Genomic DNA, 113,920 nt, shown 5'->3' with positions numbered 1-113,920 from the left:
AACAGCGGCCCGGGCAGGAAGCGGCCGGCGAAGATGCGGCGCTGTTCGCTCGCCGCGCTCTCCTTGAACAGGAAGCAGGGCCGCATCCGCACGACGCGGACCTCGGGATGGTCCCGCTCGTAGGTGTCCAGAACGCGTTCGAGGTAGGCCTTCTCGCGGCAGTACGCGGCGTCCGGCCAGCCATGGGTCGGCCACGACTCGTCGACGCCGCGGCCCTCCTTCGGCCCTGGTGAGTACGCGCCGACCGATGAGGCGTGGATCAGCGCGGGCACACCGGCGGACGCGACCGCGTTGAACACCTCGAGCGAGCCGAGGACGTTCGTCTCCCAGGTGACCACCGGGTCGTGGGTGGGCTGGAACCGCCAGGCGAGATGGATGACCGCGTCCGCCCCGGCGAAGTGCTGCCCGAGCAGATGTGTGTCCTCCAGCCGGGCCAGATCGACGGTGGCCCACTCGGTCTTCGGGACACTCAGCTCGGGGATCCTGCGGGCGAGGCCCAGGACGGAGCCGACCTGCGGATGATCCGCCAGGGCCCGCACCACGCTGGTGCCGACATTGCCGGTGGCCCCGGTGACCACCACCCGCAGTTCTGTGTTCGGGCTCATGGCTTACTCCGTGACCTTGATCCAGTGCTCGGAGCGTTCGGGTGTCCAGATCCGCAGGGATGAAACGGGGACCGGCACGTCGTCGTGGTGCGCAGCCCACGTGTAACGAGACGCCCCCGGGGAACCCGAAGTGCGCCGGAACCATCACCGTGACAGGAGGACGGCATGCGCGCGCTGACATGGCAGGGAAAGCGGGACGTGCGGGTGGACACCGTGCCCGACCCGCACATCAAGGATCCGGGAGACATCATCGTGCGGGTCACATCCACCGGCATCTGCGGATCGGACCTGCATCTGTACGAGGTGATGGGCCCGTATCTGGACCCCGGAGACATCCTCGGGCACGAACCCATGGGCATCGTCGAGGAGGCAGGTCCGGAGGTGACCTCCCTCGTCCCCGGCGACCGGGTCGTCATCCCCTTCAATATTTCGTGCGGGCACTGCTTCATGTGCGAGCAGGGCCTGCAGTCGCAGTGCGAGACCACGCAGGTCCGCGAGCGGGGCACGGGGGCCGCGCTGTTCGGCTACAGCAAGCTGTACGGCCAGGTGCCGGGCGGGCAGGCCGAGTACATGAGGGTCCCCTTCGGGAACAGCCTTCCGATCAAGGTGCCGGACGGGCCTCCCGACGAGCGTTTCGTATATCTGTCCGACGTGCTGCCCACCGCGTGGCAGGCGGTCGAGTACGCCGACATCCCGCCCGGCGGGTCGGTCACCGTACTGGGCCTCGGACCGATTGGTGAGATGGCCGCCCGTGTCGCTCTGCACCGCGGCGCCCGCCTGGTCCTGGGCGTCGACCTGGTGCCGACCCGGCTGGCCAGGGCCGCACACCATGGGATCACGGCGATGGACCTGCGCAGGTACGGAAAGGGTCTCGGCGACGCCATCCGCGATCTGACCGACGGGCGGGGGACCGACGCCGTGATCGACGCCGTCGGGATGGAGGCGCACGGCGCGCCCGTCGTGAAGGCCGCCCAGTGGATCACCGGCCTGCTGCCGGACGCCGTCGCCGAACGGGTCATGGAACACGCCGGTGTGGACCGCCTGAGCGCGCTCTGCACGGCGATCGACGTCGTACGGCGCGGCGGCACGATTTCGCTGTCCGGCGTGTACGGCGGCGCGGCCGACCCGCTGCCGCTGCTGACCCTGTTCGACAAGCAGATTCAGCTCCGGATGGGCCAGGCCAACGTCAAGCGCTGGGTGGACGACATCCTGCCGCTGCTCGACGACAAGGACGTGCTCGGCGTGGAGGGCTTCGCGACGCACAGGATGCCGCTCGAGGACGGACCGAAGGCGTACGAGATGTTCCAGGCGAAGCGGGACGGCATGATCAAGACACTGCTGAAGCCATAGGGCGCACGGAGAGCGAGGACGACATGCCGCGCGCGGCGCTGTTCGACGTCGACGGCACCCTCGTCGACACGAACCATCTGCATGTGACGACCTGGTGGGAGGCGTTCCGCCAGGCGGGGCACCGGGTATCGACCCACGCCATCCACCGGGCGATCGGCCTCGGCTCCGACGATCTGATCGCGCATCTGCTGGGCGACGGCAGGGACCGCGGCCAGGACGCGCAGATCAGCGCCACGCACAAGGCTCTCTACGGCACGTACGCCGAGCGCCTGGCACCGCTGGACGGGGCACGCGACCTGCTGCACACCTTGGCGAACCGCGGCTGGAGGATCGTCCTCGCCACCTCCGCGGGAGGGCGTGAACTGGCCGCTCTGCGCCGCGCTGTCGACGCGGACGATGTCATCGAGGGCACGGCGAGCGCGGACGACGTCTCCGAGGGCAAACCGGCGCCCGATCCGGTGCAGCACGCCCTGGAGCTTGCCGGAGCCTCTGCGGGTGAAGCGGTGTTCGTCGGCGACACGGTGTGGGACATGGAGGCGGCGGCGAAGGCGGGTGTCCGCGCCGTAGCCCTGCTGTCGGGAGGAATCGCGCGCGCCGACCTGGAGGGTGCCGGAGCGGCAGCCGTCTACCGTGACCCCGCAGATCTGCTCTCGCACCTCGACAGCAGCCTGCTCGCCCAGCTGGAGCGCACCTGACGCGCGCGCGGGCGGCGAGCCGGCCGGAGCACGTTTGCGTACGTCGTGACGGGTACCCGGTGTGCATGAACGAGACCAGGCCACTGGCCGTCGTCACAGGTGCATCGAGCGGCATCGGTTTCGAATTGGCCAAGCAATTCGCGGAGCACGGATTCGACCTCGTACTGACGGCGGAGGACGGCGAACTGCACCTCGCGGCGGACGAGGTCCGGGCGAGCGGAGCAGGCGTGGGAATCCAGACGGTCCAGGCCGATCTGGCCACCCAGGGCGGCGTGGAGCAGCTGTACCGGGTCGTCTCGGCCACGGGCCGGCCGGTCGCGGCCGCCGCGCTCAACGCCGGTGTCGGCCAGGGCGGGGCGTTCGTCGAGACGGACCTCGCGGACGAGCTCCGGATCATCGACCTCAACATCACCTCGACCGTGCAGCTGGCGAAGCGTCTGCTGCCGGACATGGTCGCCCGGGGCGAGGGCAGGCTGCTCTTCACCTCCTCCATCGCCTCGACCGTGCCCGGCTCCTACCAGGCTGTGTACAACGCCTCGAAGTCCTTCATCCAGTCGTTCGCGCAGGCCTTGCAGAACGAGCTCAAGGACACGGGTGTGACGATCACTTCACTCATGCCGGGGCCGACAGACACGGAGTTCTTCCACCGGGCAGGGATGGAGGACACAAAGGTCGGCCGACGGCCGAAGGACGATCCCGAGCTGGTGGCGCGGCAGGGTTTCGAGGCGCTCATGGCCGGGAGGAAGAAGCTCGTCGCGGGTTCTGCCAGGACCAAGGTCCAGGGGCTCGCCAGCAGGGTGCTCCCTGACAGCGTGAAGGCGGTTGCGCACCGGAGGACGGCGGAACCGGGTTCACGCACCTCGGACGCCGGCCGCTAGGAGGGACGCCATGCGATTCGACAATCGGCGGCACGCCGGCCAGGAGCTTGGCGTCAGGCTCCTGGAATGGGCGGCGGACGGCGACCTCACTGACGTGGTCGTGCTCGCTCTGCCTCGTGGCGGCGTGCCCGTCGCCGCGGAGGTCGCCCGGGCCCTGCACGTACCCATGGACGTCCTCGTGGTCCGCAAAATCGGTGCCCCGGGCGCACCGGAAGTCGGCATCGGGGCGATCGTCGGCGAGGATCCGCCCGTCTTCGACCGCCTGGCGCTGGAAGTCCTGGGGCTGGACGAGTCTGAGTTCGCGGCGGAGGTGGCCATGGAACGGCTCGAACTGCACCGTCGCGACGACCTCTACCGCGGCGGGCGGCCCGAACCTCAGGTGCAGGGCCGAAGCGTCATCCTGGTCGACGACGGCCTCGCCACCGGCATCACCGCGCGCGCCGCGCTGCGCCATCTGCGCCGCCAGAATCCCGGACGGCTGGTTCTGGCCGTACCGGTCTGCGCTGCGCGCAGCGTCGTGGAACTGCAGGCGGAGGCCGACGACCTCATGTGCCTGCACCAGCCGCACAACTTCCAGTCGGTGGGGCAGTGGTACGCGGACTTCGGCCAGGTCTCCGACCGAGAGGTGCTCGACACCCTGCGCGGCCTCTCCTCGACGGTCTGAGACCGCCGTCCGAGGAGGCCACGCAAACCCCGGGAGGACTCATGGCCGACATCGACACCCTTGAACTCGACGCGCTCTGGGCGGAGTTCCACCGTGTGGTCAACATGACCTCGCAGGAGCTGAGCGCCTGGCTGACGGAGTACGACGCGGACAAGAGCGCGCAGCCGCTGCCGGAACACGCAGGCAGCCCCACCGGGCTGCATGTGCTCGACATTCTGCACAAGCGCCGCGCCGACCTCACGAACGACGACATCAGCGTCATGTACGAGGTGGTGGATGCCGTCGGCGACCAGCGGGACGACGACCTGCGGGACGGCGATCCGAGCCTGCGCCACCGCCTGATGTCGATCGGGCACGACCCGCTCAAACCCCCCGCGTAGAAGGGGGGCGTCAGCTGATGTCGAAGAGCGGACCCGTGAGCGTGAGCCCGAGATCGTGGCCCACGTACGAGAAGAAGGCCAGCAGCATGAGCGCCGCACCGGCAAGCGACAGGTCCTTGAAGAAGCTGACCATCTCCACCGTCTTGGCCTGTTCGTCGGTCTCCTTCCAGAAGGAGTGCATCTGGAGCGCCGTCGGGACCAGGAAGACGACCAGCAGCAGCGCGCCCAGGTCCGCCCAGACCCCGAACGCCACCATCAGCCCGCCGGCCAGGAGAACGAGTCCGCTGGCCACGGTCGCGGGCACGGGGGCGGGGACGCCACGCGAGGCGGCGTAGCCGGCCATGACCCTCGTCTTGGTGAGGTGGCCCACCGCCGAGTTGAGGAACAGCACGCAGAAGAGAAGGCGACCGATGAGCACGAGGACATCCACTGTTACCTCCAGGCTCGCTCGCAGGAAATTTGAAGGGAAAACTTCCTGCATGTGATTTTACTCGGCCAATGGGCGAAATGTTTCATTCGGTAGACCTGAGACCGTCGGTGCGGGCGGGGCAATGAGATGCGCCGCACTGCCGCCGGGGAGCATGCTGGCTGTGTGAACTGGTACGGGGCGGCCGGGCACGCACCGCTGAGTGAGAGCGGGCCGTCGCCCGGGCAACCGAACACCACCGGCCGAGTTCCGGACGAACTGGCCATGGTGCTCGCACAGGCCGCCGTCAGCGGAATCGAATCGGTCGGCGGTTACGCAGGCGGCATCTATCTGCGCTCCCGGACGCAGGGGCTGCTCCGCCTCGCCGTGCTCGCCGGGTTGCCTGCCCGGCTCTTCCGCCCCTGGTGGCGTATGCATGTGAACAGGCCGTTCCCGGTGGCCGAGGCCCACCGATCGGGCCAGGCCGTCCATCTCGCCGACGCCGAGGAAGCCATGCGCCGCTTCCCGCAGCTGATGGCGGGCATGCCGTACCCCTTCGGCTCCCTGTACGAGCCGGTCTTCAGCGGCCGCGAGAAGTACGGGGTGCTCGCGGTGCTGCGCCGGGCCACCCCCGGAAACAAGGTCAGCCGGAGCGACCGCCGCCGGCTGAATGCCGCCGCAAGGCGCCTCGGCGGTGCCCTCGCGGAGCTGGGCGCTGACGGCACGCTCGTCGAGTGGGACGGTGAACCGGTCTGCGTCCAGCTGCCCGCGGCCACCACGCCGCCGGTGCGGATCGGTCACTTCGACTGGGACCTCGACAGCGGCTCCATATCCGCCGACGAGGAACTGTGCGCGATCCTCGGCAGCGACCCCGCGGCCTTCCCCGGCACCGTCGAGGCGCTTGCGGAGCGGCTGGCGCCGGAGGACGTGTACGGACTGTGGACGATCGCCCGCCAGGCGGTGGAGTCGGGCCGGCCGGTGGCGCGCAGGATGCGGCTACGAGGACCCGACGGCCGACCTCACCTGCTGGAGATCTCGGGCCGCGCGCTCCCGCCGGGCGAAGGCCACGGCAGTCACCTGACCGGCTTCCTCGTGGACCTCGGTATCGGGCCGATCGCCGCCGAAGCCACCGACCGGCTCCCGCGATGCATCTTCTCGCTCGACCGCCTCGGCCGGATCGTCCACATCAACCACAGCGCGGAGACCCTGCTCGGCCACGCCCGGTCCGAGCTGGCCGGGCGCGTCCTGTGGGAGGCACTGCCGTGGTTCGGGCACCCCAACTACGAGGACCACTTCCGGGCCGCACTGATCTCCCACGAACCCGTCCACTTCATGGCCCAGAGAGCGTCCAAGGAGTGGATGTCCGTCTGGCTCTACCCCGGCCACGACGGAGTGACCCTCACTGTCGCCCCTGAGGACCAACCCGCGTACTCGCCGGCGTCCGTCACTCTGCCGGGCATGGGGCTCGGCTCCTCCGCCGACAGCGCCTCCGCGCTGTACCGCCCGGTCGCCCTGGCCATCGCGCTGACCGAGGCCGTCACCGCCCGCCAGGTGTCCGCCGTGGTCACGGAGGAGCTGCTGCCCGCCTTCGGCGGCCGCCAGCTGGCGATCTACCTCCTGAACGAGCGACATCTCTACCTCGCCTGGGAGACCGGTTTCCCGCAGGGCTTCCTCGACCGATTCGACGGCGTCGGGCTCGACGCCCGGCTGCCCGGCGTGGAGACCCTCACCTCCGGCCGCCCCATGTTCTTCGAGTCCATGGAACGCCTGGCCGCCGCCTACCCCGGCATACCCATGGACGCCAACGTCGGCGCCAGGGCCTTCCTGCCGCTGATCGCCTCCGGACGTCCCGTCGGCTCCTGCATCCTCGGCTTCGACCAGCCGCGCGGATTCAGCCCCGAAGAGCGCACAGTCCTCACCGCGCTGGCCGGACTCATCGCACAGGCCCTCCAGCGAGCCCAGCGCTACGACACCGAGGCCGCCCTCGCCCGCGGCCTGCAGGCCGCCCTGCTGCCGCACCGGCTACCCGTACTCGAACACGTCGACACCGTCGGGCGGTACCTCCCCGGCACCCAGGGCATGGAGGTCGGAGGCGACTGGTACGACGTCATCGAGACCGGCCGGGGTGTCGCCCTGGTCATCGGCGACGTGCAGGGACACGGCGTCTCCGCCGCCGCCACCATGGGCCAACTGCGCAGCGCCGTACGCGCCTTCGCGCTCAACGTGCACGATCCGCAGCAGGTGATGGCCGGCACCAACCGGCTGCTCATCGACCTCGATCCCGGCCAGTTCGCCAGCTGCTGCTACATCGTCCTCGACCCGGCGACGGGCGCGACGCAGGCCGTGCGGGCCGGGCACCCTCAGCCCCTGCTGCGACACGTCGACGGTCGCACCGAGGTCCTGGACCTTCCCGGCGGCGTCGTGCTCGGCGTCGACGTCGACGCGTCGTACCCCGTCACCGAACTGCAGCTCGCGCGGGGCGAGGTCCTGGCGCTGTTCACCGACGGGCTGGTGGAGCAGCCGGGAAGCGACATCGACCTCGGCATCGACCAACTGCGCAGCACACTCGCCGAAGCCCGCTCGTCCCCTCTCGCCGAGACGGCCGACCGCCTCATCCGAGAGGCTCGGCACGCCACCGACCGGCCCGACGACATCGCACTGCTGCTCGCCGCCCGCTGGACCGGGGCCTCGTCGGCGCACGGGGCCGGGGCCGGAGCGAGGCGAGCGCCATGAGCACGCTGAACGCGGCCGAGAATCGCGGCTTCCGCGGCCCCCTCGACGTCACGAGAGCGGCCACGGCCGTACTGGACGCCCACGGCACCGTCGTCGGCTGGAGCCCCACGGCCCAGGAGCTGCTCGGCTATCCGTCGCACGAAGTGCTCGGGCACCCGATCGGCGCCCTGGTGGTGCACCCCGCGGGCGGGCCTCGCACGGCCGCGGACCTTCCGGGCGTCCCGTTCTCCCGCCGACAGGTGCTGCCCATGCGGCACCGGGACGGCCGTACCCTCCGCGTGGCCACCGCGGTGCTTCCGCTGTCCCACGCGGGAGCCGGGCCCGCCCGGGTGCTGAGCCTGGCCGACGCGGACGAGACGGAACAGTGGGAGGCCCTGCAGGCGATGCTCCGGGGCCTGGCCACGCAGTCACCGGTCGGCCTGGCCATCTACGACACGCAGTTGCGGGTGGTGTGGACGAACGTCGCCCTGCTCCATGAGATGGGCACCTCGCAGTACGCGGGCATGGGCCCGGACGACATGGTGACCCATGGCGAGGTCCTCTCTTCGCGGTATCCGGCGACGCTGGAGGAGGTCATGCGGCGGGTGCTCGTCACCGGCGAGCCCGTCATCGAACTCCACTACCGAGGCCGCCCGCCCGTGGACCCGGAGCACGACCATGTCTGGTCGTGCTCCTACTACCGGCTGCAGGACGCCGGGTCCTCCTCGCTGGGCGTGTGCGAGGAGACGGTGGACATCACCGCCCGCTATCTCGCGCAGCAGCGACTGGACCTTCTGGTCCGAGCGGGCGGACAGGTGGGCACCACCCTGGACATGGTCCGCACGGCGCAGGAGCTCTCCGCTGTCATCGTTCCGCAGTTCGCCGACGCGGTCACGGTCGACCTCCTTGAGGAAGTCCTGGGCGGCGAGCAGCCCACGCCGGGCAGCGAGCCGACGAGCAGCGTGGTCCGGGTGTGGGGAGCGCCGGGACAGGAAGCGGGCCCGAACGAAGCCCGGCCCGCCCAGCGGATCGACTTCCCGCCGGACTCGCCCCAGGCCCGCAGCCTCTCCTCGGGGCGGTCCGTACTGGAACGCCGGCTGGTCACGCCCGGCAGTGACGGGCGAGCGCCCGGGAGCTCGCGGCTGGTCGTGCCGCTGCGTGCCGAGGGCGCCACGCTGGGAGTGGTCACCTTTGCGCGGGACAGCCACCCCGACCCGTTCGACACCGGTGAGCTGGCGGTCGCCGACGAGCTGGTCGCCCGGGCCGCCGTATGCATCGACAACGCCCGCCGCTACACCCGTGAGCACGCCGCCGCCCTCATGCTTCAGCGCAGTCTGCTTCCGCAGACTCTGCCGCGGCTCACCGCCGTCGAGATGGCGTACCGCTATCTGCCCGCTGACAGCAGGGCCGGAGTCGGCGGCGACTGGTTCGATGTCATCCCCCTGTCGGGCGCGCGGGTCGGTCTGGTCGTGGGCGATGTGGTCGGCCACGGTCTGCGCGCCGCAGCCACCATGGGCCGGCTGCGCACGAGCGTACGTGTGCTCGCCCGGCTCGACCTCGCGCCGGAGGAGCTCCTCGCGCGCCTGGACGACCTGATCGGCCAGACCGCCGACGAGCAGGACGCCGCCCTCACCGAGAGCGACAGCGGGACGGGCCATGACGGGCTTGGGGTGACGTGCCTGTACGCCGTGTACGACCCGGTGTCCGGACTCTGCAGAATGGCGCGCGCCGGCCATATCCTCCCTGGAGTCGTCGACCCGGCAACCGGCTCGGTCAACTTCCCCGACCTGCCTGCGGGCCCGCCCCTCGGCCTCGGAGGCCTGCCCTTCGAGAGCGCGGAACTGATACTGCCGGAAGGCAGCCTTCTCGCCATGTTCACCGACGGCCTCGTCCGGGCCCGCGGCCGGGACGTCGACGCCGAATTCGACAGGCTCCGCGCCGTCCTCACCGAGCACCGGCGCCCGCTGGAGGACCTGTGCGACCACGCGGTGGGGCCGTTGCGGCCCGGTTCCGTGGACGACGACGCAGCGCTGCTGCTCGTACGCACGCGCACGCTGGACCGCCACCAGGTGGCCGCGTGGGAGCTGGCGGCCGATCCGGAGGAGGTCGGCAGGGCCAGGGCCGCGGTCGCCGAGCAAGTCGGCGAATGGGGCCTTGACGACCTGGTCTTCACCACCGAGCTGGTGGTGAGCGAGCTCGTCACCAACGCCATGCGGTACGCATCCGGCCCGATTCAGCTGCGGCTCATCCGCGAGCAGACGCTGATCTGCGAGGTCTCCGACACCGGACACACCTCACCGCATCTGCGCCACGCCGGCAGCGACGACGAAGGCGGCCGGGGTCTCTTCCTCATCGCGCAGATGACCTTGCGGTGGGGCACGCGGCACACATCCGCGGGCAAGACGATCTGGGCCGAGCAGGCGCTGCCGTCGTGAAGATCTAGGTCTCCAGGCACAGTACGGGGATCCGCTGGACCAGGTTGTTGGCGAAGCCGCCGCGGTTCCATGGCTGGGTGAGGGGCTGAGTGCGGCCCTCGGCGTCGGTGGCGCGGGCGCTGAGCACATGGCTGCCCGGTGCGGCGGCCCAGGAGGACTGCCAGCGCCGCCAGGCCCATCGGTGGCCGTCTGCCGGGGCGAGTTCGGCCTCGCTCCAGGAACTGGTTCCGTCGGTGCTCACCTCCACCCTCGTCACCGGGGCGTGCCCGGACCACGCCCGGCCCTCCAGTGGCACCACACCGGCGCGTACGACACGGGCCCGGGACATGAAGTCGGGGAACCCGGGCGGGATCATCAGGGCTCGTGGCGCGATCCGGGTGACCGGCTCGCCGGGGTCGTCGGCCTGCTGCCGGTAGCGGTAGGCAACCGTCTGCTGGAAGCCGGTGAACGGGGTGTCGGTGAGGGCGATGTCGCGCAGCCACTTCACGTGCGCCATGCCGTACCAGCCGGGGACGATCAGCCGCAGCGGACTGCCGTGCTGCGGCGGCAGGGGCCGCCAGTTCATCGCGTACGCCACCAGCACCTCCGGATCGTCGCCCATGGCCAGGGGCAACGGCAGACTGCGCCGGTAGTCCTGCTCGACGCCGCGCTCGACGCCGTGGTCGGCTCCGGTGAAGACGGCCTCGACGGCAGTCGCATCCGCCCCGGCCTCGGCGAGCAGCGTGCGCAGCGGCACCCCGGTCCACTCGGCGGTTCCGACCGCCTCGACCAGCCAGGGCTGGCTCACCGGGCGCGGCGAGAGCCGGGCCCGGCCGTTCCCCGCGCATTCCATCGTCACGCGCTGGGTGGCTGCCGGGAACGACCGCAGCGTCGCCATGTCCAGCGTCAGCGGAGTGCGCACCCGGCCGCTGACGGTCAGCTCCCATCCATCGGAGTCGGCCGCGGGGATGTCGTAGTGGACCAGGACGTAGTGCAGTCCGGCCGGGGTGAGGTCGTAACGCATGGCCTCCAGCGGCATCCCATGATTGCGGGCCGCGAGGGCCAGTTCGTCCAGGCCGATGCCCTCGTCGGGTGCCGCGACGCGCCCTGGTGCGCTGATGTCACCGATGCGTCCCTCCATGCCCCCATGGTGCTCTTCTCGCCAGGTCCGGGCACCTCGCGGAGCGGCCGGAGAAACACTGGCCAAAGGTGCTTGGTCCCACCGGTTGACTGGAATGCCCGAGCAAGCGTTATATCTGAGTTAAAGGGCAGATAAAGGCTTCTGAATGGAGGCGGCCCGCAATGACCACCCATCCGAGCATCGAGCAACACCCCGATCTGGCCGAGATGCGCTCCCGGTTCGAACGGGCGACCACCACTCCCCGTGCCCAGGCGATCGAGACACTGGCCCTGCTGACCGGTCTGTACCTGGCCGCATCGCCGTGGATAGCCGGGTTCAACGGCCTCACCACGCTGGCCGTGTGCAACCTGATCACCGGCGCCGCCTATGTCCTGTGCATGGGCGGGTTCGGCTCGGCATACGAGCGGACACACGCCATGGCCTGGTGCGCGATAGCCATCGGAGCATGGACGATCATCTCTCCGTGGGTCGTCGTCGGTAACGTCGACACGACTCGGACCATCGTCAACAACATCATCGTCGGCGTTGTGGCCCTGCTGCTCGGCCTGGCCATGGCCGCCATGGACGTCCGCGCACCCGGTCGCCTCGGAGCCCGCGCAGGCTCTCGCGGCGACGCGGGCATCGCCCCGATGCGCTGACGCGCACGCACGGAAGGCACTGATCACATCGACTCGTTCCGGATACCCGGCTGAGAGGCGGTGGGGTGCGGATTGCGCACCCCACCGTGATGATGTCGCGATGGATGACGTGGACGTGCTCCCGCTCACCGACAGCCGGACCAAGCCGCGGCACGACACCACCCGCATCGTCCGGCGCGCGGACGCCCGCCAGCAGATCGCCGAGCTCAGAAGCGGCCCTGGCCGGGACATCCTGGTCTTCGGCAGCCGCACCCTCTGGAACGATCTCCTCGCCGCCGTCCTCGTCGACGAACTCCACCTGATGATCGGGCCTGTCGTCGTCGGCGGCGGGACGCCGGCCTTCGGCGCCGGAACGGTGCCCACGCTTCGGCTGCTGTCCACGCACACCTGGGACGGCACCGACAACGTGCTCGTCCGGTACTCGCCCGGCGACCGGGCTTCGTAGCCGGTTTTCACCCGGCGGACGGCGTACGGAGGGATCATCGTGATGCCGGGCTTCGGACGACCGGTCAGACTCGACGACAACAAGGAGTACGACGCGTGTCCCCTCTCTTCCCTGCCCTCGCCGCCCGGTCGCCGCTGCCCGCCCTCCGGTTCGGCGACCGGTCCCTGACCCACGCCGAACTGGCCGCGGCGGCAGGCTCGCTGGCCGCCCGGATCAGCGATGCGCACAGGGTCGCCGTCTGGGCGACGCCCACCCTGGAGACGGCGGTGGGCGTCGTGGCCGCGCTGCTGGCGGGTGTGCCCGCCGTACCGCTCAACCCGAAGACAGGCGAGCGCGAGCTGGCGCACATCGTCGGGGACAGTGCGCCGTCACTCGTACTGGCGGAGCCGGGCGCCGAACTGCCCCCGGTGCTCCGCGCCTTGCCGCGTACGGACATCGAGACCACCGCAGGGCGAGCGCCGCTGCCGCCCGAGCCGTCCGCCGATGCGCCCGCCCTCATCGTCTACACCTCGGGCACCACCGGGCCGCCCAAGGGCGCCGTGCTGCCGCGCCGCGCGATCACCTCCACCCTGGACGCCCTTGAGGACGCCTGGCAGTGGACCTCCGACGACGTCCTCGTCCACGGCCTTCCGCTCTTCCACGTCCATGGGCTGATCCTCGGCATCCTCGGCCCGCTGCGCCGCGGCGGCTCGGTGCGGCATCTGGGACGGTTCAGCACGGACGGCGTGGCGCGCGAGCTGGAGTCGGGCGCGACGATGCTGTTCGGCGTGCCGACGATGTATCACCGGATCGCCGAGGCACTTCCCGGCGATCCGCGGCTCGCGAAGGCCCTGGCCGGGGCCCGGCTGCTGGTCTCCGGCTCGGCCGCGCTGCCCGTGCACGACCACGAGCGGATCGCGGCAGCGACCGGCCGCAGGGTCATCGAGCGGTACGGCATGACCGAGACACTCATGCTGTGCTCGTCCCGGTGGACACCCCCGGACCCCCGGCCCTCTGTGCGCGCCGACGGCGAACCGCGTCCCGGCACGGTCGGCCTGCCCCTCAAGGGAGTTGAGCTGCGGCTGGTCGACGAGAGCGACGGCATCGGCGAGATCCAGGTGCGCGGGCCGAACCTCTTCACGGAGTATCTGAACCGGCCCGACGCGACCGCGGCGGCCTTCGACGGCGGCTGGTTCCGCACGGGGGACATGGCGAGCCTGGACGCCGACGGGTATGTCCGGATCGTCGGCCGCAAGGCCACCGACCTCATCAAGAGCGGCGGCTACAAGATCGGTGCGGGCGAGATCGAGAACGCCCTGCTCGACCACCCCGGCGTACGGGAGGCGGCGGTGACCGGGGAGCCGGACGCCGACCTGGGCGAGCGGATCGTCGCCTGGATCGTGCCCGCCGACCCGTCCGCGCCACCCGCGCCGAATGAGCTGTCCGAGTATGTCGCAGCTCAGCTCGCCCCGCACAAGCGCCCTCGTGACGTGCGCTTTCTCGATGCCCTGCCGCGCAACGACATGGGCAAGGTCATGAAGCGGGCCCTCCATGGCTGACCACCTCACGGCTCGTGATGCCGTCGCGCGGGTGACCTCGGCCTTCACCGAACTGCCCGTCCCCGAGGGCATGTCCGCCCCCGACGGCCCCATCGCCTGGCAGGGATACGACGAGCAGCGCGCCCGCGCCGCGAAACGCACCGGAGAGCAGGAGTCGGTCGTCTGCGGCACCGGCCGGGTCGGGGCCACCGAAGCGGTGCTGATCTCCTTCGAGTTCGGCTTCCTGGGCGGATCGCTGGGCGAGCTGACGGGCGACCGGCTGGAGGCGGCGCACATGCATGCGCGAGAGCGACGGCTGCCCGTCGTCTCGCTGATCGCCACCGGCGGCAGCCGGATGCAGGAGGGGATGCGCGCGCTGGCCCAACTCCACCGCGTGGCACGGCAGTCCGCACTGACCCGCGCCGCCGGACTGGCGCAGGTCGCGGTGGTGCGCGACCCGACGACGGGCGGCGGCTGGGCGACGCTGGGCGCGGGCGCGGACGTGATCCTTGCGCTGCCCGGCGCCCAGATCGGCTTCGCCGGCTCGCGCGTGCGCCCGCCGGAGGCGGATCCGCACGCGTACACCGCGGAGGCGCAATGGGCGGCGGGCCATGTCGACGCGGTGGTGCGGCAGGAGGAGCTGCCCGGGATGCTGGAACGGTGGTTGAGGCTGCTGACCGGCAGTTCCTCGACGCCGCTGATGGGCGGTTCCGCAACGCCGCTGCCCGCCGGGTCCGATGCCGCGGCGCGGCCGGCGGCCGCAGGCCACGCTGCCGAGTCCAGTCACTTCCTCCAACCCGCGCCGCCGCCCCGTTCCCTGGGCCGTGCCGGACTCCCCGCCACCGGCTGGGACGCGGTGCTCCAGGCCCGTTCCCCCGGCCGGCCCCGCGCCGCCGCCTATCTCGACGCGTATTTCGAGACCCGCGAGTCGATCAACGGCGACCGCTGCGGAGGTGTCGACCCGGGGATGCTCTGCGGCTTCGGCCTGCGCGAGGGCCGGACCATCGCGTACGCCGCCCAGCGCGGCACCCCCACACTCCCGGCCGGCTACCGCACCGCGGCCCGGTTGATCCGCCTCGCCGGCCGGCTGTCCGTCCCGGTGCTCACCCTGATCGACACACCGGGCGCCGCCAATGACGCGGACGCGGAAGGCACGGGAGCGGGCGCCGCCATCGCGGACCTGTTCGGCGCCGTGGCCACCGCCCGCGTGCCGGTCACCAGCCTGCTGATCGGCGAGGGCGGCTCCGGCGGCGCACTCGCGCTCGCCGCACCCCGCAACACCTGGGTCACGCCGGACAGTTACTTCTCCGTCATCGCTCCGGAATTGGCCGCCGCGATCCTCAAACGCGGGCCCGATGCGACTCGCGCGACGGCCGACCAGCTTCGCCTGCGCCCGCAGGACCTCGTGGAACTGGGCATCGCACGTGGCATCGTGCCCCCGGCGGCCCCGGCAGGTTAGTCGTCACCCGTCGGCGCTGTGCTCTCGCGCTCGATGCCGCGGCGGGCACTCAGCTGGTCTTCAACGCCGCGCCGCACGAGCGGCACGGCGTCGCGGCGGGCGGCGCCGCGGTCGCCACCGTCGGCGGCAAGTGTCGTCAGCGCGGTGAAGCTTGCGGACGACGCGAGCGGCGATGTCGTCGTACGCCTCTACGAGTCGGAGGGCGGCCGGGCACGGGCCCTGCTGAACATCGGCTTCGAGATTGCTGACGTCACCGCGACCGACCTGCTGTAGAGCCCGCTCGCCGACGCACCGGAGCCGGAACTGACGGGCGGCGCACTGGAGTTGACGCTGCGCCCCTTCGAGCTTGTGACGCTGCGCCTGGCGCGCGCCGGGTCGTGACCCCTGATCCCCGTTGCCCCCGGGCGGAGGCAACGGGGATCAACGGCCGTGGAGATCGGCAGGCGCAGGGTGAGTACACCTGCGTCGTAGGACGCCTCGATGCGCTCGGGGTCGAGGGAATCGCCAAGCAGGAGCTGACGGGTGTGCACGCCCGCCGGACGCTCGGAGGCGACCATCTCGACGCCCCCGGGGGCTGGTGAACGTCGCTCGGCCCGGACGGTGGCCACGTTCCGCTCGACATCGAGGTCGATGCTCTCCGGGTCGACACCCGGCAGGTCGAAGTGGACGACGAACTCGTCTCCGGACCGGTAGGCGTCCATGGGCATGGTCGCCGGTCGCGCGGCGGTCCCGAACAGCTGATGGGTGAGACGGTCCAGAGGGCGACGTCGTCAGTGCGGCGGGGCCGTGCCGGAAGCCGGGGCCCGGTCCAGATATGGGTTGGGAGGCTGCCGGATCCGCTGAAGGGAGGTCACGTCGAGGGCGAGGCCCGCGGAGGCCGTGCCCAGCGTGCCGGCCGGGTGCCAGGTACCGGTCACCTTCACCCAGGCGTCGGCAGGAGGCGCCTTCACACCGTGCATGGTGACCGTCAGGGACTGGGAGTCCGCGGCGCAACAGGCCACCAGCAGCCGGGTCAGATCCCATGTGCCGTTCTCGCCGGGTGTGACGAACCCTGCCAGAAGTACGCTGCGCCCCTTGAGGCTCTGCCTGTCGTCCTGCTGCGCCCGGGCGATGAACTCCGTCAGCGAGAGCGGCGCCGGACCGCGCGGCGGCAGGGGTTCGAAGCGTGAATAGTCCTCGACGGCCTTGGCGTTGTCGCGCGCGGCGGTGTACGAGCCCAGTGCCGGCGGTGCGAAGAACAGCAGGGCGAGCGTGGGCAGGAGCAACAGCCAGGCGATGCCCGGACCGTGGCTGTGATCGTGCCCGTGCCCGTCATGTACGAGCGTGGCTTCGCCGAGGTGCGCGTCGACCGAGCGGCGCCTCTCGGTGAAGGGGAATCCGTCGCGTACTGCACCGATCAGGCCGAGACTCACCAGTGCGACGCCGGAGACGATGAGAAAGGGCTGCATGCCTTCCTTGACGTAGCGCAGACAGATGTCGCTGAACAGGGAGACGCGCAGCACCCCGGCCCCCGTGAGCAGGAGCAGCGCTGCCTGGACGGTCCGCTTCACAGCAGCCACCACCCGGTGAGTGCGCTGCACACGACTGCCGTCACCGCCGTGGCCGTTGAGAACCGTACTGCGAAGGCCCGGCCGAAAGTTCCCGCCTGCAGAGCGATCAACTTGAGGTCGACCATGGGGCCCACCACCATGAACGCCAGTCGGGCGGTGGGGGAGAAGCCGGTCAGTGAGGCGGCGACGAAGGCGTCCGCCTCCGAGCAGACGGCCAGGACGACGGCCAGGCCGGCGAGGAAGAGCACGGACAGCCAGGCCGACCCGGAGAAGGTCTCCAGTACCGAGCGCGGCACGGTGACGTTGAAGGTCGCGGCCGCCATGGCGCCGAGCACCAGGAACCCGCCGGCGTGCAGGAAGTCATGCTGGAAGCCCAGCCGGAACTCCTCCCATCGGCTGTGCCCTTCCTTGTGGCCGGTATGCCGGGCCTGCATCCGCAGCCAGTCCGAGCGCCCGAGCTTCAGCCACAGCCAGCCCATGGCGGCGGACGTGGCCAACGAGGCGATCAGCCGGGCGGCGACCATCTCCGGACTGCCGGGGAACGCCACGGCCGTGGAGGCCAGCACGATCGGATTGACGGCGGGTGCTGAGAGGAGGAACGCGAAGGCGGCGGCCGGTGTGACACCGCGTCGGATCAGGCTCCCCGCGACCGGCACCGACGCGCATTCGCAGCCGGGCAGCACGACGCCGGCCGCACTCGCCACCGGCACCGCGAGCGCAGGGTTGCGCGGCAGCATCCGACTGAACGCTTGAGCCGGTACGAACGCGTTGACGGCGCCGGAGATCACAGTGCCCAGCAAGAGGAACGGCAGAGCCTGCACGGCGATGGCCACGCAGATCGTCTGCCACGCCCGGAAGCCGGGGTGCGTAAGCCACTGGTCGGCGCCGAACAGTCGGCCGAAGGCGACAAGAAGAAGCAGGCAGAGCGCGCCGACGACGACAGCAGAGGGTCCAAGGCGGTGATGTGCGTGGTGGCGGATCGGGGCGATGATCAGTTCGCTCTGCGGCCGGTCCATCAGTTCTTTCGTATTGCGCATGTCTGCTCCGGTTACGTGACAGAGCATCACGATAAGTAGTAAATCGTTCCAGGCTGGGCACGTTGAGACGCGAACATACGACCGGGTGATCCCTGGCGTGTTAGCCGCTGTGGTACGCCTCGTGGAGAGGAGAATTGAGCCAGTGGCGCAAAACGTACGAGCCTGCTGTGCTCCGAAAGGCAACCGGGGAATCTCATGACTACTGCACACGCCCCCCATCCCAACCACGTGCACCAGCACAATGAGGGCTGCGGCCATGTCGCGTTCCCACACGGAGACCATGTGGACTACGCCCACGACGGACACCTCCACCGGGTCCACGACGACCATGTGGACGAGTGCGAGGCCGGCGGGCACACCACTCACGGCGACCACGCGCACCAGCATGGCGAGGGATGTGGACACGTGGCTGTGCCCCATGGGGACCACATCGACTATGTGCACGACGGTCACAGGCACGCCGACCACGAAGGGCACTGGGACGACCACTGAAAGGGCGCTCGATGCGGGTGGCCCCTGACGCCTCAGGAGCCACCCGCACGTGCGTGCGCGATGCGCGCGGGAGTGGTCGGGCTCCGTCAGATGCGTGCGCGTGAAGCACACCTCTCGGACGCTGCCGGGGCGAGTATCGCGCACGGGGTCGAATGGTGCCGGATGGGACGCAAGAGCCTGAGGTGAGACATAGCATGTCTTCCAGCGGCGTGGTCTCCCTGTCCTGGCCCTATGCCCGGAGACGGTCGCCGAGGCGAATGCCCAGATCCTCGTGGGCCGTGGCCCGTCGGCGGCGAGAATGACCACACCGTGCTGTGGGCGATCGCCAACGCCTCGTGCAAGAAGCAGCAGCGCAACGCTCCGTCTGACCGAACCCGCCCGGATTGCAGCCGAGAGGAACAGGACTCATGGGCAGCTTCACCACCACCGACGGCACCGACATCCACTACAAGGACTGGGGCAGCGGACAACCCGTCATCTTCAGCCACGGCTGGCCGCTGAACGCCGACGCCTGGGACAACCAGCTGCGCGTTGTCGCGGAGAACGGCTTTCGCGCCATCGCCCACGACCGGCGTGGGCACGGACGCTCCGGCCAGCCGTGGCAGGGCAACGACATGGACACCTACGCCGACGACCTCGCCCAGCTGATCGAACACCTCGGCCTCGAAGACGTCATCCTCGTCGGCCACTCCACCGGCGGCGGCGAAGTCGCCCGCTACATCGGCCGGCACGGCACGGGCCGCGTCGCCAAGGCCGTACTCCTCGGAGCTGTACCGCCGCAGATGCTGAAGACCGACGCCAATCCCGACGGGCTGCCCATCGACGTCTTCGACGGGATCAGGGCCGGGGTGGCGGCCGACCGGTCGCAGTTCTACCAGGAGTTGAGCGAGGCCTTCTTCGGCGCCAACCGGCCCGGCTCCACCGTCTCGCAAGGCACCCGCGACGCGTTCTGGCTGATGAGCATGCAGGCCGGGTCGAAGGCCGCGTACGACTGCATCAAGCAGTTCTCGGAGACCGACTTCACCGAGGACCTCAAGCGCATCGACGTCCCCACCCTCATCGCGCACGGCGACGACGACCAGATCGTCCCCATCGGCGCCTCCGCCCACAAGTCCGCACAGCTGGTCAAGGACGCCACCCTCAAGGTCTACCCCGGCGCACCGCACGGCCTGACCGGCGACTACGAGCAGGCCTTCACCAACGACCTGATCGCCTTCCTCAAGGGCTGAGGACAAAGTGCTGTCGCCGCTGACCTTCGTCAGAGCGGCGAGTTCTCCGCCTGGAACATCCAGCGCTGCTTCTCCATCGATGCCGTGATCTGGATCAGCAGGTCCTGGGTCACCAGGTCGGACTCCTCCGTCGCGGCGATCCGATCTCGCAGCCGTACTACCGTTTCCTCCAACGTCTCGACCAGCAGGGACACGACTTCGGTGTCCTGCAGCCAGCCCTCCTTGGGATCGGCCACCGAACCGGTCTCGGCGACCGTCTCGACGCGCCCGTCCGGGGAGATGCCCAGTGCCGCCGCGCGCTCCGCGACGGTGTCCGCGTAGGAGCGTGCCGCGGCGACCACTTCGTCGAGCTGGAGGTGGATGCTGCGGAAACGCGGGCCCACGATGTTCCAGTGCGCCTGCTTGGCCATGAGCGAGAGCCCCAGCAGGTCGACGAGCGTGCCCTGAAGCGCGTCCCCGATGACCTGACGTGCAGGTTCGGGAAGGGTGCTCTTCATAACAGTCATGCCGCTCTTCTCCTTGTGTCGTGCTGTGTCGTGCTGCGTGTCGTGCGCCGTACGGACCTGGCGGGTGCCCCGCAGCCGTCGACGGAAACGGACGGCCCGGCGCACCGCTCGGACTGCCAGTTCTGCAGCGTGCGGCTCCAGAAATCGGCGGAGAGCAGGTAGCTAGCCTCACCCGATCGGGGCCTGAAGCTGACGCATACGCCTCGGGCGCGGACCGCCGTCCGCGCCCGAAGCTCTGTACTTCATCCCATTGGCCGCTCGGCCGGTTCATCGAGTCCCCGGACCCGGAGCCTTCAAACCTGGAGCCTTCAGACCTTCTGTTGTTTTCGGAGGCATGGGGCGGCGTGCCCGGGGTACTTCAGGCGGGGTCTCACAGTCTCCGACCGAAGAGCGCCGAAAAGTCAGGGAGAGCGGGCGAGCAGCCATGGCACAGTTCGTGAGGGAAGTCATGACGTTCGGAGTGGTGGCGGTACGGCCCGACGCTTCGCTGGTCGAAGCGGCCCGGCTGATGCGAGCCCAGGACATCGGAGACGTACTGGTCGCCGACGGCGACCGGCTGGTCGGAGTCATCACCGACCGTGACATCGCGGTGCGGGTGATCGCGGACGGCAACGATCCGCTGACCGTCAGCGTCGGCTCGGTGTGCACGCGCGACCCGGTGTGCGTCAGCCCCGACGACGGGATCGCGGCAGCGGCCAGACTGATGCGCAGCCGTGCGGTACGCAGGCTGCCTGTGGTGGAGGACGGCCGTCCGGTCGGCGTGGTCAGCATCGGAGATCTCGCTGTCTCCGAGAACCCGGACTCGGCGCTCGCCGAGATCAGCCTGGCAAACCCGAACAACGAGGGGTGATCGTATGTTGGTCGCATTTCTGACGGCACCCCAAGGTGTGGAGCAGATTGAACTCACCGAGCCGTGGGAGGCGGTCACCGACACCGGAGACACGCCCAGGCTGATCTCGACCAAGCCGGGCCGGGTGCAGGCCTTCAAGCACCTCGACAAGTCGGACACCTTCCCGGTCGACCTGACGGTCGCCGACGCCAACGTGGACGAGTACGGCGGCCTCGTGCTGCCCGGCGGCGTGGCCAATCCCGACGCGCTGCGCATGGACGGGCGGGCGGTGGCGTTCGTACGGGCCTTCTTCGAGGCGGGCAAGCCGGTGGCGGCGATCTGCCACGCTCCGTGGACGCTCGTCGAAGCGGATGTGGTGCGGGGCCGGACGCTGACCTCCTGGCCCAGCCTGCGCACGGACATCCGCAACGCGGGAGGAGAGTGGGTCGACGAGCAGGTGAGGATCTGCGATGCCGGTCCGAACGTTCTGATCACCAGCCGGAAGCCGGCCGACCTCAAGGCGTTCTCCGCGGCGTTCACGGCGGAGTTCGCGAAGAGCTGACGGCTCGGCAACCGGCCGGCTGCGGGAGACGGGATACGTCCGACGGGATACGTCCGACGGGATACGCCGGACGGGCTCCCCGCCCCCTTCACTCCTCCCGGGCGCGGGCACCGGCCCGCGTCCTGCCCGGCGACACCGGACGCTCCGGATGACGGCGCAGATACTCGCCCTCCAACTGGGCCATCCGGATGTTGTGGGCATTGAGCGCGGCGGGCGAGCCGTGCAGCAACGTGTCGTGCCGACTCCGGTGGATGGTTTCGAGCTCGCGCAGCAAATCATGATCGTCGAGACGGGTCGGGTCGATTCCTTGACCAGGGTTCTCAAACTCTGACATGGGGCTGTTCCTCATTCCGTTCCGGCGGATGCGCTGTGTGACTCATGACCTTCCGGGTACCCGCAGGGACGCAGTACCCGGCCACTCCGGGAGGAATCCATGCAACTCGCATTTCTCGCGCCTCTCTATGAGCGTCCCGGTCCCTGGGCCAGCGTTCACCTCGACACCACCTGGACCGACGAGTCCACTCCTTCCCGTCGTGAGCTCCAGGTGACAGAGGTATGCCGGAAGCTGGCCCTACAAGGTGCCGATGAGGCCACCGGCCGCGCGGTGTACGAGGCGCTCACCACCCGGCCGCACTACCCGGGAGAGTCCGGCCGGGCCGTCTTCGCCACGGGCGGCGAGGTCGTCCTGGACCCGCCGCTCGCCCATCGCCCGCCGGCCGCCTCCGACGTCTCCTGGTCGGCGCTGCCGCACGTCGCTCCGCTGCTGGACCTCGCCGTGCAGGAACCGGTCTGCCTCGTCGCGTACATCGATCGCACGGGAGCGGACCTGGAGCTGCGCAGCCCACTGGGCAGCCGGGCCGTCGGACAGGCCGAGGGCAAGCAGTGGTCCATCCACCGCACCACGAGTTCCCACTGGTCCGCGAGCCACCACCCGCGCAGCGTGGAGAACACCTGGAACACCTGGGACAGCAACGCCGGCGAGATCGCTGCGGCGATCGCGGCGAACCAGGAGGAGTGCCGTGCCGACCTGGTCGTTCTGGCGGGGGGACTGCGCGAGCGGCGTGCCGTCCACAACCGCCTGCCCATCGCACTGCGCCCACGCGTCGTCGAAACGGACCACGGCGTCCGTGCCGACGGCCCGGCCACCCGGCTGCTCGACGAGGATGTGGAGCAGTCCCGCCAGGACCATCTGAACCGGCGCGCCGAGGAGGAGCTGGATCGTTTCCGGGCCGCCCCCGCCGCAACAGCCGAGGGCATACCGGCCCTGGTCGACGCGGCGCGCGAGCACCGGATCGCCGAGCTGTTCATCCGGCCCGAGGGGTCGGACGCGCACCACGGAGTCTGGGTGGGCAACGAGCCCGAGCAGCTGGCGGTACGCCGTGCGGACCTCCAGTACCTGGGCGAACCGCACCCCTCGTCGGCCCGCGCGGACGACGCGCTGCTCCGCTGTGCGGCGGTGACCGGCGCTGAGGCACTCCGGGTGCCGTCGCAGGGACACGATGACGTCCCGGTCGGCGGCCTGGGGGCGCTGCTGTGCCAACCGTACGACGACAGGGGACGACACCCCCGGATGGCGAGGAGCCATGGCTGAACAGCGCCCGACTGTTGACGAGTCGTACTGGATGACCACGACGCCGAGCACGGGCTATCCGCCCCTCGGCGTGGACGCGACCGCGGACGTGGCCGTCATCGGAGCCGGTATCGCCGGGCTGTGCACCGCCTGGGACCTGGTCCGGGCAGGCCTGGACGTCGTCATCCTGGAGGCCGACCGGATCGCCGCAGGCGTGACCGGCTACACCACGGCCAAGCTCACCGCCCTGCACGGTCTGGGCTATGCACGGCTGGAGGCGAAGCACGGCGCCGACGACGCCGCGCTGTACGCGCTCTCGCAGCAGGACGCGGTCGACCGGACAGCCGCCCTCTGCGCCGGACTCGACATCGACGCCGACCTGGAGCGCGCCCCCGCCCACACGTACGTGGAGGATCCGCGGCGAGCGGACGAGATCAAGTCCGAGGCGGAGGCCGCCCGGCGGGCAGGACTCGATGCGTCGTACGTGACCGAGACGGAGCTGTCCTTCCCGGTGGCCGCCGCGGTGCGCGTGGAGGGGCAATTCCAGTTCCACCCGCGGAAGTTCCTGCTGGCGCTGGCCGAGCGGATCACGCACGCGGGAGGCCGCATCCATGAGCGCACCCGCGTCACCGGGCTCCATGACGGCAGCCGCTGCCGCTTGACCACCGAGAACGGGGCGTCGGTCGCGGCGCGCGACGCGGTCATCGCGACGCACTATCCAGTCTTCGACCACACGATGCTCTTCACCCGGCTCAAGCCCCGACGCGAACTGGTGGTCGCGGCACCGGTGCCGATCGAAGCGGTCCCCGCCGGCATGTACTTCAGCCCGGAGGACACGGTGCGGTCCGTGCGCAGCGCGCCCTACGACGAGGCGCGGCGGCTGCTGATCGTCACCGGGGAGTCGTTCGAGCCGGGAACCGGCGAAGTGAGGGAACGGTTCGCGCGCCTCGACGCCTGGGCGCGGCAGCGGCTGCCGGGCTTCGCCGACGCGGACATGACGTATCGGTGGGCGGCCCAGGACAACGACTCGAGCGACCATCTGCCGTACGTCGGACACGCCCATCCGGGGACACAACACGTCTATGTGGCCACGGGCTTCGGCGGCTGGGGTATGAGCAACGGCGTGATGGCAGGCCGGTTGCTCACTGCCCATATCGCGGGCGGCGGCCGGCCGGCGTGGACCGATCTCTACGACCCGCGAAGGCTGCCCCCGGTGCGTGAGACAGCTCAACTCGCCCGGTTCCAGACCGCTGTCGCCAAACACTTCGTCGGTGACCGCCTGCACACCAGCCATGTCGACTCGGTGACCGACATCCCGCGCGGCAGCGGAGCCGTCGTGCGGCTGGAGGGACGGCGGTGCGCCGTCTATCGCGACGAGGCGGGATACACCAGTGCGCTCTCCGCACGCTGTACGCACCTCGGCTGCCTGGTGCAGTTCAACGATGCCGAGCGGGTCTGGGAGTGCCCCTGCCACGGCTCCCGCTTCGGCACGGACGGATCGGTCCTGCACGGCCCGGCCACCCGCCCCCTGGAGCCTCGTGAGGTGCCGGGCTCCGGCGACCAGGGCACCACCCCCTAGCACCCGAAGCCCTGCCGAGCTGTGACCGGCCTGCGGGAGTGCAACGATGGTGCATATGAGGAAGAGCGCACTCATTGTCATCGACATGATCAACACATATGAGCACGCCGACGCCGAACTGCTTCTTCCTTCGGTCTCCAAGATCCTGCCCGCCATCGTCCAGTTGCTGGAACGGGCCCGCGCGCGCGAGGTTCCAGTGATCTATGTGAACGACAATTTCGGCGAATGGAGATCGCATCACGGGGAGCTCCTCGAGACCGCGCTTTCTGGTCCCCACGCCGATCTGGTCGAACCGATCCGGCCCGATGAAGAGTCACTCTTCGTCGTCAAGGCGCGGCATTCGATCTTCTTCGAGACGCCCCTGTCGTATCTGCTCAGTCAATTGGAAATCGACCATGTGATTCTGTGCGGGCAGGTGACCGAGCAGTGCGTGCTGTACTCCGCCCTGGACGCGCACATCCGCCATCTGCACGTGACCGTCGCCGAGGATTCCGTCGCGCATATTCACGCCGATCTGGCGGACGCCGCGCTGCGGATGATGCGGCGCAACATGGGAGCGGAGATCACTGCGGGCGACTCGATCGAATTCGCAGCCGACCGCGGCTGATCACAGCGGCAGCGCGCAGACGGCCACAGGCGAGCTGAACGGGCTTCCCGCGGGCCGGAGTCCACCACTGGCGTCGACGTGGAAGACCGTCACCGAACTCGACCGCTGGTTCGCCGCGAAGAGCAGATTCTGGCCGGGGGAAAGGGCGAGGTGCCGGGGGAAGTCGCCGCCGACCGGCACGGTCCCCAGCAGCCGCAACCGGGACCCGCCGTCCTCGATCGCGTACCGGGTCAGGCTGTTGTGGCCGCGATTGGCGAGGAAGGCGTGTCCGCCGCCGCGGGTCACGACCAGCTGCGCCGGATAGCTCGTGCCGGGCCCTGTGCCTGTCGACTGCGGGGTGCCCGGCGTCGGCCTTCCGGTGACGGGATCGTAGGCGCAGACGACGACGGTGTTGTCGACCTCGTTGGCGAGGTAGGCGAATCGGCCCGACGGGTGGAAGGTGAGATGCCGGGGTCCCGCGCCCGGCCGGACCGTCGCGTACGAGATGCGGGCGAGGGTTCCGCTCGACGTGTCGAGCCGGTAGGTGTAGACGGTGTCGTTGCCGAGATCGACGGCTAGTACGTGCCCCCCGTCCGGGCTGGTGACGATCTGGTGGGCGTGAGGGCCTTCCTGGCCGGGGCCCGGCGGCGGCGTGGAGTGGGTGACGAGTGCCGCGCGTGCTCCCAGCGCGCCCGACGCGGCGATGGGGTGCACGGCGACGCTGCCCGAGAGGTAGTTGGCGCTGAGCAGCCAGCGCCCGCTGGGGTGTACGGACAGATGGCAGGGGCCCGCGCCCCCGGTGTCGCGGGTGCCCAGCACACTGTGGTGACCGTCCGGGGACAGTCTGACGGCGGTCACCCCGCCCTGCTGCTGCTCGTTCACGGCGTACAGAGTGCGGGCGGACGGGTGAATCGCGAGGAAGGACGGGTCGCTGACTCCCGGGACGGTACCGGTGGCGGTGATCCGGCCCGTCACCTCGTCGTATGTGGCGAGACCGATTCCGCTGCCACCACCGGCGACCGAGGTGTAGGTGCCCAGGAACAGGGGGCGCTGTCCACGGGGGCGAGCCTGTGCGGTCGCGGGCACCGCGGCGCTCGCCACAGTCGCCGTGACCGCTCCGATGAACCGGCGGCGGCCGATGCCGCCCGCCGAACTCGTCCCCGTCCCCGCTGTCCTGCCGCTCATGTGATGCACCTCGAAGTGTCGGTCGGTTGCTTCGGATGTGGCGGGGCGGTGGAGCGGCGCCTCACCTCAGTGTGATCGCGTAGACCTCGATCCGCGGGTCGGCCGGCAGCGTCAAAGAGCGCACTGTCTTCGCACTGTCGAGCTGCGCCGTGTGACCGAACAGCCGTACCGGGGGGCCGTCGATGCCCTGTCCGTCCTTGATGCGGTGCGGCATGTCCAGGACGACACTGCTGCCGGACGGCGTCGAACCTGCCCAGTCGCCGATCGCGAGCGGCACGTCCGCGCTGCTGCCGTCCGTGTAGCGGACGGTCAGCGTGGTGGCCACCGGGCCGTTGTGGGAGGCGGCTACCAGATGCAGGGTGGAGCGGGCGGCCGCGGGGAGAAGCAGCGCCTGGCCGCGGGCCTCGATGAAGTTCGGCGCCGTTCCCGCCGGGTCGGGCGCGTTGTACGTGACGCCGTTCCAGGTGGCAGTCCCGGCCTTCGGCAGCAGACCGGCGTCGTAACTCCAGCCCTGACCGTCGAAGTTGCCTTCCCCGGACCGGTCCTTCGTGGCGGTGCCGTCATGGTTCAGGGCACCCGCCAGGTCCACGGCGCACTCGTCCTTCCCGCTGCCCGCGCAGCTCGCCGAGGCCCTCACCTCCACCGTGGCCGTACGGACGACCGCGGGGATGCCCTCTGCCGCCACCGTCACCCGGACCGGGTACGAGCCGACCGCGGTGCCCGCCGGAACTGTCACCGCGAGCGGGACCGTCGTCTGCACCGGCAGCCGACGGGACTTGAGCGTGACGGAAGAGGGTGCCTTCACGGCCCACCCGGCGGGAGCCTTCGCCGCGACGGACACCCGCACATCGCCCGGCGACTGGGCCAGGACGTCCACCGCGAGATGCGCGGTCTGTGCGGCGTCGCTCGTCGGCACGGCGTCCGAGGCGGTGCGCAGCGACGCGTCGAGGTGTCGGCGCCGGTCGGCTCCGGCCGCCGCGTTGACGGACGGCGGCTCGGCACTCTTGTCGGTGCCCCACGCGGACGGTGCGGTCCCGAGCCGGTGGGCCAGCAGCCCGCCGTGCGCGATCGCCTCCCAGTCCAGCCAAGTGGCGCTTACCTTCTTGCCGTTGAGGGCCACCGACTGGACATAGCGCCGCTCGTCGCTCGCCCCGGGGGCGGTGATGTTCAGCGTGCCGCCCTGCTTGCGGCCGTACTGCCCGATCCGGATGGTCGCCGACTCGAACTGCGGGCTGGACAGGGCCAGGAAGTCCGCGCCGCTCATCGTCGGATACAGACCGAGCGACGAGAAGACGTACCAGGCCGACATCGTGCCCAGGTCGTCGTTGCCGGTCATGCCGTCCGGGCCGTTGGTGAAGAGCGTCATCGCCGCCCGGGTGACGGTCGCGGTCTTCGCGGGTGCGCCTGCCCACAGATACATGTACGGGGCGTGCAGGTCGGGCTCGTTGTTGGGGTTGTAGGTGGGCTTGCCGTAGTAGTCGTACGGCTGGGAGATCCAGTCCTTGCGCGCGGTGCCCGCGGGGTCCGTGAGCAGCTTGTCGTGGACGAAGAAGGAATCGAGCCGTTTCTCGGCGGCCTTCCTGCCACCCATCAGACCGACAAGACCGGCCGGGTCCTGGGGCACCAGCCACTGGTACTGGTGGGCGCCGCCCTCGTGGAACTGGTGGCCCGCCTCGACCGGGTCGTACGGCGTCATCCAGGTGCCCTGCGTCGTACGGGGGCGGAACTGGCCGATCGAGGAGTCCCACAGGTTGCGGTACCACTGACCGCGCGCGGCGAGCATCCTGGCGTCCGCCCGATGACCGAGCCCCTCGGCCATCAGGGCCAGCGAGGCGTCGGCCGCCGCGTACTCCAGGGTGGCCGACGCCGGGTGGTTGCAGTCGTTGTCGCCGCCCTTGTCGGCGCAGTCCTCACCCAGGCCGAGACCCGAGGGGATGTAGCCACGCTCGCTGTAGAAGTCCACGCCCGACCGGCCGTTGTACGGGGAGTCCGCGGGTGGGGTGCTGGTGGCGTTCCTCTTCAGCAGCGCGTACGCCTCTTCCTCGTGCCCGGCGAGCAGACCCTTCGACCAGGCCTCGACGAGGAACGGAGTCACCGGGTCACCGGTCATGATGTTGGTCTCGCTGTTGGCGAGCGCCCAGCGGGGCAGCCAGCCGCCGTCCCTGCCGATGGCGACGACGGACAGTGCGACGTCGCGGGCGACGCCCGGCTCGAGGAGTTCCAGGAGCTGGTTCTGCGGCCGGTAGGTGTCCCACAGGGAGAGGTTCTGGTACGGCGTGAAGCCCTCGGCCGTGTGAGGCTTGCGGTCGAAGCCGACGTAGCGGCCGTCCACGTCACCTGCCAGGTTCGGGTGCAGCTGCGCGTGGTAGAGCGCGGTGTAGAAGGCGCTCTGCCGGTCCCGCGAACCGCCGCCGATCCGGATCGAGCCGAGCTGCTCCTGCCACGTGCGGTGCAGGGCCGCACGGGTGGCGTCGAAGTCGTACGAATCCTTCGTCTCCGCCGCCAGGTTCTTCCGAGCCCCTTCCACACCCGTGTAGGACAGGCCGACCTTCACCACGACGTCCTTGTCGGAGCCGGCGTCGAAGGTCACCCAGGCGCCGTTGCCGCCCTCGCCCGCGGCGTCGCGGCTGCCGGGCTCGGGGGTTGAACCGCGCCACGTGCCATGGGTCTTGAAGGGCCGGTCGAAGGTGGCCGTGAAGTAGACGGTGTGGTCGTCCTTGCCGGCGCAGAAGTTGCCCGCGTGCACCCGGCCCTCGACGGTGCGGTCGCCGACGACGTGCACCTCGGAGTCGTAGACCTTCTGGTTGGCCTTGCCGGTGTTGAACAGGACATTGGCGGCGCCGGTGGACGGGAAGGTGTAGCGCTGCCAGCCGGTGCGCTGCGTCGCGGTGAGCTCCGCGTCGATGCCGTACGTCTTCAGGCCCACCCGGTAGTAGCCGGGTTCGGCCTTCTCGTCGTCGTGCGAGTACTCCGAGCGGTAGTCGTCGGGGTTCACCCGGTCGACCGCGCCGGTGGTCGGCATCATCGGCAGCTCACCCGCGACGCCGCAGCCGACGCCGGAGAGGTGGGTCTGGCTGAAGCCGTGGATCTTGTTCTGCTGATAGTCGTAGCCGCCCTGGCCGCCGGTGTCGGGACTGACCTGGACCATGCCGAAGGGGGCACTCGCGCCGGGGAAGGTGTTGCCGAAGTTCTGTGTGCCGACAAAGGGGTTGACCAGGTCGGTCGCGTCGGTCGCGTCGGCCGCGGGCGCGGCGCCGGCCGCCCCGGCGGCCGGGCCGGTCAGACCGCCGGCCAGCAGGGCGACGACCACCAGCCGTGCCGCTCTCGTACGTATCCAACCGGCTGTCCGTCGCATGTGCGCACCCCTTGTTGACAACGTTGTCCCACCGGGCTCGGGAAAGATGTCACGGCCGCGCAAAGCCTGTCAACGGCCCGGTCACGAGCCGCTCCCCGTGACCGGACGGACCTCGAACCCGACCGGGGAAAGCTGCGCAAAACCGAGTCGGCGGGCAGTTTCCTCCAGCGCCTGCCGGACGAACTCCTCCAGAACGGGGTCGAGTTCGACCGGAACCCTGCGGTTCGGGTCGAGCCCCGTCCAGGTGATCGACTTCGCGCGCTCGACGAGACCCGGCAGCTGTTGACGTGCCGCCCAGGCGTCGGCGCCACGGCCCGTACGCTGGGCGGTCAGCATGTCGAGCGCGACGAGCGCTGCCCGCCCCCAGGCCTCGGTGGCAGTCAGCCACGGCCCGGTCTCGGTGAGGAACACGGGGTCGGAAAGCCGGTCCCGGAGCACTCCCGGCGCGTCGTGCATGTCGCTCAGGGCGCGGTGCAGTGGCCCTGCCCTGCCGGTGCTCCGGAACTCCGCGATCTGCGCGGTGAGTTCGGGCGCGGGCCGTGGGTCGATCCGGGAGGAACGCTGGACGCCGGCGAACGTGTGCAGTGCATCGGCGGTACGCGCATCCCCGCCAGCCAGCTCGTCGAGCCCCGCCGACCAGGACCGTTCGGGGTCGTACGCCGTGTCGTTCCAGGCGTAGTCGGCGACGCCGAACAGCGAGACCTTGGACGCCTGGGCCTGCGGCATCGGACTGGCGGTCAGCCCGAGCGCCGACTTACCGAGCCCGGACTCGCGCCCCGTGAACGGGCCGAGCAGCAGCCGGCCCTGCACACAGTCGTTGACCGGGTAGTTGTCCCGGAGCAGCACGGGATGGCCGAACGCCTCGCGGGCGGCGGCCACATCGGCGCGAGTGATCTTGGGTGCGATGACGTCCACGCCGGTCCACTGGACGACGACCCCGGGATGGAGCTCCTGGGCGAGGCTGCGGGTGTAGTCGGTCCGGGCGGTTCCCCAGTACTCGGTCGGCACCATCTGCAGCGGCTCGGCTTCCGGATGCGCGTCGATGAACGTCGCCTGCACGGCGTTGATCAGCTGCGCCTGGGCGCGGGCGGCGGCAGCGGGTCCCGTGCCGAACTCCGCCCGGTCCTCGTCGCAGTTCCACCGCTGGTAGTCGATGCCGTCGAAGGCGATGACGAAGCTGCGTACGCCCAGCTTCCACAGCGTCTCGAACCTGGCTGTCAGCGCACCGGCCTCGGACGGCTTCGAGTAGCAGACCGACAGGCCGGGGGAGAGGGCATAGCCGAACTGGACATGGTTCGCCCGGGCCCGCCGTACCAGCTCGCCGATCCGGCCGAGTTCGTCCGCCGGGTAGGGTTCCCGCCACTCCGCCCGCAGATACGGGTCGTCCTTCGGTGTGTACACATAGGAGTTCAGCTTGTGCCTGCCGAACCAGTCGAGATCGGCGAGCCGCTGCTGATGCGACCACGGTGGCCCGTAGAAGCCCTCGACCACTCCTCGCCACCGCAGCGACGGCCAGTCGCGGATCACTGCGCCGTGCAGCCGGAGGCCGTGCCGCCGGGAGCCGTGCACCAGTTGACGCAGCGTCTGCGCGGCGTAGTACGTACCGTCGCCGTCCGCGCCGCTGAGTACGATCCGGTCGCGGCCGTCCCGGCCCTCGCCGACTGCGAGGACGTACCCTTCGGCGGCCATGGTCTCGGCGCCCTGGACGCCCATCGCGCGCAACGCGCCCGCGGTCGCGCAGTTCTCCTTGTGCCCACCGACATGGACGATGAGCCGGTCCTCGCGTACGGGAGTGTGTTCGTCGACCAGCCGGATGGTGCGCACCCCCGCCTCACGCAGCACACCCCGGACCAGGGCGAGCGCGTAGGCATCGGTCGACGCGCCTTTCACGAGCGTCACGGCCGAGGGGATGCGCAGCTCTTCAGGGCGGCTCTTCAACGAGCGGGGCTTCGGAAACACCGGCGGGGAGCTGTGGGAGCGCCAACTGGACCGGAGCGCCATGGATGTTGATCCCATCGCCGTCCACCTCCTCGCCAAACCTCGTTGTGACAGGACTGGACCACCGGCTGACATCGTTGTCAAGAGGCTGGGCGTGACCTCGTCGGACGCGCAGGTCGCGAGGGGGTGATCGCGATGGCGCCGCTGGTGAATTGCGCGCTGCTGGGGGGGCAGTCCCGTCGCAACGGCGGAGGGTGATGCAGACGGAAAAGCCCCGCCTGCACGGCGGTCAATCTTCCATCATTCAACCAATCCTGGAATCCGCGTGGATGTCCCGCGAAGAAAGGCATATGCCAAACATGCCTTGCCGACATGCGGCAGGGAAAAGCCTCACTGCCGGAAGTCGGTCCACGCGCCTAAATGAGTGGGAACCAGATATTCCGGACCACTGTTTTCGCTACCACTTGATGGTGAGTAGGGTGTGCTCGCTGCCGGTGGATCTATGGATGGGATCCGGCTGAATTCTGCCTGGCCGGAATGAGTGCATGGGTCGTGTCGACTGCGGGAACGGGAGGGGTTCGTGGCTGCTGGCTCGTTCGAGGGGCAGTATGTGTGGCATCCGGCTGCCGATGACCGCCAGTTGGCCCGAGCCTGTATCGATGTGAAGGCGGGTCGGTACTTCAGCGCACACGAAGCACTCAAGGACGCGCGCCAGGATTTCGAGGTGCGAGCCCATCGGTCGCTGGTGCTGGCCTCCGAGGCGGCGGACTCCGACCTGGCCGAGCGCTGGCTGGCCGAGGAGCCGGGCCCCGAGGCGGCCCTGCTCTGGGCCCGGGTGGCGATGCTCCGGGCATTGCGGATGGCCGACGCCCATGACCGGCGGGCAGGCACTCTCGTAGGCATCGCACATGCGGCGTGCGAGCGGGCGGCGCAGTTGCTGCCCGGTGACCCCACTCCGTGGGTGGCCCAATTGGCACTGTCCCGGCTCAAGCGGCCCCGGGACCCCGCGCCGCAGGGGCTGTTGACCGCGCCGCCCGGCCCCTGGCAGCTGTTCGCCCACATCCTCCGGCTCGACCCCTGGCACCGCGAGGCGCACCACCGGTTTCTGGCCTTCTTCTTCACCCGCCACGGCGGGACGGCGAGCGCGCGATGGGATGTCGCCTCGTTCCTGAGCCACCGGGCGCCGGCCACCTCACCGCTGCGGCTGCTGCCGCTTGTCGCTCTCGTCGAGGACTACGACTCCTCCGCTCTGCTTGCCGACCGCACCTGGGAGCAGTCCCAGTGGCTGACAACGGCCATTGGCAGCTACAACAACTGGTTTCCCGAGGTGGCCGGTTATCGCTTCACCCCTGTCCTCGATCTGTCGTATCTGGCGCACGCGCTGTACATGGCGAAGCGCGAATTCGAGGCGCGGGAAGTATTCACGGCAATGGGTCCGTATGCCTCCCGAATGCCCTGGAGTGCTTTCGGCGCCCCCGAGGAGCAGTTGACCAAAGCGAGACGGTCGTGCGGGCTCCCGATCCCCAGCGCCGCCTGATTCTCCACCGATCTCTCCTTTTTCACCCACCGTCCCCACGCCCCATCAGAAAGGTTGCGGTTGTGTCCGAGCGCACATCTCTTACTCGCTCGAAAACCGGTCGCCATGCAGATCCCGTCACCCTCGACGATGACGCGACACTGCATGCCATGGGATACCCGCGGAAACTCACCCGGCGGTTCCGTGCGTTCGACAATTTCGCCATCTCCTTCACTATCATCAACATCATTTCCGGAATCTTCTCGGCATTCGGCTTCGGAATGGGAGCCGGCGGGCCGCTGATCCTCATTTTCGGCTGGATAGGCGTATCGGTCATGGTGCTCTTCGTCGGCGCCGCGATGGGTGAGATCGCCTCCGCCTACCCGACCAGCGGCGCGCTGTACTTCTCCGCGGGCAAGCTCGCCAAGCGGCATCGCGGCGCCTGGTCCTGGTACACGGGCTGGCTGAACTTCGTCGGCCAGGTGGGCGGAACGGCCGCCACCGGCTACGCCGCCGCCACCTTCATCCAGGCTTTCATCGCGATGCAGTGGCCAAGCTACGAGGTGACGGCGCAGCGCACCGTCCTCATCACGGCGGTGATCCTGCTGATCCAGGCGCTGGCCAACACGTACACCGTGCAGTTGGTCGCCCTGGTGAACCGGATCTCCGTGTGGTGGCTGCTGATCGGCATGGTGGTGATCGTCGTCGCCCTGACCGTGGTGCCCGACCATCACCAGCCGGTATCGTTCATGACCCACTTCGTGAACAACACCGGGTTCAGCAACGGCATTTACGCCGCGATGCTGGGCCTGCTCGTCACCAGCTGGACCTTCACCGGCTTCGACGGCAGCTTCCACATGTCCGAGGAAACAGTGAAGGCGACCGTCAACACGCCGAAGGGCATCATGCGGGCCATCGGGTACTCCGCGGGTGCCGGTCTGATCCTCATGCTCGCTCTGGTGTACGCGATCCGGGATTACGCCGCCACGGCGAGCTCGGCGGCGCCGCCGGTGCAGATTCTCATCGAGGCGCTTGGCATGGGCACCGCGAAGCTGCTCCTACTGGTCGTGATCGGCGCCATGCTGTTCTGCGGCCTCGCCAACATGACGAGCAATACCCGTCAGATCTTCGCCTTCTCCCGCGACGGGGCGATGCCCGGCTCCCGTTGGTGGCATTCGGTGTCCCTGCGCACTCGTACGCCCGTCAAGGCGGTATGGCTCGCGGCGGCATGTCCACTGGTGCTGATCATTCCGGCCTGGTGGTCCCACACCGCCTTCACCGCCATTGTGAGCGTCAATGTCGTAGGGCTCTACCTCGCCTACGGTGTGCCTATTTTTCTGCGCCTGCGGCTGAACGACTTCGAGCCCGGTCCATGGAACCTGGGGCGTTACGGCAAGCTGGTCGCGGGTGTCGCGGTGACCTGGATCGTGATCAGTAGTGTGCTGTTCATGCTGCCCCAGGTCTCTCCGATCACCTCCGCCACGTTCAACTACGCGCCGATCGCACTGGGAGTGGTACTGCTCATCGCCACGGTGTGGTGGTTCGCCACCGCCCGCCGCCGCTTCCAGGGGCCGGTCAGCTACGGCAGCCCCGACGAAGTCGCCGCCATGGACCTGATCTGACCGGCGCGACAACCACCATCAGGCCGCTTGGCGCGGCCGCTCCCGCCACCATCTGAAGGGACCGACAGAAGGTATGAACCCCCTCGGCGAAGCCCCCCAGTCACACTCCACCAGCGAGCGCACTGCCGGGAGTCCTCCCGGCGGCGCGGGCGGACTCACCGTCACCGGCGCCTCGTTGGAGGAATGGCACCAAGTGGCTGAGTGGGCCGCCGAGGAGGGATGGAATCCAGGCCGCGGCGATGTGGCCTGCTTCCACCCCGCCGACCCCGCGGGCTTCTTCATCGGCCGCCTGGGCGCCCGGCCGATCTCGGCCGTCTCGATCGTCACGTACTCCGAGCAGTACGCGTTCCTCGGCTATTACCTGGTCCATCCCGACCACCGCGGGCAGGGCTTCGGCCTGGCGACCTGGCGCGCGGCCTTCCCACATGCCGGAACCCGCACCATCGGCCTGGACGCGGTGCCCGCGCAGCAAGCCACCTACGGTCGCGCCGGCTTCAAGTCCGCCAACGACACGATTCGTTACGGAGGGCGCCCGGAGCGGTCCGGCACTCCGGCGGCGGGGGTCGTGCCCGTGGCCCCGGAGCACATCGACGCGATCGCGGCGTACGACCGGGAGTGCTTCCCCGCCGAGCGGCCCGCTTTCGTCAGCCGCTGGCTCACCGCTGCCGGCCACATCGCGTACGCCCGCCTGCGGGAGGGACGCGTCACCGGCTATGGCGTGATCCGCCCGGCACTCGACGGGCACCGCGTCGGGCCCCTGTTCGCCGACACCCCCGAGGACGCCGAAGCCCTCTTCGACGCCCTCACCGCCCACGTCGGCCCGGAGGACGAGGTCTCCATCGACATCCCCGAACCTCAGCACGCCGCAGGGGCCTTGGCCACGGCCCGTGGTCTCGAAGCGCGCTCGCACACCGTGCGCATGTACGCGGGCCCGGTCCCCGAGGTCCGGGCCGAGCGCACCTTCGGGGTCACCACACTCGAACTGGGCTGAGACACCCGGCCGCGGCCCGTCTCCAGTACTCCGGTGGGCGGGAGGCTACGAGGCCGAGTCCGGAGAGGCGTCGGGGGCCACGGGCGGGCTCGGCGCGCTGGAGGCCTCGGGCTCCGAGGCGGGTGAATCGGCCGGTGGCGGCATCGGCGCGGAGTCCGACGGCGGCGGTGACTCGGGTGAGGCCTTCTTCGAGGACGGGGTCCCGGAAGTCGGCGGCTCGGACGACGGGGATTTCGACGACGGGTGCTTCGAGGACGGGTGCTTCGACGACGGGTGCTTCGACGACGGGTGCTTCGAGGACGGGTGCTTTGACGACGGGTGCTTCGAGGACGGGTGCTTTGACGACGGGTGCTTCGAGGACGGGTGCTTCGAGGACGGGTGCTTTGACGACGGGTGCTTCGACGACGGTGACTTGGACGGAGAGGAGGTGTGCGGGGAGGGGGAGTAGGACGGCCTGGGCCGGGGCGGCGGCGGGACCTTCTTGTCGTAGCGGCCGTGATGGTCACCGTGCTCCCGCGCGAACCAGTCCTCGTGGTCCGGGTCGTAGACGACGAAGACATTGATCACCGTGACGGAGCGCTGCACGTGCACAACCTTCGTCGGCTGGAATCCGGACCACGTGGGGCCCGTCAGCCGGACGTTGCCCTCCACCTTGACCGGCGGTTGCAGCGGATTGCCGCATGCGCAGCGCACTCGAGGGACGCCGTGGTCGTCGACGAGGACGGCCGTACCGGCCTGCAGCACCGACTGATACTTGGTGGGGGCGCCGTTCTTGTAGCTGTGGTTGGTGACCCGGGTGTCATAGCTCAGCCGAAGGGGGGTCAGCGACCGCAGATACCCGGGCACCTGGGAGGGGCTACGGCCCACGACTGAGGCGAACGCCCTGTTCTTGGCCGGGTCCTCGGAGAGATATCTGATCTGTTTCTCGACGTCGCAGCTGGCTGTCTGCTGCGTCCCGCCGTACACGCCGGCATCCGAACCGCGCAGGTTCGTCGCCGGCGGGGCGGGCGGTTCCTTGGAGGGGGCCTCCTCAGCCGTCGACGGGGGCGTGAACGGAGCCTCGCCCGACGAGTTGACGGGGTCCCTGACGATCTCCGCGGCAACGGCCTCGCCGCCGCCTCCCCCGGGGCGGGTGAGGACGATGGTCAGAACCACGGCGGCGACGATCGCGACGGCGATCGTCGCGATTCTGGGGACGGACCGCCACCAGGGGTGGTCGGGGCCCTCGCCGGAGCCCTTCGCCGGTCCGCCCCCGCCGGGCCCGCCCGGGCCGCCCGCTCCTCCGCCGCTCGGCGGCCCCGGCGGGGCGCCGGGCGGCGGCGTGGCATGCGTAGGACGATCCTGCGACGGGCCCGAGAGCGGGCCTGACGGAGGTCCTGTGGGGCGTTCGGACGGCGGCGGTTGGGCACTCACGGGCTCTTCTTCCCAGCGTAGGAACGATTCAGCGCAGGAACTCGGGCACAGGAATGTCAGTGAATGCGAATAAAAGAGAAAAGGGTCCGCAGTTCACGAATGCTGACCCTATTGTGTGCCTCGTACCCGTACGGCCCGCAAGCCGACGCGGTCGGCCCTCCCAGCGGGCGGAGTGCCGGACCCCTGCTTAGCGTGGCAAGAGTGGGCCAGCAGCAGACCAGCGACCGGGGACGCGCGACGCGCGTCTCCCACGGCTGGGGCGAGGCCCTCGTCGCGGTGCTCGCCGGGCTGGTCGCCATGGTCGTCACGGCCGCCCTCGGCCTATGGGCGGCGGGCGCGGCCGATCTGCCCGGGGGCGCGTTCCCGCGCGTCGTCGCGGCCGTCGTGGTCATCGCGGTCGGCGGCTCCGTGGAACTCTCCGGAGACGCCGGACTGATCGCCGGCACCAACGCGGACCTCAACGTGCTGCCGCTCTCCGTCACCCTCGCCGGAGCCCTGGTCATCGCCACCGGCTTTCTCCGTCCACTACGGCACCGAGCCGTCGCCGGAAGCCGCGAACTCGTCGGCTGGGCCTCCCGGTTGGCCGTGCTGTGGGTGCCGGCTCTCATCGGCCTCTCGGTCCTGGCCCGCCACAGCTTCGACATCCCGCTCGGGCAGGGGACGATCGCGGACATCGGGGATCTGCTGGACGCCTCCCCCAAGATCGGGTTCCGCGCCGACATCCCAGTCACCCTCGTCTTCGGCCTGTTGTGGCTGGCGGGCCTGCTGTTCCTCGCGCTGCTCGTATCGCGCAAGGCTCCGCTCCCCGCGCGCTTCGTTCGCTTCCAGGAGTCGGTGCGCCCGGCCGCGTTCGCCATGGTCGTGCTGCTTCTCGCCTACGTCGTCGTGGGCGTGGTCATCGCACTCGTCGTCGCGGTGAGCCGCGGCAATGCCGCGGAGACCTTCGCCGTGATCCTGCTCGGGCTGCCGAACCTCGCATGGCTCGGGCTGACGCTCGGTCTGGGCGCCTCCTGGGAGGGAAGGGTGGACGGTCCGTTCGGGCTGCCCATGCCGCAGGTCCTGGACTCGGTGCTGCGTACTCCCGAGGAATCCACCCTCAATGTCAGCTCGCTGTCCGACTACGACGGCCGGGCCTGGTGGCTGCTCTTCGTCATCGCAGCGGTGCTGCTGCTGGGCGCCGCGTTCGTCATGGCGGTCCGCTCACCTGCCCGGATGGGGTCCTGGCAGCACGCCGTACACATGGCGGTGGCGCTCACGCTCACGGTCCTGGCCATCTGCCTCGCCGCCCGCATCTCCGCGCACGTCGGCCTGTCCCTGCTGGGCATCGGCGACCTCGGCGGCGACCTGGCGGGAGAGGTGACGCTTCGGCCGCACCTCTGGCCGGCGCTCGGCCTGGCGGTGGTGTGGGGGCTGGTCACCGGCTTCCTCGGCAGCCTGCTCGCGTCCCGCGTGCGTCGCCGGGGAGAGGTGTGAACCGCGGATCACTCATCCGGGCCGAGGCCGGGGAACGCCGGCCGCGCCCAGCGGGGCGGCAGCGGTGCCCCTGCCGACTTGGCTACACGCATGTCCACCTGCGTCGGCGGATGACCGCCCGCCTCGCGCCCGGCGCACGCGACACGCAGCGCGGCGACGAACTCCAGACAGCTGTCGTACCGGTCGTCGGGCGACTTGGCGAGTGCTTTCGCCAGTACGTCGTCGACTGAGGCCGGGAGATCGGGGCGCTGCTCGGTCAGGGGCGGCGGCGGATCGTACTGGTGCGCCCACAACAGGGCCATGTCGTCGTCGCGTTGGAAGGGCGGAGTCCCGGCCATGCTCTCGAACACGACGCAGCCGAGGCTGTAGACATCGCACCGGCCGTCCACCGGGCGGCCCGAAATCTGCTCCGGGGCGACGTAGTCGACGGTGCCGACGAACTGGCCGGCCGTGGTGAACCCGGTCAACGACAGCGACTTCTTCGTCAGGCCGAAGTCCGTGAGGTATACGTGCTCCGGGTGTTCGCTGTCGGTGCCGGCCGCGATGAGGATGTTGCCGGGTTTGACGTCCCGGTGCACCAGGTCGTGGTCGTGGGCGGCGTCGAGCGCGGACGCGACCTGCGAGGCGATCCGGCCCGCGACGCGTACCGAGAGGGGGCCCTCGCGGTCGAGCAGGGCGCGGAGGTCCTGACCCGCGACGTAGCGCATCGCGATGTAGAGGATGCCGTCGGTCTCGCCCGCCTCGAACACCGGCACGATGTGGGGGTGGTCAATGGCGGCGGCGACCCGGGACTCGTGGGTGAACCGCTTGCGGAAGGTGTCGCTGCGGGCGAGCTCGGGAGCGAGCAGCTTGTGGGCGACGGTGCGTTCGAGGCGGAGGTCCTTGGTGCGGTAGACGACGGCCATGCCGCCGCGGCCGATCTCGCTCTCGACGAGGTACCCCGCGATCTGCTTCCCGAGCAGTTCGGACGGCCGCCCGGCGGCCAGGCTGGTATCGCGCGGGACGCGGACCATCAGACGTCACTGCCGGGCCGGTCCGCACCGGCCCCCCGGTCCGCACCGGCCCCCCGGTCCGGGTCGACGACCCTCGTCGCCCCCGCGCCCGCCGTTCCGCCAGGCTCCGGCGAGTCCGCCGCCGGCCCGTCCGTGCCGGGTACTTCTTCCGCGGCGGCCACCCCCGTCGGTTTCGGCGGCCCGCCCCCGGTCGGGCCCGGCGGCGCCGCGTATGTGCTCAGGTGCGTCCCGTCGCAGTACACCCACCGCTCGTGCTCCGCGTCGTACAGCCACACCGACTCGCCGTCCACGACCATCCCCACCCGCAGCCCCTGCGTGCTCCGGTGGAACGCCTCGCCGTCCGTCCGCCCGGCCGCCAGGTCCTCCGCCGCGCGGCGGTACTGGTCCAGCGACTCCTCGGCGCGGGCCAGCAGCGGGCGCGGGTCCGCCGTGCGGGACAGTGGCTGTCCGGCCGCCGGGGGCTCCTGCGGTACGGAGATCAGCAGGCGGCTGTCGACCCACGCCGACCAGCCGTTCGCGCAGACGATCCGGCCCCAGTCCCCGCGCCGGTCGACCAGCTGGACCGGAAGCAGCGGGTCGAGCGGTTCGGTCGGCCGGGACACGTCCGGTGCCTCCCAGGCGGGCAGTCCGTCCTGGGGGACGACATGTGTCGGGTGGAAGTCATCGATCGTCATCGGCGGTCCCGTCCCTACTTCCGCATGATGGCGGGTTCATGGCGGCGCAGGAGCTTCGCGACTGCGTACCCGAAGACGACGGAGAGGACCACGAGCATCCCCATGTTGAGCAGCCACACGCCCACCGAGTGCTCGAAGAGCGGGTCAGCCGTCAACTTGCCCGGCACGATCCTGGACAGTCCGATCGTCCCAGCCATGGCTCCCAGCGCCCACCGGGACGGGATCAGCCACGCCAGCTGCTCGACGCCGGGAACGCCGTCCAGCTTCAGCAGCGCCCCGCAGAACACGACCTGGATGATGGCGAGGAGCACCAGCAGCGGCATGGTGACCTCCTCCTTGCGCACCAGCGCGGACACCAGCAGGCCGAGCACCATCCCCGTGAACGACAGCACCGCCACAGCCAGGGTGATCTCCACCAGCGGCGGCATCAGCACGCCTTCACCGTCCGGGGCGTTCAGGTCGACGCCGACGAGCCCGACGAGGGTAAGCACGACCGCCTGCAGCACCGTGATCGTGCCGAGCACCACGACCTTGGACATCAGATACGCGGACCGGGACAGCCCGACAGCCCGCTCCCGCCGGTAGATCACCCGCTCCTTGACCAGCTCGCGCACGGCGTTGGCGGCGCCTGTCAGGACGCCGCCCACACACAGGATGAGCAGGGCGTTCATCGCCGTCTCCTGGGTGAGCCGGCTGCCGGCCAGGGCGCGGGCCATCGCGCCCATCACGAACGGCAGTGCGATCATGATGGCCAGGAAGGTCCGGTCGGCGCTCAGCGCGGCCGCATACCTCCGGACCAGCGTCCGCAGTTGCGCCCCCCAGCTCTGCGCCTTCGGCGGCGGCGCGACGAAACCGTCCGCCTCGGCCTGCGGCAGGCGCGGCTGTGCGGTGGAGTTCGCGATGTACTGCCGGTGGAAGGGGGACTCGCGGTACGTCCCCGCCCAGTCGCGGTCCCGGTCGTTCTCGAAGGCCTCGAACGCCTCCGGCCACTGCTCGAAGCCGAAGAAGGCGAGGGCGTCGTCCGGCGGCCCGTAGTACGCGATCCTGCCGCCCGGCGCGAGCACCAGCAGCCGGTCGCACACATCGAGGCTGAGCACGCTGTGCGTGACGACGATGACCGTACGGCCGTCGTCGGCGAGGCCGCGGAGCATATGCATGACTGAGCGGTCCATGCCGGGGTCGAGCCCGGAGGTCGGCTCGTCGAGGAAGAGGAGCGACGGTTTCGTCAGCAGTTCCAGGGCCACGCTGACCCGCTTGCGCTGGCCGCCCGACAGGCTGTGGATGGGCTGGGTGGCCCGCTGCTCGAGGCCGAGTTCACGCACCACTTCGGCCACCCGGTCCTGACGTTCGGTCTTCGCGGTGTCCTGTGGAAAGCGCAGCTCAGCCGCGTATCCAAGGGCCCGGCGCACAGTCAGCTGCGAGTGCAGGATGTCGTCCTGCGGTACGAGGCCGATGCGCTGCCGGAGCTCCGCGTAGTCGTGGTAGAGGTCGCGGCCGTCGTAGAGGACGGTGCCATGGTCGGCGGGGTGCAGCCCGGTCAGCGCGTTGAGGAGCGTGGACTTGCCGGCGCCGCTGGGCCCCACCACGGCGAGCAGGCACTTCTCGCCGACGGGGAACGAGACATGGTCGAGCAGGGTCTTACGGCCGCGGTCCACCGCGACAGCCAGGTCCTGGACGTCGAGCGCGACGTCGCCGGTGTCGACGTACTCCTGGAGCTGGTCGCCGACGAGACAGAACGCCGAGTGGCCGATACCGACGATGTCGCCGGGGGAGACGAGGGCCTGGGCGACCGGTCGGCCGTTGAGGAAGGTGCCGTTGTGAGAGCCGAGGTCGACGATCTCGTAGGTGCCGTCCGGGAGCGCCCGCAGCTCCGCGTGCCGCCGCGAAATGACGAGATCGTCGATGACCAGGTCGTTGTCGGGTCCGCGCCCGATGCGTACGGTACGGGCCGACAGCGGACGTACGGTGGTCGGCTGTCGGAAGGTGCCGGTCGCCGACGGCATGGAGACGGCGGACGGACCGGCAGGCGCCCGCGTGGCGGGCGGCGGGTTCCGGTCGACGAGAACGGCACGCGGGCCGTCGTCCGGATTGCCGAACCGGATGACGGTGCCGGGGACGATCCCCCATTCGTGGATCCGCATGCCGTCGGCGTACGTGCCGTTCGTGCTGCCCTCGTCCTCGATCGTCCAGTGGTCGGCCTCGGGCCGCAGCACCGCGTGGTGCCAGGACACCCGGGCGTCGTCGATGACGATGTCGCTCAAGGGGTCGCGCCCGACGTGATAGTCCCGGCTCGGGCTCATCACCGTGGAGCCCGCATCGGTTTCGAGGACGAGCTCGGGCGCAGTCGGCGCGACAGGCCGCTCTCCCATGGTCGGATTCTAGCGATTTGACCGTTTCTGTGCCCGACCTGCGCCCGCTGGGCCCCGCCCGCTCACGCCGGGCGGGGACCAGGGCGGGACTGGTACAGCTGGGTGTGGTAGCGGCCTTCCGTCTCAAGCCCGGTGGGGTCGTAACCCGCGAGAAGGGTCTGTTCGACCGCGCTGCGCTGTTCCGCCGGACCGGTGAACAGCCGCTGCGGATAAGTCCGCGAGTAGTCCGTCCGGGTGACCAGGCCATAGTGGGCAAGGCTGGTGATCACCGATTGGTACGGGACCGTGCGCAGCACGAACGCGGTCACCCAGACCGGAACCTGGGCACACTCCAGAAGGGCTTCGAAAGTACGGTGGGTGATGTAGCCGATGCCTCCGGTGACCGTGATCAGTCCGGCGCCCGCGACGGCACGTCGCAGCTGCGGTCCTGGCGAGTGGCGCTCCAGGTTCTCGGCGTAGGCGTCGTCGAGCAGCCCGACTGCCAGGGCGTAGCTGACGGCCCGGTCGGCGGCGTCGAGACCGATGACCGGGGTCGCGTCGGCGCGGCGCCGTGAGGCGTAGAACTCCTTGTCGACGTCGATGAGTTCCGCGGTCGTGAGGGCTTCCGTCTCGGGGCTGGTGTAGTGCGCGTACAACTCGGCGAGCGTGAGGTGGTGGTTGAGCAGCGCTGCGTTGATCCCGTACGAGCAGCACAGGTCGAGAACGGTGACGGGGCCGTCCGCGCCCCCGTGGGCGGCGGCCCGGTCGGCGCGGGTGCGGCGGAAGACGTCCTGCGCGTGGTGCGGGATCTCGTACTCCAGCGGGGCGAGCCGGCGGAAGTAGACGCGGGGGTCGGGCTCGTTGTAGATGTCGTCGAACCGGCTTTTGCCTGGTGTGGTGGCACTGGTCAGACCTCGGGTCATGGTGCGTACCTCCGCTGGCCGGGGACAGGTCTACGCCTGTCTAGCTCTAGCGGAGCGGTGCCGCGGGCCGGTAGGGCGCGGGTGTGGAACCGGCCACGTGTGGTCCGTGCCGGGGCGACCGGGGACAGGCCTCTCGTGAGCGACCTGCCGCGCGTGGTGAACACTCCGCCGTGCGAAATCGTAATACACGGCAGGCTGCCGAGCCCGCCAAGGAGGTCTGCCGCGGATGACTGCCCATCGCATTGCCGCCACCGCTGCCGTTGCCGTCGCCCTCACGGTCGCGGCCGCCGGGACCGCGCAGGCCCACGGCGCGCCGACAGACCCCGTCAGCCGGGTCTTCGCCTGCGGTCCCGAGGGGGTGCAGCGCGAGTCCGCGGTCTGCCGGGCCGCCGTCGCCGCGAACGGGGGAGTGGCGTTCGACGAGTGGGACAACCTGCGGGTGGCCAATGTCCGGGGCAGAGACCGGGAGTTCATCCCGGACGGACAGCTGTGCAGCGCGGGCCTCGATGCGTACAAGGGCCTGGACATCGCCCGCGAGGACTGGCCGGCGACGACCCTGACGGCCGGCGCCCGGTTCACTCTCACCTATCTGTCGACCATTCCGCACAAGGGAACGTTCCACCTGTATCTCACCAAGGCGGGCCACGATCCGACCGTGCCGCTGCGGTGGGACGACCTGACCTCGCAACCCATCGCGACGGCCACCGATCCCCGGCTCGTGGACGGTGCGTACCGGATCTCCGGGCAGCTCCCGGCGGGACTGACAGGCCGCCATGTGCTCTATACGGTCTGGCGGAACTCGGATACCCCGGACACCTACTACTCCTGCTCCGACCTGGTGCTGACAGGCGACTCGGCAGAGCCACCGCAGCCGGGCGGCGAGCCCGCCGAGCGGCAGGCCGCGGCATCCGCTGAGCGCGATGAGGACAAGCAGGCCGTCCTGGTTGGCGGGATGGCCGCGCTGCTCGGGCTGCTCGCGGTGGCCGCATCCGCGATGGTCCGGCGCCGCGCCCGGCGACAGTAGGCCCGCTGTCGCACAGTGCGACCGCCTGGGGCTGGGGCGACGTCGGGAATGCCGCCGGGCACGGGGCGGGACGACGGCGGGAATGCCGCCGGGGTCCGTGCGGTTATATCACCAGGCGCTGACGTGAACGCGACATTCACCCCCACCCCCGGTGGGCTTGTGAGGCGCCGGGAGGAACGCATGGCACGCAGCAATACCCGTCCCGTCATCACCCTGCGGTCGTCCGCCGGGACCGGCCAGACGTACGTGACGCGCAAGAGCCGCCTGAACAACCCCGACCGGCTGCTGCTGCGCAAGTTCGACCCCGTTCTCGGCGAGCACGTCCTGTTCCGCGAGGAACGCTGACCTGTCACCGGACACCAGCGCCCCTGCATCGAGGAAGGAATCCCGCATGAAGCCTCGTATCCACCCCGTCTCGCGCCCGGTCGTCTTCCGTGACCGTGCCGCTGACGTCGCCTTCCTGATCCACTCGACCGCGCAGTCCGCGCAGCGCGTGGAGTGGGAGGACGGCAACACCTACCCGGTGATCGACGTGGAGATCTCCTCGGCGAGCCATCCCTTCTACACCGGAACCTCCCGGGTGCTGGACACGGCCGGCCGTGTGGAGCGCTTCGAGCGCCGCTACGGCACCGCCGCATCGGCCCGGAACTGACCCGGTCGACCAGCCGGGCGCGGCCGCCCACGATGGGCGGCCGCGCCGTCGTGTTCCTGGCCGGATGCCGCATGTCACGGTCCGCGGGAGACAGGGCGGGCTGATTGGCTGGCCCAGCGACAGCCAGCCACGACGGCGAGAGGCGATTCGAGTGACCTCATCCACCGCAGCCACCGAACAGAGCGAAAGGGCGGACCGTCCCACGGTGGCGCTGCTCGGCACCGGCATCATGGGCGCCGCGATGGCACGCAACCTGCTCCGCAGCGGCCTGGCCGTCCGCGCCTGGAACCGTACGCGGGCCAAAGCGGAACGGCTCGTGGCCGACGGGGCGTACTGTGCCGGATCGCCGGCCGATGCGGTCACCGGCGCGGACGTGGTGCTGACCATGCTCTACGACGGATCGCGGGTGCTCGCAATCATGCGGGAGGCGAGCGAGGCTCTCGCCCCCGGAGCGGTGTGGGCGCAGTCGACCACCGTCGGGGACGCCGCCACGGCCGAACTGGCCGACTTCGCGCGGCAGCACGGCCTCACCTTTGTCGACGCACCCGTTCTCGGTACGAAGGAGCCCGCGGAAGCCGGGCAGTTGCTGGTGCTGGCCGCGGGTCCGAAGAGTGCCCGCGCCATTCTTACGCCGGTCTTCGACGCCGTGGGCCGGCGCACCACATGGGTTGACGACGACGGCTCCACCGGGGCCGCCAGCAGGCTCAAGCTTGTTCTCAACAGCTGGGTCGGCGCTCTGACGCATGCCACGGGTGAGGCGATCGCGCTGGCGCGGGGCCTCGGCGTCGATCCGCAGGCCTTCCTCGACAGCGTGTCCGGCGGACCGCTGGACAGCGGGTATCTGCGGACCAAGTCCGCGGTAATCCTCAGTGGCGACTACACGCCGAGCTTTTCGGTCAAGAACGCGCTCAAGGACACACGGCTGATCGTCGACGCGGGGGAGCGGTCCGGACTACGGCTGGATGTCGCGCGGGCGGGAGTAGCGCGCTTCGAGCGGCTGGAGCGCCAGGGACTGGGCGAACGCGACATGGCGGCCACGTATTTGGCGTCCTTCGACGAAGGCCGAGAGCCTTCCCCGGACGGCCGGGACGGCCGGGACAGGGGGTCGCCGGATCAGTAGCCCCGTCGAGTCACCGGCGCGCAGTTGACGGGCAGTTGACGCGCCCCTCCCGTCTCCCGACTCACACAGTCCAAGGCGCGCCCTTCTGTCGCACTGGCCCCCTCTCGTAGCGTCGTCACGTCTTCAGCGGACGTGCTGCGCCACTGTGTATCCGGTCGGCCCGGTGAGTCCGTTCCGAGACTCACCCACTACTTCGACGATCTCGAAACCCGCGGCCGATGCGTAACCTTCCAGTTCCCGGGGAAACAGCACGCGCCGCCGGATCTCGTCCTGGGCCTCTTTGCCTGAGGCGAGAACCCAATGCCGGTGCATGGTGTTGATCTGTGTCCGCAGGTCCCATCCATAACTGATGGTCACCCGCGCCGGCCCGTCTGGAGTGTCGACGACGGCGCTCGTCGGCTCGGGGCGAATGACGGGCGACACAGGGGAGCAGAGCACCAAGAGTCCGCCGGGCCGTGCATGGGCGGCAAAGGTGGCGAACACTCTGGTGATGTCGTCGGTGTCGTGCACATAGGCCAGCGAGTTGCCGAGACAGGTCACGGTGTCCATGCGTCGCCGGAGCCGGACGGTTCGCATGTCGCCAATGCGGATGTCAAGTCCAGGCCGCGCTCGGTGTGCGTAGTCGACCATGCCGGCCTGGAGGTCCACGCCGACGCACTCGAAGCGCTTGGCCAGGATCTCGAGATCTCGCCCAGTGCCGCAGCCGAAGTCCATAAGCGTTTTCGCATCCGGCCTGTGGCGTTCGATCAGGGCTTGGCACATCTCGGCGCTGCCGCTGTCCGACTGGATCGCGTCGTACAGCGCGGGGTCCCGATAGAAGAGGTTCGTTGCTTCCATGCGCTCGGTTCCACGTCGGGGCTGGTCACATGAGGCTCCGCAGTCCGATTTCCAGGGCGAGCACGTCGCACAAGAGATCGGGCACCGTAGGCGCGTGCTCGGCGTCCTCTCGGGCCTGGGCAAGCGCTTTGGAGTCAACGTAGCCGAGATCCACCAGTAGTGATTCCCGAATCATGCTGTTCAGGACGGGCAGCCCGTACGAGCGCAGTCCGGCCTCCATGACTCCCAGGAAGTTCTCCGGTTCGGCCGGCGCGACGACCGACTCGGCGAGTCCGGCACGCCGTAGGCGCTCACGGAACAGGGCCTTACCGCGCTTGAACTCGTGTGGAAGCTGTTCCATGAACCGCACGATGCGGGGTGGACGAGCGGGCTCACCGGCCAGACACCGCGGCGGAGAAACCCGGGGTTGTGGAGCCCAAACGCGATCAGCGTGGGGACCGGAAGTACCGGAATCGGCGCAAGGTGCTCGTTGACATCCGCGAGTGCTCGCGTGGCCTCCCTGCCGAGCCATGGGACCGGGACTGTCGTCGGGAGTGCGGCGCTCGTCCTCGAATGGTGGGCGTTAATCTCGTCTCCGCCGCTGCCCGTGAACATCACCTCACAGCCTCGCGCGGCTGCCTGGTTGCGCACCACGTCGAACGCCTCTTGGTAGAACGCCCCGGCGGGGTCGTGAGGCTCCCCAAGGGCCCGCACTCCGCCCGGTACGAATGGGGGGCGCTGCATGGCTGGAGTGGCTGTGTCACGGAAGCCGCAGCGGCCCACCATTGCCCGTCGGCGGTCCTGCTGCTGTGCCCCGCTGCTTCCGTCCATCAGCAACCCGAAACTGTGGACCTTGTTGTAGCAGCCCGCGCTCACCGACAAGGCGACGTTGCCCGAGTCGGCCCCTCCCGACAGTTCAATACCTACGGTTCCCGTCGCCGTGGGGGCTTCGCGGACCGCCTCGGACAGCAACGCGTCGAATGCTTCCAGCGGGTCCACGTCGGGCCGCAGAGCGCGGGGCGTCAGTACATGCTCGGCGGGCTCGGGGTAGCGCGTGGTGAGTCCCGAAGACGTGAATACGGCGGTCGCGCGTTCGGTGAGCCGGTACACCCCCTCGAACAGCGTGTCCGCGGTGTAACGGTGTTGTCTGGTCAGGGTCCGAGCCACCACGCGTGAAACGAGTCGATCGGTCCGTAGGTGGGGCTGGAGCTCGGCAAGGTCCCATGACGCATGTAACACGTCACCAACGGCTAAGACGTAGAGGGGCGCCGTGCCGAGGACGCCCGCTGACAGGCGAGCTTCTCCCGGTTTCATGGTGAGTGCCGTGAAGTCCGCCTCCCCCTGCTTGCCCTCCCTCACAGTGATACTGACGTACGGCGCGCGATCGTCATCGAACTCTGTAGCGAGGGCTGACACCTTCGCGGGTTTCACCCAGCTAGCGCCACTGACCCAACCGGCCTCCTCGAAGTGCCAGTTTGGAGCCAGGAGATCTGGCAGGTGCAGTCGCAGGGAAAGCACGTGGTGATCACCTTTCAAATGTGGTGCGGCGGAGCGAGGCCCGGTCAGCCCCACCCCGCCGCATGTCAGCTATGAATCACTTGCTGCAGTGGTCGCCGTTGTTGTCGCCGCCTCCGGGCATCTTGTCCAGCAGCGCAGCGTCCATGGTGGGGACGCCAGTGATCAGGTCACCGGTGAACAGCTCGTCCACATTCATTGCGTTCTCCTTCTAGGGTTGAACGGACTCCGCGGCGGATGCTGCGGAGCTGGACCCGTCCGGCTGCCAACCGCCTCATATGGGACAGCCGGACGGGTTGCCCACCGCGTCGTAGCGGCGGGCCCTCCCTGGCCGCAGGGGGAGCCTGCTTCATGCGACCGGGAGGAGCTCAGTGGGGCGGAGCGGCAAGGGCCACACCCACCACGAAGCCGACCGACCCAGAGATGGTGATGATCAGGAGCGGTCCAGCGAAGCGACCAATGGAGGCGGCTAATCGCCTCACGGCCGGCCGTTCTGGCTACGCTCGTTGACCGCCCGGAGCTTCGCGCTCAGTTCGGTGGCTGAGCCCTTGTGCGGTTCTTCGATTCGGTGCTGAGAATCCCGACGCGGCGGGCGCCCCTCAGATCCCGGCGACCGATCCGTTCCCTCATGCGCTTCGAGTCTCAGCACGCCATCCGTGCCGTGCTCCTCAGTCATCTGGGCCAGCAGGGCCCGCGCTTCGCTTCTCATGCCTCAGTCCCTCAGACGACGACTTCGGCGAGGACCTCGCCGATCTCCCCTGCCTCTACGCAACCGCGTGAACACGCACAGCGGTACCGTTGCAGCGGCGTCGGGACTTGAAAGCCTTGAAAGTTTGTAAGAGGACGGGGAGTTGAAGGTCATGGCGAAACGCGATCCGAACGCAGCACTCGGCCGCTTGCTTGCTGAGAGCCGTTGGACGCATCGCCAGTTCGCGCGGGCCGTGAACCGCGTCGGTACCGAGACCGGCACGCCGCTGCGCTACGACGAGTCGGCGGTGAGTCACTGGCTCAGCGGCACGATTCCCCGCAGTGCCGTACGGGCGTGCATTCTCGAAGCCCTCTCGCGCCGCCTCGGACGCCCGGTGACCCATGCTGAGGCGGACTTACCTGTTCCCCGCGATCACACTCCCGTGCCCACAGATACCGTGGAAGGGCTGATCGACCTGGGGAGGCAAGACATGGACCCGTCCCGCCGCAGTGTCCTGGGGGCCGGCCTGTTCTCCGTGGCGCTTTCGATCCCCGGTTGGCCTGACGTCATCGGCCGTGCGGAGGCGGTGCAGTCCGGCCGCGTTGCCCGCATCGGCATGAACGAGGTCGACATGGTCATCGCCATGACTGAACGCGTTTCAGAACTCGACGACCAGTTCGGCGGTCGTCATGCGCGCCCCATGGCGGCGTCGTTCATGGTGAACACCGTGGCCTCATACCTGCGCGCCGATGCGCCGGAAGAGGTACGTCAAGCAATGTTGTCCGCGGCTTCCGACCTGCTGTATCTGACGGGCTATATGGCCGTGGACGAAGGACTCCACGGCCTTGCCCAGCGCTACTACGTCGAGGCCCTGGAGCTGGCGGGAGCGGCAGAGGATCACCTGACGTACTGCACCACCCTGCGCGGCATGAGCGTCCAGGCGGTCGACCTGCGCCATGGGGCCAAGGCAATGGAGCTGGCCGACGTCGCTGCCGCGGCCTCACCGAAGGCCGGTCCCCGGATGCGGGCCTTTCTCTCCGGGCAGCAAGCGCACGCAGCTGCGCAGACCGGTGACCGCACGGGTGCCTTGCGGTACATCCGCGAGGCGGAGGCTGCGATGGACCGCGCCGAGTCGCGCGGCAAGGCGTTCGGATCGTATGACCCGTCTTCGCTCAACTACCACATCAGTCAGGTTCGTTACGAACTCGGCGACGTTGCCGGCGCTATCGAAGCCATGCAGGAGTCGGACAAGGTGCGCTTCAGCGTCTACCGCCGTGCACGGGTACGACACCGAGCGACTCTGGCTGAGCGGCAACTGGAGATCGGCCACCTCGAAGCGGCCTGCGCCACCTGGCACCAAGCTCTTGACGACTACCCTATGGTTCAGTCCGGCCGGGCCGACGAGCGGGTGAAGACCATGTTCAGTCACCTGCGCCCACACCTCAAGAACGCGGCTGCCAGGGACCTATACGACCGCGCACGGACGATCGCACGGCCGGAACTGGTCAGCTGACCCCCCGCCTCTGAAGACGTGCGCCCGACCTCGCGGGTGGCTGGAGTCTTAATGCCCGACTCAAGCGGCTCCGCTGGCCCTGGGTCTGTTAGAGGTCTTCGCTGGCAGCCTCAAGCTGATCCATCACCTGGTTGTGGAACTCGCGCTCGGCCTGGCGGCAGGGGGCGGCGAAGAACACGCAGGACGCGCTGAGGGGTGACGGCGGGCCCGACGATGCCGCTTTCCCGGTAGCTGTCTGATCCGCTCGCCGGGGCGGCTGCAATCAACCACCGCTGTCAGGAGAAAAGCAGAGGCCCTGTCGATCTCTCGACAGGGCCTCTGGCCTGTTGTGCACTCGGCAGGATTCGAACCTGCAACTCGCAACCAACTATCTGGTCTTGAATTCGACCTTTCCGGTGCTCATTCTGAAGTTCCCGTTGGAGTACAGCGTGGGGCGGGCCTCGACATGGCTCCCGCTGTACTTCTCCACATGCCGGATCTGGGCACCGCCGGGAACGGTGAAGTCGATCAGGGCAATGGCTACCCAGTAGGACAGGTTGCGGTTGTTGAACAGTGGCACGGTGACGGTGGAGCCCCGTCCGTCAGTGACGACTGCCCGGGCCCCGTAGGACCTGAACGAACCGGTGCCGTTCTCTACAGCGCTGTAAGCGCACAAAAGGACGTAGCCCTGGAGGTCGGGGCGTCGGATGGTGACTGTCTCGCGGCCTGGCACCCGGGAGTCGCCATCCAGGGCGATGTACGGCGGAGCAATGGGCGATCCGAGTTGTCGGTAGTAGATGACCTGATCTGATCTGTTCGGGCGCTTGCCTTGCGGGGTGACGAGACTGCCAGGAACGTACAGGGCGTATAGGTCGAGGTCGGCGCCGGCTCGTCGTCGGGCCACGCTTCCGCCGTTCCACTCAAGTGTGGCCGTCACGACGAGGCTTGGGTCGTCCTTGCGCATGTCAATGGTCGCTTGGCCAGCCTTAGTGAGCGCCACTTTGCCCAACGGGACGAGAGGGCGAGGCGGTGCCATCTGTGGGACTGGTACAGCCACAGGTGGAATGTTCGGTGCGTAGGCGGGTGGCGGCGGCCCAGCAGGCGTGTGCCGGGCTGGAATGTCCGTCCCCGCAAGTGAGGCCTGAGCCGAGGACGGCCCTGGATCATCCACGACGATCCCAACGTCCGCAGCCAGACCCGCCAGTCCTCTGTCCCACCCCTGTCCTACTGCTCGGATCTTCCACCCGCCTGCTCGTCTGTAGAGTTCAACCAGGATTGCCACCGTCTCCCGATTCGTGAGAGGCGGCGGCATGAACCTGATCGGTGCGCCGCCACACTCGATGACCGCGTGGGGAGTGTTGCTCGCGTCGAAGTGGGTGGCCCGCAGTTGGGGGTCGATGCTAGCGACAACCGCTATGCGGTCGACTGCGGTCGGGACCGCACTCAGGTCCGCGAGAATGGTTTGGCCTTTCAGCACGACCCCGTCTTGCGACGAGTGGTTGTAGAAGACAAGATCGTCATCGCTCCGCACCTTGCCGTTCTGGCCGAGGAGAACGGCTGAGACGTCGATATCCGTGGTGGGTGAGGTGAGGGTGACACGGCAGGCCCGTGCGGGCAGAGCTGCATTGCCGCCTTTAGTAAGAGTGGTAGTCATGTGTGGCCCCTCTCACGGTGGTGCGTACATCGTGAGGTCTCCGGCCGGTCTGTGTACGACAAACGCCTGATGTCGGGTGGTTGAGCACGTTACGAGGCGACCACGTTGCTGGGACTGACAGGGGGCACCGATAGCTCCGCGAGTCGTCGGGTGTCGCTGGCATCTGTGAAGGCGCCTGGTGGGACATCCTTCGCCCTGATGCTGGGGAGACAAGTGTTGGGCCGAAGTCCAGCGTTGCCACTGGTGCGTGCTCCATACGTGTCCCGCACTAGATCAAATGGCGTGAACTACGACTGTCACGGCTTGACGTTGGTCCAGTAGCCCTCAAGCATTTCGCCCGGCCAACTGGGTTCCTGTACTTCGCCGCGAGGGCCCAACTCCTTGAAGTACGGGGCCAGGTCGATGATCGGCGTACCGTCGATGGCGTCGAGGTCTGCGACGTGAAGATCTAGGCCGTCGACCTTGAGTAGGCGGGGGGAAGGACTCGGCGAGCTGGTTCGGCCGGCGGTGGTTGCGGTGCACGAACGTGCCTGTGGCGGGCCACTTGGGGTTGTTTCGGGGGCTGCGCGCGTGCAGGGCGACTTCGTCGGCCGGGATGGACCGTTCGCTGCCTGGCCCCGATGGTGGGCAGTCGCAGGCTGAGCGGCGGCTGCGCCACGAGTGCGAGCAGCTGAAGCTCGCTTTCGCGGAGGCGACGATGCAGCTGCGGATCTGGCAGAAGGGCTCGGAGTTCGTCGACGCTGTCCCTTCGCCGACCTCGAGGCCCTGAGAGCGGCACATGGCGTGTCGGTCTTGAGGATCGCAGCACTCGCTGGGATCCCCGAACGAACGCACACCACGTGCGGCTTACCTCCCGTCGAACACTGCGGTTAGCGTGTGGCCTTTGGCGGACCCGCTACTTGACTGGGAGATCCTGACATGACCAGTAAGTTCATCGAGCTTGTCATCGACTGTGCCGATCCCAACGGTCTCGCCCGGTTCTGGTGCTCGGTCCTTGACTACGAGGTGCAGACGAAGACGACGGAATTGTCACAATTGGGTCCCTTGTGTACTCGGCAGGATTCGAACCTGCAACCTTCTGGTCCGTAGCCAACGGTCCTGCTCCCGGTCGCCGTTCGGCTTCCGGGAGCAGGGCTAACTACGCCCGCGAAAGACGCAGCGTCAGGATCTGGAAGGGCCGCAGCGTCAGCGACACCCCGCCGTCCACGACGGTCACCGGCTCGTCCGGCAGTGGACGCTCCAGCAGGTCCGTGACCTGCGCCCCGGCCAGTGGGAAGCCCGTGCGCAGGGTCGCCTTCGCCCGGCCGCCGAGGCACTCGTAGAGCCGTACGACCACATCGCCCGAGCGGTCGTCCGCGAGCTTCACCGCCTCGACCGTCACGGCGGGGTTGTCGACGCTCACCAACGGCTCGATGTTCCGGGCCGTCTGCGCCACCCGCAGCGGCAGGTTGAGCGCGTACCCTTCGGCGATCGCGTCCTCCACGGTCGCGCCCGGCAGCAGCGCGTAGGTGAAGCGGTGGGTGCCCTGGTCGGCCTCGGGGTCCGGGACGCGGGGTGCGCGGACCAGGCTGAGGCGGACCGTGGTGGTCGTACCGCCGTCGTCGCGGGTGGTGCGGGTGACATCGTGTCCGTACGTCGAGTCGTTGATGACCGCGACGCCGTAGCCGGGCTCCCCGACATGCACCCACCGGTGGCCGTAGACCTCGAAACGGGCCGCTTCCCAGCTGGTGTTGGTGTGCGTGGGCCGGTGGACATGGCCGAACTGGATCTCCGCCGTGGACCGGTCGGCCCGGACGTCGATCGGAAAGGCCGCCTTGAGGATCTTCTCGGCCTCGTGCCAGTCGATCTCGGTCTCTACGTCGATACGGCGGCTGCCCGCCCGGACCGTGATGGTCTGCACGATGCGCGAGCCCTTGCCGAAGGCGCGCTCGACCCGCACCGCGCCGAGCAGCGGCCCCGCGGCGGTGACGGTGACCGACTCTGCGTCGAGCAGGTCGGTGAAGCGGTTCTGATAGTGCTTGTCGATGTCCCAGGCATCCCAGTAGTTGGGCAGGTCGCTGTGCAGCCGGAGGAGGTTGCCGGGGGCGGCGAGGACTTCGCGGTCGGCGGCCAGGTCGCGTACGGAGGCGAGGGTGCCGTCCTCGGCGAACTCCACGCGGACCAGGCCGTTGTCGAGGACGCGGTCCGTCACGGTGACGGGCTTCCGCGTCGGGACCGCCGTCGTGATCGGCGCGCTGCCGGAGGCCGGGACCTCGACAAAGACGGTCGACGAACCGTCGGCCGGCCGGGGCAGACCGGGGTCGAGGGCCGCGCCCGGCACGTGGCCGAGGGCCTCGGCCACTTCGGCCGGGACGGTGACGACCTCGGCACGCGCGCGGGGGCTCGTATTGAACACGGACCATGTGCCTGCGCCCAGCGCGGACACTGCGGCCGAGGTGATCTCCTCAAGCTCCTTTGCCACCCGCGCGTACTCCGCCTCCGCCTCGCGGTGCACCCAGGCGATCGACGAGCCCGGCAGGATGTCGTGGAACTGGTGCAGCAGGACCGTCTTCCACAGCCGGTCGAGCTTCTCGTACGGGTAGTCGTAGTCCGGCGCGTGCAGCGCGGCCGCCGTCGCCCACAACTCGGCCTCGCGCAACCGGTGTTCACTGCGGCGGTTGCCCTGCTTTGTGCGGGCCTGCGAGGTGTAGGTGGCGCGGTGCAGCTCCAGATAGAGCTCGCCGGACCAGACGGGTGCGTCCGCGTACTCCGCGCGTGCCGCCTCGAAGAACGCGTCCGGGTGCTCGACCTTGACCTTCGCGGAGCCTTCGAGGTCGGCAAGGCGCCGTGCGCGCTCCATCATTTCGCGGGTGGGTCCGCCGCCGCCGTCGCCGTGCCCGAACGGTGCCAGCGAGCGGGTACCGCGGCCCTTGTCCTGGTAGTTGCGGACTGCGTGCGCCATCTCCTTGCCGGAGAACTCCACGTTGTACGTGTCCACCGGCGGGAAGTGCGTGAAGATCCGCGAGCCGTCGATGCCCTCCCACCAGAAGGTGTGGTGGGGCAGCTTGTTGGTCTGGTTCCAGGACAGCTTCTGGGTGAGGAACCACTCGTTGCCGGCCAGCTTCGCCAGCTGCGGATAGGCCGCGTTGTAGCCGAAGGAGTCCGGCAGCCAGACGCCCCTGGTCTCGATGCCGAAGTGCTCGATGAAGAAGCGCTTGCCGTGAACGAGCTGGCGGGCGATGGCCTCGCCGCCGGGCAGATTGCCGTCGGACTCCACCCACATGCCGCCGACCGGCGCCCACTGGCCGTCGGCGACGGCCTTCTTGATGCGCTCCCACACCCGCGGGTAGTTGTCGCGGACCCACTCGTACTGCTGGGCCTGCGAGCAGGCGAAGACGAACTCCTCGTACTCCTCGGCCAGCGCGGTCACATTGGAGAAGGTGCGGGACGTCTTGCGCTTGGTCTCGCGGATCGGCCACAGCCAGGCGCTGTCGATGTGCGCATGGCCGACTGCCGACATGGTGTGGGCGCTGGCGTGCGCGGGACGTGTCAGGACCGGCCGCAGCAGCTCCCGTACATCCGCCGCCGTGCCGGAGATGTCGTCCAGGTCCAGCGCGTCGAGCGCGTGGTCCAGCGCGTGCATGATCTCGTGCCTGCGCGGTTCGCTCTCGCCGAGCTCCAGCATCAGCTCGCGCAGCACCTGCATATCGAGCGAGAGGTGCCAGACGTCCTCGTCGAGTACGGCGAGGTCGGCGCGGGTGAAGGTGTAGAGGGGCCCCCGGCCCGCGGTGGCCTTGTCGCCGAGCGGGGTCGGGCCACGGAAGTCGCCCGCGAGGATGTCGGGGTTGGACGCGGCCTCGACGAGATAGTCGATCCGCTCGCCGCCCGCCGCGGGGGATGCGACCGGCACGTACTGGTTCTGCGGGTTGACCGCCTTGAGGGGGCTGCCGTCCAGGGTGTGGAGGAGGGCCTCGGCCTGGTTGCCCGGCCAGTCGCCGACGAAGCCGAGGTCGAAGACGGCCTCGACGCGACGGCCGGCCCAGTGGGCGGGGACTTCGCCGTGGACCCTGAACCAGGTCGTGCCCCAGGGCGGACCCCACGGCGTCCCCATCGCGAACGGTTCGTACGTCTGGGACGCGGCCTCGGCGAAGGGCACCGGCTCGTCCGGAGCCTCCCATGCCGTGACGTCGAGGGGGAGCGAGACGGCGTGGACTGCGGGCTGGATGCGCTGCTGGAGGATGCGCTCGACGCGCTCCTCGATGCGGCGGCGTTCGTCGTGCATGTGGCGGGCTCCTACCTCAGATACGCGAGCGCGGGGTGGACGCTGGTGTAGCCGTCGACGAGACGGCGGGCGACGGTCACTGAATCGACGAGGGGATGCAGGGCGAAGGCCTTCACCGCCGTCGCACGCGAGCCGCTCTCGGCCGCCGCCAGGACCTCGCGCTCGACGGCCTTGACTGCGCAGACCAGTCCGGTGGCGTGCAGCGGCAGCGGGGACACGGAGACGGGGTGCGCGCCGTTCGCGTCGACGAAGCAGGGCACTTCGACGACCGCTTCCTCGTCCAGCACGGAAAGCGTCGTGCGGTTGCGGACGTTGAGAATGAGCGTCGTGCGCTGGTTGTGCGCGATGGCCCGCATCAGGGCGAGGGCGACCTGCTCGTAGCCGCCGGACTCCAGGTCGCAGGCGTCACGCTCGCCGGCCCCCGCGGCCTCGCGGTTGTGCGCCATGTAGGTCGCCTCGCGCTCGGCGCGGGTACGGTCCCAGGTCTCCAGCGCCGGGGCGTCGGGCCGCTCCATCTCCGCGTAGAACCGGGCCTGTTGCTCATGGAGGAAGGCCCCGCGGGTCTGCTTCGCCTCCTGATAGGCGCGTACCGCCTCGCGGTTGAAGTAGTAGTAGTGCAGATATTCGTTGGGGATCGCGCCGAGGGAGCGGAGCCAGTCGGGGCCGAAGAGCTTGCCCTCCTCGAAGGAGCCGAGCAGCTCGGGGTCGGCGAGCAGCCGGGGCAGCTCGTCGCGGCCCTCGATGCGCAGGCCGCGGAGCCAGCCGAGGTGGTTGAGGCCCACATAGTCGATCCACGCGGTGTCGGGGTTCGCGCCCAGCGCGCGGGCGACCCGGCGGCCGAGGCCCACCGGCGAGTCGCAGATGCCGATGACGCGGTCGCCGAGGTGTCGGGCCATGGCCTCGGTGACCAGACCGGCCGGGTTGGTGAAGTTGATGACCCAGGCGTCGCGAGCGAGCCGGGCGACCCTGCGCGCGATGTCGACGGCGACCGGGACGGTGCGCAGTCCGTACGCGATGCCGCCGGCACCGACGGTCTCCTGGCCCAGCACGTCCTCGGCGAGGGCGATGCGTTCGTCGGCCGCGCGGCCCTCGAGGCCGCCGACGCGGATCGCGGAGAACACGAAGTCGGCGCCGCGCAGCGCCTCGTCGAGGTCGGTGGTGACGGTGACCGGCGGGGCGTCCGGCACGCCTTCCGCCTGGTCGGCGAGGACGCGCGCGATCGCGGCCAGCCGGCCGGCGTCCAGGTCGTGAAGGGTTACGTGGGTGATACGGCCCTTGGCGTGATCGCCGAGCAGGGCGCCGTACACCAGCGGCAGTCTGAAGCCCCCACCGCCGAGGATCGTGAGCCTCATACCTCAACCACCTTCACTCCTGCTTCGTCGAACGCCGCGCTGGTCGCCGGGTCCGCGGGCGCGTTGGTCACCACTGTGTCGAGGGACGCTGGGCCGCACACCTTCGCCATGCCGGTGCCGGGGAACTTGCCCGCGTCTGCGAGGAGCACCACTGAGTCCGCGGCCGCGATCATCGCCCGCTTGACCGGGACCTCGATCACCGTGGTGTCCATGACCTGGCCGTCGGGACGGATGCCGCTCGTGCCCAGGAACAGCCAGTCCGCGTGCAGCTGGCGGAGGTTGTCCTCGGTGAGGAAGCCGACCAGGGAGCGGTACTCCCGCCGGACCATCCCGCCGAGCAGTATCAGCTCGATCCCGGTGTCGTCCGCCAGCTCCTCGTACACCACCAGATTGCTGGTGATCACGGTCAGTCTGCGACCGTGCAGCTGCCGGGCCAGGCGGTAGGCGGTGGTGCCGATGTCGAGGAGGACGGACTGCCCCTCCTCGACCATGGCCGCGGCCCGGACCGCTATCGCGTCCTTCTCCGGGACCCTGATCTCGGCGACCTCCGCGAAGGGTTGATCACCCTCCTCGACCGCCGCTCCCCCGTGGACCCGCGTGAGCAGGCCCTCCTCCTCCAGCTTGACCAGGTCGCGCCGGATGGTCGCGGGGCTCACGCCGAGCTGTTCGGACAGGTCGGTTACTGCTGCGGGGCCGCCAGATCGCAGAGCCCGCAGGATGAGTTGATGTCGTCGCTCAGCCAGCACGTCACGAACGCTACTCGTCAATCTCAAGCATTTCTATGCAGATTCGCGCTCAACTCTTGCCAATTCTGCGCGCCGGGCGCACGATCCTGTGCACACCTTGAAGGTCATCGACAGATCTCTGGCGAGAGGATGCGCCGTGGACGAGGAGCCCAGGCCCGATGTCCTGCTGACCGGGCTGCTCTTCTACGACCTCGTCCTCACCGGACTCGGCAAGCCGCCGACGCCGGGCGAGGAGATCTGGACCCGGGGGATGGGCTGCGGTCCCGGCGGGATCGCCAACCTCGCCGTGGCGGCGGCCCGCTACGGCCTGGACACCTCTCTGGCCACGGTCTTCGGCGACGACTACTACGGCGCGCACTGCCGGCAGATCCTCGCCGGACAGGAGGGCGTCGACCTGTCCCTTTCCCGTACGGCGCGGGACTGGAACACCCCGGTCACGGTCTCCCTCGCCCATGGCCACGACCGCGCCCTCATCACCCACGGTGGGCCGCCCGCCCACTCCCAGGACGAACTGCTCCACCATCCGCCGCCCGCGCGCACCGCGCTCGTGCACATCGGAGCCGAACCGCAGGAGTGGCTCGGCAAGGCCGCGGCCGCCGGCACCCTGATCTTCGCCGACATCGGCTGGGACCCCACCGAACAGTGGTCCGGCGAGGTGCTGAACCAGCTGTCCCTCTGCCACGCCTTCCTGCCCAACGACACCGAGGCCATGGGCTACACGCGCACCGACAGCCCGGCCGCCGCACTCGACAAGCTCGCCGAACTGACACCCGTCGCAGTGATCACCTGCGGGCGCTCCGGCGCCCTCGCGGTCGACCAGACGACCGGCGAGCACGCCCAGGTCGCGGCCGTTGACATCGATGCCATGGATGCGACCGGCGCCGGAGACGTCTTCGGTGCGAGCTTCGTCGCCGCCACCCTGGGCGGCTGGCCGCTCGCCGAGCGGCTGCGCTTCGCCTCCCTCGCCGCCGGACTGTCCGTACAGCACCACACCGGTGCGCTCGCCGCCCCCGGCTGGTACGGCATCGATCAGTGGTGGCGTACGACAGGCTCACGCGACCCCGAACTGTCGTGCGCCTACGGATTCCTGGCCGACCGCATCCCCGCCGACCCCGGGCCGGCCCCGCACCACGCAACCGTCACCCCCCGCTGAACACCCGTCCGAAACACACCGAAAGGCGGTGGGAGCAGTGCACCTCTCCCGAAGAGGGCTGCTGCGCGCAGGTCTGGCCACCACGGCGGCCGCGGCGCTCGGCCCCGCTGCGGCAGGCTGCGCGGTTCCTCGCGGCTCCACCGGCCGGAACATGACCCTGTGGTACTGGACCGGCGGACTGAGCGAAAAGGTCGTGGCCACGGCCAGGAACCGCTTTACGGACGTGGAGCTCAAGCCGGTGCAGATCGGCGGCTACTTCAGGTCCAAGCTGCTGACCACCATGGCGGGCCGCGCGGCCGTGCCGGACATCACCGGACTCAAGGGCGAGGACATGGCCTCGTACCTCCCCAACGCCGGTCAGTTCGTGGACCTGCGCACACTCGGCGCCGACCGGTTCAAGGACCGGTATCTGCCGTGGAAGTGGGAGCAGGGCATCGCCCCCGACGGGCGCATGGTCGGGTTTCCGATCGACACCGGGCCCGTCGTGCAGTACTACCGCGCCGATGTCTTCGACCGGGCCGGTCTGCCCGCCGAGCCGGCCGAGGTCGCGGCGCAGATGAGCACCTGGGAGAAGTACTTCGCGGCCGGTGAGCAGCTGAAGAAGAAAATCCCGGGCGCGTACCTGCTCATCGACCCCCTCACCGTCCTCTCGAACGCGATCAACCAGGGCACCGAGCGGTTCGTGGACGAGGACGGGCACTTCATCGGCGACCAGAAGCATGTGACCGAGGCCTGGGCCCTGGCCCTCGAGGCGCGCCGCCGCGGACTGATCTCGAACGTCGTCAGCGGCACCCCGGACAGCAACGCGGCCATGGAGCAGGGCCGGCTCCCCAGCCAGCTCAACGCATCGTGGGCGGCCGGCGACCTCAAGCTGGCCGTACCCAAGACAAAGGGCAAGTGGCGGGTGGCCCAGATGCCCGGCGGTGCCGCCAACAACGGCGGCTCCTTCCTGGCCATCACCAAGGCCTGCCGGGAGCCCGAGCAGGCCTTCGCGATCATCACCTGGCTGCTGAACGCGGACAATCAGACCCGCGGCTTCGTCGATGCCTCGCTCTTCCCGTCCACCCCGGCCTCGTACGAGCAAAAAGCCATGCGCGACCCGGACCCGTTCTTCGGCGGGCAGATCACCATCGACGTCTTCGGCCCGGCCGCCGAGAAGATCCCGGTCGCCTACAACAGCCCGTACGACTTCGCCCTGCAGCAGCCGGTCTACGACGAGCTCACCAAGGTGCACACCCTGGGCAAGGACCCGGGCCAAGCCTGGAAGGACGCCATGAGCAAGTGCCGGCGCATCGCCGATCACCTGGGGGTGAGCTGACATGGCCACCGCGCCCCCCGCACCCGTCGTCGAGAGCCCCGCGGCCACCTCGGCTCCGCAGGTCGCGCCCCCCAAGTCCCGTTCCATATTCGGGTACTGGCGGCTCTACCTCGCGATCTCGCCTTTCTACCTGCTGTTCCTGTGCTTCGGCCTGATACCCGTGGGCTTCTCGCTCTATCTCTCGTTCCACCGCTGGGACGGCCTGGGGTCGATGGAGTACGCGGGCCTGTCGCAGTACAGCTATCTGCTGAGCGACACCCAGTTCTGGCACGCCATCGGCAACACGCTGATCATCTGGGCCATCTCGACCCTCCCCATGCTCTTCATCGCGCTGGTGACCGCGGTGATGCTCAACTCCGCGGTGCGCTTCAAGAGCCTCTACCGCTTCGCGTACTTCCTTCCGAACGTGACCTCGGTCGTCGCGATCGCGATCATCTTCGGGTCGGTCTTCAGCACCAACTTCGGCCTGGTCAACGCAGTACTCCAGGGTCTCGGCCTGGAGCAGATAGCGTGGCTGAACACGCCCTGGGGCATCAAGGTCGCGATCGCCTCGCTGATGACCTGGCAGTGGACCGGCTACAACGCGATCATCTTCCTCGCCGGTCTGCAGACCATCCCGAGCGAGCTGTACGAGGCCGCGCGCGTCGATGGCGCCGGGCCCGTGCAGACCTTCTTCCGGGTCACGGTGCCGCTCATGAGGCCCGTCATCCTCTTCACCCTCGTGGTGTCGACGGTCACCGGCCTGCAGAGCTTCTCCGAGCCGCAGGTGCTGCTCCAGACCACCGCCAACACCTCGACCTTCGCGGGCGGTCCGGACAACGCCGGCCAGACGATGGTCCTCTACTTCTTCCAGCAGACCTTCGACAACAACGACTTCGGCTACGGCGCCGCGATCGCGTGGGGCATCTTCCTGATCGTCGCCGTCTTCTCGATCATCAACTGGCGCCTTGTCCAGCGCCGGGAAAAGTAGAGGGGGGACCGTCATGACCATCATGACCGTCATGAAAGGAACGAAGGCCATGAAGGGCGCACGGCCCCGAGGGCTCGTCCTGCACCTCTCGCTGATCGTCGGCGTCGTCCTCTCGCTGTTCCCGTTCTACTGGACCGTCGTCATGTCGACACACACGACGAGCGAGATCTTCCAGTTTCCGCCGAAGCTGCTGCCCGGCTCGCACTTCGACGAGAACGTCAGCGCTCTCCTCGACAACGTCGACTTCTTCGGGTCGATGCTCAACTCCCTCATCGTCGCGGGCTCCGTGACGTTCCTGGTGCTGGTCTTCGACTCGCTGGCCGCCTTCGTCTTCGCGAAGTTCCACTTCCCCGGCCGCCGTGCGCTGTTCGTGATCATGATGGCCATCTTCATGGTTCCCGCCCAGCTCCAGGCGATCCCGCAGTTCGTGATCATGGCGCGGATCGGCTGGATCGGCTCGCTCACCGCCCTCGTGGTGCCGGCCGCGGCCAACGCCTTCGGCATCTTCTGGATGCGCCAGTACATGAAGGGCGCGATCCACGACGAGCTGATGGACGCATCCCGGCTCGACGGCTGCGGCTTCCTGCGCCAGTACTGGCACGTGGCCCTGCCCGTCGTCCGTCCCGGCCTCGCCTTCCTCGGCATTTTCACCTTCATGGGCCAGTGGAACGACTACGCCTGGCCGCTGATCGCCCTGGTCAACCCCGACCATGTGACGCTCCAGGTCGCGCTGTCGCAGCTCAACGGCGTCCACGGCACGACCGACTATGGCATGGTGATGACCGGCGCCCTGCTCGCACTGATCCCCCTGCTCATCGTCTTCGCGATCGGCGCCCGCCAGATGATCGCCGATCTGGCCAAGGGAGCCATTCGCTGATGCTGCCGGTACGCCCCTGGGAAGCGCCCGAGATCACCTCCTGGCGGCGCCTGCCGATGCACGCCGTGGACCGCCGCCCAGGGAGTCTGAGTCTCGACGGCGAGTGGCGCTTCCAGCTGCTGCCCGCACCGGACGCCCCGCTCACGGACAGCTGGTCGCGGCTGGAGGTGCCCGGCGCCTGGACAATGCAGGACGCCGGCGCGCCCGACCTGCCGCACTACACCAATGTGACGATGCCGTGGGCGCACCACCCGCCCGCGTCACCGACGGCCAACCCCACCGGCGTCCATGAGCGCGAGGCCGACATCCCCGCCGAGTGGGCGGGCCGCCGCATCGTGCTCCAGGTCGGCGCTGCGGAGAGCGTGCTGATCGTGGAGGTCGACGGACAGGCCGTCGGTGTCGGTAAGGACTCCCATCTGGCGAGTGAGTTCGACCTGACCGGCGTGGTACGCCCGGGGGAGCGCAGCACCGTACGCCTCACGGTGGTCAAGTGGTCCGACGCCACTCACATCGAGGACCAGGACCAGTGGTGGCACGGCGGCATCACACGCTCGGTGCTGCTGTACGCCACCGACCCGCTGCATCTCGCCGATGTGACCGTACGTGCCGGGCAGGACGGCATCCTGCGGGTCGACTGTCAGGTGCGCGGATCGGCGACCGAGGGCCCCCTGCCCGAGGGCTGGTCGATCAGCGGGGAGCTGGAGGAGTTCGGCGACCTCGTCCAGGATGCCGCCTACGACGCGGCGAACCAGGCCGTGGGACGGGTCTCCGACTTCCTTGGGGAGGCCCGGCTGAGCGCCACGCTCAGCGGCGTACGCCCATGGTCGGCCGAGACACCTGTGCTCTACGGCCTCACCGTGCGGCTGCACCACGCGGACGGCACGGTCGCCGACACCTCGTACCACCGCATCGGATTCCGCGACATCGAGATCCGTGGCCGGGACCTGCTGGTCAACGGCGAGCGCGTGTACATCCGCGGCGTCAACCGGCACGACTTCCATCCGCTCACCGGGCGCACTCTCGGCGCCGACGAGATCCGCGCCGATCTGGAGACGGCCAAGCGCTTCGGCTTCAACGCCATTCGCACCTCGCACTACCCGGGCGATCCGGCGCTGCTGGACCTCGCCGACGAGCTGGGCCTGTATCTCGTGGACGAGGCGGACATCGAGAGCCACGACCACGCCCACGAGATCGCCGACGACCCGCGCTATCTCCCCGCCTTCGTGGACCGGGTATCGCGGATGGTGCTGCGCGACAAGAACCACCCCAGCGTCATCATCTGGTCGCTGGGCAACGAGAGCGACTACGGCGCCAACCACGACGCCGCGGCCGGCTGGCTGCGCCGCCACGACCCCACCCGCCCACTCCAGTACGAGGGCGCCGCCAAGACCGACTGGTCCGCGACGGACATCGCGAGCGACATCGTCTGCCCGATGTACGCGTCCCTCGACGAGATCGTGGCGCACGCCCGCTCGGGCACCCAGACCAAACCGCTGATCCTGTGCGAGTACTCGCACGCCATGGGAAACAGCAACGGCACCCTCGCCGACCACTGGCAGGCATTCGAGTCCACCCCGGGTCTGCAGGGCGGCTTCATCTGGGAGCTGTGGGACCACGGCATCCTCCAGCGGCTGAGCGACGGGCGGCCGGCGGGGCGGACGGGCGCCGGAGCGTACGCGAACGGAGTGGCCGCCGAGGGCTACCGCTGGGCGTACGGCGGCGACTTCGGCGACACCCCGAACGACGGCGCGTTCTGCGCGGACGGCCTGCTCTTCCCCGACCGCACACCGAAACCCGCGATGTACGAACACCGTGAACTGGCCGCTCCCGTACGGCTGTCATGGCTCTCGGAGCAAGGCGGGACGCTGCTGGTCCACAACCACCAGCACTTCCGCGATCTGTCGTGGCTGACCGCCGAGTGGCATCTGACGGCCGAGGACGCGGAAACCATCACCGCCCCGGCCGCCCTCCCCGTCGTACCTCCCGGCGGCTCCGCCGAACTCCCGCATCTTCAGGGCCTCCTGGCCACGCTGCCAAAGGACGGCGGAGAGGCCTGGCTGACCCTTCGCGTGACCACGGCGCACGACGAGACATGGGCGCCACCTGGCACTGAGGTGTGCACACCGCGGATACGACTGCGTGAGCGGGCCCCGTTCGCGGCCGCCCCCTGCACGGGGAGCGTCGAGGTGGACGGCGACGGACTGCTCGTCCACCCGCTGCTCACCTCACCACCTGTGCTGAGTCTGTGGCGCGCGCCTACCGACAACGACCTGCTGGGTGGCCCCGCGGACCACTGGCGCACGCTGGGTCTCGACACCCTCGTACGCAAGCTGGTGTCGGTGACCCGCGACGCGGAGAAGGTGTCGGTGCGCTCCGCGTACGACACCAGGGCGGGCACGGTCCTGCACGAGCAGTTCTTCACCCCGGTGCGGGACGGCCTTCTCGTCGAGGAGACCGCTGTGCTGCCCGAGGGCGTGTCCGATGTCGCACGGGTCGGATCCGTCTTCGAGACGGTGAGCGGACTCGATCTGATCGAGTGGTACGGACAGGGGCCCTGGGAGTCGTATCCGGACCGCAGCGCGGGCGCGGCCGTGGGGCACCACCGTGCCTCCGTGGACGCGCTGTTCACCCCGTATCTGCGTCCGCAGGAAAGCGGCGGGCGGCACGGCGTACGCAGTTTCTCGCTCAGTTCTTCAGGGGGTGGACCAGGTCTGACGGTCCGGCTCGACAGCCCGCGCCAGGTCTCTGTCGTACGCCACCGCGCCCACGACCTGGACACAGCGGCGCACCATGATGAACTCACCCCGCGCGCCTGTCCGGTGGTCCACATCGACGCCGCACACCGCGGACTCGGCACGGCCTCCTGCGGGCCTGACACGCTACCGCCCTATCTGGTCGGGGCGGGGACCTACCGCTGGTCCTGGACGCTCTGTCGCCGGTAGACCGGCGAGTCCGAGGTGCGGACGGCGCGGGGGGAGCCGCCGAGTTCGCGGTGGCATGCCTTGTTGAAGGCCTGCAGGTCGGGAATGCCCACCGCCGCCGCCACGGCCGGGATGGCGAGCGTCGAGGCGCGCAGCAGATGGCGTGCCCGTTCCAGCCGTCGGCGGCGGATGTAGGCGACCACGGTGGTACCTGTCTCGGCGCGGAAGAGCCGGGTGAGGTGGTTGTGCGAGACCCCGGCCACCTGGGCGATGTCCGGCACGGTCAGCGGTTCGGCGAGGTGCGCCTCGATATGGGCCATGGCCGCGGCGATGGCGGGAGGACCCCCGCCCGGCCGTTCGGGCGCGCTCAGCTCGACCACCTGCCAGAGTGCCGCCCATGCGGTGGCGGCGGCCTTCGACGGCGTACCGGGCATCGCCGCGATGCCGCGCCGCAGCAGGGCGGAGAGCAATGGCCCGTCGGCGCCGACGTCCTGCATCACCGGAACGGTGTGCCGCGCGCCCGAATCGGAGAGCTGAAGGTGTGCGTACAAGTGCTCGGACCGGCCGCGGTAGTGAAAGTGCACCTCTTCGCCGGGCGGGATCAGGCTCACCCGGCCGGGTCGGATGCGGTGGACCGTGCCGCCGAGAATGAGCTCGGCCTCGTAGCTGTACAGATGCAGCTGCCACAGGCCGGTCAGCCGGAAGATGTCGTGCGGCCCGTTGACCCCGTGCACCCCCACTCCGATGTTCGCCACGCGCGGGGGCTCGTCCAGCCGGATCTCCACACGGTCCATGGTGAGAAATTACCAGTAGTCGGTGATTGCAGCCCACGACAGGCGTGGAGTTCGTTTCTACGGTTGCCGTATGTCTACAAGCGCAAACACAAGCACCAGCACCAGAACGGAGCTTCTGACCTCGGTCAGGATGGCGCGGTTCGTCGCGCACGGCTCCCTGCGGATGGACGCGGTCGTACCGCCCGAGATGAACGACCGGGCGATCGAGGTTCTGTCCGCCTCAGTCCCCGATGTGCCCTATGGCACACCGCTCGACGAGGCTTTCCCCGAAGGGTCGTTCGCGCGTCGCCTCGTTGAACTCCCGCCGGTGGCAGGGGCGTTGCGCAGCCTGGTCGGCCCCGCGCCGACCGTCGACCACCATGCCGTGCACATCCGCGAACCCCACGAGGGCAACGCCCAGCCGCTGCACGGCGACGCCATCATCGACGTACGCCCCGACGCCTTCGACGTCCAGCTCATGTACTACCCGCACGAGGTGACCGCCGACATGGGCGGCACACTCAGCGTGCCCGGCAGTCACCTGCGCCGCACCAACGAGAGCGACACGGGCCGTTACCAGAACCTGCGCGGCCAGACCCGGCTGACCTGTCCGGCCGGCACCGTGGTGCTTCTGCACCACGGCCTGTGGCACGGCGGGCGCCGCAACGACAGTGACAGCCCCCGCTATATGTTCAAGATCCGCTTCAACCCGACCGTGCCCCAGGTACGCCTCTGGGACACCCGCGACATCGATGATCCGGCGGTCGAGGCCGAGCTGCGTACCTCCTTCCCGTGGTACGAGCACGCCACCGGCCGGCTGGAGATCTACAACCGGGTCCGCCTCTGGCGCGCCCTGACCGGCGACGACTCGTTCGACATCGACTACTGGGCGACCCGCGTGTCCAACCGCCCGACCCTCGGGAGCCATGCATGAGACAGCAGGTCCTCGTCCTGTATCTGGCGACCTCGGCGCTCGACTCGGAGGTGGTCGGCTGGTCCCGCTACGACGGCACCGGCTCCACCAAGCCGACCACGGGGGACGACGACGAGCCTCCGTACGGCTCCGGCGTGGCCGCGCTCGAGGACGGCTGGCGGCTGTTCCAGGCCTCCCAGCTGATCCCGCCCCAGTCCGGCCACGAGTACGACACCTCCTTCCTCAAGCACGAGTTCTTCTTCGAGAAGCTCCACGAGGTGTCGTGACCGGGCGCTATGGCTGCGGCGGTCCCGCACTCCACGAAAGCCGCCGAGCCAAGCCCGGGTAGTCGATGACGAGCCCGTCCGCGTCGAACTCCACATCGCTGCGGTAATCGCCCGAAGTGAACCGGACGCGCCCGCCGTGTTCGGTACGCCGCAGATGGGTGTAGGTCTGCGGTGACGCGTGCACGGTCAGGTCCGGCACCGAGACCCAGGCCATCAGGAAGGTCCGCTCACCGGGTGTCAGATGAAGCCCGTGCCGTCGCACCGGCATGGTGTTGGTGAGTGGGCACAGAGCGAGGTCGCAGTCGAGCGCGCCGTCGACGTCGGGCAGTGGCTCTCCGTCGGCGGTCCACCGGCCGTGACCGTCGTGCCGCAGGTGGAGTTCGTGCGAACCCGTGGCGGTCGCGGCGTGGACCCGCAGCTCACGGGTGAGGTAGTGGTCGCCGGTTTCGAGCTCGTACGAGATCCAGTGCGGATTGGGTACGGTTCCGACCGCGCGCCCACGGGCCAGCAGGGTCGTGCCGCGGAGCTCGATCCAGGAGGTCTCGTATCCCTGGCTCTCCGTGACTTCCCAGGTGATGACGTGAGAAGTGACCATGCCTCACCCTAACGAGCAGGGGTACTCACCAGGTGGGAGCCTCGCGCAGCAGACGGTCGCGGACCAGTGCCAAGTGGGGGTTGTCCGATGCGCCAGGGCGCTGGACGAGAAAGCTGGTGTTGATCGGCGGGTCGTCGGGCGTGAGCAGCTGTACCAGTGTGCCGGCGGCCAGCTCGTGCTGGCAGAGATAGCGGGGGAGCACCGTGATCCCGGCCCCGGCGACGACTGCCGAGAGCACTCCGCGCAGATCGGGGACGGTCACAGCGGCCTGGCCGGTCAGCCGGGTGCCGAAGACATGGCGCCAGTAGCGGCGGGCGATGGGCAGATCCTCGGCGTACGCCACGAGGGGGACGCCGCGCAGGGCGGCGGGGCCCTCGGTCGCGATCCGGTCCTGGCCGATCCGTTCCGCCCACTGCGGTGAAGCAACCAGGACGAACTCCTCGTCCGTCAGCGGTACGGCGGTCAGGGAGCGGCCGCGCGGGCGGATGGTGGCGATCACCAGATCGCTGTGGCCGGCGCGCAGGCCGTCGAGGAGTTCGTCGGTGAGACCGGTGGTGACCCGAAGGCGTACGCCCTGCTCAATCAGGGGCGCGAGGGCGGGCAGCGCGCGCGTGCAGAGGAGCTCGGCGGGGCCTGCCAGATGGACCGGATCGACGGGGCCGCTCTCGCCTGCCTGACCACGGACGGCGACGGCGACGAGGGCGTCCAGCGGGTCGGCGATCTGGGCTGCGAGGTCGTCGGCGACCGGGGTGGGGGTGACTCCACGAGGGAGCCGTCCGAAGAGTTCGCGTCCGAGCTGCCGCTCGAGGGAGCGGATCTGCGTGGTGACGGTCGGCTGCGAGAGACCGAGCAGACGGGCGGCCGCGGTGAACGAGCCGGTGCGGTGCACGGCGAGGAAGGTCCGCAGCAGGGTCAGATCGAGCGGGCCGTTCGGGGCCGGTCCCTGTATTCCCGACAATCCATTGGATTCCCTATGTCTCATGGTGGTGAGCCTATTGGATTCCAATGGCTCATCGGTCTACGTTCGAGGACATCAGCGACCTTTCGACGGAGAGATGTGAGATGGCGAAGATCCTTTTTGTGGTGACCGGCTCGGACCACTGGACCCTGGCCGACGGCACCCGGCACCCCTCCGGCTTCTGGGCGGAAGAGCTCGTGGCTCCCTACCAGGCCTTCACCGAGGCGGGACACGACATCGCCGTTGCCACGCCGGGTGGTGTCGTACCCACCGTGGACAGGGCGAGCCTCGCGCCCGAGGTGAACGGAGGTAAGGAGAACGCCGACGTGATCGCCGCCGGGCTGGCCTCGATCGCCGCCCTGCAGCGACCGCTGAAGCTGGAGGAGGCCGACCTGGCCGACTACGACGCGGTCTTCTACCCCGGTGGCCACGGCCCGATGGAGGACCTGGCCGTCAACGCGGACTCCGGCAAGCTGCTCACCGCCGCCCTGGACTCCGGCAAGCCGCTCGGCGTGGTCTGCCACGGGCCGGCCGCGCTGCTCGCCGCGGAGCGCGAGGACGGCTCCTGGCCGTTCACCGGCTACCGGCTGGCCGGTTTCACCAACGCGGAGGAGACGCAGGCGGGCTTGGCGGACAAGGCGAAGTGGCTGCTCCAGAACCGGCTCGTCGAACTCGGCGCGGACTTCCAGGAGGGCGAGCCGTGGGCCCCGAAGGTGGTCGTGGACCGCAACCTGATCACCGGCCAGAACCCTGCTTCGTCCGCCCCGCTCGCCGCCGAGATCCTCAAGGTCCTGGGCTAGAAGGCTGATGAAGATGTCGTGGTGTTCTGGTCCCGGATCATGTCGTCTGGGGCCAGACTCGTTTGCATGATGGGACGGCCGCCCAGGCAGCCGGTCGGGCCTGATGTGTGAGCCACGTGCCGGGAGTTGATTCCGGCCGGGAGCGTGTTCGGGTTCCTGGCCGAGCACCGGGATGCGTTGTTCCCGGAAGGTGTGTTCGCCGATATGTACCCGTCGTCGGACGGGCGTCCCTCGGTGCCGCCCGGCGAGCCGGCCCGGCAGACGGCGGATCGCCGAAATTTTGGCTCAAACCATTACGTACGCACGGTAGGACTTGCGTTCGAGGGTGGCTCGCGTGGTGGGATGAGCCGATGCGACCCCCCACACGCATATCAGCGCATTCACGAAATCCGTACGAAGAACTCGCTCAACTGGCAGACCCGGAACCCGATTACGCCAACTACGTCCCGCGGGACCCGCTGGAGCTCGGGCTCACCTCGGACCTCGACGACGAGGACGACTGGTCACCGCCCAACCACCGCGGGCAGAGCCGTCTCGCGGCTCTGCCCGCGGTGGTGAAGCTGACCGTCGCGGCGCTCCTGTGCACCGTCTGTCTGCTGCTCGCCGACCGGCTCGCGGAGGCGTACGCGCAGAGCAAGGCGGCGGACAAACTCCAGCAGTCGCTCTCACTCGCCACCAGGCCGGACGTGGACATCCACGGCTTCCCCTTCCTCACCCAGCTCATCGACGAGCGGATCGACCAGGTTGACGTCACCGTGCCGGACGTCTCCGCCGACCGCGTCTCGCTCGCCGAAGTGCGGGCCACCGCCAAGGACGTACGCATCGTCGGCGACGCCCCGACCTCGATCAAGGGCGCCGTCATCGGCAACCTCGACGGCGAGGTGCTGCTCTCCTTCGACGACCTCAACCGCGAACTGGGCGCCTCACAGCTCCGGTTCACCGGCAGCGGCGCCGACGGGGTGCGCGTGAACGGCGAACTGGCCATCGCCGGCCAGGAACTGCGCGTACGTGCCCGTGCGCACATCCGGCGCGACAACAGCCGGGCCCTCACCACCACCCTCGACGGCATGCAGCTCGACATTCCCGGTGTCGCCACCTACCGGCCCGGCAAGGACGCAGACCATTCGGGACTGCGGCTGCACCGCGAGACGGCCGAGCGGATCAGCCGCGAAGCAGCCCGCGCGAAGGCACTGCTGGCGGTGCCCGCAATCGTGGACCGGCTCGGAGTGTCCAAGGAGCAGGTGCGCCGGGCGCTGCGGAGCGAGGAGGAACTCCACCGGCTCACCGGAGCGCCGAAGTTCGCCGAGCGTCTGATGAAGGTGAACCTCGTCGATGTGGTGATCGCGCATCCACAGCTGCTGGAGAAAGCGGGCATCGACCCCGCGCTGGTCAAGGGACTGCTCGCGGTCCGGCCGCCGGAGCTCTCGGAGCGGCTCTCCCTCTCCTTCGAGCTGCCCGACTCGCTCAGCGAGCTGCGTCTGCGGGACATCACCGTGGAGCGCGACGGCATCAAGGCACGCGTGGCCGGATCCGGCCTGCGCGTCGGGGACGCCGCCCGACCGGGGAAGTGAGGAGGACCGGAAGCTGACACCCCCGCCCGCCCCCACCGGGGGCGGGGTGTCCCCTGCGAGGGGCAGCGCCTAGGGTGGGTCTCGCAGTTGGTTCGCCCTGCCCTCCAGGCAGGCGCGTCGCAAGAGGGAATCCGGTGGAAATCCGGAACTGCCCCGCAGCGGTAAGTGGGAACGACCGCCGTCATACGCACTGGATCCGGCACCGGATCCGGGAAGCGACGGCCAGTAGGTGCCTTCGTACGACACGTACGAGGAAGGCGTGCCCACAAGTCCGAAGACCTGCCACTGCCCGTGCGCGACCGACGTGCGCGGAGATCTCGGTGACCTCGTGGGCGGGTCGGCGGTACGGGCAGCACAGGCACAGGCGTGCCGGTCGCTGCTCCGGTTGCCGTTCCTTCGCGTTCCACGATCCCCTCCGGGGTCGCCTGACGAGTACTCGCGAAGGAGAGTTCCGTGACCAGCACATCCTCAGCCGCCGGAGCCAGGGCCACTGTCTACGGCTATCCGCGCCAGGGCCCCGACCGGGAACTGAAGAAGGCCATCGAGGGCTACTGGAAGGGCCGTGTCGGAGCCGACGCCCTCCGGGAGACAGCCGCTCAACTGCGCCGCGCCAACTGGCAGCAGCTCGCCGAGGCCGGCATCCATGAAGTGCCCACCGGAGACTTCTCGTACTACGACCATGTCCTGGACACCAGCGTCATGGTCGGCGCCATTCCCGCGCGCCACCGTGCGGCCGTCGAGGCCGGCACGCTCGACGGCTACTTCGCCATGGCGCGCGGGACCCAGGACGTCGCGCCCCTGGAAATGACCAAGTGGTTCGACACCAACTACCACTACCTCGTGCCCGAACTCGGCCCCGACACCGCGTTCACCGCCGACTCCGCCAAGCAGGTCGCCGAGCTGAAGGAGGCGCTCGCGCTCGGTCTCACCGCCCGTCCGGTGCTCGTCGGACCCATCACTTATCTTCTGCTCGCCAAGCCCGCGCCGGGCGTGCTCGCAGACTTCGAACCGCTCACCCTCCTCGACCGGTTGCTTCCGGTGTACGCCGAAGTGCTCTGCGACCTGCGGGCCGCGGGCGCGCAGTGGGTGCAGCTCGACGAGCCGGCCCTGGTCCAGGACCAGCCACGGGCCGTGCTGAACGCCGCGGCCCGCGCCTACCGGGAGCTGGGCAGACTGACCGACCGGCCCCAACTCCTGGTCGCCTCCTACTTCGACCGGCTCGGCGACGCCCTCCCCGTGCTGGCCAAAGCGCCGATCGACGGACTCGCCCTCGACTTCACCGGGCCTGCCGCCGCCAACCTCGGCGACCTCGCCGCCGTGGGCGGGCTGCCCGGCAAGCGGCTCGTCGCCGGAGTCGTCGACGGCCGCAACGTATGGATCAACGACCTCGGGAAGTCGACCGCCACACTCGCCACCCTGCTGGGGTTCGCCGACCGGGTGGATGTGGCGGCGTCCTGCTCCCTGCTGCACGTGCCCCTCGACGCGGCCGCGGAACGGGACGTGGACACACAGGTCGCGCGCTGGCTGGCCTTCGCCCGCCAGAAGACGGCCGAGGTGGTCACCCTGGCCCGCGGAATGACCGAAGGCGCCGGCAGCATCGCCGCCCAACTCGCCGCCAACCGGGCCGACCTGCTCTCCCGCGCCACCTCCGCGCTCACCCACGACCCGGCTGTACGGGCCCGCTGCGCGGCCGTCTCCGAGGCCGGCACCCGGCGCAGCCTCCCCTACACCGAGCGTGCCGCCGCCCAGCGCTCGCGCCTCGGCCTGCCCCTCCTTCCCACGACCACGATCGGTTCGTTCCCGCAGACCACCGAGTTGCGCACCGCGCGGGCCGACCTGAGGTCCGGACGCATCGACACCGAGAGGTACGAGAAGCGGATCGAGGCCGAGATCCGGGAGGTCATCTCCTTCCAGGAGAAGACCGGCATCGACGTCCTCGTACACGGCGAGCCCGAACGCAACGACATGGTGCAGTACTTCGCCGAGCAGCTCAGCGGCTACCTCGCCACCCGGCACGGCTGGGTCCAGTCGTACGGCACCCGCTATGTCCGGCCGCCGATCCTGGCCGGTGACATCTCCCGGCCCGACCCGATGACCGTCCGCTGGACCCGGTACGCCCAGTCGCTGACCAGTCGCCCCGTCAAGGGCATGCTCACCGGGCCCGTCACCATGCTCGCCTGGTCCTTCGTCCGCGACGACCAGCCGCTCGCGGACACCGCACGACAGGTCGCTCTGGCCCTGCGCGACGAGGTGAACGATCTGGAGGCCGCGGGCTCCTCGGTCATCCAGGTGGACGAACCGGCGCTGCGCGAGACGCTGCCGCTGCGGAAGGCCGGCCACGAGGCCTATCTGGCCTGGGCGACACAGGCCTTCCGCCTCACCACCGGCGGCGTACGTCCCGACACCCAGATCCATACGCACATGTGCTACGCGGAGTTCGGCGACATCCTCCAGGCCATCGACGACCTCGACGCCGATGTCATCAGCCTGGAGGCCGCCCGCTCCCATATGCAGGTTGCCGACGAACTCGCCACCGCCGGGTATCCGCGCGAGGTGGGTCCCGGCGTCTACGACATCCACTCACCGCGGGTGCCCAGCATCGAGGAGGCAACCGCACTGCTGCGCAAGGGACTTGACGCGATTCCCGCCGAGCGGCTGTGGGTCAACCCCGACTGCGGTCTGAAGACCCGCGGCTGGCCCGAGGTACGTACGTCACTGGAGCACTTGGCCGCCGCGGCCCGACAGGTCCGGTCCGGGCTGCCCCTTTAGAGCCCCGTGGGGGTCCCCCGGACGAAGTCTGGGGGATTGAGGCGCGGGGTCCGGGGCGGAGCCAGTTGCGGGACTCGCGCCCGCCCCGGACCCGCTACCGCCGCTGGAACGCCTCCAGAATGCGCTCGGCGGCCAGCGTCGCCGTCAACTCCCCGTTCCGCACCTGCTGTTCGAGCCCGGGCGCGAGCGCCCGTACCTCGGGATGGCCGTGCAGCCGGTCCCGCAGCTCGTCGTGGACCATCGCCCACGCCCAGTCGATCTGCTGGTCACGGCGCTTGGCGGCGAGCCGGCCCGTCGAGTCGAGGAGCGTCCGGTGCTGCTCAAGACGCTCCCAGAGGGTGTCGAGGCCGGTGCCCTCGCGTGCACTGCAGGACAGGACCGGGGGAGTCCACGCCGCGTCGGCCGGGTGCATCAGCCGCAGCGCACCGGCCAGTTCACGGGCCGCCGAGCGGGCGTCGCGCTCGTGCGGGCCGTCCGCCTTGTTGACGGCGATGACATCGGCCAGCTCCAGTACACCCTTCTTGATGCCCTGGAGCTGGTCACCGGTACGGGCCAGGCTCAGCAGCAGGAAGGAGTCCACCATGTTGGCCACAGTGGTCTCCGACTGGCCGACGCCGACCGTCTCGACGAGCACGACGTCGTAGCCGGCGGCCTCCATCACGATGATGGTCTCGCGCGTCGCCTTGGCCACCCCACCCAGCGTGCCGGAGGTGGGGGAGGGCCGCACGAACGCCGCGGGGTCCACCGCGAGCCGTTCCATCCGGGTCTTGTCACCCAGGATGGAGCCGCCCGTACGGGTCGACGACGGGTCGACGGCCAGCACCGCCACCCGGTGGCCGAGACCGGTGAGCATCGTGCCGAGCGCGTCGATGAACGTCGACTTGCCGACGCCGGGCACGCCGCTGATGCCCACTCGCCGTGCCGCTCCGGAGTACGGCAGCAGCTCGGTCAGCAGCTGCTGGGCGAGCGCCCGGTGATCGGCGCGGGTTGACTCGACGAGCGTGACGGCGCGGGCGATGTAGGCCCGCGATCCATCCCGCACGCCCTTGACATAGCTGTCGATGTCGATCGTGGGATGCATCCGGGGCACAGTCCTACAACTCGTGGCCGAGCGAGGCACCCAGCGTCTTCACCAGGTCCTGGGCGGCGTCCGGGATCACTGTGCCGGGCGGGAAGACCGCGGCGGCCCCGGCCTCGTGCAGCGTCTCGACGTCCTGGGGCGGAATCACCCCGCCCACCACGATCATGATGTCTTCCCGTCCCTCGGCGGCCAGTTGCTCCCGCAGCGCCGGTACGAGGGTGAGATGCCCGGCGGCCAGCGAGGAGACGCCGACGATGTGGACGTCCGCCTCCACCGCCTGGCGCGCCACCTCGGCCGGCGTCTGGAACAGCGGGCCGACATCCACATCGAAGCCCAGGTCGGCGAAGGCGGTGGCGATCACCTTCTGGCCGCGGTCATGACCGTCCTGGCCCATCTTGGCGACCAGGATGCGCGGACGGCGGCCCTCGGCCTGCTCGAACTCCTCGACCAGCGCGCGGGTCCGCTCCACCGCCGGCGATGTGCCGGCCTCGTTTCGGTACACACCGGAGATCGTACGGATCTGCCCCGAGTGCCGCCCGTACACCTTCTCCAGGGCATCGGAGATCTCACCGACGGTCGCCATCGCGCGCGCCGCGTTCACCGCGAGCGCCAGCAGATTGCCCTCCAGACCGGCGCCGCCCGGGCCCGCCTCAGCGGCGGCGGTCAGCGCGCGCAGCGCGTACTGGCAGGCGTTCTCGTCGCGCTCCGCCCGCAGCCGCCGCAGCTTCTCGACCTGCTGGGTGCGCACCGAGGAGTTGTCGACCTTGAGCACGTCGATCTGCTCGTCGGTCTCGACGCGATACTTGTTCACGCCGATGACCGGCTGACGGCCGGAGTCGATGCGGGCCTGCGTACGGGCCGCGGCCTCCTCGACGCGCAGCTTCGGGATGCCGGCGTCGATGGCCTGCGCCATGCCGCCGGCCGCCTCGACCTCCTCGATGTGCTGCCAGGCGCGCCGCGCGAGGTCGTACGTGAGCTTCTCGACGTATGCGCTGCCGCCCCAGGGGTCGATGACCCGGCAGGTCCCTGACTCCTGCTGGAGCAGCAGCTGGGTGTTGCGGGCGATGCGCGCCGAGAAGTCGGTGGGCAGGGCCAGCGCCTCGTCCAGGGCGTTGGTGTGCAGCGACTGCGTGTGCCCCTGGGTGGCGGCCATCGCCTCAACGCAGGTGCGGGTGACGTTGTTGAAGACGTCCTGTGCGGTCAGCGACCAGCCCGAGGTCTGGCAATGGGTGCGCAGCGAGAGCGACTTGGGGTTCTGCGGGTCGAACTTCTTCACCAGCTTCGCCCACAGCAGCCGCGCGGCCCGGAGCTTGGCGATCTCCATGAAGAAGTTCATGCCGATCGCCCAGAAGAACGAAAGGCGCGGTGCGAAGGCATCCACGTCGAGCCCGGCGCCGAGGCCCGCCCGCAGGTACTCCATGCCGTCGGCAAGGGTGTAGGCCAGCTCGAGATCAGCCGTGGCCCCGGCCTCCTGGATGTGATAGCCGGAGATGGAGATGGAGTTGTAGCGGGGCATCTTCTGCGAGGTGTACGCGAAGATGTCCGAGATGATCCGCATCGAGGGGCCGGGCGGATAGATGTAGGTGTTGCGGACCATGAACTCCTTGAGGATGTCGTTCTGGATGGTCCCTGCCAGCTTCTCGGGCGGTACGCCCTGCTCCTCGGCGGCCACGATGTACAGCGCGAGAACGGGCAGCACGGCTCCGTTCATCGTCATCGACACGCTCATCCGGTCCAGCGGAATGCCGTCGAAGAGCTGCCGCATGTCGTAGATCGAGTCGATGGCCACCCCCGCCATGCCGACGTCGCCCGTCACCCGCGGATGGTCGCTGTCGTAGCCGCGGTGGGTCGGCAGATCGAAGGCGACCGACAGACCCTTCTGCCCGGCGGCGAGGTTGCGCCGGTAGAAGGCGTTGGACTCCTCGGCCGTGGAGAACCCGGCGTACTGCCTGATCGTCCAGGGCTGGTTGACGTACATCGTCGGGTACGGGCCGCGTAGATAGGGCGCGATGCCCGGATACGTCCCGAGAAAGTCGACGCCTGCCAGATCCTGCCCGGTGTACAGCGGCTTGACGGGAATGCCCTCGGGCGTGTCCCACACCAGATCGCCGTCGTCCTTGCCGGTGCTCTCCTTGACGGCCGTGCGCCACTGGTCCTCAAAGACCCCGGACGTGTCGCCGGGCCCGAGCTCGATTCCTGAGAAGTCCGGGATCCGCATCACGCCACTCCGATCCGGTCGAGGGCGGAGGTGAGGACGGCGACCGCGTCGCCGCCCGCGACGACGAATTCGTCGACTCCGGCCTGTACATACGTCTCACGCTGCTCGCCGGGACGGCCCGCGAGGAACACCCGCAGTGCGCCGGCCGCCTTGAGCGCCTCGGCCACCGGCGCGGCCTGCTCGGCGTAGAGGGCGTCGCTTGAGCAGATGCACGCCACGGTCGCCCCGCTGCCGGTGAATGCCTCGGCGACCGAGGCCGCGTCGACGGTGACCGGGTTGTGGACCGCCTCGATGCCGCCTGCCTGGAAGAGGTTGGCGGCGAAGGAGACGCGTGCGGTGTGCGCGGCCGCGGGACCGAGGGCCGCGAGAAAGACGCGCGGCCGGGCGCCGGTTGTGACCAGATGCGCGTCCGAGCGGGCCCGCAGAGCCTCGAAGGCCTCGTCGCGGCGCACCTTCGGCAGTCCGCCGGAGGGCGGGGCGGGCGCGGGGTCGCGCTCGACCGGAGCCTGGGCGAGCAGCGGGAACTCGCTGACGCCGGTGACCGGTTCGCGCCGCTTGGCCAGGTTCTTCCTGCGGCCGTCCCAGGTGGCGCCGATCCGCTCGGAGATCAGACCGCCGCGCAGGGCGGCCTCCTGGCCTCCGGTGCGCTCGATCTCCTGGAACCAGGCCCAGGCCGCGTGCGCCAGCTCGTCGGTGAGTTGCTCCACGTACCAGGAGCCGCCCGCCGGGTCGATGACCCGGCCCACATGTGACTCCTCGAGCAGGATCGTCGAGGTGTTACGGGCGATGCGGCGGGCGAAGCCGTCCGGCAGGCCGAGGGCGTGGTCGAAGGGCAGCACGGTCACGGCATCGGCGCCGCCGACACCCGCGGCGAGCGAGGCGACCGTGGTACGCAGCATGTTCACCCAGGGGTCGCGCCGGGTCATCATCACCGGGGAGGTCACCGCGTGCTGGCGCTGTGCTCCGGCAGCGGGATCCGCACCGCAGGCCTCGGCGACGCGGGCCCACACCCGTCGGGCGGCGCGCAGTTTCGCGATCGTCAGGAACTGGTCGGCGGTGGCCGCGTACCGGAATTCCAGCTGGCCGCACGCCTCTTCGATGCTCAGCCCTCCTTCGCCGAGCGCCCGCAGATAGGCGACCCCGGTCGCCAGCGAACAGCCCAGCTCCTGCGCCGCCGACCCGCCGGCCTCGTGGTACGGCAGCGCGTCGACGGTCAGTGCCCGCAGCGCCGGCCACTCGCGTGCGCACAGCGCCGCCATCGCGATTGCGTCGGCGGACTCGAGGGCCTCGCCGGTCCGGGCCTCGTACCCCAGCGGATCGGCGCCGAGGTTTCCGCGTGCCGACTGCCTGGGCACGCCCCTCTCCTCGTAGAGCCGCAGCAACTCCCTTGCGGCGGCGTCGAATTCGGCCCCCGCATCGATGGCGACGGGCGCGAGGTCGAGATAGACGCCCTCCAGTGTCCTGGCGAGTCCGGAGACGGGAACCCCGGCCGCGCCGACGGACAGCCAGAGTGAGGTGACCCCGTTCTCCAGGTCCGCGAGCACGGCTTCGTTCGTACGCACCGGATCCGGCCGGTCATGGCGCTGGCGTACATCCCAGCCGGAGACAGCGCCGCCTTCGGGCCTGCCGCCCCTGGTGAAGGGCGCGAAGCCCGGATATCCGGCGCTGTCAGCGCCGTTGCGTGCGGTGTCCGCGGTGTACAGAGGGCGGGTGGTGAGCCCGTCCTCGAGGGACGTGGACAGCAGATCATCGGCCGCCGTGTCCGGGGCGTCCTTGCCTGCCTTGCGCAGCACGCCGGCCACCAGCCGCTGCCACTGCTCGTGGGTCGCATCCGGGAATTCGGCGGCCAGGGAAAACCCGTCATCGGGGAGGACCGTCATGCTCAGATGCTAGGTCAAGCCCACAAAGGTGCAGGAGGGGAGAGGGCTGTGACCTTGCACTCTTCGGGCGGCTCTTGATCCCTACGGAGTGATGGCCTATTCGGCTGCCGCGGTGCCGCGGTGCCGGGGCGGCCGTACGGTGGGATCGTCGGCCCTGGGAATCGTCAGCCCTGGGACGGACACCCTCCATACGGAAGGCGGGAACCCGCGATGGCCGGTGAGATCTCCTTCTTCGAACTGGGCGTGGGCGACTTCGAAGCGGCCCGGACCTTCTACGGCGGCCTGTTCGGCTGGACCTTCGAGCCGGGCCCGACCGAGGGCGGCGGCTATGCGATCCAGACGCCGAACGTCCCCGGCGGAGTGCACGGTGGCGACCCCGGCGCGAGCCCGTACCTCTTCTTCAAGGTCGACGACATGACGGCCGCGCTCGACCGGGTCCGTGAACTCGGCGGCACGGTCGACGACTTCGACATGGGCGACGACGACGAGACGATCGCCCGCTTCGGCCGCTTCAAGCTCTGTCACGACGACCAGGGCTCGCCCTTCGGCCTGCACGAGCCTCCGAAGAGCGGCTGACTCCTCGGCGACCGCTACGGCTGCGTTTCCTCCCGGTCCTGGCGCGGGACCCATTCCGTTCACGGATCCGTACGCCTTGTTGGGATATAGCTTGTCCGGCCCCCATTTCCCGTCCCTGGATGGCGCCATGTGCTGGAGTGCGACTGCCGACCTCGTGGCCGGCACCTGCATCTCCGCGATCGGCGTGGCGTGCGTCGCGCAGGCGCACCGGGCCCGTGATCTGCCGCTCGCCTCGCTGCCGCTGCTTCTCGGGGCCCACCAGATCATCGAGTCCGTCGTGTGGCGGTCGGGCGGCGGCCCGGGTCCGGCCACAACGGCGTGGGCCGTGATCGCTCTGCCCCTGCTGCCGGTGTGGGTGCCGTTCGGCGTACTGCTCGCCGCGCCGCCCCGCGTCCGGCGTCGACTGGTCGTTCCGGCCGCCGCCGGGCTCGCCACCGCCGCCGTCCTTGCGTACTGCCTCGTCACCCGGGGCGTGACGGCAGACGTCCGCGGTCACACCCTCGGCTATGTCCTGGACCTGCCGCGCTCCCCGCTGATCATCGCGGGCTATCTGCTGGCCACCGTCGGCGCCCTGCTGCTCGGCGGCGATCCGGTGCTGCGGCTGCTGGGAGTCCTCGCCGGGGCAGGGGCGGTGGTCTGCGCGGCGCTGTGGCGGCTGGAGTTCGTGTCCACCTGGTGCGCCCTCGCCGCCGTGGCGTCGGTCGTCATACTCGGCTGGGCACGGCGCCGGCCGGAGGGCAGAGCCGGACTCGTCAGCCGGCCGACCTGAGGAGCCCCGCAGCCGCGCCCGCCGCATTCGCCCGCGGGACGGGCGCGCCGTACGGATCGCCGAGCCGGCCCATGATGGGCGTGGCGACGCCGCCCGCGAGCAACGGACCCGGCGGACAGCGGCGGCCGCCAATTACGTGCAGTGTGATCGCTTTCGCCCGGCCCCTATTCCTGTATTCCTGCGCCGGTTTGACAGCTGTCGTAGGGGTACCCGAAGCCCCAGACAATTCCGCATATCGGACCGAGGAGGCATTCCCATGAAACCCGGCGGCAGCGCCGGCGTGCGCCTGGTGGTGGAAGACAAGACGAAGAAGGGCCGGATACGCACGTACATCCCGGCACGTGCGGAACTGCGTGACGGCGGCAGCGAAAGAAACAACGCCCCGGAACTGGAGAGCAATGTCGTCCGTGGCGAGGACTGAGCCCATGGCCTGGGCCCCCACGGACCAAGCCCCGGACAACCCCGGTCGCGACCCCATGGAATGGCTACGGGAAGCCGCTTGCGTGGACGAAGACCCGGATCTGTTCTTCCCTGTCAGCACCACCGGCTCGGGGGCCGAGCAGGTCGACCGGGCCAAGAAGGTGTGCCGCCGCTGCCCGGTCACGGACCGGTGCCTCGACTGGGCGCTGAGGACCGGACAAGGGACCGGCGTGTGGGGCGGCACGGAGCCGTCGGAACGCCGCGGCGCGCGGGGTCGGCGTTCCTGGGCGAGGGTCACATAAAGTGCCCGATTGCGAACATTGGGTGACGGGCGCAATGTGGATGAGTCAGTCAAACCTCCACGGTGAAAGGAACCGTCATGAGCAAGAGCAAGGCCAAGGCCAAGCAGATGAAGGGCAAGCTCAAGGAGACCGCGGGCGACGCCATGGACGACAAGCGCATGCAGGCCGAAGGCCGCGGTGAGCAGATGACGGGCAAGGCCCAGGAGGCCGCGGATAAGGCCGGCGATCGGATCAAGAAGTCCGGACGGTAGTCCGGCAGGCCGGAAGAACCACGCACGGGCCCCGTTCCTGTGCCGCTGTGCCGACGCTGTCGCGTCCGTACGGCTGCCAGGGCGAGGCCCGTGGGCCGTTCCGTGGGCGGAGCCTGTCGCGTGCTCAACGGCCGCGGCGCGCCGTGTCCCGTCGCTGGCCGGCCGGCGCCGTGATGGACCGGGACTGCACATGTTCGTAGACCATTGTCGACTGCACGTCCGCGACCTCGCGGCGCTCGGTGAGCCGGTCGATGACGAAGGCATACAGCCCGTTGACGTCCGGGACCGCGACATGGATGAGGAAGTCGTACGGTCCCGATGTGACGAACAGGCCGATGGTCTCCGGGAGTTGGGCCGCCCACTCGCGGAAGCCCTCGATGACCGGGCGTGACGGCGGCCTGATCCGGACCGAGATCAGCGCCTGCACCGGGCGGCCGACCGCCTCCAGGTCCAGGGCGGCGTGAAAGCCGCTGATGACGCCGCGCTCGCGCAGCGCCTTGACGCGCTCCAGTGAGGTGGAGGGAGAGACCCCGGTCCTGGCCGCCAGATCGCGGTTGGTCTGCCGTGCATCGTGCTGCAGCTCCCGCAGCAGAGCCCAGTCGAGCGCATCAAGTTCCATGGAATCGATCCTCAGCCTTATGAAGTTCGCCGAAGCTCCACATCGTACGCACTATTGCCTAGCGTTCTGAGGCATGACCGCACAGAGTGACGCGGCTGTGCCACAGCTGCCCCATGAAGAAGTACGTACCGATCTGCCCACCCGCGAGGCCAGGCTGAAGTGGGTCATCGTCGTCGACGAGCAACTGCCCGCCGGGCGTGCGGTGAACGCCGCCGCCTGCATGGCGGCGGCCGTCGGCAAGGCCCTCCCGGATCTGCTCGGCGGCCACGGCCACGACGCGTCGGGCCATGTTCACCCGGGGCTGCCCTGGGCGGGCTGCTCGGTGCTGGCCGCCGACGCCGCCACCGTCCACGCCCTTCGGGAGAAGGCCGCGGCAAAGGCCGGGATCTTCATCGTCGACATGCCCGAACCCGCCCAGAGTTCCCGGGTCTACGACGAGTACCTCGACCGCCTCGCCGGCACGAAGCACGAGGACCTGACCTACCACGCGGTGAGCCTCGTCGGCCCGCGCAACCAGGTGAGCAAGCTCGTCGGGAAGCTCTCTCTGCTGCGCTGAGTCCGCCTCGGCTCGTTTGCTCAGTCGGTCACCCGCAGCACGAGCTTGCCCCGGGTGCGGCCTTCCTGGCCCCGGCGGTGCGCCTCCGCGGCCTCGGCCAGCGGCAGTACGGCCTCCACCTCGACGCTCACCGCGCCGCTGTCGACCAGTCCGGCGATCCGGGCGAGCGACGGACCGTCCGGCTCCACCAGGTAGGCGCTCGCCCGCAGCCCCTGGGAGCGGGCCGTCGCCAGGAGCTCGGGGGAGATGCCGGACGGCACGGCGATGATCGTGCCGCCGGGGCGCAGCGTCTTGAGCGACCGGGTGCTCGTGCTGTCCTGCCCGTCACCGACCAGATCGATGACGACGTCGACGTCGCGCACCGCGTCCTCGAAACGGACCGCGGTGTAGTCGACCAGCTCGTCGGCGCCGAGCGAGCGTAGCCAGTCGTGCTTCGCCGCCCGCGCCGTGCCGATGACATGCGCGCCGAGGTGCTTGGCGAACTGCACGGCGAAGTGCCCCACACCGCCCGCCGCCGCGTGGATCAGCACGCGCTGTCCGGCCTCGACGTGCGCGGCGTCGACGAGCGACTGCCAGGCGGTGAGCGCGGCAAGCGGCATCGCGGCGGCCCGGTCGTGGTCGAGCCCGGTGGGCTTGCGGGCGAACTGGCGCGAGGGCGCGGTCACATACTCCGCGTACGCACCGGCCTGACGCGGGAACCGCGGCATGCCGTACACCTCGTCACCGACCTCGAGCGTGTGGACACCGAAGCCGACCTCCTCCACGACGCCGGAGACGTCCCAGCCCAGGACGAATGGCGGCTCTCCCAGAACACCGGCCATGCCGCCGCCCTCACGGGTCTTCCAGTCCACCGGGTTCACGCCGGCGGAATGCACCCGCACCAGTACCTCGGTGGGCAACGGCTCGGGCCGCGGCACCTGTGCGAGCCGCAGCACTTCGGGGCCGCCAAGGGTGTCCTGGGTGATCGCGCTCATGGTCGGACGGCTGCTCATGTCGGGTCTCCTGCGGTGTATGCCGGGCGTGCGGACGCACCGCCCGGCCGGTTGATCATCGACACCCGAGAAGCTACCCGCGGGGTAGTGGTAACCCGCAAGGGACACTACTATCCATCGGGAAGTATTGAGGTCATAGTCGCGTAGGAGGCACTCTTCATGTCCGTTCTGTGTACGACGGGCCAGCACGCCGACCACGATGTGTTCGCGGCGCAGTGCCCGTGCCGCGACGTACTCGACGTGCTGGCGAGCAAGTGGTCGGCGCTCGCCATCGGCGCTCTGGAGGAGGGGCCGCAGCGCTTCGGCTCGCTGCAGCGGCGTCTCCAGGGCGTCAGTCCCAAGGTGCTGACCAACACCCTGCGCAGGCTTGAGCTCCATGGTTTCGTCGACCGCACGGTCCATCCGGCCGTCCCGCTGCACGTCGAGTACGAACTGACAAAGCTGGGGCGCGGGGTCGCCGAGCCGCTCGGTCAGCTGCGCGGCTGGGTCGAGGTCCACCTCGACGAGATACGGTCGGCCGCCGACGCACCTGCCTGCGACTGATCAGTCGGCCGCCGGGACATCAGCGGCTTCAGCGGCCCGCAGGCGTCGCGAACGGTATCGGCGGCGCGGCTCCCGGCCGAGACGCGGCGGTGTGCGGATGCGTCCACAGGCCACGCGCCCGCAGCAGCGGCAGGCGGAGGGCCCGGTACCACATCTGTGTCGAACTCCCCAAGATCTAGCGGGCCTCGTACACGACCCCGGCGACGACCAGGTCCTCCCAGGCCATGCCGACGCTCTTGAACAGCCGGGGCCGCGAGACGTCGGCCTCCGCCGTGCCGCGGGCCAAGTCCGCGAGACCCACGAGGGACTCGGGATCCAGCGCACCCGACTGGACCGCGAGGATGATGTCACCGGCCTCGCGCAGCGCCGCGGCGCGCGCCTCGACCACCACCGTCGAGCGGCGCACCGTCTCGTCGTCGACCTCGCGCGCCTGCGGCTCGTGGGAGCCGACGGCGACGACCGTCGCATGCGCGGGCAGCGCCGATCCGTCGAAGAGGGGAGTACGGGCGGTGGTGCAGCAAGCCACCAGATCGGCCTGCGCCACCGCGTCCGCCGTACCCGCCTCGACCACCGGTGCCGAATCCGGCCCCGAATCCCCGTACCGCTGAAGGAAGGCGGCGAGACGGTCGAGGTCGCGGCCGACGACCGTGATGTGCCGGATCGGGCGAACGGCCCGCAGCGCCTCGACATGGCTGTGTGCCTGAGGGCCGGTGCCGAAGACGACCAGGCGCTCGGCCCCCGGCACGGCGAGCAGGTCGGCCGCGGCCGCCGAGACCGCGGCGGTACGGATGGCGGTCAGCGCGACACCGTCCAGCACGGCCAGCGGGCTGAGCGTCTCGGCGTCCAGCAGCAGGTAGGTGCCCTGAATGCGGGGGAGTCCGAGCGCAGGGTTGCCCGGCGCCACCGTGGCGATCTTGACGCCCGCGTAGCGGCGGGAGTGCGAGGGCATCAGCAGCAGCTGTCCGTGGCTGACCGGGACCACGGAGCGGGCCGGGTCGGTCTCCGGGTCGAACCCCTCGCACAGTGCGTCCTGGAGTGCGGCGATCGCGGCAGTCATGGAGAGGGCCTCGCGTACTTCGTCGGCCCCGATGACCGTTGTCGCACCCTTGCCCATCTGCCCTCCAGCGCCCGGTGAGTGAAACGCTACAGGGCACGCACCGGCCGGGCGGCTCCTCGTCCACGGACAGGACCGCCCGGCCGGTGACACACCGAGCACGTCAGACGTTGGGCACCCTGAGTCTGTCCCAGCTCGACTTTCCCGGAATGCCGTCGGCGTCGCTGCCCGTGAAGCCCAGCTTGCGCTGCCATGCGGCGTACGACTTGCGGTCGGCCTCCGACCAGTCCGGGCTCGGCCCCACTTCGTACCGGCCGCAGCCCTCTGCCACCAGCCGCTTTCCCATCGCCGTGATGATCGGGCTGCGCCGGCCCGGCGCGAAGAACGCGGCGCCGGGGAACGGCTCGTACTTCGCCGGGGGCTTGGGGGCGGGCGGCTTGGCCGGGCCGTCCGGCTTGCCGCCGAGCCGGGCTTTGATCCGGGCGCGCATCGAGTCCATCGTGAACCCGCGCGGGTCGATCTTCCCCGGCTGCCACTCCTTGTGGCCGATCACCGAGCGATACGACCAGCCGTGCGCCCGGCAGATCGCCGCCGAGGCCTTCTCGATCGCCTCCAGCTGAGCCGCCGGCCACGGGTCCTTGCCATTGCCGAGGTTGACGCACTCGAAGCCGTAGAAATACCGGTTGCCGTCGGTGTTGGCCTCGTTGTCGGCAGGCAGCGCCGTCTCGTTGATCACTGCGCGCAGGACGTCGTCGTCGCCGAGTCCGGCGTGGTTGGCCCGGCCGTTGCCGACCATGTGGATCGTGCCGTCCTTGGCGATCACCCCGTGACACAGCGGGCCCGGCAGGCTGGAGTGGCCGTTGTAGCAGATGTCCACGGAGTTCTGGGTGCCGGAGGTCACCGTGTGATGGATCATCACCCCGTGCATGGGCCCCCAGGGGCCCTTGTGATTGCGGTTGTGCGTGCGCCAGCTCCGGTGCTCGACGACCTGCAGCCCTTCGTCACGCAGGACCTTGAGCAGTTTGGAGGCGGACAGAGGCGTTGCCATCGTGGTGCTCCCTTCCCAGGTAGTACGTCAGTTCTCGGGCTGTCGTTCGACGTCCTGCCCGGTCGGCTGCGAGCCGGAACCGTCCGGCGCCGCGCTCTCGGCCGCCGCGGCCTCCGCCTCGAATGTGGCCTCCGCCTCCAGCGCCTGTGCGTCGGCGGCCGGGATGGCGGCCGCCAGCGGCCCGAACGCCAGCCGCAGATCCGCCACCGAGCCCTCACCCAGCACCCAGGCCAGCGGCGCGTAGTGCACCTGATTCCCGGCCGGGGCCTGCAGCAGCGGCCGGCGCGCCGCGTCCGTCGGCCACTCGACATTGCCCGTCGCCGTACGCGCCACAACCGTCCAGAAGTCGCCAGGACGGTACGTCTTGCCCGGCTCGAAGTACACGAACACGCCGTCCTCCAGCGGCAGCCAGCCACCCTCCTCGATCCGCAGCGCGCCGCCCCGCAGCTTCGCGGGGCCCTGCTTCGTACGGCTCGAACCGCTCCGGGAACCCGACCGGTGGTCCCAGCGCCGCAGGAACGGGTACAGCTCGGGACGCCGCCCGACCGACGGGTCCGGCTCGCCCGACAGCCGCACCCGGCGGCCCGGCAGGTCGACCTCCTCGACCCGCAGCAGCGGCACCGGCTCGCCGCGGCTGATGTAGGCGGTGTCCACGAACTCGACCCAGTCACCGACGTTCAGATCGAGCTTGTCGTCGCTGCCCAGGGACGCCAACTCCACCCAGGTGCCGTCGAGTTCGTCGACCGGGAAGGTCACCGAGCCGTTCTCCCGCGACCACTTGAAGGTCGCGTCCTTGGCCACGCCGCCCTCGTGGATCTCCACCCGGTACAACTGGTTCTCCTGGCCCCGGTAGCGGGCATCCGGCTTCACCAGGCACGGGTCCTCGTCCGCATGCTCGGGTCGCTCGCTGCGCGCCGCCATCCGCGCGCTCGGCGCCTGCGCCGCCGCCCACTTGGCGAACGCCGCGCGGACCTGGTCCTTCGTCGCGCCGTCGTCCAGCTCCAGCTGGGAGCCGGGCAGCGGCAGCACCTGCCAGACGATCTTCAGCCGGGCCGCGGTGTCGGGCATCGCGGAGCCCAGCGCCACCTCGCGCAGCAGCGGGTCCTCGGCCGCGGTGACCGAGCGCTCCCAGACCTTCAGATAGGCCAGATACGGGAATTGGGTGGGCAGCCGGTCGCCGGGGCGCTCCGGGTCGCGGTGGCCGTCCGGCTGGTCCCAGTACGTCCAGGTGGCCGGCGTCTGCGCCTCGGCGGGCGTGTCCTTCTCGCCCTCCTCGGCCACATGCCCGTCGTCCACCACCGGGACGCCCGCCTGCGGGCGCGTCGCGTCCAGCAGGATGCCGTCCACGTAGTAACGGCCGCCGCCGATGGAGAGGTCGTCCAACTCCCGGCTGCCGCCCAGGAAGTGCAGTTCGAAGCCGGTCGCGCCGCGCGGCCCGCCGTGCTGCCCGATCAGATCGGCGGCGGTGGTACGGGCCTGCACCAGCTGGATCGCGGTCTGCTCATTGGCGTCTGCGTCGAGCTGGACACGGCCCTGCTGTGCGATCACCGCCGAGTAGTGCCGGTCCGGCCGGAAGGTGATGCGGGAGATGTCAGCGTGCATGGGAAGGGGTCCCCCTCGGAAGTTCGGCAGTCGGTGAAAAAGTCGTGTCGGGTGACGGGGGTCAGGTGACGGCGATGATCCCGGCGTCGGTACCGGCCGGGGTGTACTCGGCGAGCCGGGCCCGCAGGCTGTCCTCGCGCTGGGGCTGATAGAGGTCGTGGAAGGCGCCCATCTCGGAGCCGTCCTCGGCGCCGCGCCGGATCTCTTCCGCGCAGCCCGCGGCCAGTTGCCCGTACGCGGGCGTGCCGTACCGCTCGCTGGTGAACAGCGGCCGGACCAGCTGCGCGTTCTCCGTGCCCACCAGGTCCGGCTGGCAGCGGTGGCGGCGCGGAGTGCGCGAGCCGGGAGGCACGTACGAGAACCGCACACAGCCGATGCCCCGCCGGGCCACGTGCAGCCGCCCCGTGAAGATGCTGTTCTCGGCGATCTCCACGGCGTGGGTGTGGACCTCGCCGATGACGGTGGTGCGGTGCGCGTGCAGTACGGCGTGGGCGTGGCGGCAGTCCGGGGCGGACAGCGCCGCCCGATCGTGACCGGTGGCGTCCAGGATGCTGTCCCGGATGTGGATGGACAGCGGATCGTGGTTCACCTCGTCGCCGATCACCTCGATGGTGCCGAGGATGCTGCGGTCGACAGACACACACGCGGTGGTCCGGTCCAGGACCAGACTCGGCTCCTCCGGGGAGTGCGGATCGCACTCGGGCTCCAGCGACCAGCCCGGCACGAGCGTGCAGTGCCGCAGCACGACCGCGCCCACAGGGCCGGTGACATTGAGCCCGCGACCGGTGATCAGCAGACCGTCGAGCACGATCCGCGGGGCATCGCCGTCACTCTCCTCCTGGGCACGGATGTTGAGCGCGTCCGGCCGGTTGCTGTACCAGTCGAGCAGCCGGACCACCGGCCGGGTGCCCTCGGCCGCACGCAGCTCAAGGCGGTCGCCCGGGTCCAGATCGAAGTCCAGCTGCTCCTGGTAGGCGCCACTGTGCGTGATCTCGATGATGCCGTCGGGGCCGCAGCGTCCCGACCGCCTCTCGCCCCGCCAGTCGTTGTACGCATCCATGATCCGCTGGTACGTCTGGCCGGGGCCGACCCGGTAGACCGTCGCGGCCGTCGGCGTCTCACGCTCGCGGGGGTACTCGCCGCCGCCCGTGTCGTCCGCGAACGCGTAGTGGTAGGTGACCCACACGCCCTGCCGCGGCGCCGACCTCGACCCGAAGGCGATCCGGCCCAGCGCCGGGTCGACGGCCACCTGCCCGCGCCTCGGGCGGTAGCGCCAGTCCGTCAGATCGGCCACCACGATATCGGACAGCGGCACCGGCTCGTCCTGCCCGTCGCGCCAGATCGTGAAGCTCTTGCCCGGCCCGTAGTAGTCCGCGAGCCGGTCGGCGAGCTGCCTGCGCCTGATGTACGCGGGCACATTGTCGATCGTCGCGACATGCGTGGCGGACGGCTCCGGCACCGGCTTGGTCACCAGGGGCGTGTCATTGCCCAGAATCGAGAAGGTGTAGAGGTTACGGGCCCGGTCGATGCAGTACGCGGGCGCCTCGGTCACGTGGTACGGCTTCAGTCGCCAGACGAACAGCCCGACCCCCGCCGGGGAGTAGCCGCCCTGCGTGCGCGACGAGCCCGCCCGCCGCACATTCACCGACTGCGCGACCGCGCCGAACGGCCCGCCCGCCAGATCGAGCGCCGCCCCCTCCCGTACGTCCACGAGCCTGCCCCGGTCCCGTCGGCGCGCGTTGACTGCCTCAGTGACCGATCCGTACAGCTTCACCGGCTGCTGGTGGGAGACGAGCCGGGAGAACTCCACGGCCCGCGAAGGCCATCCCGCGACGTCCTCGGCCAGCTCCTCCAACAGGGCGAGGGACCCCTTGCGCCGCCGGTTGGCGACCGTGGCGGCCACATCGCGGCGCGGTGCCAGGGCCTCGGCGAGGCGGCTGCGCGAATCGTCCCCGTCCGCGCCCTCAAGGCCTTTCGCCTGCACCCGCTCGTAGCCCGGCAGCGGGGTGTAGCCGACCAGATCGCCGAGATACGGCAGCACCCAGTCAGCCGCGGTCTCCACGAACCAGTCCTCGTAACTCTGCTCGACCCCGTCCCGCACCCGGTCGACCTGCTCGGCGATCACCGCGAGCAAGGCGCGCAGCTGCTCCCCGCCCTCGGCGTCCCGCAGGCGGTGCCACTGCGGGAGCAGCTCCGCGAGCCCGTCAGGTTCCCTCGTCATGCGGTGACCTCCGTCAGAATCAGCGTGTCCGCGACATGCGGGGAGAGCAGGGTGAGCTGTGCGGGCCGGATGCCGCGGAAGACGAACACCGCCCGGCCCTTCTCGAGCCGCCGGGTATCGGTGATGTCCGGGTTCAGTCGCAGCAGTTCGGCGAGCGGAATGCCGTACCTGGCGGCGATGTGGGTGAGCGTCTGACCGTCATCGGCGGTGACACGGTGCACGTCCTCGTCGTACTCCGCGAGCCTGGCACCGACCGCGGTACGGGGCTCGGCGAGCTGCTGAGCGAGGTGCGACAGCTCGTCGGGTGTGACGGACGCCGGCACTCCGGTGAAGACGTCGACGTCCACGTAGTCGACGCCGGGCACCCTGTGGGCCGTCGCCAGCACCTCGGACAGCCGCGCCGGACGGCCCAACTCGCGCCGCCCGCTGCCGAATTCACGCAGCAGTGCCTGCCGCAGCCGCGGCTCGACCACGGTCCAGGTGTGGTCGCGGGCGACCTTCACCTTCGCCGCGAGCAGCAGCAGCACCAGCTCGCGTACGTCGACGCGGACCGGCAGCCGCGAGTCGCCGTACTCGGCCAGCGAGGAACGCAGCGCGCGCAGCACCTCGGAGTCGTCCGCGATGGCGATGTCGTCCACCCCGGCGACCGTCACATGCAGCACCCGTCGCCGGCCGTCGAAGATCTCGCGCGCCGCCGCCCGGCCTATGCCGGCCCGCGAGCGGGCGAAGTCCTCGTAGTCCGTGACGGACACGAGCCGGTCGAGCGCGGAGACCGCGAGCGGGATCGTGCGCCGGGTGAGACCCGGACCGTCGGCGTCCGCGCCGCCCGTCGCGGGCTGCGGATTGGTGACGGCGGTGACGCCCAGCGGCCGGGTGATCGCCTGGGTGATGCGGTCGGCGCGCACGTTGGCGGCCTTGCCCGTGCCGAAGCGGTACCGGGCCCGGACGTTCTCCTGCCCGGTGGGCAGCCTCGCGCCGTGCACCCCGTCGCCGAAGGCAACGGTCGTACGCCCGTCCCCGGCCGTCCCGGACACATAGACCCGCTCGCGCGGACCGCGCCCGGCCAGACTGTCCACCTCGTGCCACAGCAGCCCGTCGACGCGCACCTCCAATGTGGGCGTCGCGCCCAGGGGATTGTCGGCGGGCAGCCAGGTCAGCGGCGACTGCCAGAGCGCGAACGTCTGGTTGGTCCGGTCGGTGTCACCGCTGCCGATGGGTTCGTCGCGGCTCTCGCCGTGCGTCGCCGGGACCACATTGCCCTGGATGCGGACCGTGTCACGGCGGTAGCGGTAGGCCAGGTCCGTCGTGAGCGTCAGTTTCGTATGGACATGGTCGCCGGGCAGCCGCGGGTCGAGCTGCTGCTCCACGGCGGCGATCACGGCCAGTTCGGTGCCGCGCACTCCGGCCGTGTTCGGGATGTCGGTGCGCTCGCCCGACACCACCAGATGACGGCCCGGCCGCAACCCGTCGTACAGCTCGGCCAGTTCGAGCTCATTGCCGTGCACGTCCTCGCCGAGCGGCTCTTCGGCCAGTCGCAGCGACTCACCGCCCGCATGCACTGTGGCGTCCCGGATCGTCGAGAGCAGCACGTCGTGCTCGTCCAGCCAGGGGTCGGCGAGGGTGAGCTCGGTGCCGCGGCCCGTGATCCCGAAGTTGGTGTAGGCGGCGGTGCGTACCGCGGTGACACGGGTGGTCACGAGCGCGAGTTTCTTGTCGCCGGGAATTCCGTCCGGACCCTCGGCACCCTTGCGGGGACGCTCGATCGCGACCCAGCTGCCGAGGGTGATCCCGTCCTGCACGGAGTCCAGCGACAGGACATGACGGTTCGCCTGTTCCGGCACGGTGGTGATGCCGACCTCGACATTCGCCGGCTCGCTGCCGACCGTGTATCGCACGGTCACCTCGAACCCGCCGTGAGTGACCTGCTTGTGCTCGCCCGGAGCCAGCAGCCAGTTGAGCGGCTCGCCGTTGTGCACGGCCACATGCACCCGACCGTCCTCGGCGGGCCGGGACACGAACACGATGCGCTCGGGCAGCCCGGACGTGAACTGTGCGGTGACACCGGGCTCCTGGGAGTCCGCAGGACGCCTGGTCAGCCAGCTCAGATCGTGGTCCTGGCCCGCCCGGGTCTGCAGCAGGACCCGTCCGGGCCCCAGGCCGAAGCTCGTCTCTGCGGGCAGGTTCTCCGACCGCTGCACCGAGGATCCGGTCTCGATGTGCTGGAACTCGGCGCGCACCGGAACGCGGCCCGCCGTGTCGTACACGACCCGCATGGTCGTCAGCGCGGATCCGGAGAGCGGCCAGTCCGTCTGCCGGACGACCCGCCCGCGGTCGTCCTGTACGGGCTTGAGCGGCGCCGTCGCCCCGAACGGAGCGGCGGTCACCCGCATCGCCTGCAGCTCGCGCAGCAGCGCAGGCACTGTGGGAGCGGCCTGCCGCCACGCCGTGTACATCCCGTCCGCGACCCGCGGATCGAGCGCGGACAGCAGCTGCGCGCCCAGATCGGAGCCCGCCGCGAAGTACCGGCCCGGATCGTGCGACAGCGTGCGCGCGCCCGACGGAGGCCGCACAACGCGGGTGCGCAGCGCCGGAAGTACGGCGCCGAGCGCCCGCATGGCGGGCGATGCGGCGTCGGCCGCCGGGCCCGGAGATTCGGGACGGGAGGGCTCCAGATCGGCCGCGCGCTCCATCAGCTCGCCGACCACGGCCTCCAACTGCTCGAACCAGGCGGCGACTTCCTCGTACGGGGCGGCGATCGCCTGCGCCTCGGCGAGCCGCTCATGCGGATCTACGAGTCGCCTGGCGAACTGCGAGGGCGTCTTGATTGCGTCCAGATCGGCGCGCAGCGGCGCAAGCACCTGCGTGTCGAAGGCCTCGATAATCCGGCTGACAGGACGCGGATTGGGGTTGTCGGGGGTGGGTTCGCCCTCCTCGACCTCCCGCTCGTCCTCGGTGATCCACTCGCGCAGTTCCGTCACCAGCTCGGTCAGCGACGGCGGCGCGGACTGCGGCAGTCCGATCGCCGTCACATCGTCGTCCCGGTCGATCCGGACGCGCGCCACGGGCAGCAGCAGCCGCTGTCCGGGCGCGTCCTTGCCCGCGTCGAAGACGAAGAGCAGCTTGTCCCCGGTCTGCAGGGACGTACCGGTCCCGGAGACGAAGATCTCGGACTGCTTGCGCAGATCGTCCGGGGTGAGCAGCGCCGGCCGGCGCCGTCGGACCGCCAGCTCGTTCCAGGCCCAGCGGGCGACGAGGTCCTCGCTGGTCTCGAAGGCCTGCGACTCCTCGTCGGAGGTGGTGGGCACGCTGTTGCTGCGCGCGCCGCACGGGATCAGCACCGGTACGTCCTCGGCCCGCGGATCCCGGTCCAGCGTGTACGCGAGATGGGTGTCGGCGGCGATTCCGGGCCGCGGCCGGTGCCCCACAAGACGCCCGAGCAGGGCCAGCGAGCGGTGCTCGTTGGCGGTGCGCAGATAGCCCTCGTCGGCGATGCGTTCGGAGTGGAAGGTGAGCAGGTCGCCGACTACCGCCCAGGAGTCGAGCAGCCCGATCGCCGGATCGTCCGGGGTTCGGACGGTCAGCCCGCGCAGCGCCGGATAGGCGGGGGATGCGAGCCGGTCGAGCATGGCCGCAAGGAACGAGCCGTACTCTCCCACCCGGTAGTCCAGGGCGGTGCGGCCCGGCGGGTTGTAGAGGGCTTCGGGCGCGTGGCGTTCGTCGTGTCCACCGCAGCCGCAACCGCAGGAGCCGCTCATCGGGCACCTCCGCCGAGCTCGATCGACAGCCGGCCGAGCTCCGGCCGTTCGGGGTCGTTGTCGCAACGCGCGATCTCCAGCGGGCCGAGCCGCAGCACGCCTGCCTCCAGTGCGGTGTCGTCTGTGTCGTCTGTGTGGTCCGGGGCTGCGAGGGTGCTTTCGTGGAACAACCGGCGAAGCCGGGTCACCGTCACGCTCTCCACGCCCTGGACGGCCGCGGCCACGGCCACCAGACGGCTGAGCCGCACCGGTTCGCCGAAGCTCAGCGCGTCGGGGTGGAAGAAGCCCATCCGTCCGCCGGACAGCCGACGGCTGCCCAGCAGCCGGTACAGCTCGGCGAGGATCTGGCCGTGCTGATGGCCGGGCGCGGCGCACACCGTGAGCGCGATGTCCAGCGGCACCGATCTGGCCGGTCCGACCACCAGGTCGTGGCCGATCCGGCGGTAGCTCTCCAGTGCGTACGACACCGAGTCGAGCAGCTCCGGGGAGGGATCCCCCGTGCCCTGCGCATCGACGGCGACATGCGCCTCCTGCACACTGCCGGTCCAGCGGATCTCGGCGGCCGCCCGCTGCACCCCCGGCAGCTTCGACGCCAGCGCCGCGTAGTCGTCGGCGGTGACGGCCCGCAGCCGGGTGCGCTTGAGGTCCAGCGGAGCCAACTGGCGTACCTGCTCGATCGGTTCGGGCTCGGTGCCGCCGACGGCCGGCAGCGGATTGCGCACACCGGCGACGGGCAGTGGGTCCCCGGCCTCCGAAGCCTCCGGATCACGGCACAGGACGAGGTGGTTGATGGCCTCCGCGCCCACGTTGCCGGCCGTGCCGCCGCCGCGCCGGTAGTGCAGCTCGAGCCGGGCGCCCGGCTGCGGACGGGCGCCGTGCCGGCCGTCCCCGAACCGCAGCGCGATCCGCCCGTCGTCCTCCAGCTCGCCGACGAAGTGCCGCTCGCGCGTGCCGGAGTCGAGCAGATCCCGCTTCGGCGTCCACGGCTCGTCGCCGTCCGCGATCGTCACCGCGGGCAGCGCTGCCCGCGGATCCTGTACGAGCGCGGCGGCAGGCCCCCGCAGCACCGGCTCGTCCGGGTCGAGCCCGGCCGCGTACTGCGGGCCCCAGGTGTGCGTGATCTCCCAGGCGACGCCGTCATCGAGCACCGCGCCCGCCCGCGCCCGGGCACTGAGCACCTTGATCCGGCGCTGCTTGGCCGCCAGCAGCCGTTCGCTGCGGTGCAGCAACTCCCGCAGCGCACGCACCGGATGGCGGCGCAGCTCAAGACGCTCCAGCACCCGCAGCCCGAACAGCACGGTCAGCTCGGCGATCTCCGCCTCGGTGAGACCGTCGCAGTCGCGGGCGCTGCGCCACAGCTCCACCAGCCGCTGCCGGACCCGTCCCGGAATCGCCGCAAGCCGCTCGGCCTGCCCGGCCGACACATGGCGCGGCTCGGGGAACGGCACGGACTGGACCACGGGGGAGCGCTGCAGCACCGGCCGGAAGCGCGGCGGGATGCCTGGGTAGACCACCTGCGCCAGCAGCGTCTCAAGCGCATCGGCCTGGGCGTACGCGGTGCCCGGCACGACCTTCTCGCGTCGCCGGCCCGCGAGTTCCAGACCGAGACCGGCGCGCCCGGTCGCGTCCTCGCCGACGACGGTGAACAGCTCTCGTACCTGATCAGCTGTCAGCAACCGCCCGCAACGGGTCTGCTCCAGGCGGGAGTTGATCAGATCCGCCGTCGGGTTCCCCTCATCACGGTCCCAGCAGCCGAAGCCGGACGGATCGCAGGACCCGAGGACTGCCGGCGCGGGCGGCACGGTGACCGTCTCCGGCGCGGAGCCGCAGAACGTCAGCGACCGGCCGTGGTCGACGAGCGCGACATTGCCGCGCGCCACGCTCACATCCTCCACGGGTCCGCAGTCCGGGCCGCCACGCGTCGACAGGCAGACGGGGAAGGCGAGCGCGTCCTCCGGCGCCCAGGTGACCTCCAGGACCGGCTGGTCGGCCAGCCGGTCCACGGCCGGGGTGACGGAGGTGAGGCGTACGGCCTGACGGTGGGCCGGGTCGGCGTCGCCCGGCGTACCGGACCGCGCCCCGCGTACCTCCTCGAACAGCAGCAGATCGCCGGGGGAGAGATCCAGCGTCCTGGCAGCGCACTCCTCGTCGGTCCACTCGTCCCGCAGCGTCGCTGCGGTGGCCCCCTTGGGCAGCGAGCACACCTCGTCGCCCCAGGTCCAGAAGCGGATCGTGTTGTGCTCGGGGCGCAGCACCAGCGGCTCGTCGCCGACGACCGGCTCGAACACCTCCACCGAACCACGCTCGTCGAGCACGGCCAGATCCCGGTCGTCGATGACGGTGCCGATCTCGGGCCGGTCGCGCGGCCCGAGCGTACGGACGTCGACCGAGGCGAATCGGAAGGTGCCGGGCGCCAGCGTCAGCGCCCGTACGGTCTCGACCGCGACGAACGCGCGCGCGTTGACGCCGTCGTGCATCGGATAGTCGACGAGCCGTACGTGACGGCGTACCGAGACCCGGCGGCGTGCCGTGTCGAGATACGCCTCCGTCGCGACCGCGTCCTGCTGATAACTGATCCGGTCCGCGGTGTGGGCCAGCAGCTCGACCAGCGTCGTGCCGAGGTCGGCGGCATTGCGTTCGACCCAGTCCGGGGTGGTCAGCGCCAGCCGGTCCAGGATGAGGCGGCGGATCGTGTCGTAGTCGCGCGCGGTGTAGTCGATGACCGGCGCGGGAGCGTAGGCGGGCGGGCAGTCCGGCTGCTCGTCCTTGCAGTCGAAGGGGGTGGGGCAGTCGAGCCGGAACTCGAACTCGGCCGAGAAGTACCGCTGGTCGAAGCCGGGAAAGGGCTCGGTGCCCGGCCGTCCGTACGGATCCGTGTCCACGACCGAGAGCCGGTAGCGGGAAGTGTCCCCGGTCCGGTCCAGCGTGACGTACAGCCGGTCGTCGAGCTCCGGGTCCTCCTCGCGTTCGACGGACAGCTCCACGGCCTCGATGTCCGTGATCCGACGGCCGCCGTCGATGCGTATGTTCTCGGGGCACAGCCCGTGGGGCGCCTTGCCCAGGAAGGTGACGGTGAGGGTCAGCCCGTCGTCACCGACCTCGACCGCGTCCACACCGCCGAGCTGCGCCGCCCGTACCTTCGTGCGCCTGCCGTCCGTACGGCAGACCAACTCCTTGCTCGTACCGCTCATGCCGGGCCGCTCCCCTCGAACACCTCGTCGCGCCGGCTCGCGGTGGAGCGCACCACGTAGCGCAGATACACCCGGACGACGTTCTCCTCGCTCACCACGTCCAGGGCTTCCACCTCGATCAGTTCGCCCAGCCAGCGCTGCAGCGAGGCCTGCACCGAAAGCTCCAGTGCGGAGGCCAGCTCCGGGCTGTTGGGCGTGAAGACCAGATCGAGGAGCCCGCAGCCGAAGTCGGGGCGCATCACGCGCTCGCCGGGGCTGGTGAACAGCAACTGCTCGATCAGATCCCGCACATGCTCGTCGTACGCCGCGTGCGCGGTGCGTCCCCGCCGGTCGGTGCGGAAGGGAAAGGCGATGTCGCTCCTCGTCCTCGTCGTCCTCATCGGGAGGTCACCCCCCGTGTCGACGCGGCGACGACCGGCGGCCCCTGCGGCACCAGCGCGGCGCTGAAGCAGAGCGCGGACGTGCTGTCCAGCAGCACGGGCGAGCCGTCGACGAGCACGCTGTCGCGGTGCGGCGTCCAGCGGACGGTGGCGCACGGATGCGGCACGCCGTCGATCGTGTGGCGGCAGCCGCTGACGATGAAGGCGTCGGAGGCGGTGGGCACTTGATGGCCGTCGATCCGGACGCCGGCCGACAGGGCGGAGGCGGGCACGACCCGGCCGCCGTGCGGGCAGCTGATCGCGGACCCGCCGCTCACGAGATTCCCGGACAACACGATTCTCCCCGTTTCATTGGTCCTTGTGCTCATCGCTTCCTCGGCACGATCAGCCGGCCCTCGTTGATGTTGACCTCGTCGCCGATCAGCACGATGGACGCGCCCTTGCCGTTGCCGATGGTCACGCCCTTCTCGTCGATCTGGATGTACGCCCCGTCCTTGGCCTCGAGCAGAATCCCCGTGCCGCCGGGCACATCCGACATCACCAGCTTGTGATCGCCCGGCGTCTGGATCACCACCGGCTGCGAGCCGGGCAGCTCCGCGGCCGCGCGTGGCGGCAGCTCGGAGGCGTCTCCGTACCAACTCCCGGTCCAGATGGGGAAGCTGGGATCCCCTTGCTCGAACTCCATCCACACGCCCGCGCCGATCTGCGGGACGACGTACTGGCCCGCCTGCCGCCCGGTGAACGGCAGGCAGGGCAGCGCCCAGGTGGAGGCCTCGTCACCCAGCACGTCCGGGACCTGGACCGTGATCCGGCCGAGCTTGAGCGGGTCCTTGTTGTCGATCACCCGCCCCCGGAACTTGCCGAGAAACCGGTTGTTCGGTCCTGCAGCCATGCGAAGTTCTCCTGGTCCTTACGTCTCTACGGACGCACTGTGTTGCTACGGGCGATGAGGCCCTCGCGGGAGAGCGTGAAGTTCTGCTGGTACGAGCCGGGGCGCAGATTGTGGGTGACGGACTTGACGTAGTAGTCGCCGTCGTATGTCACGCCGGCCCCGCGCACTCCGACCAGTTCACGCGGCCGCAGCACGTATCCGTGCCGGTTGACGTCGAGCTGCCCGGAACCGGAGATCGCGTCGGCGGAGGTCGCGGCGCGGCCCAGCATCTCGGCCTGGGCCTGTTCCAGGGCCTTCTTCGCGGTCCCGGAGAGCGTCTTCCGCTTGAGGGCGGGCGAGGCGCGGCGGCCCAGCGGCGGGCGCAGCGGGCTGATGTCGGGCTGGGGGAGCAGCTGCGCGTCCCGCGTCCGGGGGTCCTGCCAGCGCGCCTGCGGCTCTTCGCGCGCTGTCCCGTCGTACGCGAAGGTCAACTGGTCGACGGTGGAGTTGACGTCCATGTTGACGTTGAGCGCGTGCTGACGCTCGCCGAGGCGCTGCTCGGGTCCCCAGAAAGCCGTGGACCGGCCGGGGCGCGGTCCTGGGTCGAGGTAGAAGGTGTAACCGTTCGCTCTGGCCAGCTCATTCACGTACTGCAGATCGGTGCCGGTCTGGTAGTCGACGCGCAGCAGCTCGTGGGGTGGCTGGTGCACTTGCTCGCGGAAGATCCGGGGGTCGATCCCGTAGTCGGCGTACTTCTGGAGAATCCGCTCGACGCGCTTCGAAGGAGCCAGATTCGGATACCGATCGGTGCGCTCCTCCAGGTCCATGAGCAGGGTCAGGTCTTCGCCGGTGACGGTGAGGGTGGTCTGCCCCGGGATATTGCTCGCCCCCACCTCCTGCCGCACGATCAGCCCATCCAGGATGACCGTGGGGGTCCCTTTGATCGAGGTGATGACGATGACCCGGGTCTTCGGGTCGAAGAACCCCTCGGGCAGCAGCCGCTGTGTGATCAGCCCCCTCTTGGTCAGGTCGAAGGCGAGCTGGAACCCGCTCCGCTCCCCGGCGGTCATGGTGATCTGCGCGGACAGCAGCGCCTCGGTCACCTCGGCCGGCACGGGTCGGGTGAGCTTGGGCCCCATGCGCAGGCTGAGATGTACGGGCCCGCTCCCGATGGGCTCATCAGCCATGGAACCCACCCGGCAAAGGAATATCGATCTCCCGCCCCGGCTCGGCGGTCAGCTCGCCCGGGTCGAGGACGGGGTTGGCGTCCGCGATCTGCCACCACTGGCCGGGGTCGCCGAAATAGCGCTGCCCGAGATGGTCGAGCCGCTCACCGCTGTTCACGGTGTGCGGCGCGGTCTCGTCGGCGGCCTCGCTGAGCGGGGGCAGCAACCGCCGCTTCGTATAGCGCACTTCGGTGCCGTCGGGCAGGCGATGCACGCCGATCTCCGCGTCGTGATACCGGCTGGTGCGCGGGTAGGGGTGGGCCCCGGGTATCGCGTCCAGCGCACTCTCATAAGGATCAATCACGTCCTACAGCCCCCGTCCCAGCCCGAGTTCCGCCAGCCGCCCGCCTCTTGCGGCCCTGGCCAGCCGCTCCTTCTGCGCCAGATGTGCGAGATACAAGTCGGCCCCCCGATGCCCGGCCGGCAGGTCGCTCACGCTGAGGACCTTCATGCCGATGCCGAGGCTTGCCCGTATGGGATTGAGGTTGACGTCGAACGCCGACTCGTTGATCGACAGCTCTGTGAGCCGCACCGGCATGACGCGCTTGCTCCCCCAGGTGAACAGCGTCAGCGGCATCTCGATCGGGCTGATCTCGATGGTGCCCTTCTTGGTCAGGCGGGAGGCCTCGCGGAGCTGAGCGGAGGTGGGATGCACCAGCATCTCGAGCGTGGCGAGTTGGGGATGGATCCCGTCGGGCGCGGCGACCTCGAACTGATCGGTGGCGTCGATCTCGGCGGTGAACTTCCAGCTCTCCTCGGCGGGGCCCTTGAGGCGCAGGGCCTCGTTACGGTCTCCTCCGCTGCCCCCTCCGCCGCTGTCACCGCCTCCGCCGGCGGCTTGGGGGGCGAGGGAGCGTTCGAGGGTGTCGGGGTTGAACTGGAGGACGATGATGCGTTGGGGGGTTCCGCGCTCGGGGTCGACGACGACGATGCCGGAGCGGATGGGCTTGGGTATGTCTGCGTAGCGGGTCACAGCCGGGCCTCCAGTCGGGCGCGGAGGGCCCGGTAATCATGGTTTGGAAAGACTTCGGGAAAGGTATCGAGCATCACTTCGAGGCGGGCCGCAGTCGTGTGGAGTTCCATTGAGTTGAGCCGCACGTCCGCGAAGAGGTACTGCCAGCCCGACGTTCCCTTGGCTGCGAGGGTGACGTCGAGATACCCGGCGTAGTCGAGATCTAGACGCTCAAGGCGGTGAAGGCCCATGTCGTAGAACCACACTTCGAAAGCGGCGTCCTCCGTGACGTACAGTCCCGCGAGATTTCCTGTTCCTCCGCGCGGCGCCGTGTCAATTACGCAGAGGTCCCCCAGAACTTCCCGTTCGGCCGGCTCCAGTGCATCGTCGTCCGGTGGAATGATGCTCCTCGAGATGCTCTGATGGATGTGGTTCAGGCAGAACTCACCCATGACCAGCGGGCCTGTCGTGGACCGCCAGGCGACGTGGATCTCGTCAGGACGGAAGAAATTCCTGCGGAACGAGTCGTCCAGGTGGACGTCCTCGCTCGTGGCGAGATCGTCGATGACCGTCCCGAAATCTCCGCGCAGTGTGTGAACAGGTGCCAGATACTGGTGGGTCAGCTGGGAGTAGCCGGCCTCCTCGATTTCCTGGATGGAATGGACACAGCGGTTCTCGAATGAGTTGTGACTGTTCAAGGGGCGATCCTCTACCTCTTCCGGGAGTCGCGGTCGAGACTCCAGTCGATCTCTTTCTTGTTGTCCAGCTCCTCAATCCTCCCGACCAAGGCGTCCACTTTCTCCTTCGTGAGGCCCCCCTTCTGCTCCAGATGGGACCTGACATCACCGGGGTTGCGATACACCGGACGGGCGACGGGGATCAGCTTTCCGTCTTTCATGGTCCTGGGGCGCTTCCCATTGGAATCCAGCCCCGCGATGCGTCGTGCTTCGGCATAGGTGATGCGAGGTTTTCCGAGCCGGTTGCGCAGCGTGCTCTCGCCTGCCGTGTTGATGTGCAGCTTGTTCTTTTCGCTGTCGTCGGGCTTGGGGATGTTGAACTGTGCGTAAGAGTCTTCTTTCCCCTCGCGTTTCCAGTCGCTCCGGGACCGTCCGTTTCGCTCGGGGCTTGTTTTTCGATAGCCGCCGTATGTCGTCCGGATGTAGCTGGGGAATCCGGGGAAGTCGTCGTAACCGAACTTGGCCTCGACGTCGTACCAGATCATGCGCTTCTCGTCAGGAACACTGCTGTAGGCGTCCTCCTCGATCTCCCGGTAGAAGGTGAGGTTTGTTCGCTGGCTGCGGGCCGGGACGAGATTGTTGCCGCCGGCGAGGCCTCCGAGTGCTTCTGGGAGAAGGTGCATGCGAACCCAGGCAGTTTTGTTGGTCATTCCGCTCGAGGTGATGTGATCCCACCCCTTCGGCTGCCCTTCGTTCGCCGCATCCGGCGTCTCGCCAGTGTTCTTCACCACCTTGCTGAGGAACTCTGCCCGGACACGCTTGTTGGGGATGTTCGCAGTGGGGTCGGTCAGATCGTCGTCGACGCGCGGCGGAATGATCGGATCCGGGAGGCCTTGTTTCTCCAGGTAGTCCGTGCGCTCCTCCGGACTCATCACGCCCTCGGCCGCCGTACCGCCGGGATTCAGCTCGGCCCGGACCTTGAAGTTGGGATCGTTGATCTTTTGCAGGCTGGTGAGCCGGTAAAACCTGCGCAGTGCGCCGAGCAGAGCGCGGTGGACCGGGAGCTTCATTCCGGGCCTCAGTCGTTTCTCCAGAAGGGGGTTGATGCGCCTGATGATCTTACTCAGACGTTCCCTCTTGGAATCCTTCGACTTGTCGTTCTTCTTCCTGTCGTCGCGAATCCTCTTCTTCTGGTTCAGGCGGTTCCTCTTGTCGTCGCGCATCCGGTCGCGCTTCTTCTTGAAGAAGTCGCGCATCTTCTTTCCGCTGTTCTTCAGCGCCTGGCCGACCCTGCTCTTGCGGAGCTTCTTCCCGAGCGCCTTGCCGGCATTGCGGACCTTCTTCAGGGCCGACTTGACCTTGCCCTTGATTTTCTGGAGCGCCTTGCCCAGCGGGGACTTCGGCTTGCGTGGCTTCTGGCGCTTGGGAGCCTCGGTTTCCTTCTTCTTCTTGGGCGCCGAGTCGGGAGACTTGTCCTTCTTGGCGTCGGGCTGGTTCGCAGCCTTGTCCGGCTTGCTGACGGGCTTCTGGTCCGGCCGTTCCTCCGGCTTCTGCTGGTCTCGCCGGGTCTCCGACTCCTCCCGCCGGTGTTCCCGCTCCTTGTCCGGCGTCCTGCTCGTCGGCCTGTCCGAAGTCGCGTCCTTCGGCCCCCGGTTCGCCCCCGGCCCCCGGTCCGTCGAGGTCGACCGGTTCTTCGGGACCCGCGGGCCCTTCGGCTTCGCCGGACCCGTCGGCTTCCTCAGTGCCTCCTGCGCGCTACGCACCGCGCCCCGCGCCTTGTTCACCGCGTCGCCCGCCGCCTGCTTCGCGCCCTTGCCCGTCTTCTTCAGGCCCTTCATGATCTTCTCGGCCATCGCCTTGAGGCGCTTGCCCACGCCCTTCGTCGCGCCCGCCAGACGGATCATCAAGAAGTTGGCGATGAAGTCCAGCAGCGCCACGATCCCCGCCGCGACCGCCTCCGCGAACAGGCAGGCCGCCGGGCCCGCCTTCACCGCCTTCAAGTACGCCCAGAACTTGCTGAAGGCGTTCAGGATCGAGCTCAGGCTCTGCCACGCCGCCATCAGGCCCTGCACGATCGTCAGGATCGCGCCCGCCGCCGGCACCAGCATCGAGACGACCTTCTCGATCACGATCGACGCGATCATCATCGGCAGCGACGCGATGATCGCGTCCCACGCCATCTTCCCGATCTGCTTGATCGAGACGCAGCCCTTCACCAGGACGTTGATCACGGCCTTGCCGAGCCCGAGGATGCCCTCGACCTTGGTGTCGAACCACCGCTTGACGCCCGTCTTGATCGCGCCCCAAAGGTGGTCCTGAATTCCGGACTTCGCCGAGCTGCCCGCCTTGCTCAGCCAGCCGCCCGGGTCCGGGGCGATGTCCGCGACCAGTGCCGCGAACTTGCCGAGTGCCTCGATAGCCGCCTGGGCGAACTTGATCGCGCCCAGGATGACGGCCTGATAGATCTTGATGACGGCCTTGATGCCCGCCTCGAGTACGTCGAGGAGTTTGTTCAGGCCCGCGGCCAGGGCATCGAGCAGTGCGTTCACGGCCTTCTTCAGGCCGTCCGCCAGCTCGTTGACCTTCGCGATCGCCTTGTCGCGCAAACCCTCGATCGCCTTGCGGAACTTGTCACGTAGTTCCGGGAAGGCCGCGAGCAGCACGTCCCCGATGGCGATCAGCGCGTCCGCCAGTACGTTGATCGCCTTGATTGCGAGGTCGCGTACGAAGTCGATGGCCTTGTTGGCCCACTCCTTGAACGTGTCGATGATGCCGTTGACCGCCTTGCGCGCGGCATCGAAGACCTTCGTGACCGCTTCCAGGAGCGCGGTGAAGAATCCCTTCACCTTGTCGGCGATCCAGCCGAAGAAGCCGCCCGAGGGCTTCTCCTCTTCCTTCTTCTTCTCGGCCTCCTTCTCCGCGTTCTCGCGCTCCGTGTCTATCTGTTTGTTGTCCTTGTCCTTCCGCTCACCTACTTCCTTGTCCTTGTCGTCCCGGGCTTTGACGATCTCCTTGTTCTTGCTGGTGTGTTCCTTCTCGGACTTGGTGTCCGCGTCCTCGATCTTCTTGTCCTGCTCGGCGCGCCAGTTCTCGCGCTCCCGCTGAGCTTCATCCGCGGCACGGCCCCGCTCGGCCGTCTGCTTCTCCGAGTTCTGAGTGACCTCGCGGTCGATCTCGGTCTGCTTCTCCTGCTTGGCCTGCTGCTCGCCCTGCTTCTGTTCCTTCTCCTTGGCGACCAGATCGCCCTGGGCCTGGCCCGCGGCCCCCTGGATCTCCGAGCCGCGTTCCTGCTTGGCGACCGCGCCGACACCGGGCTTGGGTGCGGACCCGGCCTCGAGACCGCCCCCGCCGCCCCGCTTTCCGCCACCCGTGGCCTTGCCGACCAGCCGCTCCTGGGGCGCGTTGGGGAAGATCTGGTCCTCGCCCATCGGCTTGGCCGCGTCCTCACGACCCGTGCTCTGGATGTCGGACTGCTTCTCCTTGAGCGCCTTGGCCTGGTCGTCCGTGCGCTTCGGGTCGCTCTCGCCCTCCAGCCTGATCTTGGGGGCAGGGCCGACCGTCTTGTTCTGCAGTTCCGGGTCGACGGTCGGGACCGCATCGGCCGCGGCTTCGACGTTCTTCGCCTCTTCAGCGGTCAGCTCGGCAGCCACCGGCGCAGGCGGCGGGGGAGTGTTGTCGGTGGGCTTCACGCCCTCCGCCCTCTCGCTGCCCTTGGCCTTCTGCTTCTCGCCCTGCTCCTCGGGGCCCAGTTTCTCGACCTTGCCCGTCACCTGGGCGGCGGGCGCAGCCGCCTGTGGCGGAGCCGACTGGGTCTGCGGCGCGCCCGAAGGGCGTTCCCGCGTAGGCGGGTTGGCGGCAAGGCGCTGCTGCTCCTCGCCGACCTTCTTGTCCGCCGCGGCGTCCACACCGGGCATTGCGGCCGCCGCATGGTCCGGCGCCAGCTTGCTGACCGTACCGATGGCGGCCTTTGGGTCCTGCCCCGAGACGTCCGGCGGCTCCTGCTGCTTCTCCTCGGGAGCCGCCCCACCGCCTCCGCCACCGCAGCTGCCGCCGCCCTCGTCCTTCTCCGCCGCGGGCTCCGGCGGTGCGCAGCCGCCCCCGTCCTTCTCCAGCGACGCCTCCGGCTGGGCCTTTGCCCCCTCCGGCGCGGGAGCGCCGAACTTCCCAGGGCTTTCCGCCTGTTCAGCCGCGGGGCTCACGGCGGCCTGCGCGACCGACGGTGCGCCGCCAGGTCCGGCCGCGGCGCTCGGCCCCGCCGTACTGCTGCCGCCGACCACACCGCTCGGCGCCGCTCCCGGACCGCTCTCCCTGGGCACCGAGCTCTTGGGCGCCGATGCCTCATGGTCGCCCTTTGCGGAGTCCGCGACCCGGCGCGCGGCGGGGGAGGGCCTGCGGTCCTCTACCGAGGTCCGTTCCGTGTGTGCGCCCGCCGGCGGGGTCGCGGACGCCGCCGTACTGGTGGCAACGCCCACGTCCGGTGCACCCGCCGAGGAACCGGCAACCCCCGGCCGGGGCTTGGCGTCCTGTTCCGCCTGCTCCTTGCGTTCCTCCTGCTGGTCCTCGGCGCTCTTGGCGTCCCGCTGCTCCTCGCCGTCGCCGGAGTCCGAGTCCTTCTCGGCCGCGTCCTGCTGCTGTTCCGGATCCTGCTTCTCCGCCTCGGGCTCCGGCTCCTGCCTGCCGTCCGTCTCCGGGTCGGGGCCGACCTCCTGGTCCACCGGCTTCTCAGGCTGGAGGTCCTTCTCGCTGCGGTCCCCTGCCTCGGCCGCCGGGCCGCCCTCGGGCTGCGGCGCCTCACCCTCGACCGGGCCCATCTCCGCGCCCGGCGGCTTGGCCTCCGCCTCCGGGGCGTCCTCGTCCTCTTCTTCCTCGGCGTCGTTCTCCCGCTGCTCCTGGACCTGTTCGGCCTTCGTCGGCGGAGGAGTGGGGAAGGTGGGCACCGCGGCGGTGGGGTTGTCCGCGGTCGGAACGGACGAGACATCGAGGTCGGTCTCCGGCAGATAGTCCTCGGGCTTCAGCTCGGCCTCGCCCGCGCCGCCGCCCTTGGCCCGGTCGCCCTCCTCGCCGCCGATCTCCTTGTCCGCGCCCGCCTCGAGCCCGAGCGGCTTCTCCTCCTCGCGCGGGTCGCCCTCGTCCTCGTCCTTCTCGTGCAGGCCGTGCTCGGACAGCGCGCTGTCCCGCTGCTCCGCCCGCTCGTCCACCTTCTCCGGGCGCACAGGCCCGGGCTGCCCCTTGGCCTTCGGGTCGACGTTCTCCTGCTTCGACCCGTCGGCGGGCTTGTTCGCGTCGTCCTTGCGCTTGCGCTTGTCGGCACCGGGGGCATTGGCCTGCTCGGGGTCCTGCTCCTCCCGGTCCCGCTGCTCCTTGCGCTCCTCCTTCGCCTGCTCGGCGCCCTCCTGCTGCCCCTGCGCCCGCTCGTCGGCGGCCTCGTCGACCCGCTGACGGTCCTGGCCCTGCTTCTCCTCTTCCTGCTGCTGCTCCTGCGCGGCCTGCTGCCGGGCCTGGGCGCGCTCGTCCTCCTGCTCCGTGCGCCGAGCGGCTTCCGCCCCCTCGGCCGCGGCGTCCGACTGCGCCCTGCTCCGGTCGCCGCCGCGCTTTTCGTCGCGTGCCTTGGCGTCCTTCTGCTCCTCGCGGGCGTCCTCGTCCCTCTTTCCCCTGGCCTCGCGCCCGCCCTCTTCCTTGCGCTTCCACTGCGTGCGCTCGACACCCAGCAGTTCGAAGAGGTCCGTCTCCGGCTCGGGCACCTCGGCCGGCTGGAGGTCCACCGGCTTGGCCTCGGACTCCTCGGCGAGGTCCAGCAGTCGGTCGTACTCGTTGGAGAGCAGCCGCACTTCCAGCCGGTCGAGCACTGAGTCCTGCAACTGCGGTGACATCCGGGCGAGTTGGAGACGTACGCGGCCCGACAGGTCCGCCGGATCGCCGCGCAGTGAGCGCAGGACACCGTTCGCCAGCCGGTCCACCAGCGTCGCCGGGTCCAGCTGCTCCATACGGTTGCGGTCGGCGTCGACCGTTGCGTAGCGGAGCCAGCCGGGGGTGGCCTGGTTCGGCTCCACCTCGGGGGCCTGCTCCTCCCGTACGAGCGCCTGGGCCGCCGACTCCGCCTCGCGCTCCATCGCCTGCTGCGGCAGGCTCACCGCACCCAGATCGCGGCCCGCACGCAACGCGCCCAGGCCGTCCGGGTTCTGCACCGTGTGCAGGAGCTCATGAGCGAGCAGCCGCTGCCCGTCCGCCGTGCCCGGCCGGTAGGTTCCCTCGCGGAAGAAGATGTCCTGGCCGACCGCCACCGCGTCCGCGCCCAGCATCTCCGTGAGCGCACCCGCGTCCCGGTCCGTGTGCAGCCGCACCCGGCTGAAGTCGTGGCCGAGCTGCTCCTCCAGCTCCCGCCGTACGCTCAGATCCAGCGGCTGTCCGGCGCCGCTGACGATGTTCTTCGGCTCCGGGGTACGGGACTTGACCCGCTCCTTGCGCTTGCGCCGCCGTTCGGCCTGGGCCGCCTGGGTGTCCTGGGCATGGGACGTACTCATCGCGACTCACCCCGACCCGAAAGACCCGCGTGCACCGCACGTGCCAGCGCCTCGCCGAGCCGACCCGGCGAGGTGGTGGCGGGCAGCGGCGGCAGCCCGGACAGCGCGTCAAGGGCCCGCCCGCCGTCCGCGGCCAGCGGCACGCCCCGCTCCCGTACCAGCCGGGCCAGCTCAGCCTCGAAGGCGGCCGACACCCGGTCGGGGTCGAGCCGCTCGAAACCGTCGAGCACCAGCTCGCCGATGTCCACACGAATCGTCCGGGGAGCCTCGTTGAGATCGTTTTTCAGACCCATCCGTGGACCTCCGAGGGCGTCAAGGAGCGGTCCAGCTTGAGGTATTCGGTACGCGCCGCCTCCAGCATGTGACGCATCTGGAGCCGGTCGCCCTCCTCCGCCGCGAGGAAGGCGCCCGACAGCGCGATATTGCGGATGGAGCCGCCCGCCACCGTCAGCCGGGCCAGCAGCTCCGGATCGACGCCCTTCATCGGGGCGCGCGCGGGCAGCACCCGTCGCCAGATCTCGGCGCGTTCGCTCTCGCCGGGGAAGGGGAAGTCGACGACGAAGCGGATACGGCGCATGAACGCGGTGTCCAGCGCCTGCTTCATATTGGTCGTGAGGATCGCGAGTCCCCGGTACGCCTCCATGCGCATCAGCAGATAGCTGACCTCGAGGTTGGCGTACCGGTCATGGCTGTCCTTGACCTCGCTGCGCTTGCCGAAGAGGGCGTCCGCCTCGTCGAACAGGAGCAGCGCGCCACCGCGTTCGGCCGCGTCGAAGACCTTGCGGAGGTTCTTCTCGGTCTCGCCGATGTACTTGCTGACCACCTGCGAGAGATCGATGATGAACAGATCCAGACCGAGCTCCTTCGCCATCACCTCGGCGGCGAGTGTCTTTCCGGTGCCGGAGCCACCCGCGAAGAGCGCGGTGACGCCGAGGCCGCGGCGCAGCGTCGCGGCGAAGCCCCACTCCTGGTAGACGGTCGAGCGCTGACGCACATGCGCGACGATCTCGCGCAGAATCCGCAACTGCCGCTCTGCCAGCACCAGATCGCCCCACGCCGCCTGCGGCTCGATGCGCCGGCCCAGCTCGTCCATGCCCATCCGGGCCTCGGTGAGTCCGGCCCGCCAGGCGAGCCCGGTGGCGTCCAGCTCGTCCTCATCGGGCAGATCCCGTACGACGGCCGCGCCGGCGGACCGGATCAGATGCGGCGGCAGCGAGAACTGCTCGACGAGATCCTTCAGGTCCTCCTGTGACACCCCCGGCACGGCCTCGAACGCGTCCGTCCACACCCCCAGCTGCTCCTCGGTGTCCAGCGCGGGCACGGTCACGCGCTCGCCGCGCGGGCGGGCGGTCTGCCGCGGATCGGGGCTGGAGACGACGAGCGGGACGGCCGCGCTCTCGATGAACGCGTCGGTGGCCGCGGCCTGTTCGCGGTCGAGTTCGCCGACCTCCACGAGCAGGGCCGCGGGCAGCAGGATCGCCTCCCGCTGCCACAGACGCGCGAGCCGGTCGCGCTCGACGGGGTCGGTGGGCATGTCGTCGGCGGCCATCGCGTACAGGCCGAGTCCTGAGCGGCGGGCGGCCGCGGCAGCGATGTCGGCACGGGTCCGCAGATCGCCGCCGACCAACTCAACGCGCAGCGGGGCGTGCCGGCCCGCTCCCGCCCAGCTCGCTGCCACCCGGCCCGCCGCGAGGTCGTACGAGGCGGGCAGGGACTCCGGCACGGGCGCCCGGCGCAACAGCCCGTGCAACCGGGAGTCCAGATAGGGCGAACCGACCAGGAAGTGCAGGATGCGCTCGTCGAGCCGCAGCCGGGAGGTGGTCAGCCGGGTCTCGTCGTCCAGCTCGACGAGCCGCCAGCGGCGCAGCGGGGCGACGGGCGTGAGAGCGCTCCAGTGCGGTCCGCCGAGCGCGGCGAGGGCGAGCGAGAAGGTCGGGTACGCACGCTCCGGATCCCCGCAGGCGGCTGCGCACCGGCCCCCGGTGGTGGAGTCGAGCTCAGCGGCCGCGGCGAGCAGGATCACGTCGCGCTCGAAGGGGCTGAGTCCGAAGCAGGCGACGAGCGCGTCGAGGGTGGCCGGCCCGCGGACGGCGGTGAGCTCGGGGGCCTGGGGGGCGGCGGCGAGCCGGTCCTGGGATGACGGTTCGCCCCCGTCTGCCGCGGTGGGGGTGCTGCCTGAGGCAGCGAGGTCGCTCCGCCGCAGGGGCGCCGCGGCGTTCGCATCGCCGTCCTGCCGTACGGGCCCGGCCGCACCCGGCGCGGTAGTGCGCTCACCGGCTCCGGGAACGGCGCCGCCGGCGCGTGCGGCCGCCGTGTGCGGCTGATCCTTGTCGCCCCGCCCGGGTACGGGCCGTCCCTGCGCACGAGCCGCATGGGCGTCCACGCGGGCGAGCACGGATCGCACGGCCGCGAACAGCGCCCGCCCGTCCGCACCGGCGTTCGCCGACGCACCAGTCGACTCGTACGTCCCCATACCCTCACCCGCCCCCGTGTTGCGCACGTGTCTCAGCTCTCCTTGCCGTCCGTATCCGCGTCCGCGCCTGTTCCCTTGCGGGGCCGAGCGGGCGTGGCACGTTTCGCGGCGGTCTTCGCGGTCTTCGCGGCGGCGCGCTTCCTCGCGGGAACGGCCGCCTTGGACGCCGCATCAGGCTCAGGCTCCGCCTCAGGCGCAGGCTCCGGCTCACGCTGCGGTTCCGGCGACGGCTCCGAGCCGTCCACCTCAACCGCCACCCCCGGCGGCACCGGCGCGCCCGGCGCCCCGAACGGCAGCACCCGCACCGTCCTTCGCTCCACCGGCTTCGCCGGAACCGGCCGCTCGCGGCCCTCGATCAGGACCAGCGACGCCTGGTAGGCCACCGACAAGGTGTACGGGGTCTGGTGCAGCATCCCCCACAGCTTTGACGTCTCGTCGATGTCCATCACCGTCGGTGTGAACCGCACCCTCTGCGGCGACTGGGCCAGATCGCTGCCCGTCAGATACGGACGCTCGGCCGCCAGCTCGATCAATTCCTTCGGCAAAACCGGGATTTCGTGCAGTGTCCGCACCACGCACCCGATCAGCCGCTGCCCGACCAGCTCCGCCTCCTCCCCGTACGCGCTGATCAGATAGTGCAGATCCAGCGCCGCGGCAGGGCGCTTGAGCAGCGTGCCGTCCGAGGCGCGCGTCGGCAGGTCGGTGTGGCGCATCGAGGGGTTCGGCGTGACCTGGTACAGGAAGACATTGATGGTCGGCTCGGCCGGCGACTCGGCCGGTGGCTTACGGGTCTCCACCTTGACCGCGATGTCCATCTCGGGCCCCAGATTGTTCTCGATCAGCAGGGCCAGCGCCTGGGTGACGGTCGCGATGGCGAGTGCGTTGCTCATGACGTCAGTCCCTCTTCTCGCCGCGCGACAGATAGTCGTCCAGGGTCAGCGCGGGTGCGCGCCGTCCGGCGTGGTCGGGCCGGCCGCCCGCGGGGCGGCTCGCGCCGGGCGGTGGTGCCGCGCTCACTTCGAGTCGGCCGATCTGTACGTGTACGACGCGCTCCGCCGGCCGCGGCGCTCGCCGTCCCACCCCGCTCAGGGCCGCGCCACGAGCGGCGGCGGTGTCGGCGCCGCGCGGCCGGGCCGGAGCGGTGGCGGCCACCGCAGGAGCGGGCTCACGGGGCGCGGGAGCCGGTGGAGTTCGCGGCGCATCGGCCACCGCGGGCACCCCGGCCCGCCGCGCCGAGCGCGGAACCTCTGCGGCCGGGCGCGCCGTCGGAGAGGCTGCCGCGGCGGGCCGCAGCAGCGGCCCGGGACTCGGCGCCGTCTGCGCCGCGGGCAGCTCGGGCTCGTCGGCCCACCCCGCCTCGGTCCGTACGACGGTGTGGTGGTCGGTCCGCACTTCCCGCTCGTGCCGGACCAGTTCGGCAGGACCGAAGGCGGGCCCGGGCGCGGTCGGAATCAGCGCCGTCGGCGCGTCCGGCTCCGGCGGCCCGCTCCGCAGCGCCTCGACCCGCTCGAACGGGCCGGGCAGCCGCGGCCGGACCCGCGCCGCAGCACCACCGGCCGCCGGCACCGGCGTGTACCGGGCGAGCAGCCGGTCGAAGTAGTCAGGCATCTGCGCACAGCTCCAGGTAGTAACGACGCCGCAGCGGGCTGAGCGCCAGAATCTCCGGCTCGCTCCACCCGTAGGCGGTGGCGAGCAGATGGACGTCGAGCATCAAGTCCCGTGCCCAGGTGTCCAGTTCGGTCCACAGATAGGAGGTGATGTCCAGCTCGGCAGGGGTGGCCTCACCGCACTCGGGACAGGCGACGTTCAGCGTCACATCGGCCGTCGGGTCCGCCTCGGCCGCGGTCTCGGCGAGCCGTCGCTGTACGTGCTCCGGCAGCAGCGAGGCCAGCCGCTCCGGCGGAACGGCCTCCCCGTCCCGTACGGCCGAAACCGTGCAGCGTGCCACGAGCACCTGGCGTGCCTGAGCCGGATCCCGCACCGCGCCGGCCGCCGCGAGGTCGGCGACGGTGGGCAGCCGGAACTCGACCGCCCATTCGCCCTCCTCCACTCGCAGCGGCCCGTCCGGCGTCCGCGTCGGGGTGCCGAGCTGCGTTGCGTCGAGGTCGAACTCCATCGCCTCGCCGCACGACGCACACTCGACACGGACCTGCATGCGCTCGCCGAACAACGCCCGGCGCAGCGCGAACAGATCCGCCTCCCGCTCGCCGACCGGCACCGACAGCAACTCGTCGGCGCCGGCCCCCGGGCGGGCGGCCCGGTGCAGCAGCAGAGAGCGCCCCGAGTCGTGCTGCGCAAGACCGGCTTCCCAGGTGGCGAGCAGCTCGGCCGGCCCCGTCGGCGTCATCCCTCATTCCTCCGGTGCGACAGGCCGTGCTCAGGCCGGATGGGTGAACGAGGGCTCGACCGGCTCCTCCACCTCGTAGTCCCGCTCCCAGCCCTCGCATTCGAGCTTGACGCTCTGGATGGCGACGGCGTTGGCGTTGGCGTCCAGTTCGCCGAGCACCTGGTACTCGCTCACCCAGGCCCGGTACAGCTTGTGCGAGACGGCCACCTGCCCGGCCTCGTTGAGGACCTGGATGATGATGTCCTTGCGGAAGTCCCGCAGCGAGACCTCCGAGCCGAGCCCGGCGCCGACCTGCCAGACCTTGTTGGCCCAGCGGTCGAACTCCGGGTCGTGGGTGACGCCGCGTTCGAGCGTGACGCCCTCGAACTCGGAGCGGCCCGGCGACTTGCGAGGTGAGCTCGGGTCACCGCCGTGGCGGTGCTTGACCACTTCGGTGGTGCGCTTCAGAGGACTGATCTTGCTGATGCCCGCGACC

96 protein-coding genes, 4 pseudogenes and 1 riboswitch (2 of these 101 cut by a window edge) are annotated in these 113,920 nt (G+C 69.9%); of the genes and pseudogenes, 47 read left to right on the top strand and 53 right to left on the bottom strand.

Features of this window, described 5'->3' with window-relative positions:
• Window positions 1-605 carry the 5' portion of an SDR family oxidoreductase gene (locus tag ACH492_RS12460; RefSeq protein ID WP_398985530.1) on the bottom strand. 433 nt of this gene lie to the left of the window's left edge, so the window shows 605 of its 1,038 coding nt (coding positions 1-605); the start codon lies at window positions 603-605; its stop codon lies off the left edge, out of view.
• 165 nt (window positions 606-770) lie between these two features.
• On the opposite strand from ACH492_RS12460, the gene ACH492_RS12455 reads away from it, so the two are divergent.
• From ACH492_RS12455 to ACH492_RS12435, 5 genes are all read left to right on the top strand, one after another.
• Window positions 771-1,955, top strand: coding sequence for a zinc-dependent alcohol dehydrogenase (locus ACH492_RS12455; protein WP_398985528.1), 1,185 nt, complete (start codon window positions 771-773; stop codon window positions 1,953-1,955).
• 23 nt (window positions 1,956-1,978) lie between these two features.
• A complete protein-coding gene (locus ACH492_RS12450) occupies window positions 1,979-2,650 on the top strand; it encodes an HAD family hydrolase (RefSeq protein WP_398985526.1) in 672 nt (223 codons plus the stop codon).
• 65 nt (window positions 2,651-2,715) lie between these two features.
• Window positions 2,716-3,528: an SDR family NAD(P)-dependent oxidoreductase gene (locus ACH492_RS12445; protein ID WP_398985524.1), complete on the top strand. Its 813-nt coding sequence runs from the start codon at window positions 2,716-2,718 to the stop codon at window positions 3,526-3,528.
• Window positions 3,529-3,538: 10 nt separating this feature from the next.
• The gene (locus ACH492_RS12440; protein WP_398985522.1) at window positions 3,539-4,192 is read left to right on the top strand and encodes a phosphoribosyltransferase; all 654 of its coding nucleotides are present in this window, start codon (window positions 3,539-3,541) and stop codon (window positions 4,190-4,192) included.
• 41 nt (window positions 4,193-4,233) lie between these two features.
• Window positions 4,234-4,572, top strand: coding sequence for a DUF3140 domain-containing protein (locus tag ACH492_RS12435; RefSeq protein ID WP_398985520.1), 339 nt, complete (start codon window positions 4,234-4,236; stop codon window positions 4,570-4,572).
• Window positions 4,573-4,582: 10 nt separating this feature from the next.
• On the opposite strand, the gene ACH492_RS12430 is transcribed toward ACH492_RS12435, so the two are convergent.
• Window positions 4,583-5,002 carry a DoxX family protein gene (locus ACH492_RS12430; protein WP_398985519.1) on the bottom strand — a complete coding sequence of 140 codons (420 nt, stop codon included), beginning with the start codon at window positions 5,000-5,002 and terminating at the stop codon, window positions 4,583-4,585.
• 126 nt (window positions 5,003-5,128) lie between these two features.
• Between ACH492_RS12430 and ACH492_RS12425 the strand changes: the two genes are divergently transcribed.
• Window positions 5,129-7,711 (top strand): SpoIIE family protein phosphatase, encoded by a 2,583-nt coding sequence (locus ACH492_RS12425; protein WP_398985517.1) that lies wholly within the window; start codon window positions 5,129-5,131, stop codon window positions 7,709-7,711.
• A complete protein-coding gene (locus ACH492_RS12420) occupies window positions 7,708-10,125 on the top strand; it encodes a SpoIIE family protein phosphatase (RefSeq protein ID WP_398985515.1) in 2,418 nt (805 codons plus the stop codon). Before ACH492_RS12425 ends, ACH492_RS12420 begins: the two co-directional genes overlap by 4 nt.
• 4 nt (window positions 10,126-10,129) lie before the next feature.
• On the opposite strand, the gene ACH492_RS12415 is transcribed toward ACH492_RS12420, so the two are convergent.
• Window positions 10,130-11,245, bottom strand: a complete 1,116-nt coding sequence (locus ACH492_RS12415; protein WP_398985512.1) for a sulfite oxidase — start codon at window positions 11,243-11,245, stop codon at window positions 10,130-10,132.
• Between the two features lie 161 nt (window positions 11,246-11,406).
• On the opposite strand from ACH492_RS12415, the gene ACH492_RS12410 reads away from it, so the two are divergent.
• The 5 genes and pseudogenes from ACH492_RS12410 to ACH492_RS12390 all read left to right on the top strand — a co-directional run.
• On the top strand, window positions 11,407-11,883 hold the full coding sequence (locus tag ACH492_RS12410) for an SPW repeat protein (RefSeq protein ID WP_398985510.1): 477 nt from the start codon (window positions 11,407-11,409) through the stop codon (window positions 11,881-11,883).
• A 100-nt stretch (window positions 11,884-11,983) separates the two neighbouring features.
• Entirely contained in the window at window positions 11,984-12,328 is a 345-nt protein-coding gene (locus tag ACH492_RS12405; RefSeq protein WP_398985508.1) for a dihydrofolate reductase family protein, read from the top strand.
• 95 nt (window positions 12,329-12,423) lie between these two features.
• On the top strand, window positions 12,424-13,866 hold the full coding sequence (locus tag ACH492_RS12400) for an acyl-CoA synthetase (RefSeq protein WP_398985506.1): 1,443 nt from the start codon (window positions 12,424-12,426) through the stop codon (window positions 13,864-13,866).
• Window positions 13,859-15,304, top strand: coding sequence for a carboxyl transferase domain-containing protein (locus ACH492_RS12395; protein WP_398985504.1), 1,446 nt, complete (start codon window positions 13,859-13,861; stop codon window positions 15,302-15,304). The genes ACH492_RS12400 and ACH492_RS12395 overlap by 8 nt, the downstream gene beginning before the upstream one ends.
• A 126-nt stretch (window positions 15,305-15,430) precedes the next feature.
• A pseudogene (locus ACH492_RS12390) lies at window positions 15,431-15,685 on the top strand (glycosyl hydrolase-related protein); the annotation flags it as partial.
• Between the two features lie 32 nt (window positions 15,686-15,717).
• Here ACH492_RS12390 and ACH492_RS12385 read toward each other — a convergent pair.
• The 3 genes and pseudogenes from ACH492_RS12385 to ACH492_RS12375 all read right to left on the bottom strand — a co-directional run.
• Window positions 15,718-16,062 (bottom strand): annotated as a pseudogene (locus tag ACH492_RS12385) (Hsp20/alpha crystallin family protein); the annotation flags it as partial.
• 12 nt (window positions 16,063-16,074) lie between these two features.
• The gene (locus ACH492_RS12380; protein ID WP_398985502.1) at window positions 16,075-16,854 is read right to left on the bottom strand and encodes a TIGR03943 family putative permease subunit; all 780 of its coding nucleotides are present in this window, start codon (window positions 16,852-16,854) and stop codon (window positions 16,075-16,077) included.
• Window positions 16,851-17,891 carry a permease gene (locus tag ACH492_RS12375; RefSeq protein ID WP_398985500.1) on the bottom strand — a complete coding sequence of 347 codons (1,041 nt, stop codon included), beginning with the start codon at window positions 17,889-17,891 and terminating at the stop codon, window positions 16,851-16,853. The genes ACH492_RS12380 and ACH492_RS12375 overlap by 4 nt, the downstream gene beginning before the upstream one ends.
• A gap of 195 nt (window positions 17,892-18,086) precedes the next feature.
• Between ACH492_RS12375 and ACH492_RS12370 the strand changes: the two genes are divergently transcribed.
• Both ACH492_RS12370 and ACH492_RS12365 read left to right on the top strand, forming a co-directional pair.
• Window positions 18,087-18,383 (top strand): hypothetical protein, encoded by a 297-nt coding sequence (locus ACH492_RS12370; protein WP_398985498.1) that lies wholly within the window; start codon window positions 18,087-18,089, stop codon window positions 18,381-18,383.
• 407 nt (window positions 18,384-18,790) lie between these two features.
• Window positions 18,791-19,612 (top strand): alpha/beta fold hydrolase, encoded by an 822-nt coding sequence (locus tag ACH492_RS12365; protein ID WP_398985496.1) that lies wholly within the window; start codon window positions 18,791-18,793, stop codon window positions 19,610-19,612.
• Window positions 19,613-19,641: 29 nt separating this feature from the next.
• Here ACH492_RS12365 and ACH492_RS12360 read toward each other — a convergent pair whose 3' ends face one another.
• On the bottom strand, window positions 19,642-20,118 hold the full coding sequence (locus tag ACH492_RS12360; protein WP_398985494.1) for a Dps family protein: 477 nt from the start codon (window positions 20,116-20,118) through the stop codon (window positions 19,642-19,644).
• On the bottom strand, window positions 20,115-20,276 hold the full coding sequence (locus ACH492_RS12355; protein WP_398986211.1) for a hypothetical protein: 162 nt from the start codon (window positions 20,274-20,276) through the stop codon (window positions 20,115-20,117). Before ACH492_RS12355 ends, ACH492_RS12360 begins: the two co-directional genes overlap by 4 nt.
• Before the next feature lie 266 nt (window positions 20,277-20,542).
• On the opposite strand from ACH492_RS12355, the gene ACH492_RS12350 reads away from it, so the two are divergent.
• Together ACH492_RS12350 and ACH492_RS12345 are read left to right on the top strand one after the other, a co-directional pair.
• A complete protein-coding gene (locus ACH492_RS12350) occupies window positions 20,543-20,968 on the top strand; it encodes a CBS domain-containing protein (RefSeq protein WP_389184081.1) in 426 nt (141 codons plus the stop codon).
• Window positions 20,969-20,972: 4 nt separating this feature from the next.
• Window positions 20,973-21,509, top strand: a complete 537-nt coding sequence (locus ACH492_RS12345) for a type 1 glutamine amidotransferase domain-containing protein (protein ID WP_398985491.1) — start codon at window positions 20,973-20,975, stop codon at window positions 21,507-21,509.
• An 88-nt stretch (window positions 21,510-21,597) separates the two neighbouring features.
• On the opposite strand, the gene ACH492_RS12340 is transcribed toward ACH492_RS12345, so the two are convergent.
• Complete coding sequence (locus tag ACH492_RS12340; protein WP_307666087.1) at window positions 21,598-21,843, bottom strand: DUF6158 family protein; 246 nt, start codon at window positions 21,841-21,843, stop codon at window positions 21,598-21,600.
• Window positions 21,844-21,942: 99 nt separating this feature from the next.
• On the opposite strand from ACH492_RS12340, the gene ACH492_RS12335 reads away from it, so the two are divergent.
• From ACH492_RS12335 to ACH492_RS12325, 3 genes are read left to right on the top strand one after another with little or no spacing between them, the layout of a single operon-like run.
• The gene (locus ACH492_RS12335) at window positions 21,943-23,100 is read left to right on the top strand and encodes a Vms1/Ankzf1 family peptidyl-tRNA hydrolase (protein WP_398985489.1); all 1,158 of its coding nucleotides are present in this window, start codon (window positions 21,943-21,945) and stop codon (window positions 23,098-23,100) included.
• The gene (locus ACH492_RS12330; RefSeq protein WP_398985487.1) at window positions 23,093-24,658 is read left to right on the top strand and encodes an FAD-dependent oxidoreductase; all 1,566 of its coding nucleotides are present in this window, start codon (window positions 23,093-23,095) and stop codon (window positions 24,656-24,658) included. Before ACH492_RS12335 ends, ACH492_RS12330 begins: the two co-directional genes overlap by 8 nt.
• Window positions 24,659-24,713: 55 nt before the next feature.
• Window positions 24,714-25,265, top strand: a complete 552-nt coding sequence (locus ACH492_RS12325; RefSeq protein ID WP_398985485.1) for a cysteine hydrolase family protein — start codon at window positions 24,714-24,716, stop codon at window positions 25,263-25,265.
• On the opposite strand, the gene ACH492_RS12320 is transcribed toward ACH492_RS12325, so the two are convergent.
• The 3 genes from ACH492_RS12320 to ACH492_RS12310 form a co-directional block, all read right to left on the bottom strand.
• Window positions 25,266-26,429, bottom strand: a complete 1,164-nt coding sequence (locus ACH492_RS12320; RefSeq protein ID WP_398985483.1) for a lactonase family protein — start codon at window positions 26,427-26,429, stop codon at window positions 25,266-25,268.
• 61 nt (window positions 26,430-26,490) lie between these two features.
• The gene (locus tag ACH492_RS12315; protein ID WP_398985481.1) at window positions 26,491-29,784 is read right to left on the bottom strand and encodes a GH92 family glycosyl hydrolase; all 3,294 of its coding nucleotides are present in this window, start codon (window positions 29,782-29,784) and stop codon (window positions 26,491-26,493) included.
• An 81-nt stretch (window positions 29,785-29,865) separates the two neighbouring features.
• Window positions 29,866-31,857, bottom strand: a complete 1,992-nt coding sequence (locus ACH492_RS12310) for a beta-N-acetylglucosaminidase domain-containing protein (RefSeq protein WP_398986209.1) — start codon at window positions 31,855-31,857, stop codon at window positions 29,866-29,868.
• Window positions 31,858-32,302: 445 nt separating this feature from the next.
• Here ACH492_RS12310 and ACH492_RS12305 point away from each other — a divergent pair, with 445 nt between their 5' ends.
• The 3 genes from ACH492_RS12305 (at window position 32,303) to ACH492_RS12295 (ending at window position 35,851) form a co-directional block, all read left to right on the top strand.
• Window positions 32,303-33,259 (top strand): hypothetical protein, encoded by a 957-nt coding sequence (locus ACH492_RS12305; protein WP_398985479.1) that lies wholly within the window; start codon window positions 32,303-32,305, stop codon window positions 33,257-33,259.
• 149 nt (window positions 33,260-33,408) lie between these two features.
• Complete coding sequence (locus ACH492_RS12300) at window positions 33,409-34,860, top strand: amino acid permease (RefSeq protein WP_398985477.1); 1,452 nt, start codon at window positions 33,409-33,411, stop codon at window positions 34,858-34,860.
• 73 nt (window positions 34,861-34,933) lie between these two features.
• The gene (locus ACH492_RS12295) at window positions 34,934-35,851 is read left to right on the top strand and encodes a GNAT family N-acetyltransferase (protein ID WP_398985475.1); all 918 of its coding nucleotides are present in this window, start codon (window positions 34,934-34,936) and stop codon (window positions 35,849-35,851) included.
• 45 nt (window positions 35,852-35,896) lie between these two features.
• Here the strand turns inward: ACH492_RS12295 and ACH492_RS12290 are convergent, their stop codons facing one another.
• Window positions 35,897-37,264 (bottom strand): DUF6777 domain-containing protein, encoded by a 1,368-nt coding sequence (locus tag ACH492_RS12290; RefSeq protein WP_398985473.1) that lies wholly within the window; start codon window positions 37,262-37,264, stop codon window positions 35,897-35,899.
• Window positions 37,265-37,465: 201 nt separating this feature from the next.
• On the opposite strand from ACH492_RS12290, the gene ACH492_RS12285 reads away from it, so the two are divergent.
• Window positions 37,466-38,737, top strand: coding sequence for a streptophobe family protein (locus ACH492_RS12285; RefSeq protein WP_398985471.1), 1,272 nt, complete (start codon window positions 37,466-37,468; stop codon window positions 38,735-38,737).
• An 8-nt stretch (window positions 38,738-38,745) separates the two neighbouring features.
• On the opposite strand, the gene ACH492_RS12280 is transcribed toward ACH492_RS12285, so the two are convergent.
• The 4 genes from ACH492_RS12280 to ACH492_RS12265 all read right to left on the bottom strand — a co-directional run bounded on the left by ACH492_RS12280 (window position 38,746) and on the right by ACH492_RS12265 (window position 43,695).
• Window positions 38,746-39,750: a serine/threonine-protein kinase gene (locus ACH492_RS12280; RefSeq protein WP_398985469.1), complete on the bottom strand. Its 1,005-nt coding sequence runs from the start codon at window positions 39,748-39,750 to the stop codon at window positions 38,746-38,748.
• A complete protein-coding gene (locus ACH492_RS12275) occupies window positions 39,750-40,424 on the bottom strand; it encodes a hypothetical protein (RefSeq protein ID WP_398985467.1) in 675 nt (224 codons plus the stop codon). Before ACH492_RS12275 ends, ACH492_RS12280 begins: the two co-directional genes overlap by 1 nt.
• Before the next feature lie 14 nt (window positions 40,425-40,438).
• On the bottom strand, window positions 40,439-42,793 hold the full coding sequence (locus ACH492_RS12270; protein WP_398985465.1) for an FHA domain-containing protein: 2,355 nt from the start codon (window positions 42,791-42,793) through the stop codon (window positions 40,439-40,441).
• 62 nt (window positions 42,794-42,855) lie between these two features.
• The gene (locus ACH492_RS12265) at window positions 42,856-43,695 is read right to left on the bottom strand and encodes a hypothetical protein (protein WP_398985463.1); all 840 of its coding nucleotides are present in this window, start codon (window positions 43,693-43,695) and stop codon (window positions 42,856-42,858) included.
• A 226-nt stretch (window positions 43,696-43,921) separates the two neighbouring features.
• Here ACH492_RS12265 and ACH492_RS12260 point away from each other — a divergent pair, with 226 nt between their 5' ends.
• The 4 genes from ACH492_RS12260 (at window position 43,922) to ACH492_RS12245 (ending at window position 46,491) form a co-directional block, all read left to right on the top strand.
• A complete protein-coding gene (locus ACH492_RS12260) occupies window positions 43,922-44,719 on the top strand; it encodes a lytic polysaccharide monooxygenase (protein ID WP_398985461.1) in 798 nt (265 codons plus the stop codon).
• A 180-nt stretch (window positions 44,720-44,899) separates the two neighbouring features.
• Entirely contained in the window at window positions 44,900-45,064 is a 165-nt protein-coding gene (rpmG, locus tag ACH492_RS12255; protein ID WP_307665137.1) for a 50S ribosomal protein L33, read from the top strand.
• A gap of 46 nt (window positions 45,065-45,110) precedes the next feature.
• Window positions 45,111-45,371 carry a type B 50S ribosomal protein L31 gene (locus ACH492_RS12250; protein ID WP_398985458.1) on the top strand — a complete coding sequence of 87 codons (261 nt, stop codon included), beginning with the start codon at window positions 45,111-45,113 and terminating at the stop codon, window positions 45,369-45,371.
• Between the two features lie 151 nt (window positions 45,372-45,522).
• Window positions 45,523-46,491: an NAD(P)-dependent oxidoreductase gene (locus ACH492_RS12245; RefSeq protein WP_398985456.1), complete on the top strand. Its 969-nt coding sequence runs from the start codon at window positions 45,523-45,525 to the stop codon at window positions 46,489-46,491.
• 123 nt (window positions 46,492-46,614) lie between these two features.
• Here ACH492_RS12245 and ACH492_RS12240 read toward each other — a convergent pair whose 3' ends face one another.
• From ACH492_RS12240 to ACH492_RS12230, 3 genes and pseudogenes are all read right to left on the bottom strand, one after another.
• Window positions 46,615-47,328 carry a class I SAM-dependent methyltransferase gene (locus ACH492_RS12240; protein ID WP_398985454.1) on the bottom strand — a complete coding sequence of 238 codons (714 nt, stop codon included), beginning with the start codon at window positions 47,326-47,328 and terminating at the stop codon, window positions 46,615-46,617.
• A gap of 25 nt (window positions 47,329-47,353) precedes the next feature.
• Entirely contained in the window at window positions 47,354-47,668 is a 315-nt protein-coding gene (locus tag ACH492_RS12235) for a hypothetical protein (RefSeq protein ID WP_398986237.1), read from the bottom strand.
• Window positions 47,669-47,889: 221 nt separating this feature from the next.
• Window positions 47,890-48,621: pseudogene (locus tag ACH492_RS12230) on the bottom strand (asparagine synthase-related protein); the annotation flags it as partial.
• A 1,061-nt stretch (window positions 48,622-49,682) separates the two neighbouring features.
• Between ACH492_RS12230 and ACH492_RS12225 the strand changes: the two are divergent.
• Complete coding sequence (locus tag ACH492_RS12225) at window positions 49,683-51,023, top strand: tetratricopeptide repeat protein (protein ID WP_398985452.1); 1,341 nt, start codon at window positions 49,683-49,685, stop codon at window positions 51,021-51,023.
• A 367-nt stretch (window positions 51,024-51,390) separates the two neighbouring features.
• On the opposite strand, the gene ACH492_RS12220 is transcribed toward ACH492_RS12225, so the two are convergent.
• Both ACH492_RS12220 and ACH492_RS12215 read right to left on the bottom strand, forming a co-directional pair.
• Complete coding sequence (locus ACH492_RS12220) at window positions 51,391-52,656, bottom strand: TerD family protein (RefSeq protein ID WP_398985450.1); 1,266 nt, start codon at window positions 52,654-52,656, stop codon at window positions 51,391-51,393.
• 296 nt (window positions 52,657-52,952) lie between these two features.
• Window positions 52,953-53,244, bottom strand: a pseudogene (locus ACH492_RS12215) (TrmO family methyltransferase); the annotation flags it as partial.
• Window positions 53,245-53,251: 7 nt separating this feature from the next.
• Here ACH492_RS12215 and ACH492_RS12210 point away from each other — a divergent pair.
• Together ACH492_RS12210 and ACH492_RS12205 are read left to right on the top strand one after the other, a co-directional pair.
• On the top strand, window positions 53,252-53,425 hold the full coding sequence (locus ACH492_RS12210) for a hypothetical protein (protein ID WP_398986235.1): 174 nt from the start codon (window positions 53,252-53,254) through the stop codon (window positions 53,423-53,425).
• A 149-nt stretch (window positions 53,426-53,574) separates the two neighbouring features.
• On the top strand, window positions 53,575-53,745 hold the full coding sequence (locus ACH492_RS12205; RefSeq protein ID WP_398985448.1) for a VOC family protein: 171 nt from the start codon (window positions 53,575-53,577) through the stop codon (window positions 53,743-53,745).
• 49 nt (window positions 53,746-53,794) lie between these two features.
• Here the strand turns inward: ACH492_RS12205 and ACH492_RS12200 are convergent, their stop codons facing one another.
• From ACH492_RS12200 to ACH492_RS12190, 3 genes are read right to left on the bottom strand one after another with little or no spacing between them, the layout of a single operon-like run.
• The gene (locus tag ACH492_RS12200) at window positions 53,795-56,917 is read right to left on the bottom strand and encodes an alpha-mannosidase (protein ID WP_398985446.1); all 3,123 of its coding nucleotides are present in this window, start codon (window positions 56,915-56,917) and stop codon (window positions 53,795-53,797) included.
• An 11-nt stretch (window positions 56,918-56,928) separates the two neighbouring features.
• Complete coding sequence (locus ACH492_RS12195) at window positions 56,929-58,269, bottom strand: 6-phospho-beta-glucosidase (protein WP_398985444.1); 1,341 nt, start codon at window positions 58,267-58,269, stop codon at window positions 56,929-56,931.
• Window positions 58,266-59,015 carry a DeoR/GlpR family DNA-binding transcription regulator gene (locus tag ACH492_RS12190; RefSeq protein WP_398985442.1) on the bottom strand — a complete coding sequence of 250 codons (750 nt, stop codon included), beginning with the start codon at window positions 59,013-59,015 and terminating at the stop codon, window positions 58,266-58,268. The genes ACH492_RS12195 and ACH492_RS12190 overlap by 4 nt, the downstream gene beginning before the upstream one ends.
• Before the next feature lie 136 nt (window positions 59,016-59,151).
• On the opposite strand from ACH492_RS12190, the gene ACH492_RS12185 reads away from it, so the two are divergent.
• From ACH492_RS12185 to ACH492_RS12165, 5 genes are read left to right on the top strand one after another with little or no spacing between them, the layout of a single operon-like run.
• Complete coding sequence (locus ACH492_RS12185; protein ID WP_398985440.1) at window positions 59,152-60,168, top strand: carbohydrate kinase family protein; 1,017 nt, start codon at window positions 59,152-59,154, stop codon at window positions 60,166-60,168.
• A gap of 37 nt (window positions 60,169-60,205) precedes the next feature.
• Window positions 60,206-61,486, top strand: coding sequence for an extracellular solute-binding protein (locus tag ACH492_RS12180; RefSeq protein ID WP_398985438.1), 1,281 nt, complete (start codon window positions 60,206-60,208; stop codon window positions 61,484-61,486).
• 1 nt (window position 61,487) lies between these two features.
• A complete protein-coding gene (locus ACH492_RS12175) occupies window positions 61,488-62,456 on the top strand; it encodes a carbohydrate ABC transporter permease (protein WP_398985436.1) in 969 nt (322 codons plus the stop codon).
• Window positions 62,457-62,487: 31 nt separating this feature from the next.
• Window positions 62,488-63,333, top strand: a complete 846-nt coding sequence (locus ACH492_RS12170; RefSeq protein WP_398985433.1) for a carbohydrate ABC transporter permease — start codon at window positions 62,488-62,490, stop codon at window positions 63,331-63,333.
• A complete protein-coding gene (locus ACH492_RS12165; RefSeq protein ID WP_398985431.1) occupies window positions 63,333-66,275 on the top strand; it encodes a glycoside hydrolase family 2 TIM barrel-domain containing protein in 2,943 nt (980 codons plus the stop codon). Before ACH492_RS12170 ends, ACH492_RS12165 begins: the two co-directional genes overlap by 1 nt.
• Here the strand turns inward: ACH492_RS12165 and ACH492_RS12160 are convergent.
• The gene (locus ACH492_RS12160; protein WP_398985429.1) at window positions 66,242-67,048 is read right to left on the bottom strand and encodes a helix-turn-helix domain-containing protein; all 807 of its coding nucleotides are present in this window, start codon (window positions 67,046-67,048) and stop codon (window positions 66,242-66,244) included. The two genes, ACH492_RS12165 and ACH492_RS12160, sit on opposite strands and share 34 nt — an antisense overlap.
• Window positions 67,049-67,118: 70 nt before the next feature.
• Here ACH492_RS12160 and ACH492_RS12155 point away from each other — a divergent pair, with 70 nt between their 5' ends.
• Together ACH492_RS12155 and ACH492_RS12150 are read left to right on the top strand one after the other, a co-directional pair.
• Entirely contained in the window at window positions 67,119-67,961 is an 843-nt protein-coding gene (locus ACH492_RS12155; RefSeq protein WP_398985427.1) for a phytanoyl-CoA dioxygenase family protein, read from the top strand.
• Window positions 67,958-68,227, top strand: a complete 270-nt coding sequence (locus ACH492_RS12150) for a hypothetical protein (protein WP_398985425.1) — start codon at window positions 67,958-67,960, stop codon at window positions 68,225-68,227. Before ACH492_RS12155 ends, ACH492_RS12150 begins: the two co-directional genes overlap by 4 nt.
• 7 nt (window positions 68,228-68,234) lie before the next feature.
• On the opposite strand, the gene ACH492_RS12145 is transcribed toward ACH492_RS12150, so the two are convergent.
• Window positions 68,235-68,822, bottom strand: a complete 588-nt coding sequence (locus tag ACH492_RS12145) for a putative glycolipid-binding domain-containing protein (protein WP_398985423.1) — start codon at window positions 68,820-68,822, stop codon at window positions 68,235-68,237.
• 25 nt (window positions 68,823-68,847) lie between these two features.
• Window positions 68,848-69,804, bottom strand: coding sequence for a LysR family transcriptional regulator (locus tag ACH492_RS12140; protein WP_398985421.1), 957 nt, complete (start codon window positions 69,802-69,804; stop codon window positions 68,848-68,850).
• Between the two features lie 80 nt (window positions 69,805-69,884).
• On the opposite strand from ACH492_RS12140, the gene ACH492_RS12135 reads away from it, so the two are divergent.
• From ACH492_RS12135 to metE, 3 genes are all read left to right on the top strand, one after another.
• Window positions 69,885-70,580, top strand: coding sequence for a type 1 glutamine amidotransferase domain-containing protein (locus tag ACH492_RS12135; RefSeq protein WP_398985419.1), 696 nt, complete (start codon window positions 69,885-69,887; stop codon window positions 70,578-70,580).
• A gap of 350 nt (window positions 70,581-70,930) precedes the next feature.
• A complete protein-coding gene (locus ACH492_RS12130) occupies window positions 70,931-72,151 on the top strand; it encodes a DUF2993 domain-containing protein (RefSeq protein WP_398985417.1) in 1,221 nt (406 codons plus the stop codon).
• A 71-nt stretch (window positions 72,152-72,222) separates the two neighbouring features.
• Window positions 72,223-72,453, top strand: a riboswitch (cobalamin riboswitch).
• A 151-nt stretch (window positions 72,454-72,604) separates the two neighbouring features.
• The gene (metE, locus tag ACH492_RS12125; protein WP_398985415.1) at window positions 72,605-74,920 is read left to right on the top strand and encodes a 5-methyltetrahydropteroyltriglutamate--homocysteine S-methyltransferase; all 2,316 of its coding nucleotides are present in this window, start codon (window positions 72,605-72,607) and stop codon (window positions 74,918-74,920) included.
• Window positions 74,921-75,014: 94 nt separating this feature from the next.
• Here metE and meaB read toward each other — a convergent pair whose 3' ends face one another.
• Genes meaB through mutA form a run of 3 tightly spaced genes read right to left on the bottom strand, consistent with a single transcriptional unit; the run spans window position 75,015 to window position 80,099 of the window.
• Window positions 75,015-76,001, bottom strand: a complete 987-nt coding sequence (meaB, locus tag ACH492_RS12120; protein WP_398985413.1) for a methylmalonyl Co-A mutase-associated GTPase MeaB — start codon at window positions 75,999-76,001, stop codon at window positions 75,015-75,017.
• A gap of 13 nt (window positions 76,002-76,014) precedes the next feature.
• Window positions 76,015-78,219, bottom strand: coding sequence for a methylmalonyl-CoA mutase (gene scpA / locus ACH492_RS12115; protein ID WP_398985410.1), 2,205 nt, complete (start codon window positions 78,217-78,219; stop codon window positions 76,015-76,017).
• A complete protein-coding gene (mutA, locus tag ACH492_RS12110; protein ID WP_398985408.1) occupies window positions 78,219-80,099 on the bottom strand; it encodes a methylmalonyl-CoA mutase small subunit in 1,881 nt (626 codons plus the stop codon). The genes scpA and mutA overlap by 1 nt, the downstream gene beginning before the upstream one ends.
• Before the next feature lie 210 nt (window positions 80,100-80,309).
• Here mutA and ACH492_RS12105 point away from each other — a divergent pair, with 210 nt between their 5' ends.
• The 5 genes from ACH492_RS12105 to ACH492_RS12085 all read left to right on the top strand — a co-directional run bounded on the left by ACH492_RS12105 (window position 80,310) and on the right by ACH492_RS12085 (window position 82,417).
• Window positions 80,310-80,675: a VOC family protein gene (locus ACH492_RS12105; RefSeq protein WP_398985406.1), complete on the top strand. Its 366-nt coding sequence runs from the start codon at window positions 80,310-80,312 to the stop codon at window positions 80,673-80,675.
• Window positions 80,676-80,802: 127 nt separating this feature from the next.
• Complete coding sequence (locus tag ACH492_RS12100) at window positions 80,803-81,444, top strand: DUF6629 family protein (protein WP_398985404.1); 642 nt, start codon at window positions 80,803-80,805, stop codon at window positions 81,442-81,444.
• Window positions 81,445-81,700: 256 nt separating this feature from the next.
• Window positions 81,701-81,865 carry a hypothetical protein gene (locus ACH492_RS12095; RefSeq protein WP_398985402.1) on the top strand — a complete coding sequence of 55 codons (165 nt, stop codon included), beginning with the start codon at window positions 81,701-81,703 and terminating at the stop codon, window positions 81,863-81,865.
• A 4-nt stretch (window positions 81,866-81,869) separates the two neighbouring features.
• Window positions 81,870-82,166: a WhiB family transcriptional regulator gene (locus tag ACH492_RS12090; RefSeq protein WP_398985400.1), complete on the top strand. Its 297-nt coding sequence runs from the start codon at window positions 81,870-81,872 to the stop codon at window positions 82,164-82,166.
• A gap of 77 nt (window positions 82,167-82,243) precedes the next feature.
• The gene (locus tag ACH492_RS12085; RefSeq protein WP_398985398.1) at window positions 82,244-82,417 is read left to right on the top strand and encodes a CsbD family protein; all 174 of its coding nucleotides are present in this window, start codon (window positions 82,244-82,246) and stop codon (window positions 82,415-82,417) included.
• A 124-nt stretch (window positions 82,418-82,541) separates the two neighbouring features.
• Here the strand turns inward: ACH492_RS12085 and ACH492_RS12080 are convergent, their stop codons facing one another.
• Window positions 82,542-83,036: an Lrp/AsnC family transcriptional regulator gene (locus ACH492_RS12080; protein ID WP_398985396.1), complete on the bottom strand. Its 495-nt coding sequence runs from the start codon at window positions 83,034-83,036 to the stop codon at window positions 82,542-82,544.
• Between the two features lie 73 nt (window positions 83,037-83,109).
• Here ACH492_RS12080 and ACH492_RS12075 point away from each other — a divergent pair, with 73 nt between their 5' ends.
• Window positions 83,110-83,592 (top strand): DUF2000 domain-containing protein, encoded by a 483-nt coding sequence (locus tag ACH492_RS12075; RefSeq protein WP_398985394.1) that lies wholly within the window; start codon window positions 83,110-83,112, stop codon window positions 83,590-83,592.
• Between the two features lie 20 nt (window positions 83,593-83,612).
• Here ACH492_RS12075 and ACH492_RS12070 read toward each other — a convergent pair whose 3' ends face one another.
• A complete protein-coding gene (locus tag ACH492_RS12070; protein ID WP_398985392.1) occupies window positions 83,613-84,584 on the bottom strand; it encodes an NADP-dependent oxidoreductase in 972 nt (323 codons plus the stop codon).
• Between the two features lie 159 nt (window positions 84,585-84,743).
• Between ACH492_RS12070 and ACH492_RS12065 the strand changes: the two genes are divergently transcribed.
• Window positions 84,744-85,127 carry a winged helix-turn-helix transcriptional regulator gene (locus tag ACH492_RS12065; protein WP_398985391.1) on the top strand — a complete coding sequence of 128 codons (384 nt, stop codon included), beginning with the start codon at window positions 84,744-84,746 and terminating at the stop codon, window positions 85,125-85,127.
• Window positions 85,128-85,302: 175 nt separating this feature from the next.
• Here ACH492_RS12065 and ACH492_RS12060 read toward each other — a convergent pair whose 3' ends face one another.
• The 20 genes from ACH492_RS12060 to ACH492_RS11965 form a co-directional block, all read right to left on the bottom strand.
• A complete protein-coding gene (locus ACH492_RS12060) occupies window positions 85,303-86,241 on the bottom strand; it encodes an ornithine cyclodeaminase family protein (protein WP_398985389.1) in 939 nt (312 codons plus the stop codon).
• 103 nt (window positions 86,242-86,344) lie between these two features.
• A complete protein-coding gene (locus ACH492_RS12055; protein ID WP_398985387.1) occupies window positions 86,345-87,229 on the bottom strand; it encodes a peptidoglycan-binding protein in 885 nt (294 codons plus the stop codon).
• A gap of 27 nt (window positions 87,230-87,256) precedes the next feature.
• Complete coding sequence (locus tag ACH492_RS12050) at window positions 87,257-88,831, bottom strand: DUF6519 domain-containing protein (protein WP_398985385.1); 1,575 nt, start codon at window positions 88,829-88,831, stop codon at window positions 87,257-87,259.
• Between the two features lie 61 nt (window positions 88,832-88,892).
• Complete coding sequence (locus ACH492_RS12045) at window positions 88,893-91,052, bottom strand: hypothetical protein (RefSeq protein WP_398985383.1); 2,160 nt, start codon at window positions 91,050-91,052, stop codon at window positions 88,893-88,895.
• Entirely contained in the window at window positions 91,049-94,807 is a 3,759-nt protein-coding gene (locus tag ACH492_RS12040; protein ID WP_398985381.1) for a putative baseplate assembly protein, read from the bottom strand. Before ACH492_RS12040 ends, ACH492_RS12045 begins: the two co-directional genes overlap by 4 nt.
• Window positions 94,804-97,998, bottom strand: a complete 3,195-nt coding sequence (locus ACH492_RS12035; RefSeq protein ID WP_398985379.1) for a putative baseplate assembly protein — start codon at window positions 97,996-97,998, stop codon at window positions 94,804-94,806. The genes ACH492_RS12040 and ACH492_RS12035 overlap by 4 nt, the downstream gene beginning before the upstream one ends.
• The gene (locus ACH492_RS12030) at window positions 97,995-98,378 is read right to left on the bottom strand and encodes a GPW/gp25 family protein (RefSeq protein ID WP_307665179.1); all 384 of its coding nucleotides are present in this window, start codon (window positions 98,376-98,378) and stop codon (window positions 97,995-97,997) included. Before ACH492_RS12030 ends, ACH492_RS12035 begins: the two co-directional genes overlap by 4 nt.
• Entirely contained in the window at window positions 98,375-98,713 is a 339-nt protein-coding gene (locus ACH492_RS12025) for a hypothetical protein (protein ID WP_398985376.1), read from the bottom strand. The genes ACH492_RS12030 and ACH492_RS12025 overlap by 4 nt, the downstream gene beginning before the upstream one ends.
• Before the next feature lie 29 nt (window positions 98,714-98,742).
• Window positions 98,743-99,270, bottom strand: a complete 528-nt coding sequence (locus ACH492_RS12020; RefSeq protein WP_398985374.1) for a phage baseplate assembly protein V — start codon at window positions 99,268-99,270, stop codon at window positions 98,743-98,745.
• A 26-nt stretch (window positions 99,271-99,296) separates the two neighbouring features.
• Window positions 99,297-100,436: a hypothetical protein gene (locus ACH492_RS12015; protein ID WP_398985372.1), complete on the bottom strand. Its 1,140-nt coding sequence runs from the start codon at window positions 100,434-100,436 to the stop codon at window positions 99,297-99,299.
• Window positions 100,429-100,779, bottom strand: coding sequence for a LysM domain-containing protein (locus tag ACH492_RS12010; protein ID WP_356221836.1), 351 nt, complete (start codon window positions 100,777-100,779; stop codon window positions 100,429-100,431). The genes ACH492_RS12015 and ACH492_RS12010 overlap by 8 nt, the downstream gene beginning before the upstream one ends.
• A gap of 3 nt (window positions 100,780-100,782) precedes the next feature.
• Window positions 100,783-101,448 carry a hypothetical protein gene (locus ACH492_RS12005; protein WP_307665184.1) on the bottom strand — a complete coding sequence of 222 codons (666 nt, stop codon included), beginning with the start codon at window positions 101,446-101,448 and terminating at the stop codon, window positions 100,783-100,785.
• Window positions 101,445-102,125 carry a hypothetical protein gene (locus tag ACH492_RS12000; RefSeq protein ID WP_398985370.1) on the bottom strand — a complete coding sequence of 227 codons (681 nt, stop codon included), beginning with the start codon at window positions 102,123-102,125 and terminating at the stop codon, window positions 101,445-101,447. The genes ACH492_RS12005 and ACH492_RS12000 overlap by 4 nt, the downstream gene beginning before the upstream one ends.
• An 11-nt stretch (window positions 102,126-102,136) precedes the next feature.
• Window positions 102,137-108,625 (bottom strand): DUF4157 domain-containing protein, encoded by a 6,489-nt coding sequence (locus ACH492_RS11995; RefSeq protein WP_398985368.1) that lies wholly within the window; start codon window positions 108,623-108,625, stop codon window positions 102,137-102,139.
• Window positions 108,622-108,918 (bottom strand): hypothetical protein, encoded by a 297-nt coding sequence (locus ACH492_RS11990; protein WP_398985366.1) that lies wholly within the window; start codon window positions 108,916-108,918, stop codon window positions 108,622-108,624. The genes ACH492_RS11995 and ACH492_RS11990 overlap by 4 nt, the downstream gene beginning before the upstream one ends.
• Window positions 108,909-111,098: an AAA family ATPase gene (locus ACH492_RS11985; RefSeq protein ID WP_398986207.1), complete on the bottom strand. Its 2,190-nt coding sequence runs from the start codon at window positions 111,096-111,098 to the stop codon at window positions 108,909-108,911. Before ACH492_RS11985 ends, ACH492_RS11990 begins: the two co-directional genes overlap by 10 nt.
• 32 nt (window positions 111,099-111,130) lie before the next feature.
• Window positions 111,131-111,988: a DUF4255 domain-containing protein gene (locus ACH492_RS11980; RefSeq protein WP_398985364.1), complete on the bottom strand. Its 858-nt coding sequence runs from the start codon at window positions 111,986-111,988 to the stop codon at window positions 111,131-111,133.
• A gap of 4 nt (window positions 111,989-111,992) precedes the next feature.
• Window positions 111,993-112,706 (bottom strand): hypothetical protein, encoded by a 714-nt coding sequence (locus tag ACH492_RS11975; RefSeq protein WP_398985362.1) that lies wholly within the window; start codon window positions 112,704-112,706, stop codon window positions 111,993-111,995.
• A complete protein-coding gene (locus tag ACH492_RS11970; protein ID WP_398985360.1) occupies window positions 112,699-113,445 on the bottom strand; it encodes a hypothetical protein in 747 nt (248 codons plus the stop codon). Before ACH492_RS11970 ends, ACH492_RS11975 begins: the two co-directional genes overlap by 8 nt.
• A gap of 30 nt (window positions 113,446-113,475) precedes the next feature.
• Window positions 113,476-113,920: the 3' portion of a phage tail protein gene (locus tag ACH492_RS11965; RefSeq protein ID WP_030352235.1), read on the bottom strand. It continues 80 nt past the right edge of the window; only the last 445 of its 525 coding nucleotides appear in the window; its start codon lies off the right edge, out of view — the gene reads right to left on this strand; its stop codon occupies window positions 113,476-113,478.

The organism is Streptomyces sp. NPDC019443 (genome assembly GCF_044389785.1).
Taxonomy (GTDB): Bacteria; Actinomycetota; Actinomycetes; order Streptomycetales; family Streptomycetaceae; genus Streptomyces.
The sequence above is the reverse complement of the archived record's forward strand: the minus strand, read 5'-3'. Positions and strand labels throughout refer to the sequence as shown.

Bases quoted from the DNA above. Each gene is read 5' to 3' on its own strand.
- ACH492_RS12425 (WP_398985517.1), top strand. From the start codon at position 5,129: ATGCGCCGCACTGCCGCCGGGGAGCATGCTGGCTGTGTGAACTGGTAC.
- ACH492_RS12140 (WP_398985421.1), bottom strand. From the start codon at position 69,804: ATGAGACATAGGGAATCCAATGGATTGTCGGGAATACAGGGACCGGCC.
- ACH492_RS12135 (WP_398985419.1), top strand. From the start codon at position 69,885: ATGGCGAAGATCCTTTTTGTGGTGACCGGCTCGGACCACTGGACCCTG.
- ACH492_RS12340 (WP_307666087.1), bottom strand. From the start codon at position 21,843: ATGTCAGAGTTTGAGAACCCTGGTCAAGGAATCGACCCGACCCGTCTC.
- ACH492_RS12070 (WP_398985392.1), bottom strand. From the start codon at position 84,584: ATGAGCAGCCGTCCGACCATGAGCGCGATCACCCAGGACACCCTTGGC.
- ACH492_RS12200 (WP_398985446.1), bottom strand. From the start codon at position 56,917: ATGCACGACGAACGCCGCCGCATCGAGGAGCGCGTCGAGCGCATCCTC.
- ACH492_RS12275 (WP_398985467.1), bottom strand. From the start codon at position 40,424: ATGACGATCGATGACTTCCACCCGACACATGTCGTCCCCCAGGACGGA.
- ACH492_RS12220 (WP_398985450.1), bottom strand. From the start codon at position 52,656: ATGACTACCACTCTTACTAAAGGCGGCAATGCAGCTCTGCCCGCACGG.
- ACH492_RS12035 (WP_398985379.1), bottom strand. From the start codon at position 97,998: ATGAGCGGTACGAGCAAGGAGTTGGTCTGCCGTACGGACGGCAGGCGC.
- ACH492_RS12420 (WP_398985515.1), top strand. From the start codon at position 7,708: ATGAGCACGCTGAACGCGGCCGAGAATCGCGGCTTCCGCGGCCCCCTC.
- ACH492_RS12455 (WP_398985528.1), top strand. From the start codon at position 771: ATGCGCGCGCTGACATGGCAGGGAAAGCGGGACGTGCGGGTGGACACC.
- ACH492_RS12030 (WP_307665179.1), bottom strand. From the start codon at position 98,378: ATGAGGACGACGAGGACGAGGAGCGACATCGCCTTTCCCTTCCGCACC.
- ACH492_RS12045 (WP_398985383.1), bottom strand. From the start codon at position 91,052: ATGACGAGGGAACCTGACGGGCTCGCGGAGCTGCTCCCGCAGTGGCAC.
- ACH492_RS12405 (WP_398985508.1), top strand. From the start codon at position 11,984: ATGGATGACGTGGACGTGCTCCCGCTCACCGACAGCCGGACCAAGCCG.
- ACH492_RS12250 (WP_398985458.1), top strand. From the start codon at position 45,111: ATGAAGCCTCGTATCCACCCCGTCTCGCGCCCGGTCGTCTTCCGTGAC.
- ACH492_RS12320 (WP_398985483.1), bottom strand. From the start codon at position 26,429: ATGAGCGGCAGGACAGCGGGGACGGGGACGAGTTCGGCGGGCGGCATC.
- ACH492_RS12280 (WP_398985469.1), bottom strand. From the start codon at position 39,750: ATGGTCCGCGTCCCGCGCGATACCAGCCTGGCCGCCGGGCGGCCGTCC.
- ACH492_RS12150 (WP_398985425.1), top strand. From the start codon at position 67,958: ATGAGACAGCAGGTCCTCGTCCTGTATCTGGCGACCTCGGCGCTCGAC.
- ACH492_RS12080 (WP_398985396.1), bottom strand. From the start codon at position 83,036: ATGGAACTTGATGCGCTCGACTGGGCTCTGCTGCGGGAGCTGCAGCAC.
- ACH492_RS12375 (WP_398985500.1), bottom strand. From the start codon at position 17,891: ATGCGCAATACGAAAGAACTGATGGACCGGCCGCAGAGCGAACTGATC.
- ACH492_RS12365 (WP_398985496.1), top strand. From the start codon at position 18,791: ATGGGCAGCTTCACCACCACCGACGGCACCGACATCCACTACAAGGAC.
- ACH492_RS12165 (WP_398985431.1), top strand. From the start codon at position 63,333: ATGCTGCCGGTACGCCCCTGGGAAGCGCCCGAGATCACCTCCTGGCGG.
- ACH492_RS12450 (WP_398985526.1), top strand. From the start codon at position 1,979: ATGCCGCGCGCGGCGCTGTTCGACGTCGACGGCACCCTCGTCGACACG.
- ACH492_RS12195 (WP_398985444.1), bottom strand. From the start codon at position 58,269: ATGAGGCTCACGATCCTCGGCGGTGGGGGCTTCAGACTGCCGCTGGTG.
- ACH492_RS12345 (WP_398985491.1), top strand. From the start codon at position 20,973: ATGTTGGTCGCATTTCTGACGGCACCCCAAGGTGTGGAGCAGATTGAA.
- ACH492_RS12155 (WP_398985427.1), top strand. From the start codon at position 67,119: ATGTCTACAAGCGCAAACACAAGCACCAGCACCAGAACGGAGCTTCTG.
- ACH492_RS12075 (WP_398985394.1), top strand. From the start codon at position 83,110: ATGACCGCACAGAGTGACGCGGCTGTGCCACAGCTGCCCCATGAAGAA.
- ACH492_RS12395 (WP_398985504.1), top strand. From the start codon at position 13,859: ATGGCTGACCACCTCACGGCTCGTGATGCCGTCGCGCGGGTGACCTCG.
- ACH492_RS12415 (WP_398985512.1), bottom strand. From the start codon at position 11,245: ATGGAGGGACGCATCGGTGACATCAGCGCACCAGGGCGCGTCGCGGCA.
- ACH492_RS12145 (WP_398985423.1), bottom strand. From the start codon at position 68,822: ATGGTCACTTCTCACGTCATCACCTGGGAAGTCACGGAGAGCCAGGGA.
- ACH492_RS11990 (WP_398985366.1), bottom strand. From the start codon at position 108,918: ATGGGTCTGAAAAACGATCTCAACGAGGCTCCCCGGACGATTCGTGTG.
- ACH492_RS12065 (WP_398985391.1), top strand. From the start codon at position 84,744: ATGTCCGTTCTGTGTACGACGGGCCAGCACGCCGACCACGATGTGTTC.
- ACH492_RS12330 (WP_398985487.1), top strand. From the start codon at position 23,093: ATGGCTGAACAGCGCCCGACTGTTGACGAGTCGTACTGGATGACCACG.
- ACH492_RS12370 (WP_398985498.1), top strand. From the start codon at position 18,087: ATGACTACTGCACACGCCCCCCATCCCAACCACGTGCACCAGCACAAT.
- meaB (WP_398985413.1), bottom strand. From the start codon at position 76,001: ATGCATCCCACGATCGACATCGACAGCTATGTCAAGGGCGTGCGGGAT.
- ACH492_RS12410 (WP_398985510.1), top strand. From the start codon at position 11,407: ATGACCACCCATCCGAGCATCGAGCAACACCCCGATCTGGCCGAGATG.
- ACH492_RS12440 (WP_398985522.1), top strand. From the start codon at position 3,539: ATGCGATTCGACAATCGGCGGCACGCCGGCCAGGAGCTTGGCGTCAGG.
- ACH492_RS12335 (WP_398985489.1), top strand. From the start codon at position 21,943: ATGCAACTCGCATTTCTCGCGCCTCTCTATGAGCGTCCCGGTCCCTGG.
- ACH492_RS12085 (WP_398985398.1), top strand. From the start codon at position 82,244: ATGAGCAAGAGCAAGGCCAAGGCCAAGCAGATGAAGGGCAAGCTCAAG.
- ACH492_RS11980 (WP_398985364.1), bottom strand. From the start codon at position 111,988: ATGAGCAACGCACTCGCCATCGCGACCGTCACCCAGGCGCTGGCCCTG.
- ACH492_RS12100 (WP_398985404.1), top strand. From the start codon at position 80,803: ATGTGCTGGAGTGCGACTGCCGACCTCGTGGCCGGCACCTGCATCTCC.
- ACH492_RS12055 (WP_398985387.1), bottom strand. From the start codon at position 87,229: ATGGCAACGCCTCTGTCCGCCTCCAAACTGCTCAAGGTCCTGCGTGAC.
- ACH492_RS12315 (WP_398985481.1), bottom strand. From the start codon at position 29,784: ATGCGACGGACAGCCGGTTGGATACGTACGAGAGCGGCACGGCTGGTG.
- ACH492_RS12360 (WP_398985494.1), bottom strand. From the start codon at position 20,118: ATGACTGTTATGAAGAGCACCCTTCCCGAACCTGCACGTCAGGTCATC.
- ACH492_RS12105 (WP_398985406.1), top strand. From the start codon at position 80,310: ATGGCCGGTGAGATCTCCTTCTTCGAACTGGGCGTGGGCGACTTCGAA.
- ACH492_RS11995 (WP_398985368.1), bottom strand. From the start codon at position 108,625: ATGAGTACGTCCCATGCCCAGGACACCCAGGCGGCCCAGGCCGAACGG.
- ACH492_RS12445 (WP_398985524.1), top strand. From the start codon at position 2,716: ATGAACGAGACCAGGCCACTGGCCGTCGTCACAGGTGCATCGAGCGGC.
- ACH492_RS11985 (WP_398986207.1), bottom strand. From the start codon at position 111,098: ATGGGGACGTACGAGTCGACTGGTGCGTCGGCGAACGCCGGTGCGGAC.
- ACH492_RS11970 (WP_398985360.1), bottom strand. From the start codon at position 113,445: ATGACGCCGACGGGGCCGGCCGAGCTGCTCGCCACCTGGGAAGCCGGT.
- ACH492_RS12235 (WP_398986237.1), bottom strand. From the start codon at position 47,668: ATGGAACAGCTTCCACACGAGTTCAAGCGCGGTAAGGCCCTGTTCCGT.
- ACH492_RS12310 (WP_398986209.1), bottom strand. From the start codon at position 31,857: ATGTCAGCCGGTGGTCCAGTCCTGTCACAACGAGGTTTGGCGAGGAGG.
- ACH492_RS12295 (WP_398985475.1), top strand. From the start codon at position 34,934: ATGAACCCCCTCGGCGAAGCCCCCCAGTCACACTCCACCAGCGAGCGC.
- ACH492_RS12300 (WP_398985477.1), top strand. From the start codon at position 33,409: ATGGGATACCCGCGGAAACTCACCCGGCGGTTCCGTGCGTTCGACAAT.
- ACH492_RS12205 (WP_398985448.1), top strand. From the start codon at position 53,575: ATGACCAGTAAGTTCATCGAGCTTGTCATCGACTGTGCCGATCCCAAC.
- ACH492_RS12210 (WP_398986235.1), top strand. From the start codon at position 53,252: ATGGACCGTTCGCTGCCTGGCCCCGATGGTGGGCAGTCGCAGGCTGAG.
- ACH492_RS11975 (WP_398985362.1), bottom strand. From the start codon at position 112,706: ATGCCTGACTACTTCGACCGGCTGCTCGCCCGGTACACGCCGGTGCCG.
- mutA (WP_398985408.1), bottom strand. From the start codon at position 80,099: ATGACGGTCCTCCCCGATGACGGGTTTTCCCTGGCCGCCGAATTCCCG.
- ACH492_RS12060 (WP_398985389.1), bottom strand. From the start codon at position 86,241: ATGGGCAAGGGTGCGACAACGGTCATCGGGGCCGACGAAGTACGCGAG.
- ACH492_RS12270 (WP_398985465.1), bottom strand. From the start codon at position 42,793: ATGGGAGAGCGGCCTGTCGCGCCGACTGCGCCCGAGCTCGTCCTCGAA.
- ACH492_RS12170 (WP_398985433.1), top strand. From the start codon at position 62,488: ATGAAAGGAACGAAGGCCATGAAGGGCGCACGGCCCCGAGGGCTCGTC.
- ACH492_RS12090 (WP_398985400.1), top strand. From the start codon at position 81,870: ATGGCCTGGGCCCCCACGGACCAAGCCCCGGACAACCCCGGTCGCGAC.
- ACH492_RS12240 (WP_398985454.1), bottom strand. From the start codon at position 47,328: ATGGAAGCAACGAACCTCTTCTATCGGGACCCCGCGCTGTACGACGCG.
- ACH492_RS12325 (WP_398985485.1), top strand. From the start codon at position 24,714: ATGAGGAAGAGCGCACTCATTGTCATCGACATGATCAACACATATGAG.
- ACH492_RS12015 (WP_398985372.1), bottom strand. From the start codon at position 100,436: ATGGCTGATGAGCCCATCGGGAGCGGGCCCGTACATCTCAGCCTGCGC.
- scpA (WP_398985410.1), bottom strand. From the start codon at position 78,219: ATGCGGATCCCGGACTTCTCAGGAATCGAGCTCGGGCCCGGCGACACG.
- ACH492_RS12095 (WP_398985402.1), top strand. From the start codon at position 81,701: ATGAAACCCGGCGGCAGCGCCGGCGTGCGCCTGGTGGTGGAAGACAAG.
- ACH492_RS12130 (WP_398985417.1), top strand. From the start codon at position 70,931: ATGCGACCCCCCACACGCATATCAGCGCATTCACGAAATCCGTACGAA.
- ACH492_RS12260 (WP_398985461.1), top strand. From the start codon at position 43,922: ATGACTGCCCATCGCATTGCCGCCACCGCTGCCGTTGCCGTCGCCCTC.
- ACH492_RS12160 (WP_398985429.1), bottom strand. From the start codon at position 67,048: ATGGACCGTGTGGAGATCCGGCTGGACGAGCCCCCGCGCGTGGCGAAC.
- ACH492_RS12225 (WP_398985452.1), top strand. From the start codon at position 49,683: ATGGCGAAACGCGATCCGAACGCAGCACTCGGCCGCTTGCTTGCTGAG.
- ACH492_RS12175 (WP_398985436.1), top strand. From the start codon at position 61,488: ATGGCCACCGCGCCCCCCGCACCCGTCGTCGAGAGCCCCGCGGCCACC.
- ACH492_RS12020 (WP_398985374.1), bottom strand. From the start codon at position 99,270: ATGGCTGCAGGACCGAACAACCGGTTTCTCGGCAAGTTCCGGGGGCGG.
- ACH492_RS12050 (WP_398985385.1), bottom strand. From the start codon at position 88,831: ATGCACGCTGACATCTCCCGCATCACCTTCCGGCCGGACCGGCACTAC.
- ACH492_RS12350 (WP_389184081.1), top strand. From the start codon at position 20,543: ATGGCACAGTTCGTGAGGGAAGTCATGACGTTCGGAGTGGTGGCGGTA.
- ACH492_RS12040 (WP_398985381.1), bottom strand. From the start codon at position 94,807: ATGAGCGGCTCCTGCGGTTGCGGCTGCGGTGGACACGACGAACGCCAC.
- rpmG (WP_307665137.1), top strand. From the start codon at position 44,900: ATGGCACGCAGCAATACCCGTCCCGTCATCACCCTGCGGTCGTCCGCC.
- ACH492_RS12265 (WP_398985463.1), bottom strand. From the start codon at position 43,695: ATGACCCGAGGTCTGACCAGTGCCACCACACCAGGCAAAAGCCGGTTC.
- ACH492_RS12435 (WP_398985520.1), top strand. From the start codon at position 4,234: ATGGCCGACATCGACACCCTTGAACTCGACGCGCTCTGGGCGGAGTTC.